This window comes from Chryseobacterium taichungense, assembly GCF_900109935.1.
Classification (GTDB): Bacteria; Bacteroidota; Bacteroidia; order Flavobacteriales; family Weeksellaceae; genus Chryseobacterium; species Chryseobacterium taichungense.
The window spans coordinates 346,029-461,371 of the sequence record NZ_FOBV01000002.1 but is presented as its reverse complement, the minus strand read 5'-3'; the positions used below and the strand labels follow the sequence as shown (position 1 = coordinate 461,371).

The window sequence follows — 115,343 nt, the reverse complement described above, 5'->3', positions numbered from 1 at the left end:
TCGCTTTGCAATGCCGATACCGGTTGAACTGAATGCGCTCTTCGAATCGTTACAGCACTGGCTTCAGATAATCCGAAATACTTTACTTTACCCTCTTGTATCAGATCTTTTACTGTTCCTGCCACCTCTTCTATCGGAACATTGGGATCTACCCTATGCTGATACAACAGATCGATGTAATCTGTTTTCAGTCTTTTCAAAGACGCTTCGGTAACTGCTCTTATTGTTTCAGGCCTGCTGTCCAGTCCTACTGCCGGTCTGGCATCTTTACAGCCAAATTTGGTGGCAATCACAACGTCTTTTCTAAAAGGCTCTAATGCTTCACCAACAAGTTCTTCATTGGTATACGGTCCATAAGCTTCTGCTGTATCGAAAAATGTTACGCCCATTTCAACAGCACTGTGTAATAAGGTTATCGCATCTTTTTTATCAAGACCTTTACCGTCCAGGAAGTTTAAGCCCATACAACCAAAGCCTAATTCTGAAACTTCTAATCCGCTGGTTCCTAATTTTCTCTTTCGCATAATTTTTTTTTAAAACTGACTTTATTTTCATTGACAAAGTTCCTGCTTCTTGTTTTGCAAAAAGTAGTTCAATTGGTAATTGTTGTAGTCAGATTTTCAAGCATTTTTAAAGATTGAATCTCTTCGCTTTACAGTCAGACAGCCTGATCAATATTACAATGTGAGACATACGCTTTATATCAAATTTTACTTTGAAGATAATGATATCTCTGGTCTCTTAAAAACAGATCCGGAAGCCGTAATCTATGCAAACTTCCAAATTACGGTATTGCTCCTATTTTTTAACAATTTAATATAGTTTAAATTCAAACTATTTTTTATAGTTTTGCAAAATGAAAATTAGTCAACATAAGGATCTGGCCAAAATCTCAAGATTAATTGATACCATGCGCGATACCAGGAAAGCGGTACGCACTCAGTTCATGAAGAAAATGAAAGATCATGATCTTGACCTGACCATTGAGATGCTGGAAGTGTTATATATTTTGTGGGATAAAGACAACGTCAACCAACAGGAAATTGTGGATAAAACCAACCGGAATAAAGCCAGCATCACCTCTCTGATTGATAATATGAATGCGCGCGGACTTGTGCAACGGAATCCCGACCCGCAGGATAGGCGGAATAAGCTGATCTCATTGACGGAAGAAGGTGAACATTATCAGAAAAGGTTAATTCCCCTATTGGAAGAGGTCTACGCACCTTTACTAACTGCTGACCTGATACAGGAGATCGAAAATACAACGATCAAACTCCAAATGATACTACAGACCATCAGCGAATAATCCTATAAGGATAAAGATTTTTTGAAGAGCCTATTTAAAATTTTAAACATATTAAAATAGTTTGAATTTAAACAGTATGAATACGAATTAATAATGAGATGAACATAAAAACATTAGTAATGGCTTTAGCTGTAGGCATTTTGTCTAATATTGGCATCAACGCCCAGCAAATAACAACAAGAAAAATATCTGTTCCGGAACTTTTTGAGCTTGTCCGGCAAAATCATCCTAATCTGGCCGTATCTAAGGCTGATATCGCTATTGCAAAACAAGATATAGAGATCGCAAAAGATGCGCGGCTCCCTAATGCCAGCGCAGGCCTTCAGGGATATTATATAGGCAATGCATTTATAATGAATAAAGATTTTTCAAACTTTACCAATGTTGAAATGCCTCATTTCGGCAATACTTTTTCCCTGGACGCCAGCGAACTGATCTGGAAAGGAGGTGCTGTAAAGAACAATATCAAAGTACAGTCACTCCGCGCAGAATTGGCAGAATTGAATTATGAGTCCAATGAACAAAACATCAAGCTTTTAACGCTGGGATATTACCTGGACCTTTACAAACTGACCAACCAACGGTCCGTATATCTGGAAAATATCAAGCTTGCCAAACAACGGCTGGAAAATATCAACAAATTTTATAGTCAGGGTATGGTAACGCGTAATGATGTCATCAGGGGCGAATTGCAGCTATCCAATCTGAACATGGCCCTAGAAGTAGTTGACAACAACCGCCAGATCCTCAACAAACAACTGACGACGGCTTTGGGACTAGCAGAGACAACAGAAATCTTGCCGGACGAGACGCTTCTTGAAAATACCCCAAAAGCATTGTCCATCAGCGATTATAGAGAATATGGGAAATTTAATCCTTCCCTGCAGATCACTAAAAAAGCGGTCGATGTTTATAACCTGACCGAAAAAATAGCTAAGGCAGAAATGCTTCCAACGCTGTCGGCTTTTGCAGGCAATAAACTTGCCAGACCCATCACTACCGTCATACCAGCTTTGGATATGTATTCCAATGGCTGGAGCAGTGGATTGTCGCTGAATTTTAACATCGATGCTTTATACAAGACACCAAAAAAATTGAAACAGGTAAGGCTTGAAAAAGATAAAGCTCTTGCTCAGGTCAATGAGACCGAGAAGGCCATCGATGTTGCGATCAACGCGGCCTATATCAGGTATAATGAATCCGTCACACAGAATATCGCCCTTGAAACCAACAGGAGATTAGCGAATGAAAATTACCGGATCATGAACAGCAAATATAACAATCAGCTGGCTATATTACTTGATCTGATCGATGCGAGTAATGCCAAACTGGATGCTGAACTTCAGTTCGCCAACTCAGAAATCAATATCGTCTATGCCTACTATAAACTGCTGAGAGAAAGCGGAAGCTTAAAATAATTCAACAAAAAAAAGAAATAAAATGTCACAAGATACAGCGAATCATCAGCCTGAAAACCCTAAGAGCGGAGAACATCATACACAGAAATCGCACCCCCCGCATGAGTCTAAGAAAAAGAAGAAAGGAAACAGTATGAAGATCATTAACCTTTTGATACTCGCACTGGTCCTGGGAGGTCTTTACTTTGTTGTACGATCCTATTTTAATGTAGGTAACGATAAGTTTACCAACGCAGCCCAGATCGAATCCTACATCAATCCCATCAATACCCGGGTATCCGCCTATATCAAAGAGATACGTTTCACTGAACACCAATATGTAAAGAAAGGCGACACCCTGCTGATCCTGGATGACAGGGAGATCCGGACCCAGCTCGGACAGGCGGAAGCCGCCTACATGTCAGCACAAGCGTCGAGAAATGCAACTTCCACCTCAGTGAAAACGGCTGCCAATAATGTGTATACTGTTGGTGCGAATGTAGAAGCTGCCAAGGCCAACATCGATGCTGTGAAAGCCCGTTTATGGAATACGGAGCAGAATTTTAAGAGATACCAGAATCTATTGAATGATGAGGCCGTGACCAGGCAGCAGTTCGAACAGATAAAAACGGATTATGAAGCACAGAAGGCTCAGCTGGAAGCCCAGATCGCGCAGTACCAGTCTGTCATCAATTCGAGAACGACCAGCGAGCTTTCCGTCCGGGAAGTGCAATCCAAATTAGGGCTTAATGATGCTGAAATCAAGAGGTCGGCCAATGCGTTGGCGATGGCAAAGCTTAATCTGTCTTACACCGTCATTACTGCTCCACATGACGGAATTATGGGCAGGAGAACGGTGAATGTCGGCCAGTTGCTGAATGCAAGTCAGCAGGTCGCAACCATTGTGGATATCAACAACATTTGGGTAACGGCCAACTACCGGGAGAAACAGCTGGGCAATATTAAGATAGGCGGTTTGGCAAACATTAAGGTTGATGCTTTGGATGGTGAAGAATTTGAAGGAAAGATCACAGCAATTTCCGGCGCAACAGGAGCCAGATACGCCGCTGTGCCTGTCGATAATTCAACGGGAAATTTTGTTAAGGTTCAGCAGCGGATCCCGGTGCGCATCGAATTTACCAAGAACAATCCGCCACAAGAGCTAAAGAAACTCCGTGCAGGAATGAACGTTGAGATCAATATAAAATAAAGAAGATGTACAACAAAGGACCATTTGCCCATTGGGTACCCAAGCCGGTGATGCTGCTGCTTATGATGATCATTCTTTTTCCCATGATGGCGATTTCGGGCTCGTATACGACTATTGCCTCTGATCTCTATGGGGCCATGTCGGTCTATCCTGAATACATCTCATTGGCATTTTATGCCGGTTCTGTAGGTATGGGACTTTCGATCATGATCATGATGCGTGTCAAGATGCGTTTTCGCAGCAAAGAGATCATTGTGGTGTGCTCACTGTTGCTGGCTCTGCTATCTTATATGTGCGGGACCACCGAAGATCCCCGGGTGCTGGTCGTGTGCAGCTTTCTGATAGGCTTTCTCAAAATGTTTCCCATGATCGAAATATTGTTGCCGGTCATGTTTATGATCACCCCTACCGGTGACCGCGGAAAGTTCTATTCTGTATTCTACCCGCTTTCCATAGGATTCGGGCAATTGTCGGGGTACTGCTTTTCCAGCCTTGTCTATAATGGCAGCTGGGAAAGGCCATACATTCTGATGACAGGATTAATGCTGCTCATAACGCTTCTTTCACTGATCTTTCAGCATAATCAGAGATTCAGTTTCAAAATGCCGCTTCACCAGATCGACTGGCTTTCGTTAGTCATGCTGGCTTCCTCATACATGCTGCTTGTCTATTTCTTCATATTCATGAAGCAGCAGGCGTGGTTCACTTCACCGTATATCACCGGATCGTTAGCCTTAAGCCTGATCCTGTTTTTGCTGCTGATCTACAGGCAGAAGTTCCTGAAAAGAAAAATGATCCATTTTGAATGTTTCAGGCATAAAAATGTCATTCACGGAACCATCCTGTTATTGTTTATGGGAATATACCTGGGAAGCTCTACCGCATTTTCACAATTCACTTTGGGAATTTTAGGGTATAATAACCTGATCAATGCAGATATCAACTTATGGATGCTTCCGGGAATTGTCATGGCGGGAATCATGGCATCGTTCGGATTTAAATACCAGTGGCCGGTCAAATATTATATCGGTTTCGGTTTTGTATGCCTTTTCTTACATACCTTAAGCCTGTATCTTTTGATCCAGCCTCAGATGGACATCCGCTATCTGGAATACACCATGATCATTAAAGGCCTGGGGATGGCAACGCTCTTTATCGGAATATGGTTTTATACGGTGCTTGGCCTTTCACAGGAAAAGATGCTGGGAATAATGGCTGTGCTGATACCTATAAGATCAGCAATATCCACGGCTGTAGGTTCTGCGCTGGTAGGATGGGCAACTTACCAGGGACAATGGCAGAGCCTCAGTGATATTTCCAATTACCTGGATAGTGGGAATATACAGGACGGAATGGGCATTTACCAAAATATTAACTACAATGCGATGATGGCCTCTTCAAAGATCGTGCTGGGCTCACTCTGCTGGTTGATCGTTCCGGTACTGATATTCATATTCACCCATTCTTATGGCAATTTTAATATCCGACGTATCATTATGTTGCGAAAGATGGTGAGAGGCAACAGCATGAAAGGTTATAAATTATCTTAGATCCTGAGAAATGTTTTCAAATAAGAGATTATATTTTGGTATATCTGCTTGTGCCCGATTCAAAAATCTTATACATAATTGGATCAAAGGATATTTTTGTTGATATAATCCATGATATCATCAACCGTACATTTTTCAGTATGTTTTTGTGATCTCTCACGCCTTCTTCCTTTGATGATCATCTGCTTGACCAATCCAAAGATCGAATGGTATAAAAGGTCGCGATCGGAGTTTTTAACCTTAAGTTGGGTACGCTGGGTGTCCATGATCTTACAAAACCTGTAGAAATGAGCCTGTTCCATTTGGGTAATCAATTGTCTGGTTTTAGGCGTTGAGGCGTGAACCTGCTCGCTGATAAAAAGTAGCGATATCCCGTCCAGCCTGAATAGTTCCTGTACCGAAGATCTGATATAATGTTCGAGCTGCGATTTTTCCTCAGTATTATTTTCGCTCAGCTCATCAATTGAAGCTATGCTGACATACAGATCCTGAAGTATCGTGACCAAAAGATTTTCCTTGCTCTCAAAATGATAGTTGATCATGGAGCAGTTGATGTTGGCTTCGTTTGCAATATCACGAATGCTCGTCTGCTCATAACCATTTCTGGAAAAAAGCTTCACAGCACTTTTGAGGATTGTTTCCTTTGTATCCCTGCGTTCATTCACTTCCTGATCTTTCATCTCATTGATCTGATTAAATTTGATGTTTTGAATATGTTACTGAAGGCTATTTTAAGATCAGCACAGGACGGCTGACATTCTGATAGATTGCCTCCGAAATACTGCGATTGGCCATATGATAGAGAAAACTGTGTTCCCCGGGCAAGGCAATAATAAGGTCCGTGTGGTGAGACGCTGCAAAAGCCAATATTCCTCGTACGATTTCTTTACCGAAAGAATAATGGATGCTGTAAGGTATATTTTTTAAATAGTCATTCACGTAATCTTCCCAAATCTCCTTATTGTGATCCCTGGTATCCTTGTCACCTTTGGTATCGATATAAAGCAGCATCAGATGATGGTTCCGGTTTTTTAGAAAAGACTTATAATCTGACAGTCTTTCCAGGTGATCCGCCCGGCTGATATCACACGGGATAAGAACATTGGACACCTCTTTATAATGATCCCCTTCGGGAACAATTAAGGTCTTAACCCGGCTTGTCCTTGCAATACTGATAATATTTTCCGAAACAGTGCTGCTGGTGCTGCCTGCCCGATTTTCAGTTCCCAGAACAAGCAGCTCAATGGTGTTGTCTGCTTTGAGATAATTATTGATGCTGCGCAACATGGTAAAAGAGCTCGTAACCTTTGATACCCTGGTGGTAAAACCTGTTTTTTTAACTAAGTGTTCCAGGTGATCCAGCAATGCTTCGTTGTTTTCATGGATCCTGTTGACCGTTTCTTCGTTCACCAGTGCGTAACCTTCCGAAATGTTGATGTAATCAAATACAGAATCATATGTTTTCATCAGAATGATATGATCATAGCCATATTCTTGAGCCCATTGTGCTGCAAATAAAACGGCATTTTCGGTTGTGGCAGTTGAGTCAACCGGTATCAGAATTGTTTTCATAATCGCTCAAATTTTTCCTGGTTGAAGAAGTCAGATGTCAGCGAAATTCTGCATGATGATTATGCTTATATGATGGCAAATGACCATATTCTATTTCAACAAATATACATTAATTAGTTTAAATTCAAACTATTTTTTTCAGATTTTTAAATGATAGATATAAGGTGTCAAACGGTTTTAACCCGGCCAGGTTCTGAAATTAAATGTATCTCCAGAGTTGTTACAATCAATTTTCGAGTTAGAGATTCTGCTTCAGTCTTTTATCTTTTGAGTTGCCTTACATAGCTTGGGTAAAATTCCTTGCCGGAGTTTTTGTCGCGCAAGTTTATCATTAGTTCCTTACTACTCCATATATTTCTGGTTAATTCAAATACATATTGCCTAAAAAACCGCCTCAATGGTGAGACGGTTACCTGCAAAATTTGTAGCGTATAAGTTTAATACGGTACTGCATCATAAGATGGACTATTTTGGTAAGTTATCGGCAGTCAATAATAACTTTTATTCAAAAAACAAAAAGTCGTATTAACCAGCCATCGATATTATTTAAGTTTAAAATTTGTATAGCTGCAAAATGTATTTTAAAAAGACGTAATTACAGACCTTCCTATAATTTTTCCTTCTGCTAACTGATCGTACGCATCCTGAACCTGGTCGAGGGATATTTCCTGGTAGATCAGGTCATCGAGATTGAGCCGGCCCTGCAAGTATAATGCGGCGTACATCGGGATATCGCGTTTATGGTTGGTAGATCCCATGATCACCCCTTCCAAATGTTTACTTTGCCCCATCAATTCTTCAATGGATTCCACTTCAATAGCAGTACCTGGTTTGGCCATTCCGATTATATACGCGCCGCCACCTTTGCGCGTCATGTGAAAGGCCTGTTCCGATGTAACTTTAAATCCAATGACTTCAAAAGCCGCATCAACCCCTCCATCTGTAATTTCTTTCACTTTGGCAACTGGATCTTCTTTTTTAGAATTGACCAAGTGTGTTGCTCCAAATTTTTTGGCGAATTCCAGTTTGTCATCTGCAATATCAATTGCAATGATGGTAGTGGCTCCCGCGACCTTAGCACCGGAAATCGCATTGAGGCCAACACCTCCCGTACCGATAATAGCGACCGAATCGCCCGGACGGATATGCGCCGTATTGATAATCGCACCGGCTCCTGTTACTGTTCCACATCCCAAAATACAAGCCTGCTTGAATGGCATTTCGTCAGGTATTTTAGCCAATTGATATTGGTGGACAAGTGCTTTTTCGGCAAACCCGCCCAATCCGAATATCTGGTTTAGTTTTGTGGCTTTATCTTTCAAAAAAATCCGTTCACCCTCTCCTTCTTTTCTCAATGTCTCTTCGGGATGCTCACATAGGTAAGTTTTCCCCTGAAGGCAATTTCGGCAATGCCCGCAATACTGTATCAGACAGCCAACAACATGGTCGCCAACTTTAAATTCGGTAACGGCATCACCAACCGCTTCTACTACACCCGCAAGTTCATGACCTAAAATAACAGGAAACGCATAGCCATAGCCTTTATCCCGTATATGCAGATCTGAATGGCACAATCCCGACGCTTTGATGGAAACCAGGACTTCCATGCCTTTCGGAGAATCTATTTCGATGTCAACGGTATGGAATACCCCGCCTAATCCTTCTACTAATGAAGCTTTCATATAAAAAAATTTTAAGTTATTGTAAAGAGAATTGGCTAAGACAGAGCTCTTTCTTTCCGCGATTGAACCTTACCGGCAAAAGGGGGATGCAATGTTTCGTCTAAAGGTCCGTTACCCGCTTTGTAAACAGGTTTGAGGTGGCTCAGTTCACGAAAACCGTAGACGCCGTGATAAGCACCCATGCCGCTTCCATTGATACCGCCAAATGGCAGGCTGTAGTCGGATGCGTGCAGCATGGCATCATTAATTGTAACTCCGCCCGACGATGTTTCCGCTACTATTTTGTCGATGTTCTTTTGATCCTGACTATAGATATAGAGTGCAAGCGGCTTGGAGTGGGTATTCACATAATCAATCGCTTCTTGCAGGTTGCCGTAGGTTAACACGGGCAGCAGCGGACCAAAAATTTCTTCCTGCATGATCTTGCTGTCTAAAGAAACATGAGTAATCACCGTAGGCTCTATCTGAATACTATCGTCATGAAATACACCGCCAAATTCTACGTGTGCGCCTTTATCCAAAGCATCCTGATATAATCCTTTCAGTCTGTCGTAGTTATGCCGGTTGATGATATGTGACATATCTTTTCCGTTGAAAGAGCCATTGGCGTAATAATATTTTTCAGTATATTTTTTTAAGGCGGCCAGTAATTCATTTTCACGGCTTTTATGTACCAGCAGATAGTCTGTAGAGATACAGATCTGGCCACCATTAATTGTTTTTTTGTGCATAATGGACGCTGCTGTCCTTTCCATATCTGCGGATTCGTCAATAAAAACAGGTGATTTACCTCCCAACTCAAGCGTTACGGTGGTCAGGTTTTTTGCAGCCGCAGCCATTACGATCTTTCCTACATTTGGGCTTCCCGTAAAGAAAATGTGATCAAAAGGTAACTTCAGCAGTTCGGTTGTTTCTTCCACGCCGCCCTCTACTACAGAAACGATTTCCGGAGGAAAAACAGTCGGAATAAACTCTGCAATTACATGGCTTGTGTACGGCGTTAATTCAGATGGCTTTATCATCACACAATTACCTGCCGCGAGTGCCGTAATCATGGGTTCGATAGCCAGAAAAAACGGTACATTCCATGGCCCGATTACCAGCACCACGCCTCTCGCTTCCGGGACGATTTCCAGGGACGCAGTCTTGTCCATAGCAGAAGTAACACTTTCCGCTTCCATCCATTTGGCGAGATTAGCACATATTCCATCTATGATCCCGGGCAACCCGGCCAGTTCCATATATTGTATTTCAAATACCGGCTTAGCAACGTCTTTAGATAAAGCATCAATTACCTTTCCGTAGATGTCGGGCAATGCATTTTTTAATTTCTGAAGCAGACCGATACGTTCTTCCGCTGTTGTCAGGCGTTGTTTAAAAGAATATTTTTTCTGGGTTTCAAAAAGTTCCTGAATGGAATAAATTTCATTTTGGTTCATGACAGTTACAATTTTATGTTAGAAAATTTCCCTATTACAGCTAACAAACTGAGCGGAAAGATGTCATTCTAACATATTTAGAAATAAATGTCTGCACCGGGCATGTTTGCTATTCTGCTAAGAGTATTCCAAAGATCGCAATCGTCAACGGATGTCTGTTTGTCCAATTCTGATTATTTTGTTTCCTAAAATGACAAAATATTTTAATCGGCATTAACGTAATGGGATGGAGATACACCCGTATGTTTTTTAAAAAATTTACTGAATGAATGCACTGAGCCGAACTGCAGCATATCGGCAATTTCGCTGATGTTCTTATTAGAAAAAGCCAATAACTGTTTAGCCTCCTGTAAAACGGATTTATGCAGGATATTGATAGGAGTTGTATTAAGAACTTTTTTAATCGTGCGATGCAGGTGGCCAACACTGATATGAAGCTTTCCGGCATAGAAAGCGACCTCTCTGTGCTGTATAAAGTGCACAGACGAAAGGTGCAGGAAACTGGAAATCAATTGCTGTTCTTCCGCATTGGCAAACAACCGATTGGATTTATAGTGCTGAAGAATGCCATCTGTTTCGTTTACTAACGTGAGAAAAAGCCCCTTGGCGGAATAGTTCCACTGATGTGGTGTTAGCGTTGTCAACAATTCAAATACCTGTGCAAATAAAACCGTAAGTTTTGAATAATCAGCAGCTTGAAGCCCTATCACGTGTGCTGACAAAGTGTTTATAAAAGAATTATGCAGCAGATAAAACACATCCTCTGAAAAACTGACCAGAAAATTTCTGTTGAAAAGAATACCCGCACCGGTTGTACCGGGAAGAATCTCCAGGATTTTATAGGTGCTTGACGGTTTAAAGAGTATAAAGCTGCCTTTTTCTGCCGTCTCAAGGCCACCCGTTTCATTTTCAATAACAACTTTTCCGCTGTGAATAATCGCAAAGCAACAATACTCTGGCTGAATCCAGAAAGATTCAAAATTGATCGGCACTTCCTTTAGATAGATAAAATCATTAGAATGAAACCAATTCAGCTTCCTGTACTCTATAACTTCCTGAATTGAATAACCTTTCTTTTTGTTCATAGAACTTTTCCTAATCACTAAATTCGATTGTCAATATTACTAAAAAATAAAATGTGTTGAAATAGAGTATTTTTTAATAAACCGACATTTAAGAATTGGCTGCGAATATCTTACGTTACTTTCATCTTTTCTAATTAAACAGAATCAGCAATAGCAGCAGCAATGAAGTTCAGGAGTATCATTTTATGAATAATTTTATGAATGTAACTACTCAACTTATTTAATAAGTAATAGTATAATATATTTTTTCATGTTTTTTTATATTCTTGTAGCCATTCACCTAGATAATGTTTATAGCAAAATTATGTCGTTACAGCTTCAATATAAAACGTCGGCATCTTTTAGGTAAAACGTCGAGAGGTTTTGACTAAAACGTCGAAAGGTTTTGTCCGAAACGTCGAGAGGTTTTCGAACAATGACAAGCATCACTGATAATCAATACTTTACCAGACGCAAATTTTAAGTAAAGCAATCTGATTTTTAACCTATATTATTTCATATAGTCAGTAACAAAAATATACGATTTGTATCATATAGAAATTCAAAATCAATCAGTAAAGTTTAAAAATTAAGATCGATAAGTTTATTAAATACTTAATTTCATTATACCAAAATTATCTCTTTGAACCGTATAAGCAAGTAAATTGAACCATACACTAAAGTAGCGTATTCCATAAAAACTGAACTTTGCCTTTATCAAATTAAAATAAATCAAATGTCAACAATTAAGAAAATACAGTTGGGTCAAAATGGACCTCTAGTTTCAGAACTTGGTTTGGGATGTATGCGTATGTCATCAGTTTGGGGCAGTCCGACACCTGATGAAACAGAAAGTATTGCAACCATCCATCAGGCTTTAGACAGTGGCATCAATTTCCTGAATACCGGAGATTTTTATGGTGCAGGCCATAATGAAATGCTTATTGGAAAAGCCATCAAGGGAAGACGAGACGACGCGTTCATCAGTGTGAAATTCGGAGCTATTTTCTACAATGGTCAATGGATTGGGATGGATCTTCGTCCGATAGCAATCAAGAATTTCGTTACCTATTCTCTTACCCGCTTGGGAATTGAGACGATTGACCTTTACCAGCCAAGCAGAATGGATGGTAGCGTGCCCATCGAAGACATCATTGGAACGATCGCCGACCTTGTTAAGGAAGGAAAAGTGCGTCATATTGGAGTATCAGAGATTACATCGGATCAGCTTCGCGTGGCCAACAGCATCTACCCGATCAGTGCATTAGAAATCGCTTATTCTTTAGCAGACCGTCAGATAGAAAACGATCTATTACCTACCGCCAGAGAACTAGGAATCGGTGTCGTAGCTTTTGCGAATACCGCGGAAGGTCTTTTGACCGGCGATCTGCAAGCTCCTCTCGCAGCGGATGACTACCGAAACCACTTCTCCCGTTTTCAGGGTGAGAACCTTGTTCATAATCTTGAAAAAGTTGAAGTATTGAAACAGATGGCCAACAATAAAGGTGTCACACCCACACACCTCGCGATTGCCTGGGTAAAAGAACAGGGCGACAACATCATGCCATTGGTGAGTATGAGCCGCAGATCAAGACTGCCTGAGAACATTGCTGCCATGGAAATTGTTTTCACAAGTGAGGAGATGAATATTTTAAATAGTACATTTGCAATAGGTTCCATAAGAGGCGGCACCTACCTTCAAAGATAAATGGAAAGTCCAGCAGAAATCCTTCCCGGCGTAATATTTTATTCTTACCTCTCTTCAGAGCGAAAAGAAAAGGCCTGCATATGGAATCATCACACTTTGGTCATGCAGGTTTCGGGTCAGATGATCCTTGAGACCTCTGAGCAGAATCTCATTATTAGTGCCGGAGAGGTTTTACTGATTCACAAAAATCAATTGGGAACGCTTACTAAGACTCCTGAGCCTGGCGGACATTATGAAACGATCGTCATATCGCTCCAGGAAGATCTTATGCGAAAGATAGCCCTGGAAGAGAAAATAGAAGCTGATGGTAAATATACCAGTTTTCCCAATCTTATTCTTCCAAATAATGAGTTCCTGAAAGGCTATTTCCAATCCATTGTGCCCTATGCCAGAAGCTCCGGTGATGCGATGACGGATGAACTGGGACTTTTAAAAGTGAAAGAAGGTATTAAATTAATGCTTCTTGCCTTGCCGGAGCTTCATAATTTCCTGTTCGATTTCTCAGAGCCTTATAAAATAGATCTTGAAAGATTTATGCTCAGTAATTATCAATTCAATGTTCCGGTCGAAAAATTTTCTCAATTGACGGGAAGAAGTCTTTCCGGATTTAAGAGGGATTTTCAGAAAACATTTGGAATGCCACCCCGGAAATGGTTGCAGGATAAAAGATTGAATGAAGCACGGCATTTAATTGAAAGTAAAAATAAAAGACCGTCTTCCATCTATCTCGATCTTGGATTTGAGAGCCTGTCCCATTTTTCTCATGCCTTTAAAAAGAAATTTGGAAAAGCACCAACATTAGATTTGTAAAAGATATCTATCAATAATAAACAGCCCTGAGGTATTGATACTTCAGGGTTGTTTGTTATAACTGACCATTCTATTATAAGTCTTAACATTGTATTGTACCTGAACAAAATAGAGGTTATACAAATATCTTGGAAATCATTTTACTAAAGTTTAAACATTTAATATTTTTAAATTCCAATTTCTTTAAATAAATTCATAAATAACCCTTTTTATTCCGGCTGGATAATAACATATCGTACGAATTGAAATTCATTTTTAATATGGTTACGTATACGTACGATCGCCTCGGTGATATCATCGGTATCAAGATGATCTTGAAAATCAACGATAAGCATTAATACGACTTCTTCCGGTGATTGGTATGTTGAAAGTATATTTTTTGTTTTTATCACCGCAGCATCCTGCTCAACCAGCTTAGAAATTTTCAGCCTGGTTTCAGGAGCGATTCCCTCGCCCATTAGTAAGCTCCTGCTTTCCCGGGCCAGAATAAGGGAAACAAAAACCAGCAACAATCCTACAATTACGGATGCCAGGCCATCTAATACAGGCATCTGCAGGGAGTGGCTGAATGCCATCAATACCGTAACAATAATAAGCCCGGCAACAGCTGCGCCATCCTCAAAAACAACGAGAAAACTCGACGGATCTTTGCTTTTTATAATAGCATCCCACCATCCTAAACCATTACGCGTCTTGTTAAATTCTTTTATGGCAATAATAAAAGATGTGCCCTCAAAAATCAATGAAAGAAACAGTACAATATAATTCCAGAAGGGATTTTTCATCAATTCAGGCTCTATAATATGTGAAATACCCTGATATATTGACAATGCCCCACCTAATCCGAATATCAGTATAGAAACGACAAAAGACCAGAAATAAAGTTCTTTACCATATCCAAAGGGATGCGATTGATCCGGTAACTTTTTACTTCTTTTTAAGCCGTAGAGTATCAGCAATTGATTAGCCGTATCCACCGTTGAATGGATACCTTCTGAGATCATGGACGAACTATTTGTAAATGCTCCCGCAATGAATTTCGTTAGCGCAATCAATACATTAGCAGCAAGAGCGCTGTAAATCGACTTTCTATTATTGTTCATTCATTAGCTTTATTATCCAGGAAAAATCAAAATTTAATTATTAAATCTCATTACAAGAGTAACACGGTTTCTTGTCATGTATACTTTTTCAACTATTTTAAATTCCTTCCATCATCTTCATAATGCCTCAAAATGTTTCGTCCACCGGCTCAACCTGATCAGGCAGCGTAAACCAGAAAGTGCTTCCTTTACCTTCGACACTTTCAACGCCGATCTTTCCGCCATGACGCTCGATAATATCCGCACTGATATACAATCCTAAGCCTAGTCCTGAAGCCTGTATACCCTTAGGATCTACCCTATAATATCGCTCAAACAGATACGGTAATTTATCTGCCGGAATACCGGGACCTGTATCTCTGACTGAAACTTTAACCGAGTCGCTGATGTGTTCAATGGCCAGAAATATTTGTCTGCTTTGGGGTGCATATTTAATGGCATTATTAATGAAATTAATGATAACCTGCTGTATTCTGTTCTCATCTGCCATAATCTCCAGATTTCGTTCACCTTCTACCACCAGCTCATGAGTTCCTAGGTGTATAACATGCGAGCAGCATTCTTCCACCAGATGTGCCAAATCAAACTTCTTTTTGTTTAGCATGACTTTACCTTCATTTATTCGGGTCACATTTAATAATTCCTCTACTAACTCAGAAATCTTTTCCATACTTCTGTTAGATTGATCAATTAACCTCGGAAGCAGAGCTGTCGGGGTCGTTTTCATTCGTTCAAGAAGTTGTAAAGAAGCCTTTAAACTGGTAAGCGGTGTTTTAAGCTCATGGCTGGCAATCGAAATAAAATCGTCCTTCTGCTGCTGGATTTGTTTTAAAGCGGTAATATCCATCACAGTACCAAGTAACTTTTTCACATTACCTTCGCCATCGTAATGAACATTTCCATGCAGACGAATCCATTTTACAGAATCATTTGCAAGCACAATACGGGTTTCATAAAAAAGCTTTCCTGTTTTTCGGGCAATATCGTGAGCCTGATCGCTAAGATGAAGATCCAAAGGGTGATAGGTCGCAAGCACCTGTGCCCTTGAAACAGGACTGGTTATTCCAAAGATTTCATCAAAACGCTTAGAGCCAATCACAGACTGATCTGCATAAGTTAATTCATAGGTCCCGATCTCGGCTGCTTCGATAGCAAGACGGTTACGCTCCTCAACATCTTCGATCTGCCTTCTTGCCAGTACTTTATCCGTCACATCATTTCCTACCACCATGATTGATATGACTTTACCTTTTAGGTCTGTCACCGGTTCGTAAACAAAATCGACAAATACAGTTTCATCCACGCCATTTCGGTTTAAAATGAGTTCGTGTTCTCTTCCGTGAAAGGCAACTCCTGTTGTAATTACCTGCTGCATGATCGGCGAATATACTTCAGCAGCTTCAGCCACACCGTCCCAAATCAAACGTCTTTCTAACTGCTCTCTCGATTTGCCGACCAATTCCAGATAGCCGTCATTCACTTCGGTAACAATAAGATCTCCGGCCCGGATTACGCATATAGCAACTGGCGCCTGTCTTATCAGATTCCGGAATCTCGCTTCACTTCGTAATAACTCTTCATTGGATTCGGCAAGTTCTTCATTGGTTGTTGCAAGCTCTTCATTGAGAGCAGCAAACTCTTCATTAGAGGCTGCTAATTCTTCATTCATATCCTGCAGTTTCTGCTCACTTAGTTTTAGCGGTGTAATATCAACACAAGAGCTGATAAAGCCGGCAAAACTACCATCAGAAAGAAATCTCGGTGTTCCTTTTTTTAGCAACCAATGATAAGATCCATCTGATCCAAATAGTCGTATTTCAGCACTGTATGAAACTTGTCGGGCAAATGCCTGCTGATGAATTTCTAAAAATTTTTGTTTATCCTGAGGATGAATCAAATCATGCCATCCCATGTTAATAAGCTGATCTTTGCTTCGTCCGCTAAGTTGTATCCATGCTTTATTAAAATAAATCAGCTTTCCTGTCTCATCACGTACACCTATGAGGACATCTGTATTATCGGCCATTGATCTAAAACGCTCTTCACTCTCAACTAATGCTTTCACACGATCTTCCACAACATGCTCCAGCTCGGTATTCATTCTTGAAAGCTCTTCCCTGCCGGCATGAAGTTCTTCATTGATCGCACTTAATTCTTCATTTGCTGCTGCAAGCTGTTCATTGAGTGACTGCTCACGGATCAGTAATTTTTTATTCTGGCTGGCCTCTTCCAGTTCGCGTCTGTTGAGATAGCGCTCGGTCACATCAGTGGCGGTGTGCAATATAGCTATTACACGTCCGTTTGCATCCTTTATGGCACGGTACTCAAAATCAAAGTAATAAGTATCGATTCTGCCATTTACCAATATTTCGGCAGGTGTATCTCTTCCCGAAATGGTAATGCCTTCGCGCCAGACTTTTGCAAACATTTCTATAAATGGCTGATCTGATAATTCGGGCATTGCTTCTCCAAGGCCTTTTCCGATAACCTCTGGCCCTCTGCCCCAAATGGCTAACATTGCCTGATTTGCAAATTCAATCCTTGCATCTTCTCCAACATGTACAGCAGTAGCCATATTTGTGAAAGAAAGTACATTAATCAGTTGTTCAAAATTTAAAGTAGGTACTGGATCCTTCATTGTTGCTTAAAGTTTCGGTACACGAAAATACAAAAATAGGAACTATATGTCATGCCCATCCCACTGAAAAGCGTACCACAAACCTAACTTCATGAATAAACTTTCGGAAGTATATTACTGCTTTTACAATAATTACTTCATAAAATCTTTAATGGCACTTAATCCCAGCTTTATTTCTTGTTTTATTTCACCATTCATCAAAGAAAAATTCATTTGATCTTCCGTTATTTTTTCCCATTTCAGAGCACATTCCGAAAGTTTAAAAAGTCCGGCACTTCCTGAGGTACCTCTAAGTTTATGAAGGACAATCCGTGTTTCTGCAATATCCTTTTCTTCTGCCGCCCTTTCTATATTATTTTCTGCCTGGGCAAGTTGCTGGATCAGCAGATCGAGGAACATTTCCTTAAAATCATCATCATCACCAATCTGCTCGTTGAGCATCTTGATATTGATGTATTTTTCTGGCTTTTTTTCTGATTGATCTTCTGTATAATGATTAGCGTCAGCACTTTTATCATCACTGGCATTAGCACTGATATATTTTTTGAGTATTTCCTGAAGGTCGGCCTGGCGGAGAGGCTTGGGAAGGAAGTCTGTCATACCAGCTTCCAGACATTTTTCTTTTTCGCCCAATACATTTCCAGCTGTAACTCCAATAATAGGTGTATTTTGATATGCAGGAAGCATTCGTATCTGTTGTGTTGCTTCTATACCGTTCATCACTGGCATCTGTACGTCCATAAGAATAATAGAAAACTGTTTCTTACGGCACTCTTCCAAAGCTTCCAGACCATTGACAGCCTCCGTAATGTAAGCATCAACAATCATTGAATGGATCATTTTATTATTGAGCACCATATTTACCGGATTATCATCGACCAAAAGAACTTCAAGCTCCCGGGTAAAAGAATAAGAATCTTTTTCGGACTCATCCTGAATAGTTTCTACCATATTAGTATGAGCCACCTTTCGCAAGGTTTTATATAAATCATCTGATTTGACCGGCTTTAAAAGTAAATAAGAATTTTCCCTTTCCCGAATTGAAGTAATTACCTCTATCTCTTCCGAGGAAGAAGAAAGTATGATGAATGGAGAAATCTCTTTTCGCTGATTAAACAGTTCTCTTATTTTATCTATGGTTTCCAACCCGGACATGATAGGCATATGATAATCCATCAGGATCACATCGAAGCGATCACCTTTCAGCAGTATCTCCAAGGCTTCCATTCCGTTGGCAGCCAGCGTGGATTCTATATTCCTATAGGCAAGCATGTGCTCCAGAATAATTCTGTTGGTTTCATTATCATCTACCACCAAGACCTTTTTGATGATGAGATCGTTTTCTTCTCTCAATTCAGAAATTTCGTAAGGAATTTCAATATCAAAGAAAAACACAGAACCTTCTTCCGGTGCGCTGATCAGCGAGAGATGGCTTCCCATATATCCCAGGATATTATTTGAGATTGTAAGTCCGAGGCCTGTTCCGCCATATTTTTTACTGATGGAACTGTTTTCCTGAGTGAATGCATCAAAAATAAATTTCTGTTTTTCAACAGGAATACCGATTCCTGTATCTCTTACAGAGAAGCGTAACGATATATTTTTATCATTCATGCTTAACTTCTCCACTTTTAGCTCGATCTCTCCTTTCTCTGTGAATTTCACAGCATTCCCCAAAAGATTAATCAGAATTTGTTTTAATCTTGATTCATCAATAAGAAGGGTTTTTGGAAGCCCCGGCTCAATATTCAGAAGAAGCTCGATATCTTTTTTCTGGGACTGATAGAGAATAACATTAATTACCTGGCTTAGCATGTCATAGACGTCAGTTCTATCAATGAAAAGTTCCATTTTCCCGGACTCTATTTTAGAAAAATCCAGAATATCGTTAATAATATTCAGAAGATTTTCCCCCGATTCATTGATATAGTTCAGATATTGGGTCTGTGTTTCACTAAGCGGTGTTCTTAGCAGAAGATCTGAAAATCCTATAACTCCATTCAAAGGAGTCCGGATCTCGTGGCTCATATTAGCCAGGAATTCAGATTTTGCCTTGTTTGCAATATCTGCTATTTCCTTGGCATTTTTCAGCTCCTCATTTACCAGTACGGCATTGGTAATATTCTGTACGGAAATGATTATACCACCCACTTCCTCTTCCGTAAGATACCAGGGTCCTACTTTAAGATCATAATGTTGAAGTTCTTCTTTATCATCTAATTTTGCCGTAAAATCTTCATTGACGTAGGTTTTTCCCATCAAGGCATTGCGGTATATTTCTTTTCTTTCTTCGGGAACATTAGGAGATATCGTAAATAAATTATTTCCGATAAGGTCTTTATCATTCATATTGAATTCCTCCCTCCATCTGTTGCTTACCGAAACATAGTTCAGATCTTTATCAAACATAGCCAAAGGAATCGGGACATCGGTTACAAAAGACTGCATCATGGCTTCCTTTCTGGTAATTTCCAGAAACATTTTTTTATAGGCATCAATATCCTGAATAATTCCGAAAATTCTGTTGCATACTCCATCTTCAAATTCCGGGATTCCTTTTACTCTTACCCATATCGTAACGCCGTCGTTACGGACCAACTGAAACTCTTCATCAAAGGAAATGCCTTCTTTCACGGCCCTGTCAAAAAAATATTTTATTCTTTCCCTGTGGTCTTCTTTATAAAATTCTATGGCGTTTTCAAAATCCGGATGAAAATCATTATCTATTTTATGAATTTCTTTGGTACTCTCTGACCAGAAGAGATTGCCGGTATTCAGATTTACTTCCCAGCCTCCCACCTGTGCCACAGCGCTGGTTTGCTCAAGAATTTCTTTCGTATAAAACAAATCTTTTTCTAATCTGTCCCTGCGAATAAGATCAGATCTTACCTGCATGTAAAAGAAAACGGTAACTGCAATGGCTGCAACTGCTGAGAAAATAATAAACAAAACGGTTGACCTTGAAGACTTGTTAAGATCATTGTTTTTAATAGCCAGCTGAACTTCCTCATATTTTACAAATTGCTGAACCAACGCGCGGCACCTGTCCATAGCGATCTTATTTTGTACAAGTTCTTCCCTGGTCATTAATATGCCTTTTCTACGATTTTCAATGAGTAAAGCGTACCCTTTCATCATGATATCTGAAGTACGCATAAGTTCGTCAATAAGCGCAATCTGATGTTTATCTTTAAGATCCAGCCTGTTTTTATCAGCGACAAGCTGCGGATATTTCTTCTCACTCATCTTGAAAGGTTCAAGAAAACTTTCATGACCGGTAAGCTGATATCCGCGGATCCCCGTTTCTGCATCTAAGAGGGAATTTAAAACATCTTTCACTAAACTTATGGATTCCTTGCTTTTTAAAAGACTTTTCCTATTTTCCGTCTGTTTCTGTATACTAATATAAGATGCGATAGAACTCCCAATCAGCAGGAGTAAAGCGAGTATTACTCCAATCCGAATATTTCGTATAATTCTTTTTTTCATTTAAAATCAGTTTATGGCTATTATTCTGTCAGCGTTTTGTTAATAAGTTCTTCTCTACTCATTTTTTTATAAAATCATTGCCTGATAAGCGTGTATGTTATTTTTCCACTTATTTTCAAATAACTGAACACTTCTTCTCTCGAAATCCTGATTTGCCTGTATCTGGTCTCCCTTTAAACTATTGATTAAACCTTTAAAAGTCCAACCTTCAGCAAAGTCATGCTTTATTTTCAATTGCTTTTGAATTGTTTCTTCGGCTTCATGAAATCTGTTTTGTTTAATAAGCACTTGTGCTTTTATGGGATAAGCCTGAAAATTTTTATTGTCTGCCAGAATAGCTTCTTCAGAATACTTCAACGCTTCAGAATATTTATCAGAACGAAGAGAATGTACAGCTTTGTTATTTAAATCTATTGATTTTTCTGAAATTTTGTCAGAATTACAACAAATCAATATTAAAATAACTAATAATTTAGGTATATTTTTCATTTTGCAGCAGTGATTTACAAATATAGCGTAAGTTTCAGAGACTTTATTATCAAAATTTGTGCTTCAATCACTAAATGCTAATCAAAATTTGTATAATTTTTGGGTTAAGCTATGCATTCATAATAGTCAACGACTCGATTTGCCTGTTCATCGAACTCCAAATGATTTTCCATTGAATTGATAGTAGTTTTACATCATCAAATTAATACAAACATTAAAACCCAAACATTATGGAAATTACTCAAACACCAGAAAATGCATTGTCTCATTCAAGTGTAACTGCTATCATCAATGCACCATTCGAAAAAGTTAACATCGCAGACTGGTTATTAAACTTACCTGATGCTGAATATCAAAGATGCTCAACACAGCACATCGGAGCAGCTATTTCTACCACTTTTGATGGCGAACCGGTTTCTTTAAATGTTGAAACAATCGGAGATGCTTTAATGGTTCAGCATTATGTTGCCACAGTGTATCGCCCGGATTACTGCAGAATGTTATCAATCTCTGATTCGATTACAAAAAACGGAAGAACAAAAGTTCAGGTTTTATGGGAACTGAAAGCGACAAAAATTGATGATAACACCACTTTGTACACCAATGAAATTCACGCCACTGCAACTCCGGAAATGTTCGAATATTTGAAAGAGCACGGCATCGACCTGGCAAGTGCAGCTGCATCAAGACAAGCCGCTTCCGATGCACACAATCACGAAGAAACGCCCAATTTTGCAAAAAGCATCGAAAACAAAGCATTGACAGGCAAATATAATCAGCCCTTTTAATTTAATCAAAAAAAACAATGAGCGTGTTTCGGTACGCTCATTTTATTTATCAGAGATTATGGAAACTACATTATTTGAAAAACTTATCGGAACCTGGACATTAGTTGAACTCATTGAAAAAGTTTCACTTTTTCCAAACTGGACAGGCCAAACACAAAATCGGATAGTTATTTTTAGAGATGGGTTCTTACATCTTGAAAGTGAAAAATCATTCATAAGCAATTTCCGAGAGGTTACTCACAAACTGATTTGGAAGAAAATTTGCAGTTAAGCTAATATTAAAATTAAAAAATGAAAGCAATCGTAATCACAAAATATGGAGCTCCCGAAGTTTTACAATTAAAAGAGTATCCAACTCCTAAAATTGATGGAGACGAAGTTTTAATAGAAGTAAAAGCAGCCGGTCTCAACCGTTCGGATGTTTTTCAGCGTGAAGGCAATTATCCTGCTCCAGAAGGTACTCCCGCCGATATCTTAGGTTTGGAAGTTGCCGGAATAGTTGTCAAATGCGGACCGGAAGTAAAAGATTTCAACGTCGGCGACAAAGTTTGTGCGCTTTTAGCGGGCGGTGGGTATGCAGAATTTGTAGGTGTTCGTGAGGGGCAATGTCTTCCGATTCCTGATGGCCTTGATTTTGCCGAAGCAGCAAGTCTCCCGGAGGCCGTTTTCACGGTTTGGTCCAATGTTTTTCAGAGGGGAAGACTTCAGCCCGGGGAAACATTTTTACTTCATGGCGGAAACAGTGGAATTGGTATTACAGGAATTCAAATTGCGCACGCTTTAGGTTCGAAAGTGATTGTTACTGTTGGTTCTGAGGAAAAAGGTCAAATCTGTCTTAATCTGGGCGCTGATTCTTACATCAACTATAAAACTCAGGATTTCGAGGATGAATTACAAAAGGAAGGCGTTGATGTTATTCTGGATATGATTGGCGGCGATTATCTGGCCAAAAACATCAATATTCTGAAGCCTGAAGGCAGACTGATCCATATCAATGCAGTTGATGGAAGCCATACCGATCTCGATATCTGGAAAGTAATGACAAAACGCCTTACAATTTCCGGAAGCACACTCAGAAGCAGAGAATATGAATTCAAAAAACAATTGGCAAAAGAAGTACAGAAATATGTCTGGCCTTTGATAGAATCTAAAAAATTCAGACCTGTAATCTTTAAAACCCTTCCTTTTTCAGAAGCGGCAGAAGCTCATCGACTGCTGGAAAAAGGAACGCACAGCGGTAAAATTATTCTTGTGAGATAAATCTGCCAATGAAACAGACACCATTTTCTCCTTATCTATTTGATTGGATTTTATCAATAAGATTATAAGTTTTTCTATAAGATGGCTGGTTATATTGCATTAATTTTAAATGATCCACCAGTACCAATTATCCTACTGAAGCAGAAGGAAAAACGTTTGTTTTGAAAAAAATATTTAAACCCTTTCCAATAATTAATCTATTCTTTGTACAACATTTACAGGCCCATATCCTTGTATATTCAACCCCAAATTTTTCAAACTCGGGAACCTGAGCGTGTTTATCAACTGCGATATTAAACCCAGTGAATTTACGGTTACCGTCTACAAAAATTTCTACTTGATTCTATATCAGGCATAGAGTTAATCTTAACTCCTTTAAATCCTCATTTATTTGTGATAATTTCGATTTTATTGTTACTGTAATTGCCGTTAATTCCCCTCTAGTATTTTCTTCTGAAGAAATCCATATATCAGATTGTAATTTCGAGCTGGAAACATCAAACCGAAGATTTAGACCATCCAAAAGCTTTTTATATACTATCCATTCCTAAAATTTTATTTAAAATTCACGAGGTAATGATAAAATCAGTATAAATACTAAAATAAAAAAACAGGTAATACTACTGAAAGATAAAAATTACTACTTCTGTAATTTTAATTTTTAAAGATACTATTTAAAACGACATTGAATAACCATAAAACTTTTCAAAAATGGAAGAATGCTCTCACGGTCATGATCATATGTGTTTTTGCGCATGTACCAATCCCATCGTTACATTATTAAAAAATGATCTTTTTGGGCCTGAAAACCTGTCGCTGATGACCGCAGGCCTGCCTGAAAAGAAACCTGAAGTTGTTCAGCCTGCGCCTATTCTATTTACAGGAGGTATTATCAGGCCGATGATAGACGGTAAAGCCGACATGGTAGAAGCTATCGGGTTTGCCGACGGTCGGGTGGTTGCTACCGGCAGCCTATCATTGGTTACCGCAGAAATGGATGCCAATTTTAAAGATGAATATACGGTGAGGCATCTCGAAACCAACCAGACGTTGTTGCCGGGGCTTTTCGAGCCTCATATACATGTTGTTTTCTCAGGTTTGATGGCTTCTTTCGTAGATGTAGGTCCGTTCGACGGCCAAAACATCAGGAAAGGCTATGACAAAAACTGGGTTAAGGAACAACTGAAGGCCAACCTACCACCAGAATCTGAAGATGCCGTCTTATTTGCTAATGGTCTCGATCCTGCTTTGCTTACTCCTTTCTCTAAGGATAACTTCCAAAACATTGACTATATGTTTTTAAATGAGGTAAGTAGAACAATACCGATAATGGTAATTAGCGCTTCCGGACATACTGTCTATATAAATAGTCCAACGATAAGTAAAGTATATAAGAAAAACGAAGCTGCCCTTAAAGCCGCAGGGTATGCGACAGAAAAGGAATTTGAAGAAAAGGGACGTGGTTTATTACAAGAAGAAACAGGCCTTTTATATGCCTTTGGCACTTTTCAATCACAAATTATGGCTTTAGCAAACCGAGATATGAATAAAAATCTTGATCATTTTTTTGCTGAAGCCAATTCAAGGGGTGTAACATCTATGTATGATGCCATTCTTAATCCTGAATATCTCAAGTATCTCAACAAATACTTAAATTCCAATAATCTAAGTGTGCGATTGGGCGGTGCCAGATATTGTGAGAGTATGAAGGAGTTTCCTGATTTGCCACCATACGAAGCGACGAAAGAATATAGTGATCTTTATTTCGGGCATGTAAAAGTGGTATCAGATGGTTCGAATCAAGGACTTACAGGTTACCAATCGGAAGATTACGCTTGTTTCCCAGAAACTTATAAGGACGGTATATTTGATTTCCATCCGGAGGATAGTTATCCAGCATTGATCAAATCGATCATGATCGACAAGGGATGGCCTATAATGATCCATGCTAATGGTGATAAGGCCGTAAGTCTTACCATAGACGCCTACCGTGAGGCACTAAAATTATATGTAGGAACTCCACTCCGTAACCGCATCGAGCATTGCTCTTTATTCAGCAACCGTAAGCAGCTTGATGAAATGGCAGAATTAGGCATATCACCTAGTTTTTTAATTGGTCATGTAGGTTATTGGGGATTCATTTTTAAGGATATTATCTTCAAAGGCCAGCAATTGGACGGATATGATAAAGTGGATATGCTAGACCTTTGCAAATCCGCTGTTGATAAAAAGCTAAGGATTTCCCTCCATAGTGATCATACAGTAACCCCCATTGGACCATTAAGAATGATGGAACAATCCATTACACGTGTGATGGAATCGCATCCACCAGAGTATGATATCACCCCTGTTCTCAATAAAGAAGAATGCTTGACACCCGAAGAGGCTTTGCGTGCAGCCACTTATGATGCAGCATGGCAATGTTATGCGGAAAAATGGGCAGGCTCTTTGCCAAAAGGACATTTCGCAGATTTCATTATCCTAGCAGAAGATCCATTAAGTATGCCTCATGACAAGATCAGCATGAATATGCGTAATATTACAGTACTAGAAACCTGGCTGGGAGGAAATGTAGTATATAATAATTCAAATATAAAATAGCCCTGTTCGTCAATAATTTCCTTTAATCTAAAAATCTAAACCATATGACTTACAATGATTATCAAATGACATTTATCATGTCTATGATTTCAAACTTCGCACCTAAGCAAGATAATGTAACTGATCCAGCTTCGGCTGCACAGGCAATTCAGGACAATTTTGCAAAAAATCTGCCCGGAATTATTGCTGCTGCTGATTTTCCGATAGATGTTACCGTCGCCTGGGGACCTTATGTTGTTGTAGAACCTAAGGATATAACTAAAGACCACACTGCAACAGCCACAAATACCATGATCATATTCAAATACCCCAGCCAGACAGTTACAGGCGTAAATGAATATGTCGTTTCTATTGCCGGTACTAAACCAACATCTATCTTTGATGAAATAAATGAGGACTTATTGGGTGGTAAAATTGCTGATTGGCCATATTGTCCGACACCTAACAACATCAGGATATCACACGGTACATTAAATGGTATTAATCTTCTGCTTGGTTTAAACTCAGCAAATTCTATTACAAACTTTTTCTCTAAACTGGACGACCCAAATGCCATTATCACTGTGGCCGGACATAGCCTGGGAGGAGCATTATCGCCGGCACTCGCTCTCGTGCTGTTTGGTGCCGATACTAGTTATTCCGATATACCCACACATGCTAAAGCTCAAAATTGGACAACAAGAACTTATGCTCTTGCTGGTCCGGATGTAGGCAACAGCTATTATGTCAATTATCTGAAGACAACTTTTCCACCACAGGCCGAACCTGCCGTGAAATGGCAACAGTTCAACTGCAAAATCTGGAATAGTCTTGACATCGTTCCTCAAGTTTGGTCAAAAGGTTTTGAGTCATATATAGACACTATTTATGGCACACAACTTAATACCCCGCTGGCTGTTAAAACTATCTTGTTCGGACTTAATAAAATGTTGCTACTTAATAATGATGGTAGCAATCCCTACATTTGTTCCGACCCAGACAGAGAGGGGCAATTTGCCGGCACCTTTCAAAAAGTCTTACCGGCAAATGGACCGATGATAGCAGATGATTGTTCCGATAGCGCCTGCTCATCAACCCAAAAGTCGATTGCAGAATGCAATTTTGTTGGTCAGATACTCTATCAACATATCAATGCTTATTTTGAAGAAATTGGAGTAAGCGCATTCCTCAATGCCGTAACAGCCGGAAGTAAACCTACAAGCGTATGCAGCATCAAGCAAAAGCTATTACCATTATAATGCTGTTGATATTGTAAATAGAGTAATAAAAGGCATTCTCTACATTTAAAATGCCCCGTAAAGTTGGACTTATAATAAGGTGATACATTTTTACAAGAGCTCGGTAATTATATCGGGCTCCTTTTATTTAAACGGTTCTTATTATTTTGTGAGATTAAGTTTTACAATTTGCTGTTATTAATCGCATATTTTAACAAACAATATCCGCTGTGATAGCTTAATGAATATAAGAAAGCTTTTTTTTGTAAATTCGTTTATCATAATAAACCGTGAAAACGCCTGTCATGAATTTAAAAATAATAGCTTTTATATTACTCTCCTTCTTTTTTGTATCTGTTACAGCCCAAAATAACGATTGGGAAAATCCCAGAATTGTTGATCAGGGAAAAGAAAAGCCGCACGTCACCTTCGTATCTTTTGATGATCAGCAAAATGCCATTTCCGATGATTATGGCAGATCAGTTAACTATAAATCTCTGAACGGACAATGGAAATTCAGCTATACAGACCAGTACAAAGACAGACCTACAGATTTCTACAAAACTACACTAGACGATTCCGGATGGGCTAATTTAACAGTTCCCTCCAATTGGGAGCTCAATGGTTTCGGTATACCGATCTATACCAATGTTACCTATCCGCATCCCAGAACTCCGCCTTTTATAGGACCAAATAATCCGGTAGGTACTTACAGAAAAACGTTTACCGTTCCTGAAGATTGGGACAAGAAAGAGATATTACTTCATTTCGGTTCTATTTCCGGATGTGCATTTATTTATGTAAACGGCAGGAAAGTTGGGATGACCAAAGCTTCCAAGACTCCTGCAGAATTTGACATCACTAAATATCTGAAAAAAGGACAGAACCTGCTCGCTGTACAGATATTCCGATGGCATGATGGCAGCTATCTGGAAGATCAGGATTTCTGGCGTCTCAGCGGTCTGGAGAGAGATGTTTACCTGTATGCATTACCAAAGTTAGCGATATGGGATTTTTTTCTGAAGGCAGATCTTGATGCTCAATACAAAAACGGATTGTTCAGTGCCGATGTAGATCTTCGCAAATTTAAAGGGAACGATCTTAAAAGTGGAAGCTTAACGCTCAGTCTTCTGGACAAGTCAGGGAAAGCTATTTATAACAAACAGGAAAGCTTTAGCGTAAATGCAGACAGCATTCAAACCCTGAAGTTTCATACTACTATAAAAAATCCCTTAAAATGGAATGCAGAAACACCCAATTTATATGATTGTGTGCTAACCCTTAAAGATCAAAATGGAACGGTGATCAGCATAACTGCTTCAAAAGTGGGCTTCCGTAAAGTTGAGATCAAGAATGCAAGGCTGTTGGTTAATGGAATGTCGATCTCCGTACACGGTGTAAACCGCCATGAACACGATGATGTAACCGGCCATACCACCACCAGAGCATTAATGTTGAAAGATATAAAACTAATGAAAGAGTTGAACATCAATGCTGTGCGGCTTTCGCATTATCCGAATGATCCGCTATGGTATAAGTTGTGCGATCAATATGGGTTATATCTCGTAGATGAAGCGAATATCGAAACCCACGGTATGGGCGCAGAACTACAGGGCGGGTTTGATAAGACAGTACACCCCGCTTACCTTCCGGAATGGGCTCCGGCACACACAGACAGAATTGTAAGAATGGTAGAACGCGACAAAAATCACGCCTCTATTATTATCTGGTCTTTAGGTAATGAGTGTGGTAATGGACCCGTATTCCATGATAATTACAAATGGATCAAAAGCCGGGACACTTCCAGACCGGTACAGTTTGAGCAGGCAGGGCAAGACTGGAACACGGACATTGTAGCTCCTATGTACCCTCGCATCGCCGATATGAAAAGATATGCTGCCGATGCCACTAAGACAAGACCTTACATTATGTGCGAATATTCACACGCAATGGGCAATAGCAACGGTAATATGCAGACCTATTTTGATATTATCCGGAAAAGTAAGAATATGCAGGGCGGATTCATCTGGGATTGGGTAGATCAGGGTATTAAAACCAAAGATGCTAACGGCAAGACATTCTGGGCTTATGGTGGTGATCTGGGATCATTTTACTGGCAGAATGATGAGAATGGTATAGCCGATGGGATCATCAGTTCTGACCGGACTCCTGATCCTGGTGCTTATGAAGTAAAAAAGATGTATCAGAAGATAATTTTTACCGCAAAAGACCTTAGCAAAGGTTTAATCAATATCGAAAATATCTTTGATTTTACCAATCTTAACCAATATGCATTTAAATGGCAACTGCTTAGGAATGGTGAAAAAGTAGATGAAGGAACATTTGATGTTCAGCTCGATCCTCACCAGTCAAAAAATCTTAAGCTTAACCTTCCACAATATAAATCGATTGCAGGAACCGAATATTTCCTTAATCTCTATGCCTATACAAAAGCAGCTACAGAAATGTTGCCTTCCGGATCAGAGATCGCCAAAGAGCAGTTCAGTTATGCAGGTTCTTATTTTGACAAATATTCATCCACAGCACCAAAATTAGTATTTACAAATGATAATAAAAAGTTGAATTTCACTGCTGGTGATATAAAAGGTGAATTTGACCTGCAAAAAGGAAAGTTCATACGATATAGCAAAAACGACAGTAATTTCAATAATTTTCCGGAACCCTATTTCTGGAGAGCTCCTACCGATAATGATTTCGGAAACGGCATGCCTTCAAAATTGGGCTTATGGCGTTCTGCCCATGACCAGAAAAAATTAAAAAAGATTACCGTTGGAGAACAAACTGAAAACGGATTAACAATCCAGGTCGAATGGCAACTAGCCGGCATCGATGTACCTTACCAGATCAATTATTTTATCCATAATAATGGGGATGTACAGATCACCGCAACAATGGATATGACCGGTAAAGAGCTTCCTGAACTACCGCGCTTTGGAATGCGTACCACATTGCCCGGAAGCTATAACAACCTCAGATATTATGGAAGAGGCCCATACGAGAACTATATTGACCGGCACAGCGCTTCCTTTATTGGTATTTATGAGGATAAGATAGAGAATCAATACTATAAAGGATATATCCGTCCGCAAGAGAGTGGCAATAAAACGGATGTTCGTTGGTTTACCCTGACCGATGAATCTGGCAGCGGAATAAAAGTGGAAGGTACGCAGTCTATTGCTTTTACTGCCATTAACCATAGTGTGGAAGATCTTGACCCGGGTCTGACTAAAAAGCAGCAGCATCCTGTTGATCTGCCACCGAGACATCAGGTATTTTTAAGCATTGACCTTAAACAACGCGGACTTGGGGGTGATGACAGCTGGGGAGCATATCCTCATGAGGAATACCAATTGCTCGATAAAAAATACAGTTACAGCTATACGATTAGTTTGCTGAATGAAAAAATAAAGTAATAATATGCTTTGGTGTATTTTTTTCAATATGATTTGAATTTTAAAGATTTTTTACGCAAATACTATTAGTCAATTAACGCATCATATTTTATAAGCCTGTGTTATATTCAAGTAATCGGTATCTAAATCACAGTTTTCAGAATATTTCTACGGACACGCGATAATGTTTCCCTCGAAAGCCCCAGATAAGAAGCAACCATATGCAGAGGAACTCGATTGAAAATGTCAGGATAAGTGTTGATGAAATCCAGATATTTTTCTTCAGGATTGCTGCTGATATTCATCAAAAGCCGTTTATGGATTTCCATAGATTTTCTTGTCAGAATGTTTTCTACAAAAATATTAAGTTCAGGAATTTGTTCTCTCAGTTCAGCAAAATCTTCAAGATTGAAAGCGAAGATTTCAGAAACTTCCATTGCTTCGATATTGAGTTTAGAAGGCGAATTATTGTAGAAACTTTCGGGATCTGTTGTCCAGGACATTTCATTCACAAACTGAAGAATATGTTCATTACCGTCTTCAGAGATTGAATAATTTCGTAGTAGGCCTTTTGCCACAAAGATTTTCAAATTGCAAATATCGCCTTGCTTGCATACAATCGCTTTACGCTGAAGCTTTATCAGTTGACTTTTATATAGAATGAAATTGAACTTTTCATCCGTGAAATCGGGAAGGATTTTCTGAAAGTAATTTTTAAGAATCTCTGACATTTTCAAACCTAAATAATATATAAAATTAATTCTTTTTATTGAATTAATATAAAAATTGTGTCAAATGACCTCGTTTTTAGGATTCATCCACAACTAAATTTGTATTAGAAATTATAACAAATAAAATTTAAGAATATGAAAGTATTTGTAACAGGAGCTTCAGGATTTGTAGGCTCAGCAGTTGTAAAAGAATTATTATCAAACGGACATCAGGTACTTGGATTGGCACGTTCGGAAGAATCTGCAAAATCCATTAGAGAAGCAGGAGCAGAAGTTTTAATGGGCGATTTGGATAGTCTTGATATTTTGCAAAAAGGAGCAATGGAAGCGGATGGCGTTATCCATACAGCTTTTATTCATGATTTTTCAGATTATCAGAGTAATGCGCTCAAAGATCAGAAAGCCATTGAAGCAATGGGAGAAGTGTTGAAAGGAACGGATAAACCCATTGTGGTGACAGGCGGAACCTTAGGACTGCCACTTATCGACGGAAAAATCACAGAGGAAAGTAAAGCACCGGCAGAATCAATCAGATTCTCTGAAAAAGCTTTCGTAGATTTATCAGAATCTGGTGTTAGGGCATCCATCGTTCGACTTTCCCCAAGTGTTTATGGAAATTCTGAATCGGGTTTCAAAGGAGGCTTTGGAGTAATGCTTGCTGAGCTGGCAAAGGCTAAAGGATTAGCGGCTTACATTGGAGAAGGAAATAACGTTTGGCCATCTGTTCATCGTGTAGATGCTGCGAAATTATTTCGTTTAGCACTTGAAAAAGGAGAAGTTGGAGCGAGATATAATGCCGTTAATAATGATAAACCATTGTCAATGAAAGAATTTGCAGAGTTAATTGGTGATAAATTTGATATTCCTGTGAAATCTTTGTCTCCAGAACAAGCACCAGAATATTTTACATGGATGACGTTTTTTGTCGGAGCAGATTGTCCCGCAACAAGTCTGAAAACCCAAGAAAAATTAGGATGGGAGCCCTCTGAAAATAGTTTCATTGAAGAACTGAATCAATATTTCTTTTAAAATTCAGAAAAGTTTCCATCGAAGAATCGAAGAAACAAGATCACAAAATTTAAAATCCCAGCAGGCAAAGCTGGGATTTTTCATAAAAACTACCAATAAAAATGAAATCAGTAATCATTGTAATTTAATTTTAGTGAAACTAACTGTTTAACAATATTTTACCTCTCCGCTGTCTTTTTAATAAACGGATCGAAAGACAGTCCCACGTTCACATAAAATGCAGCCTCCGGTTTTGCCTGGAAAACATACGATCCATACGATGCAGATTTCTCGAATACCCTGCTCCTCATCATACTTTTCGCTCCCCCTTTAAATGTTGCAACGAAAGAATTTCCAAGATAATGTTCATACATCAGTCCCGAATTGATCTCGATCTGCCGGAATTCATATTTTCTATTTGCAGGGTCTATATTGTAGAGATAAAACGATGTTACATCAAGTTCACTACCAACAGACAGTCTGCTGTTTTCCGTAATTTTTTTTCTAAGGTAGACACTCTTTGGTAAAATGACATCGGCAATAAGACCGTGGCTGAATTTATGTTCATAAGTGAATGCCGGAATAACCGGCGTCTGCACCGTAGGATCTATCGCAACCAAAAGCCCAACGGTCATTTTCGTCCGAGCATCGGCTCTTAGGACCATCGTTGCCGTGGCTATCCCTCTAAGTCTTTCAAAATGTCGTTCGCTGCCATCTACTGAAATGCTTCCCGTATAGATCATCATCTTGCCAAACAATTTTGAAAAATAAGTCAGGTTCAAGCTTTCGGAATGATAGTGATAGTCCTCCCGGCTTCCGAAATCTATGTTTTCTGCCGGATCTTTCGTATAAGTTTTTATGGAAAGGTACCGGTAATTGAGATTTGTGCCGAGCACCCATTTCGGTCTTTTTATTAAGTTGATATTGGCACTCATCCTTGCTTTGTAGAAATCCCTGACCTTTGCTTCCGGTATTTCCTGCTCTCTTAATTTTGAAGTAAAAGTGTAAGGTGTCAGATGATCATATTCTATATTGAGGACCCGTGTAATTGGAAATTTTTCTGCAATATAAGCCATCGTTTTTACCGATGTGCTGTCCTTTACCTGAGAATAACAGATTGTACTGATGAACATTAATGCTGTTAAAGAGAATTTTGCTTTCAAAATGTAATTATTATTTTATGATTTGAACCTGAGACTGTAAGAAATCAAGGCTGAATATTTTATCGCAGATCTTATCAAGTGACCTATCATTGATCATGTTTTTTAATGATCTCAGATCATTAGTCCCACCACTGCTGATAACGACGAGCCATAGGTCTTCCAGCTGCTCAAGTTTTTTTAAGTTAGCCAGGCTCGCATTGGAATAAGATGTATTTGCTGAAAACAGATCCTTATGATCACAAAAGATAACTCCCTTATCTGCTTCCGTGTGTCGTATAATGCTTACCCTGTACCGCATCCAGCTAACGATCTCAATGGATGGATCGTAAGATCGAATAAAACGGCTAAGATCTGCAACCTTTGTGATCATTTCTTCCTGTTGCTGTACTGATAGACAGGAGTGCTCTATTTCTTCAACAATTTTTAGAAAATCCTCAACCTTCATAGATCATATTTACGAAGCAAAACAAGCGATTTTCGGTGTTGGTTTTTATTTTTTTATACCAAACACCCCTGGGCATCTACCAAAATCCGGTTATTTTTTGGTAGCCAAAAACTGCTGCTTTGTATAAATTTTAAAGCGAACTATTGTAAATGACCTATTTTTGTAATAATAATAGAGTATGAAAGTCTACCAACACAATAAAAACAGTGGTATCATCAACTTTTTAGTAGATGCACGTTATCGCCTTTTAAGGCATATGCTGCTTTTGCTGTGGCTGTTCTCGCTATTGGCTAATGCCAACTTTACTTCTGAGTTTACGGAAAACTCAAGGTATCTTCTGTTTCTCGTGGTATTTTTGACTTTTGTCACGATGATCTATATCAATATGTATTTCATTGTCCCATTATTCTTTTTTAGAGGAAAGTACGTTGCCTATTTTTTGACTGTAGTACTACTCTGTATCCTGGGGCTTGTCTTTCTCATTGCCATTATTGGAGATCTTTTTGCTAAGTATCATATCAATGATCCGCACAAAAATTTTGAGATCAATGAATATTTCGCAAGCGTAAACTTCGTTATGCTATTCATTTTGCTCACCACGACCATAAAACTTCTGCAAAGGTGGATCAAAGACAGCGACAGAATGTCTGAGCTTAAAACCCTGACCATGAATCTGGAGCTTAACGAATTAAAGAATCAGATCATGCCACATTTTTTGTTTAATATGCTCAACAATATAAAGGCACTGATCAGAAACGATCCTTCAAAGGCTACCGATATTATCGTGAGATTATCCGACTTATTGAGATACCAGTTATATGAAAGCAGCAATGAAAAAATAAGATTAACATCAGAGATCAATTTTATAACCAATTTTTTAAGCCTTGAGAAGGTAAGAAGAGACCACTTTGATTTTACGATTCAAACCCACGATAGATCGTCGGATTTTAAATCAGTCAAAATACCTCCTAATCTCTTTATGCCATTCGTTGAAAATGCGGTCAAACACAGCGCAGATATTATGGAAAATGAGAGTAATATCAATATCGTGTTTTCCATTACCAAAAAAGAAATATACTTTTCCTGTATTAATTCTGTCTCCGCAGATCAGGAGGTGGTTAAGAATCTTTACGGAGGCCTGGGACTTAAAAATATTAACAGGCGTTTGCAGCTTTTATACGACAAAAGTGATTATGCCCTTGAGATTTCACCTTCATTAAAGCAATATTCCATTAACCTAAAAATTCCGATATGAATTGTATCATAATAGATGACGAACCATTAGCAAGAGAGGAGTTACACTCAATGTTACAGGAGATTTCCGGCCCCCAGGTTATCGGAAGCTTTTCAAATACCGTGGCTGCAGAAAAATTCCTTTCGGAACATAGCACAGATCTAGTCTTTCTTGATATACAAATGCCCAAAACAACGGGATTGGAATTCGTTGAGAAGATACCCAAAAGCAGTATGGTCATTTTCACGACAGCTTATCCTCAATATGCACTTGAAAGCTATGAATTGGATGCCATCGATTATCTTTTAAAACCCTTTAATAATGAAAGGCTCCAAAAAGCAGTTGATAAAGCCATGCATTACAACGATCTTTTGGCGGCAAATAAGGAAAACCGGCTGGAAAAAAGTACGTTGGAGTTCATGATCATAAGATCTGAAAAGAAATTTTATAAGGTTAATTTTGCAGATATCAAATATCTCGAAGGTTTAAAGGATTACACCCTGATCCATACCACATCACAGAAAATCATAGCGCCGATGAATCTTAAAACCATTCATCAGAAAATTCCTTTGCCAAGTTTTATAAGGGTCAGCAAGTCGTATGTTGTCAACACTGCACATATTATTTCATTTGATAGCTATTCAATCAATTTTGATGATGGGGAGGTACCGATTGGTGAGACCTATAAGGAAAATTTCATCAGAATTTTTACAGATGGACAATTATGAATATCTGTGAAATCTACTTAGATGCTTTCAATGGTCATTCCTTGCCTGTAGTCCGAGAAGGACCTTATATAAAACAGATTGTTTCTGAAATTTTCATTTCAATGCTGCTGAATTTGCATTTGTTCGTATTTTATCCAGATTCTTTTGGAAATATTCTTTCAATTTTTTGTCGGAAGTGGTTTTAACAAGATCTTGTAGTGCAATGATATGTGTTTCACGTAATACATCCTTTCCTGAATTTTCGATATCCGGTTTTACACCCGTTCCTTCCCAATTTGTTTTTGTTAGAGGGTTGATAGCTTTTCCATTGGGTATAAAAGCAACAAACTGTCCTTTAATTTTAACTTCATCTCCCGGGTTTGCACCACCTGCCGAAGTTTTGCCAATTACGGTTGCTCTTTTTAATGCTTGCAGATCATAGGTAAATTCCTCACCAGCTGAAAATGTTTTGTCATCGATGATAATATACACAGGTCTGTTTAAATAACGTTTTGCCGGCACATATGGCAACGTCCAATATTGTACAGTTCTGCTGCCTTCTCTCCAATACATGTCGTTTAAATGTACCGGGTCAGAATCAAAGAAATGACTTGCCAAGAACTGCACCATTTCCGGTTCGCCCCCGTGGTTTGCCCTAAGGTCGATAATCAATGCATCGGTGTTTGCTAAATAGTTGATTACGGCAGTTGCTGTTTGGGCAGCGTCATTAACAGGAAAAAAAGAATCTATTTTCATATATCCAATATTTCCTTCCAGTATATCAATTTTTGTAAAGCCAAAGTTTTTCTGAACTTTAAATCGCTGAATATTTTTTGCTTTTTCTTTTTCAGCCTCCCATGATGTTGGCTGATTGGCCTCCTCCTTGTTGTAATAAACTCTCAAATGTTTGTCGTGGGTAATGGTAAGAAGTTGATCGGTCAAGGTTTCCGCAAAGGTTTTAGCATCTGTAATTTTTAGATAGTATCCTTGCTTCTTGTATTGCCTGATTCTATTTTCAACTTTGACGGCGACCTCAGGAAAAACATAATAGTCATTCAGCTTTTGAAGAAGCGAATCCAGAACTTCGTTTTTTGCCTGTTCACTAATCATTATTTTTGCCTGCTCATCCGATTGCTGAGCTGGTATATTTTGGGCAAACAATAAAAATATCAAAAGAACAAGATAATTATATTTCATATTACAATGTTTAGTATATAGAATCAATATTTTCAATTGGGTTTAAAAGATCTCCGTGACCACTTCAAATATCATTAATTATTTTACAAGATATTGACCACGACCGGATGATCTTATTCTATTCAGGTTCCATCTATTATATGACAACCTATTTATAAAAAACATTACATCTTTAAATTCTTCTGTACTGGCCGAAGCAGTTTCACTGTATGTTAGAAAGACCTGATCATTTGTCTTATCTGTAATATAAATTAGTGCAATGGAGCGAATTTCAAAATTTTCGGATCAGCGAGCCATATTGAATCCTCAATATCAGAAGACATATCCTGAAAACTTATTGTCAAAATTTAATTCAATATGAAAAATCTACTTTTATTTTTATGGTCATCAATGCGACTTTCCCTAACTTTTCCCAGTTTTCAAATAGCAAATCTTTCATTTTTTATCTTTCTGTTTATGTTGATAAAATAATGCCAGAAGAGATAACATCAGAGAAATAAATCTTACTAAATAGACGACCACAATTTCAAGCGTTGGTTTATAATATTTTCTTCCTTTTATAAACAAATAAGAATTTATGTGAGAGAACTTGAATTTATTGCACATTAAATGCTTTTAAAGTTTGTTATATTTTAAATTATGACTGAAAAGCCATCAGCCTTTCATATTCAGTCTTTCCTCCTGTAAATCCAATAAACGCAAATGTTTTCTAATGATATTTTCATCAAGTAGCAATTCTTCACGATTTTTATGGATCAGCCAGCTTCTTTGAGTGTTGAGAATGTCAATATAAATATGCCTGTATTCTTCATAATTTAGAATAATTTCAGAACTGCTCAACTGATTTTCATATTTCTGCAACTGATCTTTCAGTGCCGGAAAACTTTCTATTTTGTCAGCATAGTCGTTCCGAATTTTATCGACTGCCACTTTTGCCAGACTGTTCTGAATGTCATAATCGATTTCTTTCACACTTCTCACAAAGTCCCGGTCTACCGGAGGAAATTTCTTAAGTAAAAAAGGGAGGGTAAGCCCCTGTAAAAGCAGTGTCAACAGAATTACAATAAATGTAATAAACAGAATCATATCTCTTTGTGGAAAAGGAGACCCGTCATCCAACGTCATGGGAATGGAAAGTGCAGCCGCTAAAGAAACTACTCCCCTCATGCCGGTCCATCCAATAATTAAGGGTGTTTGCCAGCCGGGTGACTCAGGATCGGCAACGGTAATAAAATTTCTCATAACTAAAGTTGTAACCAGTGCTCCATACCCCGCTAAAACTCTTACAATAATCAAAACTATGGTGACTGCAACTCCGTAACCGATAGCAGTATAGATATCTGTGTCGCCCAAGCCTGAGACAATTTCCGGCAAATCCAGACCGATAAGCATAAATACTACCCCATTTAACAGGAAACAAAGGCTTTCCCAAACGGTTACGGTACGTATTCTTGATGCACTGCTTAAAAAATCATGGCTTCTGTATGAGAGAAACAGTCCACCGGTTACAACAGCCAAAACGCCGGACGCGTGAAGCTGCTCTGCTGCCAGATACATGGAAAACGGTGCAATAAAGGTCAGCAGAATATCCATATTTGAATCGGTAGGTAACATTTTGTGAATTTTCATAAAGACATATGCAATGGCCAGTCCGATTCCCAAGCCACCGAAGCACATCCATACAAAGCTTCCGGCTGCTTCATGCCAAACAAACTGTCCGGTCGCAGCAGCAATCATCGCAAACCTGAAAATAATCAAAGAAGAAGCATCATTCAGCAGGCTTTCTCCTTCAAGAATTGATGCCAGTCTTTTCGGAACCTTTACAAACTTTAAAATTGCTCCTGCACTCACGGCATCAGGCGGCGAAACAATACCTCCCAGTAAAAAACCAAGAGCCAGAGAAAAGCCGGGAATAAAATAATTGGCAAAAACAGCAACTGAAAGTGCAGTAAAGAAAACGACAACGAAAGCAAAGCTGAAAATAATCCTTCTCCATCGCCAAAGTTCTTTCCATGAGGTCGACCATGCCGCTTCGTAGAGTAAAGGAGGTAAAAAAATGATAAATAATAATTCAGGTTCTACTTTAACGGCTGGCACACCCGGAATAAAACTTATCAGAAGCCCTGCTAACACCAGTAGAACAGGGTATGCAACTTTAATTTTATTGGCCAGCATGATCAGCATGGTTATTAAGAAAACCAGGAAAAGATAAAATTCAAAGTCTTTAAGCATATAAAAATTTTAGATACTTAAATATATATTAAATTCTCAAAACTTCACCATTAAGAATTCTACGGTTACGGTTTTATATTTCATCCGAATCTTTAATAACTCACAAAGTTGTAGTGTTCTTTGAATGGTTTAAAAAGAGATAGAGTGATTTTATTTTATCATCTTCGATAACTGCAATATCGGATCCTGTGGCAACTGTCAATTCAGACGTCCCAAGTTTCCAGCTGATATGCTGGACGTTATGGTTGGATTTTGGAGCTTCCGTAAGAAATAATATATTACAATCTAACAGTTAAAAATCAATTCACTATTCTACATGAAGTGAGGCTACTTCCCTGTTAATTTTCCTTTGCTTCACAAACTGAACAACAGAACCTGCGATGAAAAGAATGAATAGGGCCAAAAGTGTCTGACCAATAATCGGATCTTTAATATCCTTCGCCAACGGATGACCGATAGGAACTCTTGTAAATGTTTCATTTACTGTTGGTACAAGCGACAGAAAAAAGCTGAATGATAATAAAAAGTTCTCAAAATATCTGGCTTTCTTACTATCCTTTTTATTTGAAAATAGAAAAAAGGCAATAGCAATCAAAACGATGATGAATAATGAAAACACGTGTCCAGCATTAAAACCGCCATGTTTTGAAATTCCTAATGCCGTAACTGAGGTCACGAGCGTTGCATAAAAATATAATTTTCCGGACCTTGTGGCAAGATTGATCTTTCCATATTTCACAAATCCTATGATGGCACCTGCAATGGCCGAAATACCAATAATGGTATGAAAAATTCCTAAACCTGATAAACTCATTTTCGTTTTATTTTTGTTAATTAATATTCACTAAAAACTCTGTTATGATAGTTCCTTAATCATTTCACATAAAAAATGTAATGAGAAATGATTACCTAAAAGGAACGATACAAAGTTGCAGCAGATCCACGAAAATGGTTTTGTGATTTGGTTCAGATATTTGAGATTTTAGTTCAAAAAAATATTTTAATTCTATTAAAAAAATGCATGATTCATTAAATATAAAATGCTTTTATAATAAAATTCAGGCGTAAATTCCTTTATCTATTTACGTTCTATGCGATAATTGGTAGGAGTAGTGTGAAATTTATCGCTGAAGTTTTTTGTAAATGTGGCAAGGTCGTTAAACCCGCAATCAAAAGCAATATCGGTAATTCTTTCGTCGGAGATCAGAAGCAGTTCAGCTGCTCTTTCAAGCTTTTTATTTTTAATATAATTTGCAGGTGTATCATTGTATATTTTTGCAAATTCTCTTTTGAATGATGATATGCTTAAATTATTTTGTTCTGCTAACTGTTCAATGGTGAGCTGTGAGAATAAATGAGCTTCAACAATTTGTTTAAAAGAATAAGTCGTCGGAGAAAAAAGTTGCGACAAAATCAATTGAATAGAATCTGCACTCTGCGATTGAGCCAGTAACAATATAATTTCCTTTAGTTTAAGAATCAGAATATCTTCATTGACAAGCGATGGGTTTTCAAAATAAAAAAGTAAACCTTCAACATATTTTTTAATGAGAAAATCGTTATTAATTTTTTCACTGGATTTATTTGAAATTAAATGCTTCGGTTTCTGCAAAAGCATTGGAAATTCCCTGTCATAAATCTTCTTTAAAATATCCGGATAAAAAGTAACAATAACAATCTGACAATTTTTTTCCTGTTTCGAATGATGGATTCTCTTTCCTGAACTTATACAATTCTGAAACAATGAATAATCGGCAGGAATTTTTGTTTCTTCCTGATTTACCTGATATTCAAGCTCTCCTTTTAATACATATATAAAGCAGGCTTGCTCAGCAACCGGAAAATCATATCTGAAAGGTGCCGTCAGATCAATTCTCTGCATCAGCGTTTTCCCGAATAGTTCGTATTTTTTATAATCATTGACCATAATCTGCCAGATTATTTAATTTAAATTGTTATTCTGATTTTCAAATATAGAAAGTTTTCAGGTAAATTTAATTGCGATGCTTAATGCTTGTTTTAACCTGTTATTTAACTATTTAAAAATGATAAAACTTGATCTCTGGAAATTGTTTAATATTAATTTCACTTTACAAGGATAAAAATCATAATTTGCACAAGATTTGCTGCATATACCACATAATCAAACACTCACTATTATGCAGTTTATCGATTTTAAAAAAGAACATTTTACACAGGATGAGAAAACTAAAGATTTTGTAATTGATATTTCTAAAGAGGAAATAGGATTTGGTGAAATCACGGTACAGGAAAAAACAGATGATGAAACATTCACTGATGCAGATTATGAAATCAAAGATGATCTCAACAAAGTAACTATAAAAATGAAAAAGCCCGCAGATATAAGGGTTAATTTTTAATCAAATTCTTTTCAGGCGCTATTGCTTAATTATATTTTCAGTATTGTTTATTAAAGTTTGTTCGTTTAGGTTAAGATAAATAAGAATCTTGCATAACATTTTTAAATTGAGGCTTGATTTCAGTCATACTCAACATCGAAAGTATATTTTACATTAGGGCTTTAATACATTAAAGTTATGGGAAAATTTTATCAGCTTAAGGATATTTACGGAAATGACATCTCGCGAGAGCAAAGTAACGCATTAAAACTATATTTTAAAGAAATATATAGTGAAGATATACTTAAAAAAAGGTACCTGATCGAGGATAAAAACATACGCCACGTACACCATTATCTGGAGCTTGAAGAAGATCTTAAAAGCCTTTTACACGAATATAAAGACTGTAAGGTATCTTTTTATCGTACTTCTTACGAAGGACCTTATCAAATTCAGGAGATAGATCTTTACGACCGCGGTGTTGTAACAGAAAGAACCAAAACATTGAGCAACGATCACAAGATAATTTGTTTTCATGCGATTGATATTTTATCCGGGCATGAGATTCACAGGGAAACAAAAAAATACTGCCATTTACCCAACGGCTCTACATACATGTTTTCTTATGATGATCAGGGACAGTGTATTACGATTGATAATCAATCCTGTAACAAGGTTTAGCAAAATAATACAAAATTGCCAATTCCAAGCCTTAGCTCTGAAGAAACAAAATATTATCAATCTTCAAAACCGTTTATTCCTTCCCTATCTATGGTACCTGAGACCTGTGAAAGTTATCACGATTAGAATATGCTATTCAGATATTTTTAATTTACATTTTCCGTAAATTACATCATTAGATCATTTCAGAATTTTTATAATTTTGAATACACTTTATATGGCATAAAACTGCTTTTGCATATATTTGCTAAATTTATGATTACCGAAGAAAATTCATTCTCCAACAGCTTCAGCTCCGACTTAATCATTCAGGCATTGGCCGCTTCTCCGGCTCCTACATCTATTTATTCAGGTGAAGATATGATCATACGCTTCGCCAATGCAGGCATGCTGGCGCTTTGGGGCAAAGATGCCTCGGTAATAGGTAAACCTCTGATGGATGCAATTCCGGAATTGGAAGGACAACCGTTTTTAGCTTTATTACAGGAAGTCTGGCGCTCCGGAAAAACGTATTCTGTTTCTGATGCTCCTGCAAAACTGATAAAGGACGGAGTGGAAACACTTGATTATTTTGATTATGAATACAGAGCACTTCTCGATGAAAATAAAAAGACATGGTGCATCCTTAATACCGCGCTTGAGGTAACCTCACGCCGGGACTTTCTGCAACGAATACAACAGAAGGAAGAAAAAGAACAGGTGCTGAAAGAGGAAATGGCAGCAACCCTTGAAGAATTGACCTCCACCAACGAAGAACTCAATGATTCAATAAAATTACTTGCCCACAGCAGGGAACATGTTCGGGCTATTATCGAACAGGCTCCTGTAGGAATTACCATGTTAAGCGGACCGGACCAAATAATTGAAATCGCCAATCCGGCAATACTTAAGATCTGGGGACGAAAAGAAGAAGAGGTAATCGGCTATCCACATGAAAGCGTACGACCTGAGTTACGTGGACAACCTGTAAATAAGTGGATTAAGGAAGTTTATGAGAGTGGAAAACCAAAAATTAACAGTGAGTTTCTGGTTAAATTGCATCATCATGGCGGATTAAGAGAAGCTATTGTCAACTCGATATATCAGCCTATTTTTTCCGCTGACGGCAAAATATCCGGTATTCTGATTATTCTTGAAGAAATCACTCAACAGGTTTTAGACAGACGAAAGAATGAAAACGACCAACAAATGCTTGCCCTGGCCATTGAAGCAGGAGAACTTGCTACATTTTATTACCAACCTGACACCAACCTCTTTTCCGGAAATGCGCTCCTAAAAAATTGGTTCGGCCTTTCTTCTGAGGACGATCTGGACCTGTCTTTGGCATTAGAAGTAATTGTACCCGAAGATCGTGAACGCGTAATTTCAGCCATTACAGACTCTCTTAGCAAACATTCTGACGGAAATTATTTTATAGAATACCGAATTAAAAACAGCATAGATATGAAGACCAGGATGTTGCAAGCCAACGGAAGAGTTTTCTATGATGCGCAGGGTAATCCGCTGAGCCTTAATGGCACGCTAAGAGATATTACGGAACAAAAAAAAGAGGAAGAACGAAAAGATGATTTTATGGGAATGGTGAGCCATGAGCTTAAAACACCGCTTACCTCACTTAAGGCTTATCTTCAGATCCTTCAGAGAATGACGGCAAAATCAGAAAATCTTATGCAGCAAAATACCCTTGAAAAATCTTTAAAGCAAGTGGATAATATGAATAGCATGATCAATGGTTTTCTTAATGTCTCACGTTTTGATACCGGACAAATGCATATTGAGAAAACAGTTTTTGATTTCCAATTATTATTCTCGGAAATTGAGGATGAAGTACTTTCAACGATCCACACTCACAAGTTTCTTTTTAAACCATCCGGGTCATTGTCGGTACTGGCAGATCGCGAGAAGATATCGCAGGTAATTCACAACCTGATTGGAAATGCTGTTAAATATTCTCCGATGGGAACAGTAATCACTGTAGAATATTTAAGAACTGGCAATAACAGTTTAAAAATTAATGTCTATGATCAAGGGAAAGGAATTTCACAGGAGGATCGACAGCGGATATTTGAACGCTATTATCGTGTAAAAGATATTCAAAGTGCGTCGATAGCAGGTTTTGGTATAGGACTTTACCTTTGTAAGGAAATTATTCAACTTCATAAAGGTAGTATTGATGTTGAAAGCTCTGAAGATGAAGGTTCCGTTTTCTCATTTGTTTTACCGATTGACGGGACTGGGAATTTTTTGTGATTCCAAATATAGCAGATCGATTTTAAATAGAATTTTCAAAAGAAAATGCTGAATATTCCGTTTAATTCTTAAATTTAGACCATGCAAAAATTTTTTCTTCTTATAATTATCTTATTTTCGCTCATCAGTTGTTATACTTATCAGGTTAAAAAACAGCCAGATATGCCGTCTGACAACAAACAGGAATTTAAAAATGGTGCAACTCTTGCCAATAATAATTCCCCCCAAACGAAAAATACGGCAGCTGAATCAAAAAATGTAAATTCAGAACAAGCGCCGATTCCCATCAATGTTCAGGAGAAACTTAAACCTGGCAAAAATTTTAAAATACACGCCGATGGCAAGACGTATAAAATAATAGTTGACAAATGGGAAAGCGACAGCCTGGTTGCACATGCGGTTCATAATCCTAAAAGAATTCTGAAATTCCATAAGAATCAGATCAACAGCGAGAGAATTGCAGAAAAACGCTTTTCACAGCCCATCGCTGATATTATTACCGTTGTGGTTTATGCAGGTATTGGTGTAGCAATATATTCTCTCATACGATAATCTTGCTTTAAATCGATGGGATTTATACATTTTTGAACAAATGCATCACTAAATCCAGAAATTATAATTATTCCACAAACCAGATCTCAAAACGGCTTCCCTTTTCCAAAGGCCTGTAATTTAAATAACCTTTATGCGCTTCAATAATACTTTTGCTAAGCGTCAAACCAATTCCCGAGCCATTGCTTCTCGTCGTGAAAAACGGAAGGAAAATCTTATTCTGAATTTCCTTTTGGATTCCGATTCCGTTATCCTCCACACTCAGAATAATCCGTTTGTTCTGAGTCTTGATTTCTGTTTTAATGATTCTTTCAACATTATCTGAAACAGCATAAATTGCATTGAGATAGAGATTTATCAAACATCTTTCAATCATTTTTTCATCAGCCGAAATCGTATTATTTTCCAGTAAATTGATGATTTTAATATGATTTTTTTCAAATTCAGGTTTTAAGAAATTAAGCGCTGATTCTACAATCTGAGTTAATGAAATTGTTTTGAAAACAGGTTTCGGAAGTTCTGCAACTTGTCGGTAATCATCCACAAAATTTAATAATTGTTTTGATTTTGAATTGATAATCATCAGGCTTTCCTTCATATCCTGCTGATCTTCCTTTTCTATAATTTCCTGATTTGCAATATATTCCAAATTCTGAATCAGACTATTCACCGGCGTAAGAGTATTCAGAAGCTCGTGCGAAATTACTTTCATCAGATTGTTCCATGCCAGTTTTTCTTTCTGTTCGATAATTTTCTGAACCGATTCTAAACTGATAATACAAAAACGGTGTTTTGCATTCTGAACTTTCTTCGTTCTGAGCGAAAATGATTGTTTCGTATTTTCATTAATTGAAATATCAAAAAATTCCTGAGAGTTTTCATAGTTGGTTTGTTCGATGATTTTATAGAAATCTGAGGCTTTATTTTCATAAAGATTCCATGAATTGTATTTCGGAATCTGAAGGATTTCGAGAAAAACAGGATTTACATAAAAAACTTCCCAATGATTATTCTTTTCGGACAAAATCATTAATCCTATTTCCAGCTGATTCAGAATTTCTTCATATAAAAGCTTGTAAGATGATTGTGAAAGATGCTCTTCTTTGCTTTGATAATAAAGCTTTACGGCATTATCAACCAGACTGTTTTCTTCGGTTTTCGGAAAAAGTGAAAAATCTTTTTTCTGAATTGCTAACAGTAGTTTTTCCGTTTTCTGAACATAAGACAAAGCCGAAGTCTGCGCCATAACAACGCAACCCAAACTCACTAAAGAAAATAAAATACAGTTAATCCACTTGTGCTGTGAATAAAAATCAAAGGCAAAAATTCCGCAGACAATTGAAAGCAGAATGAAGATTAACCAGAATATTTGTTGTTTTTTCATTTTTTTTAAGGGGATGAAGGGCACATGATGTCTTGCAATTCGGAAATTATTCTATACACAATATAAAAAACATCCATCACCTAACATCAAGCACCCGTCTCTATAAACTAAATTTTTCCATTCTTCTGTACAATGCTGCTCTCGATAATCCCAGATCTTCCGCTGCCAGAGAAATATTTCCACGGTGTTTTTTTAAAGCTTTTTTGTCAGTATTTCTTCCATTTCTTCGATATTCAGATTCATAATCGTCTTTTCAGACTCTTCATCCTGAGGCATCAGCAATTTAAGGTTTTTCTCATTGGAAAGAATCACGCTTCTTTCGATGCAGTGGTCGAGTTCACGAATGTTTCCGGGCCACGAATAATGTTTTAATTCTGAAATTAAAGCTTCATTCAAAATCAAATCAGGTTTATGATATTTCTGCTTGTATTTATCCAGAAAATAATCAGCCAAAGTCGGAATATCCTCTAAACGTTCTCTCAGGCTTGGAATGTTTAATTCAACCGTGTTGATTCTATAATATAAATCTTTCCGGAAACGACTTTCTGCAACAGCTTTTTTAAGATTTTCATTAGTTGCAAAAATAAATCTCACATCCAGTAAACGTTCTTTACTCTCCCCTATTCTGGATAATTTTCTGTTTTGAATCAAACTCAATAATTTAGTCTGAAGATGTAGTGGAAGATTCCCGATCTCATCCAGGAAAACAGTTCCATTCTCTGCATTTTCAATTTTACCAGCATAATCCTGATGGGCATCGGTAAATGCTCCTTTTTTATATCCAAATAATTCAGCTTCAAAAAGGTTCTCAGAAAGACTTCCCAAATCGATATGAACAAAAGGTTGATTTTTTCTTTCCGACAATTCGTGAATACGTTCTGCAAGCACATATTTTCCGGTTCCGTTCTCTCCCAACAACAAAACATTGGCATCCGTTGCAGCCACTCTCTCAATCTGGTCCATCACTTCCTGCATCGCCGGAGATTTGGTTTCCAGTTGGTATTGATTGGTTTTGATGCTGACATTTTCCCACTGGCTGAGCTTTTTGTTTTTCCGGGAAATATCAACGGCGAGATTCACGGAAGCAAAAAGCTTATCATTATTCCAGGGTTTCAGAATAAAATCAGAAGCTCCGTTTTTGAGAGCTTCCACAGCCAATTCAACTTCCCCATAAGCCGTCATCAGAATAATCGGGAGCTCAGGCTCAAGGGTTTTAATTTCCTGCATCCAGTACAATCCGTCCTGTCCGTTCTCAAAACCTTTCCGAAAATTCATATCGAGTAAAACAGCATCAATCTGGTGTTCCGACATTAGTTTCAGAATATTTTTAGGCTGACTAAGGCAGCTGACTTCCGTAAAAAATTTCTTGAGCCAGACTCTTGCCGAAAACAAAATGTCCTCGTCATCATCAACAATTAAAATATGGGCTTCTTTTTTTCGCATTTTCTTCTATTGTTTGTCGGTTCATAGTTTTTGGTTGATGGTTGTGATTGCAAAATTTTAAAATATATCAAAACAATTAACTACCAACCGACAACCAACTATTAATTGTCCATTTCCGTACAAAAAGTGTCCGATAATGAACAGTTTTAAAACAGAGAAAATTTAATTTAATCTTATTTACAGAGAGTTACAGTGTTATAAATTCGTGGCATCTGCATTGTGTAATATCCTGTAAGCAAAAGACTTATCTCCATTATGGATACGAAAATAGTAAAAAAGAAATCTAAACTGAAATTTGTCCTTATAATTGTTGCTGTTATTGCAGCGGTTGTGATCTTCGGATGGTATTTCCTGAATCAAAAAAAAACATATAATGTTAAAGCCGAAGATATCACGATTGATGAAGTGACAAAAGGAAAATTCGAAGATATGCTGATGGTAACTGCACAAACACAATCTCTCAATTCTTCCCTTGTAAATGTTATAGAGGGCGGAGCTGTAAAAGAAATATTTGCAGAAGACGGACAAATGGTGACGAAAGGACAACCAATCGCAAGGGTGCATAATCCCAATACAGAATTTAATTACCTGAATCAGGAAACGGGAATCATGCAGCAGATCAGCCAGATGAGGAATTCACTTCTTGAGCTTAAAAATCAGGAGTTTAATCAGGATAAGGAATTATTACAATCTCAAAATGATTATAATACAGCATTGCAGACTTTTAATCTTCAGAAAAGATTGTACGATGCGGAAATCGGAAAGAAAACGGATTATGACATTGCACTACAAAACCTGAATTATCAGAAGCAAAGAAAATCGATTGTGGAAAAAGGTGCTTCTAATGAAAAGGCTTCAAGAAATTCACAAATATCAGCCATTAACAGCTCCATAAGTCAAATGGAAAAAAGCTTAAATATTCTTCGGTCAAACAAAAATAATTTCCTTATTATGTCGCCGGCATCAGGGAGACTTTCATCTTTTACGATTTCGCTTGGGCAAAACCTCACAACAGGAGAAAGCATCGGAAAAGTTGATTTAATGGGTGGTTATAAATTAGTAGCCAAAGTAGATGAATATTACATCAACAAACTCACAACAGGAATCAAAGGAGCATTGGATAATAACGGAAAAGAATATGAAGTTATCATCACAAAAATTCTTCCGGAAGTGAAAGACGGACAATTTTCAGTGGAACTGAATTTCATTGATGCCAAAATTGAAAATTTGAAAATCGGAATGACATTCGGCGTAAAGCTGAAATTATCTGCAGACACGCAAAGTATGATGATTCCGAAAGGAAATTTTTACAAAGACACGAACGGAAAATGGATTTTCGTAGTAAAAGGCAATAAGGCTGAAAAGAGAAATATCAGTATGGGAAGAGAAAATCCTTTGTATTATGAAGTGGTTTCCGGATTGAAACAAGGCGAATCGGTTATTACTTCGGATTACTCTGAGCTGAAGAAATATGAAATTCTTGATATTCAAAAATAAAATTAAAAAATATAACTATGCAAAAACTATTAATACTCCTGATAACAACGATTATTGGACTTATCATGTCTCTCACGACATTTAAAGGTAAAACGATTGAAAACATCAGCGAAACGAAAACTATTCCGCTAAGCCACTTCGAAAACATTGATTCTGATATGATCTTCAACGTGGAAGTGGTGAAATCCAATGAAGAGAAAGCTGTAATCACGAGCAACTATATGCAGTTTGTTGAAATCAGCGTGAAAAATAATACGCTTCATATAGGTTACAAAAGAAACGAGTCGATGAAAAATGTAGAAACAAAAATTGTCATCTTTGCTAAAGATGTGAAATCGGTAAGTGCAAGTACCGGATCAGTTGTAAAAATAAAAAATGTATTTAATATTCAGAAATTCAGCACAGAAAGTGGCGGAAAAATCTTTGGAGATTCTAAGGCCAAAAATATTTCCATTAGCACACAATCTGGTGGTTTTTTCCTGGGAGTTGTAAACACGGATAATCTGGTGCTCAATGCAGAATCCGGAAGCTCTATTGATATCCAGGGAAAAATCGGAGTGGCAACTATCTCATCAGAAGAAGCCTCTAAGATCACTGCAACCAAAACGGATATTTCTATAGCCACCGTGAGTGCAGAATCGGCATCATCCGTAACTTTAAGTGTTTCAAAACAGCTGATTGCTTCGGCAAGTTCTATGGCAACTATCCGCTACAAAACATTGTCCGGGATTAAATTCACGGCGACAAGAGATTCCGGGGGAACGATCGACATGCTTTAAATATAAATGATATCTAAACATAGAATTATAAACGTTAAACTAAATTAAAAATGATAAAAATTCAGAATCTTTCAAAAATCTATAAAACTGAGGATGTTCAAACCAACGCGTTAAACAATGTAAGCCTACAAATCAAAGAAGGTGAATTTGTGGCGATAATGGGACCTTCCGGCTGCGGAAAATCAACTTTCCTTAATATTCTTGGGTTGTTGGACAGCGCTTCTTCCGGCTCATACCAGTTTGAATCTGTTGAAACCATCGGAACTTCTGAAAAGAAAAAATCGGATATCAGAAAGAAAAACATCGGTTTCATTTTCCAGAATTTTAATCTGATTGATGAACTGACGGTTTATGAAAACATCGAATTACCACTGATTTACAATGGTGTTTCTTCCTCGGAAAGAAAAAGAAGAGTGGAAGAAATTATGGAGAAAATCAATATTGCTCATCGGGCAAAGCATTATCCACAGCAGCTTTCCGGCGGTCAGCAGCAAAGAGCAGCCGTTGCAAGAGCATTGGTGACAAGACCAAAATTAATTCTTGCCGATGAACCAACAGGAAACCTCGACAGTTCCAACGGAAATGAGGTAATGAACCTTCTCGCAGAACTTCACCGCGAAGGCTCTACGATTGCAATGGTAACGCACTCTTCCTATGATGCCGGGTATGCTTCCCGAATTGTTAATATGAAAGACGGCGAGATTTTCTCAGAAGAACATTCTTCCCAAAGAAAAGATGTTTTCGAAAAAGCAGATGCAAAAAACTTCGAGTAAGAAAAGCGGGAAGCCGGATGTTTAAATTATTGCATTTAATAACTTCCTACTTCCAACCTAAAAAACTACAATTATGCTAAATAACTGGCTCAAAATTGCCTTCATCAATTATAAAAAGAATTGGCTTTCCACTATCATTAATCTGTTTGGATTAACGATCGGACTGACAGGTTTCATGCTAATTCTCATGCACTGGAATGACGAGGAATCCTTCGAAAAATGGAATCCGAAGAAAGATATGATCTATGGATTTCAGCAGCATAACAAAAAAGAAAACACGTACAGTCCAAGCATTTCTTATCCTATTGCAGAACGTGCGGTAAAAATGATTCCTGAAATTAAGGACTATGTATTGTTTAGTGGTTCTGGAATGGGCTTTAAAATGACAACCAGAAATAAAACCATTTATCAGAAGGATGGAATGAGCGTTTCTCAAAATTTCTTCAATTTCTTTCCATTTAAATTGGTAGCAGGAAGTTTCAAAGATGCTTTAAAAAATGAAAATTCACTTGCCATTTCGACCAAAGCAGCAAAAAATTTATTTGGAAAAACTGATGTTGCAGGAGAAAATGTGAAGTTTGACAATAAGAATTACATTATTACCGCTGTTTATGAATTACCAAAAGGAAACAGTGTGATAAATCCGGAATTTGTAATGTTGGCCTATGAACAGCTGAAGAATGATAAAGAAGCCTGGGGTAATTTTAATTATGGATGCTTCATGATGCTGGACAAAGATGCTGATCCGAAAATTGTTCAGGACAAGTTATTAAAAGACATCTTTGAGTACAGAGCCAAAATAAATGCACAGGGATCAGGCGTGACATCTCAAAAATATCTGGAAATGTACGGTCCCCAGGGAAGTTTACTGACTCCTTTAGGTCAAATGAAACTTCATGGAAAAGCCTATTGGTTTGGCACCGGAGATTTTAAAACCATGATGATTCTCTTTAGCCTTTCTGTATTAATTGTGATTTTGTCAGCCATCAATTTTATTAACCTTAAAACAGCACAAGCTTCTCAACGTGCGAAAGAAATTGGGGTAAGAAAAGCGATTGGAAGCAACAAATCAAAACTTATATTGCAATTTTTATTAGAAACCTTTCTTATTTGCTTTGCCTCTTATGTTTTATCGCTGGCATTAACCGAACTTCTCTTACCGAGCTTTAACAAATTCTTTGACAAGGAAATTGTGATGAATGATTGGCATATTTATTTTTATTCATTCGCAATGGTTTTGGCAGTTACATTGATTTCCGGCTTGATTCCTGCAAAGTATTTGGCCAACTTTAAAGCCATTGAAACGCTGAAGGGAAATTTCGCCAGAAGCAGACACGGAATTTGGCTCAGAAACAGTATCCTTATATTACAATTAATCATCTCATCCTTTTTTATCATTGGCGGTTTGATTGTAAATTCTCAGGTGAATTACATGATGAGTAAAGACCTCGGCATTAATGGTAAACAGGTTTTTCTAGTTTCTTTCAGTGAAAATAATCCTCAACCCTGGCTGAAGTATGAGCGCATTAAAAATGAAATGAAAAAAATAAAAGGTGTTGATGCTGTTTCTTACGGAGAAGCAGTGGCAGGAAGCTACCGTTACAGCAATTCCAATATGGACTATATGGATAAAACGATCTATGCACAGCACGGTTCGATGGATTATGATTATCTTCAGTTTATGGGTGTTAAGCTTCTCAAAGGACGTTGGCTGAATCCTAAATTAGCTTCAGATACAATTAACAACGTTCTGGTAAATGAAACTTTTGTTAAACAGTTCGGATGGACGGATGATCAGGCCTTTAAGAACGAATTCCGTCCGGGTTTTGATGATAAACCATACAAAATTGTAGGAATTGTAAAGGATTTTAATATCAAAAGCTTAAAATCTGAAATTGAGCCTATGGTATTCTTTCATTATCGTGCAACATCCTGGAAGCGATACAATGTTTACAATATCCAATTAAAACTAAAACCAGATGATATACCGGCAACGGTAAAAAGAATTAAAAAATATTGGGAAAGTAATGTAGAACCCGGCTATCCGTTTGAATCCTATTTCATTGATAAGCAATTTGCCAAAACGTTTGAAACTTATCAAAAACAACAGACACTTTTTACCATTCTTAACGCAATGGTTTTAATGGTGGCTCTGTTGGGATTATTCGCTTTGTCTTCGTTGATGATCGAACAGAAGCTGAAAGATGTTGCCATCAGAAAAACGTTGGGCGCATCAGACAAAACCCTGATTATCGGACTGACTAAACAGTTTCTATGGATTACACTGATTGCCGTTTTAATCAGTATTCCAATCAGTTATTACCTAATGAATGAGTGGCTGAAGGATTTTGCCTACCGAATTGATATGCCAGTTTTTCCATTCGTACTAAGTTTGATTTTATTATTGATTCTGACATTTGCTGTGGTAAGCATCAAAGCGTACCAAGCGACAAAAGTAAATCTTGTGAAATATTTAAAATATGAATAAACGAACCCGAAGGGTTCAATATAAATAGCCGCAGGTTAAACCTATGGAAGCTTGTGAAATATTTGAAATACGAATAAGATGGAAGCTAAAAGATGGAAGCTAGAAGTTTTTCCGTACAATAATTAACATCCACCTTCCCTCATCCATCTTCCAACCTAAAAAACTACAATTATGTTAAAAAACTGGCTCAAAATAGCATTCATCAATTACAGAAAAAACTGGCTTTCCACCATCATCAATGTGTTGGGGCTGAGTGTCGGGCTGTGTGTTTTCCTGTTGATATTTATCCATTGGCAGGACGAAAAATCTTATGAACAATGGATTCCGGACAAGGAGAATATCTATTTCGTAGAAAACGGCAATGCTGCCTTTGGAATAATATCCAGCTCCAGCTATCCGGAAATTTTTGTCTCGAAAGAAAAATTTTCCGAGATTGAAGATGCTACGATTCTCAATGATTGGGGAAAGCAGAAACTCAGCTTTGGCGGGAATTCAGCCTATACTTCGGGAACTGCATCGGTAGATTCTTTTTTCAGATTCTTCACTTTCGAAAAGGTGGCAGGAAATTTTCAAAATGCTTTGTCGGACGATGGAAAAATAGCCTTGTCATTGGAAACAGCGCGCCTGCTTTTCGGAGATGATTATCTCAATGCTATTGGAAAATCCATTAAAAATGATTCGAATGAAAAGAATTATGTAGTCACAGCGATTTATAAACTTCCGGAAGGCAACACTGTTTTCAAGCCGGGCTTTATTTACAGAAATCCTTATCTGGAGCAGTCTAAAGACCAGTGGACGAGCTATAGTTACAATGGTTTTTTCAAGGTTAAACCTGGAACGGACATCCAAGTGCTGGAACATAAATTGTCAAAACAGATGCAGGAACAGGACAAAATTTCAGCCAAAGAATTTGGTTATAAGACAGATGATAAAAAGCAGACAGCGGTCTATCTGACGCCAGTCAGCAAGATGAAACTGGATGCCAGAAGTGACGGCATCAGCAAAGGCGACAAAAAATCGATTATGATTCTGCTGGGATTATCTGTTTTGATTTTAGCCTTGTCGGGAATCAATTTAATTAATCTTAAGACCGCTCAAGCCTCTCAAAGGGCGAAAGAGGTTGGTGTAAGAAAAGTAGTGGGAAGTTCAAAAACAGCTTTGGTTTTACAGTTTTTGCTTGAGACTTTTATGATTTGTCTGGTAGCTTATGTAGTTGCTTTTGCAATGGTGGAGCTGCTCCTGCCTTCTTACAACAAATTCCTAAGCAAAGATATTAAGCTAATTGATCCGAATCTCTTTATTTACACAGGATTATTACTGATAGTCTTTTCATTGATTTCAGGATTGATTCCGGCACTTTATCTGTCGAATTTCAAGCCGATCAATACACTGAAAGGTAATTTCGCTAGAAGCAAAAACGGAATTTGGTTAAGAAATTCTATCCTGACCTTGCAATTGATCATCTCATCATTTTTCATCATCTGCTCATTGATAATCCATGCTCAGGTCGGCTATATGATGAATAAGGATTTGGGGTTCAAAGGCGACCAGGCAATTCAGATTAATTTCAAAAAAGGAAGCTGGGAAAATAATTTCAATGTCAATAAATATAAAAGACTGAAAGCGGAACTGGCAAGGATTCCCGGAGTAAAGGACATTACAGGTTCTGTTAATTCGATAGGAAATGGAACTGCCAATGCCTCAATTGTAAAATTGTCTACAGATACGACCAAAACAGCTCAGACAATGCTTGGCGGTATTGATGAGAATTTTCTGAAATTCTATAAAGTGAAATTTGTTTCCGGAAGGGATTTGGATTGGAAGAAAGCTTCCGACACCATTAATGGTGCTGTGGTCAACGAAACTTTTGCCGGTAAATTGGGATACAATCCGAACACAGCTTTGGGAAAAGAATTTTTCACCGGTTGGGATGGTAAGAAAAAATATAAAATTCTTGGCGTGGTAAAAGATGTCAATTACAGCGGTGTAAACCAGCCTGTGGAGCCGATTGTTTACTTCAACTATGACAGAAACTGGGTGAAGAATAATATGAACAATCTACAGATCAAAGTTTCTGAAAATGACATCAACGGAACGTTGGAACGCATCAAAGAATTCTGGACCACAAAAGCGGAACCCGGCTATCCTTATGATTTTGAATTTGTAGATAAGCAATTTGCCAAAACATTTGAAAAATTTCAGAAACAACAAACACTTTTCACAATTCTGAATATTGTCGTTCTTGTGATCGCATTGTTAGGGTTATTTGCTTTATCATCATTATTAATTGAACAGAAATTAAAAGATGTCGCCATCAAAAAAACGTTGGGTGCAGACGAGAAAACAATTGTCTGGGACTTAACCAAAAGATTTCTGTTGATTTGTGTCCTTGCCGTTTTTATCAGTATTCCATTCGGTTACTATGCAATGAATGAGTGGTTGAAAGATTTCGCTTACAGAATTGACATGCCAGTCTGGCCATATGTTTTGAGTCTGGTTTTATTATTAATTCTGACGTTCATAGTCGTTAGCTTCAAAGCATACCGCGCTACAAAAATCAATCTTGTGAAATACCTAAAATATGAATAAAGCTGGATGATGAAAGCAGAAAGTTTTTTATAAACGACAATCAAACTTCCATCTTCCAGCATTCCTCATCCAACCGTATAAAACAATGAAAAAACTATTCTTCATATTATTTATCAATTTTCTTTCAGCCCAGGAAAGCTGGACGCTGAAACAATGCCTGGATTATGCTGCCGCTAATCACCCTTCAGTAATGAAATCAACGGTGAATGTCCGCAAAAATGAAAGAGAAATTTCTGCTGCCAAAGGAATGCTGCTTCCGTCTGTAAATGCCGGAGTAAGTCATAATTATGGCTTCGGATCTTCTATTAATCAGAATACTAACCAGAGAGAGGCTATTAATACACAATATGACCAGATCTATGCACAAGCCAACTGGGAACTGATGAACTGGAGAAATTACCTTACCATTTCTCTTTCTAAAATTAACAAGGAAAGCTCGGTTTACAAAATGAAGCTGGCTCAGAATGAGGTTAAAATGAATGTGATTATGATGTTTTTCGCCTATCAGAACAGTAAAAGCTGGCTGGAGGTTTTGGAAACTCAGCTTTCTGGAATTGAAGACCAGATCAAACGTACTGAAAAGGAGGTCGAAATAGGAAATCGTCCGAAAAGTGATATTTATGATATCAAAGCCAACCTTGGAACAATGCAGGAACAATGGGTGACAGCTAAGAATTCCAGGGACCTTTCAAAAATCAATCTGCTGAATGCACTAGCGATTACAAAAGACACGCTTGATTTTACCATGACTGAAGAGCATCTTATTGATTCAAATTTTAATGACCGCAATTTTGTTCAGAACCTTTTAGAAAAAAATCCGGCTTATCAGTCTGTTTTAAAGGAAATTCAGGCACAACAGAAAAATGTAGATATTGCAAGATCAGCATATCTGCCGACCCTGAACGGTTCTTATACCTGGTCAAGCTTTTACAATAAAATTTTAGGACAACCCGCTGCTGATTTTTCAGAACAGATAAAACTTAATAAAAATCAACAATTATCTTTTGGGCTCAATATTCCGGTTTTCAACAAATTACAGGTAAAGAATAATGTAGAGATCGCCAAACTGAATGTCATTAATTCCAATTATGATAAAGACATTATTATTAATGATTTAACAAAAAGTATCAATTCCATTAAAGCACAATTTTTGAATGCCCAGGAAAAATACAACCTGCTTTCAGCCAACTTCGAAAATCAAAAGTTATCATTCCAAAAATCTGAAGAAAAATATAAGGAGGGACTGATGGATGCCTACACTTTTTTCCTGGTAAGAAACAACTGGCTACAGGCTAATTATAACGTAATCAGCAGTAAAAATGATGTTATGCAGCAGACTGAACTGCTTAGGGTTTTAGAAAACGGATTGTAAAATTTAATTATTCCTGACATACTGTTGTCGCAACTCCATTTTACCTTTGTATTAATAATATAACAAAAAATGAACAAGACAAATTTAGTATCATTAAGAATAATTACTTCCGACATTAAAAGATTGGTAAAATTCTATGAACAGGCGACAGAAGCGACAGCCAAATGGTCAACAGATGACTTTGCAGAAATACTATCAAATTCTTTTACTCTGGCCATTGGAAGTAACCGAACCTTAGCTTTTTTTGGAGAAGGAACCGCCGAGCCTGCTGCTAACAGAAGTGTAATCATAGAATTTCTCGTAGAAAATGTAGACGATGATTATGAAAGGATTAAAGATTTAACCCATGAAATTGTTCAAAAACCGACCACAATGCCTTGGGGTAACAGATCATTATTGTTCCGGGATCCGGATGGGAATCTGATTAATTTTTTCACTCCTGTAAATGAACAAGCGAAAAATAAATTTGCATAGAGTGATAAAAAAAAACAACCTTCAAAATTATTGAAGGTTGTTTGATCTTATTTTTCAGGAATTTCGATCTTGGAAATCAAAATTTTACTGTGCTGTAAATGACATTTGATATTGAGATCTTTTTTGAAAAAATCCGTTTTTTGCAGTAAATTTTCATAATAGTCGATCCCTTGTAAAAGATTTTCCTTAAAAACTTTCCATTTTTTTATCTGGCCTGTAGTGAAATTTCCACGCCATTCTTCAATCTCATTTTTAAGATAATCTATATACATTTTCAATTCATTAATAAAAATATTAGGTCTGCTTTTGTGTGAAATAACATTGGCTTTCCCGTAAATATGCTTTACCATTTCAGAAAGTGAAATTTCCTTATCAAAATACGCCAGGTTTGGTCCGGGGCAGATTACAACACCTTGTTTTTCACCTTTTATTTCCAGTCCGTTTTCGAGATATGCTGAATTTACAAGTCCTACACAAAGGCAGGCTTTTTCAGTGATCTTTTCTTTTTTCTTAGAATAAGCTTCAGGTGAAATTGTATTTTTTTCAGCTCTAAGTTCCTCCAACTTTAGATCCTGATATTTTTTTGAGGCAGTACAAATTCCTTCCGGTGAATATTCTTTGCTTAATGCCAGCAGTTTTTTCGGGCAGGAACTACCAAAACGGTTTTTAGCTTGTTTCTGATGCCTGATCATTTCATTGGACGATCCTTTAACCGTATTAAAAGGTACTCCAAGCGGTGAGAGATGACTGATATAAAAATCTTTTTCTTTCGATTCCAAAAGAAGTTTTCGTGTCTCCTGATCTACAGATGTAGCTTCCGGAACGAGCAGGAAAGGCGATCCCCAACCGACACTGTCAACATGATAAGTATTAAGAAGAAATTCATGCTCTTCGGCTGTTCCTACTCCACCCTGCACGGTTATTTTCATATCCAATGGCTTTGTAACCGTACATTTTCCCTTCTGTTCCAATGCTTTAATCATCAGTAGATGCGAAGATTCAACAAGCTCATGTTTTTTATGTTTAAATTCTTCGAGAATTGGGCCCAGCAATAAGCCTTCGGTCGCAAAAGCGTGTCCGCCACAGTTTAGTCCGGATTCAATTCTGTATTCTGAAACCCAAAGTCCCTTTTTAGCCAAAAAATTCCCCTGAATCATCGCCGAACGGAAATCACTGACCTTTAGGATAATTTTCTTTTTAATATTTCCGTTTTCATCCGGATAAAAATCGTCAAATTCTTCTATATAACTGTACAACCGGGGATTCATTCCTGCAGAAAGAACCATGGAAGACGACAATCTGCTTTTGGCAAAACCACGTAACGAAGCATGCGCATCATTGTATATGACGGGCAATTGCTGATGATTTTTAAAATTGTCCTTATCTACCTTAGTCATAATATTGACGTCAATATTTCCGGGAGAAAGGTGTTTTTCGATAAAGCCTTTAATAGATAAAGTAATACCCTCTTTTTGGGTAAGGAAATTCTGTAATCCGGTTTTTACTTCTGAGGTACCGGGAAGCATTTCCACAAAATTCATCAGTGCTGTTTTGTTCTTTGAAATCTCTTCTTTAAAGGCTTCGAACTTTTCATTAACGATATCATCCAGCATGTCAAGATATGCGGTGATCCTTTTTGCACGGTAGTCTTCCACCCTGGTGGAAATACTTGTGTAATTCAGGTTGAATTTTGTACTGTAAAAATTTTTCATTTTCTCTATAATCTCATCATCGATTATAGAAACTACGGATGAAATACCGTATTGCGCTACACGGATAGGACTGTCTATCGTATAAGCCAATCCCATAACGGGAATATGGAAATTGTGCAAAGGCTTTTTGATCATTTTTATATTGATTAAAATAATTTTTTACCTCTAAATTCCCATCAACTATTCACTGGCACAAAAGTATAAGTTTAAAATTAATTATGCATACAATAACAGCTAATTTATTCATAAATGTTTAAAATCATTTTACATAAAAAAGTTTCCGGGCAAATCTTCGATTTGCCCGGAAATTTCCCTGTATGCTATTTATAAATCTCTTGTAATATTTAATCTTTATTCTTCACTTCCGGAAGATTTTACTTTAAGAAACATGTAAGCAAGTCCCAATCCTAGTCCGGCCAGTACTGCTAATCTTGTCTTTTTTGACGGAACAGGCAACATCGTTTCCCCATAAATTTTGTGTGGCTGAGTTGAAGGTTCTAAAACATTTCCTGAGTCTGAAGGAGCATTTTTTAATTTCATCATTAGTCTCATTCCGGCTGAAGCGGTATTAATAACAGGTTTTGGAAATAACCTGTACATTCCTGTTAAGAGTTTTGAAGTAACATCCGGAAACATGTCTTTTTGAGGATTTTTTGCCAGTTCGACAAATTTCGCAGCTGTATCTCTGGGATCCGCAGCAAAAGGCGGAATTTTAAAATCCAGACCGGAAAACTTCGCCGAATGCATATTTCCGGTGGATCGTTGTATTTGTGGGTAAAGATTACAGATATAGACATTAGGGAAATCTGAAATTTCACCATGAAGACATTCCATCATCCCACGGATTCCAAATTTTGTGGCAGAATAGACTGCGCTGTAAGGAGCCGGCATGAATCCGCCTATCGAAACATTGTTAATCAGCACCCCTTCCTCCTGTCTTTTAAAAATCGGCAAAACACTGTAAGCACCATGCATGTAGCCGAAAAGATTGGTTTTAATGACCTGCTCGTTTACATCCATCGGGATTTCCTCAAACTTTCCACTTGCCATTACCCCTGCATTATTGATCCAAATATCGATTCTGCCATTGAATTGTAATGCTTTATTCGCCAGGTTCTGAACATCTGCAGCGATTGATACATCAGTTGGTACCGCCAGTGCGGCAACGCCCAGATCTCGGCATAAATCTACCGTTTCATCCAGCGCTTCTTTCCCTCTTGCGGCGACTACTATATTGCAGCCTTCCAGGGCAAACGCTTCGGCAGCAGCTCTTCCTACTCCACTGCTTCCTCCGGTGATCACTACTGTTTTTCCTCTAAGGCTTTGTTGAATTTCATTATTGGATTTCATTTTGCAATTGGTTTTGGTTAGTTATCTATAACGAACCTATTATTATGCCATAAGCGAATTTATATGGCAAAATAAAACCCGAAGATTATTCGGGTTTTACAGTTTATTCATCAAAAATTACTCTTCCGTTGAATGGCTCACTCCAGCATACAAAAATGCTGTCGTCATGTCTTCTGATTTCAGCCTGAAGTGTTTCATATTCGCCATTGTCATTTTCTCTTTCAACAATTAAGTCAGAACCTATACCAATATTTCCTTTCCGGAATTCAACCTGATATTGTTTAGAACCTTCATCCTTTACAAAATCTTCTTTTCTAAAATTTCTATGTGCCATAATTTATTTTTAGTTTGGATAAAGAATAAACTGTGCCAAGAATGAAGATTATTATTTTTTCTTAAAATATCATAAATACTATTAAAAATATTCTACCATTAGATTTTATGGCATAATATTTTAATACTAATTAATACTCATGTTTAATTTGAGTTTTCATGGTTATTAGTTTTTATCCTCAGTTTTCTGAGGATTTTTTGTTTTTAGAAAGAATCTGTTGTTGATGTGTTAAAAATTGTATTTTAAACATTCAATATGCTACTGTTTTCTGTTAAATGTCATTCATTTTAAATCGAAAATTTAATTTTTCTCTATAAATTTGTTTACATTCAACAAAAAAAGAGCAGCTTAAAAAAAACTGCTCCTATTTATACCGATCTGTTGTGTTGTTTAGATAGCGTACGCTCCTTTATTTTGAAAAACATTGATTCCTTCAATTTTATCTTTCTGAATATTGTAAATCATTTCAACTGTAAAATGTGAAATTTCATAAAGAACATATCGTAGTGTATTAACGGTTCTCTCATTCATGACGCGTCCTTCATTCATCACTAAACTGAATTGATCCTGATTAGGCATATTTTTAAAATCGTAATAAGAAATATTCATAGCTGATGTTTTTAATACTTTGGTTATCAATAGACAATTTCTTTGCCAAATTATGTTAAAGAATATTTTATTTTATATTTTATGGTATTAAATAAATAATTATTACTATTTATCAATTAATCTCACGGATTAACCTGAACGTCAGATTGATTCTCGGCTTCATTTTCCGGGATGATTTGGCAATCCGGTGTTCCCAATGCATCTGCAGATCACCTTTCATGATTAACAATGAACCATGATTTAAAGCAATGCTGTATTTCTTTTGGTGGTTATCAACTTTTCTGAAATCGAAATTTCTTACCTGCCCCAAACTTACGGAAGCAATGACAGGACGATTTCCAAGTTCACTTTCCTTATCACGATGCCACGCCACTGAATCATTTCCATCGCGATACAAATTGAGAAGAACAGAATTAAATGTATAACCTGAGTATTTTTCAATCTTTTCTTTTAAAGTAAATAATTCCGGTGACCATTCATTGACAGTAAAATCATTGTTTCCCAAATGATACATTTTATTGCTGTCGCCGTACCATGCCGTTAAACGTGGAGTCAGTACCGTTTTGTCGTACATTTTCTGTGTATTCTGCTTCCAGGGTGTTGAAAGCATCAGATTTTCCTGCAGTTCTGTTGCTTCCTCATCTGTTAAAAACTGATCGGTATACTCTAAAAGTTCTTCCGGAAACTCATAATATTCATCTGAACCGAATAGACTTAACTGGCTCATTTTATTTTTCCTTTAAATCTTTAGTAATCTGCTTTTCAGCATTTTTTGCCCGCTGTTCCTGCGCTTCTTTTTCTTTACGCTGTTGCCTTTTCGTTTTTCTTTCGGCTCTTCGTTCCTCTCGGATAACTTTATTAAGTTTCCTGTTGTAGGCTGCATCCAGAATGCCCTGACCTTTTTTACTGAAAATTTTAATCTTTGGATTTTCATGTGTTCCGGTCACCACAATCGGAAATCCAATGATGCCACCCGGAAGAATTCCAATTCTGACCCTAAGATCAAGCAGTCCGTTGAAACTTGTTGTTCCGCTAATGCTTGGCCTTAGAATGGAAACTTTGAAGGTGAATTTATCCACATGAATAAGATTATTTTTAATATGGGTTTCAATATTCACACCTTTCATATCCGGATTATTGAATGCTTTTGCACCGATATTATCTCCAACTGCAGAAAGCATTTTTAAATTTTTAACTTCAACATCCCGAAGATTGACAATACCCCCACCCTCAAGCGATGGATAAATAGGCTTCATATTTTTGTCAAAGTCTCCTTTTAATTTATAATCAATGGATACAATTCCTTTCACATTTTTGGCGGCAGTTGCCATTTCCCTCACCATATCAATTTCCTTATAAGCCCGCTGAACATCAAAATCCAATACCTTCAGCGCAATATCATAGTTAGCTGTAAGCGGAGATTCATCCTGATATCGTGCATCAATATTCATCTTACTTCCGATAATGTCAAACGATGTATTTTTAAGATAAACCTGACCTTTATCTACAGAAGCCTGACCTTTAAGATGGTTTAAGCCTAATCCTTTAAACTCTACTTTCCTAATATTGGTTTGCAGGGAAACATCCAGGTTTTTTGGAATGATTACTACCCCACTGCTTTTTGGATTTTCTACTTTGGCATATTCTACGTCAATTGATTTTTTTGAATTATCTCCATTTTTTAAAGCCATGAATTCATCAACAAGAACATAATTGGAATTCAACGTGAATTTCCCGTGGAGCGTCCCTTTTCTTTCAATAAAATAATTAATTGTATTTAAAAGATAACCATTTAATGCAAAATCAGATTTTCCATAGGTAGCAAGAAACTTAGTAAACCACATTTTTTCATTTTCAAAACGGAAGTTCCCTTCTTTGATAAAGAATGATTTGGGTAAAAATTCGGTGGTCGCCTTTATATTTTTTAAAATTAAAGTTCCTTTATTGTCCAGCTTGCTGTACTGGCCTGTCGTAGCATAGCTTTGTCTTCCGTTTAACGAAAGATCCGCCATTATTAGTCCGCTGACATCAAAACCTTTTCTGGCAAAAACACGATAGATTCTTCCAACATTTAAAACCCCTTTTGCCCTTACTTTATACAAAACATCTTCAAAATTCTGAAGGTCTGCATTCACAAATACAGGATTACCTTCGAAATCAAACTTGAAAGGATTGAGCTTCACACCAAGACTTTTAAATGTTCCGTCTGTATTGATGATATTCGCTACAATATTGATATTCTGAATAGGATTCGGATAATATTTTGTTTTAAGCCATCCATTTTTGAGATTCAGGTAACCATTTGTCTTTGGAAATAATTTTTTATCAAGACTGAAAATTCCATTCGCTTTAATATTGGTATTCATTAAACCGCGAACATCGATATCCTTCAGTCCTAATGCCTGATCAAGAGTTTGAAGATCAACAGCGCCCTTTATATCAGCATTTACCGGCATTTCGTTTAAACCTTTTGTTTTAACTACGGCTTTAAAGCTGTTGTTCGGTCCAAGATCAAAACCTAAATTTTTAAGATCAATCGCCAGCTGATTGGTATCAAGTGAAGGCAGATCTACATTAAGGTCCATATTAAGGTTGTTCATCGGGACCGGTGCTTTTCCATTGGAAACAAAACCGTCTGATACCAGTAATCTTGCTTTAAGTCTTGGCTTAAGATTCTGTTGTTCACTAAATCGGCCTTTCAGATTGAAAAAAAGATCACTATTCCCTTCAATTTTGGTATCTTTTGCCCAATCAAGATACTGTGGCGGAAGAATGGAGATCATATCACGAATGGTCGTTTTTTCTGAAGCAGCATTGATATCCAGGTTATATCCGTCTTTCAGAATACTCAAGAAGCCTGTAAATTTCAGCGGCAGATCGTTGATTCTTAATTCATTTTTCCTTAAAACAAAAGTCAATGCATTGGTGTTGATTCTTGTTATAAGGTCAGCATGTACCGTTTTCTGTTTTGCATAATAAATCCTGTTAAGACTAAAATCAATTTTATTAATATCCAGATTGGTTTCCAGATCGAAAATATCTTCACTAAGTCCGCCCCTTCCAGTATAATTAAGGCCTTTGGCATCTACCAGAATTTTTGCAGAATGATCTCTGTATGTAATATTCCAGTTCTTAAGTTTAATAAGATCAAGTTTTATAGAAGTTCCTGAACCGGTCGTATCCTTAGGCTTTTTGGAGGGCTTGGAAACATAGACATTGTAATTTGCCTCTCCCTTACTGTTGACAAAAACATTTCCATAGGCATTGGTAACGTAGATTTCATCGATCTTTACTTCACGGTCAAATATTAAATTTTTAAGATTGATTCCTACCGCCACTTCCCTTGCCGCCAATAAAGTATCGTTCTGGAAAGGCTTTGAACCTTTCAGTAAAAAATCATCTACAGAAACAGTAAGCGACGGGAAATGCCTGAAAAACGTAAGATGTGTTTTTCTGTAATCCAGCTTTCCTGCAAGATGTTGATTGGCAAATATTTTTACCTGCTCCGAAATCGTTCCCGGAAACAGAATGGGGATAATAAACATTAAAAAAAGAATGGATGTTATTGAAATACCCACCCACTTCAGAATCTTTAGAATTATTCTTTTAAACCGTTTCATCAGCATGTAATTTGAGTTTAATAAATTACACTTATCTAAAATCACGCCACAGAAACTAAAATAATTTTATAGGAATACCATAAAGGTTTAATTATTATACAAAAATAACCGGGATGGCATAATTTATTCATTAGCCAAAAAATTAAAAATAGTAATATGAATTTCAAAGAAGCTAAAGAACATAAAAAAGAATCACTGAAAAATGCTGATGAATCGGTGTTAAATCTTTTTCATGTAGTCATCACCCCTTCCAACACAGATGAAAGTGCAAAATTTATTGAAGATTTCCTGAAGTCTCCGGAATCATTTAACGATGAAAGCTGTAAAAAATATTGCTCTGACGGGAATTATGAAGTAGTAAGCTTCAAAAAAGAAAATAGCAACGAATAGTTTTATTTCATTGAAAAAATTTCTTCAAGCTGTAAAATAAATCCTCTCTGTGCAGGATTTATTTTTTGCTTTGCTTCATCGGAAGAAAACCATTCCCAACAATCTACCTCCGGAATTTCCATCTTTCTGCCGGATTTTGGTGGCCAGTCTATGGTTATCATATTGCTGCTCATGTCAGAAGTTTCAACATTTCCTTCCACAGCCCATGCAAAGACTTTTTTACCTGCCTTTTGAGTAATGGAATTTAATTCAGTAAAATCTCCGTCAATTGTTTTTCCTGTTTCTTCTTCGAATTCTGTCTTGGCGCGTTCCAACAAATTTTCGTCTTCAGAAGCTTCTCCTTTTGGTATCGACCAGGCTCCCAAGTCTTTATTTTTCCAGAAAGGTCCGCCGGGATGTACAAGAAAATAAAAGAATTTTCCTTCTTTTCTCTTAAACAATAGAATTCCTGCACTTATTTTCATGGATTACCAGCTGCTTAATCCGTTTTCAAGCGCTTTAAGATAATTTTCCTCATCAAAAGAATACAGATCAGGAGCTTTGTGCGCACCACCCTTTCTCTGTTCGTCAAGTTTTTTCAAAATCCCAAGATTTTTGATTTTCCTGTAAAAATTACCTCTGTTAAGCTCTTTTCCGAGAATAACTTCATACAATTTCTGAAGTTCCGAAAGGGTGAATTTTTCGGGCAACAGGTTGTATCCTATAGGTTTATGCGAAATTTTTTCTCTTAATGTTAATAAAGCCTTCTCAATAATATCTCTGTGGTCCATGGCCAGTACAATCTCCGGAAGCTTACTCAGATAAATCCATTCGCAGGTTTCACTAAATTCATCCGCTATCAGATTAAATCTGTCTGGGTTATATAGTGCATAATACCCTATCGTAACAAATCTCTGCTTATGAAAGAGCGTTTCATCAAAATCTTCAAAATAAAACTCACTTCTGTTCTTTTTACCGAACACTCCAAATTCCTCCAGATACACATCAGTAATACCTGCTCTTTCCTTTAATATCCTTACCACAGCTTCATCGAGATCCTCATCCTTTCTAACGTATCCGCCTGGTAAAAGCCATTGTTTACGATAGTTCATTTTGAGAAGCAGAACTTTCAATTCGTTCTGATCAAATCCGAAAATGACAGGATCTGCGGAAAGATGAGGTAAAAAAACCTCTTTAAGCTCATTAGATCTATTTAAAATTTGTTGTCTGGAGTCCATTAGAGAATTTGGAAAATTTAGTAAACAAATTTAATAAAAATCTTATATAAGTAGAAAATTGGCAAACTGAAGTACTTTTTGGGGAAAATTTTGGTTAAATCTAATCATTGTTTCGTATAGAAACAATGAATTTCTATAAAATAATTTTAAAATAATAATCTGACATACAGCAATTTAATTACAATATTAAATTTTTATTAACATTTTTTTGCATAATTGGAAGAAAGAATGTAGTATTGTAATGATTCATAATGAAGCAATGAATATAAACACTACGCTGAACGAAATTACTTTGATATATACCCCACCCGGAGTATATAAATTAATGGAAAAATAGTAATGTTTTCCTAACCGAATCGAAATATATCAGTAAAAAATGGTGCTGATACATTTCGAAGAATCTGATGCTGAGGAAAACCGGCAAAAAACAATCCCGGTGCTGAAATAAAGTTTCATCCATACATTTTTTGGATGCAGGATGAACTATGCCTTTAAACATGTACGATAACAACTATATAGAATTTAGACAACTAAGCAATGAGAAAATCAACTCTTAAAATTTCGGCATTGGGACTGATGCTTTCCTTCGCAACAGCTTTTGGTCAGGAAACCGACAGTGCTTCTGTAAAAACTGCAGTGAAAGCAGCAGTAAAAAATGAAGAAGGGGTAAAAACAGTAGCCACTTCCAAAGAAGACAATAACAGAAATGTAATGCTGAATGCAGCAAACAATACAAGCCCAAGAGATGTAAATATCGGTTTACCTTCCACAGTAGGCGGAATAACGATTCTTGAGAATGATCTTCCTGTAGTTTATTTTTTCTGGCCTGAACTTCCAAACAAAACATGGAGACAAAGTGTAGGCCTGGAAAAAACAGGACTTTTGAAAATGGACCAATTAGCCAACACAATGGGTGACCTTGGTTTTGCAGTAAATTCTTATTCTCAAACGGGAACTAAAGATTTCAAATTAAAAGGAAAGCTTACAACAAGTACTTTCGGTTGGTTGCAAGGTGACGTAAACGCTTCAGGACCGATTTCTAAAAACGGCTGGACTTATACAGTAGGTGCTTTTGCCAACTTTGACCCGAGTACCTACAAATTAGGCTTTGCAAGAAATGCCGATGAAACCAAAATTTTCAGAGCAGGCATTACCAAATATTTCAACAATGACAAGGGAAAAATCTCCGTTTTATACAAATATGCAGATTCTTACAGCATCACCAATTATGCCGTTTTCCAATACGGAGCAGAGGGTAAAGTAACCGAGCTGGATAATTTTAAAATCGGTAGAGATTCTTATGTGGTGAGAGACGGACTGATGAAAGTCAAAGATATTCTCACCGGTGAGTATTCGTGGCGCTCAATGAGCGGAAATGATAACAGGTCAAAATCGCATAATATCGATATTTTCGGTAATTATCTTTTAGACAATGGTTGGAATTTTAAATTCTCAACAAGAGCACATTTTTCTAAAGTAAAAATGTCCAATATGATTCCTTTAAGTATTTTTAATGCAGATTCTTCAGCAGGATATACACTGGCTTCTAACGGTCAACCTTATTCCGGACAGGTAGGAACTATTCTGGGGATGTACACTCCGGAAACCCCGATTACTAGTGTTGCCGGTCGTTTTTCTTTAAATAAACAGCTTGGAAATCATAATGTGACATTCGGATTATTGGAACAATATTATCATGTTGATAAATTTACATCCGACCGTACTTTCTTCTTCCAAACTGTTGAATCACAGCCTCAGAGACTGATTGGTCCAAATACTGATGCAGACGGATTCTACAACTACAATGCGGGTGGAGAATATCACAGCGGAACAGAAAACAAACTTTCACTGTATGGTACAGATGAATGGAAAGTTACCGACAACTTTAATCTGAGTTATGGTTTACATTTGAGAAACCACATCCTTGACGGAGAATATTCTCTGACGCCAAGAACCATTGGTTTCAGCTTTACAGATCCAGCTCAGTTTGACCATATCAGTCAAAGTTTCTTCCAGATTGCGGGAAGTTTAAACGCGACTTATAACATTACCAAAAACTTCGGAATTTTAGCCAACTTCTTGTATACTGAAGAAAACAGAAGACTGGAAAGTTACTCTCAGGCTTTTGAACCGAACACTAATAAAATTAAAAGCCCGTTGGGTGCATTCGGAGTTTTCTGGAATACAAACTGGATTCAATTTATTTCTCAGGCGACTTATCTTAAAAAGAACAACAACCTTAACCGGTACAACCTTGTAAATCCTGCCAACAGTTCTCAGGCGCAGACTACAACGGTTTATTACGATATTCAGACTTTGGGCTGGACGACGGATTTTGTTTTAAAACCATTCAAAGGATTTAATTTACATTATCTCGTGACGTTCCAAAATCCGGTTTATAAGAAATTTAATTTCAATGCCTTCGGAAAAGACTATAAGTACAGTGACAACAATGTCTTAGGTGTTGCTAAAGTGTTGATGGAAATCGATCCAAGCTATTCTGTCGACAAATGGAGGTTCTGGGCAAGTTTCAGGTATTTCTCAAAACAATATGCGAACCTTACGAATGCCTTATACTTCGCTCCAAGATGGGAAACATTCGGAGGGGTAAGTTATACAGTTAACAAAAATATCAATATTGGTGCAACAGTCATCAACTTCCTGAACCAAAGAGGAGCCAGCGGAACCATCAACGGTGCCGAACTGATTACCGATGCTAGTCCATATTATGGAAAATTGTTGACTGGAACGTACATTATGCCGTTGACAGGTCAGTTATCAGTAAGCTTTAATTTCTAAAATGTAAACAATGAAAAGAACAGTTTTAAATGTTGCTGCATTATTTTTAGGAATAACAGCATTTGCACAAAATATTCAGACAGTTACGAATTCTAAAGGTCCTGTTTTAGGATATTCAGCAGATTCAGGGGTGAAAATTCTGACGATTGGCGGAAATAAATTCAAGGATTTAAACAAAAACGGAAAACTCGATAAATACGAAGACTGGAGACTTCCTGTTGACGAAAGAGCAAAAGATTTAGCTTCAAAAATGACGATCGAGCAGATTGCAGGTCTGATGTTATATAGCGGTCATCAATCGGTTCCGGCGCCTCCGGATGGCATAAGAGCAGGAAAATATAACGGCAAATTTTATAAAGAAAGCGGCGCAAAAGCCTCTGATTTAACAGACCAGCAAAAGAAATTTTTAAAGGAAGACAACCTTCGTCACGTTTTAGTAACAACGGTTGAATCTCCTGCAATTGCAGCACAATGGAGTAACAATATTCAAGCTTACATCGAAGGTTTGGGATTGGGAATTCCTGCGAACAACAGTACAGACCCGAGACATTCCGCAACGGTAACAGCCGAATTTAATGAAGGAGCCGGCGGACAGATTTCTCTTTGGCCGGATGGTTTGGCAATGGGCGCAACATTCGACCCGGAATTGGTTAAAAAATTCGGGAATATTGCCGCTCAGGAATACAGAGCATTAGGAATTTCAACCGCATTGTCACCTCAAATCGACTTAGGAACAGAACCTCGCTGGTACAGAATTGCTTATGTTTTCTCTGAAAGTCCAGAATTGACAGCAGACATGGCCAGAGGCTATATTGACGGTTTCCAGACAACAACCGGGAGCAAAAACGGTTGGGGAAACAAAAGTGTAAATGCAATGGTAAAACACTGGCCGGGAGGCGGACCTGAAGAAGGTGGTCGCGACGGTCACTGGGCGATGGGGAAATTTGCGGTTTATCCGGGAAATAATTTCCAGAATCACGTAAAACCTTTTACAGAAGGTGCTTTCAAACTAGCTGGAGGAACCAGAGAAGCTGCTGCGGTGATGCCGTACTATACAATTAGCTTTAATCAGGATACTAAGAACGGCGAAAATGTTGGAAATGGTTACAGCAAATATTTAATCACAGATTTACTTCGTGGAAAATATAAATATGACGGTGTAGTTTGTACCGACTGGTTGATTACAGCTGACGAACCAAAAACGCCGGGCGGATTTGCCGGAAAACCTTGGGGTGCTGAAAAATTATCCATCGCTGAACGTCATTATAAAGTATTGGAAGCTGGTGTTGACCAGTTCGGAGGAAACAACGACAAAGGGCCTGTTCTGGAAGCCTATCAGATGGGCGTAAAAGAACACGGCGAAAAAGCGTATCGTGCGAAGTTCGAGCAGTCAGCGGTTCGTTTGCTGAGAAATTTCTTTAGAACCGGATTGTTTGAAAACCCTTATGTCAACGTAGAAGAAACCAAAAAAATCGTTGGTAATCCTGAATTTATGAAAGCTGGTTACGAAGCTCAGGTAAAATCTATCGTATTGTTGAAAAACAAAGCCAATATTCTTCCAATCAAAGAAAGAAAAACGGTTTACATTCCGAAGAGATATTCTCCTGCAACGTTCAACTGGTGGGGAGTGTATACAGCTCCGTCTCTAGAATATCCCGTTGATATCGAGAAAGTAAAAAAACATTTCAACGTAACCGAAGACCCTTCAAAAGCAGATTTTGCATTGGTTTTCGTGAAAAGTCCACACAGTGAAGAAGGCGGTTACAGCGACATCGATGCTAAAGAAGGCGGAAACGGTTACCTTCCGATTTCTCTTCAATACAAAACGTACACAGCAACAGAAGCTCGTGAAAAAAGTATTGCAGCGGGCGACCCGGTTGTTGCACCCAATGTTCACGACAGAACATTCAAAAATAAAACTTCTACCGCGACTAACTTCACCGATTTGTTAGCCATTGAAAATGCTTACAAAGCAATGAACGGAAAGCCTGTTATTGTTTCTGTAACAGCTTCTAAACCTATGGTTTTCAACGAATTTGAAAAGCACGCTGATGCGATTCTGATGAACTTCAATGTATCCAATCAGGCGGTTGTGGATATCATTACCGGAAAATATGAGCCTTCAGGACTACTTCCGCTTCAGATGCCTGCGAATATGGCAACCGTTGAAAAGCAAAAAGAAGACGTACCTTACGATATGGAAACGCACAAAGATTCCGAAGGTCATGACTATGATTTCGGATACGGAATGAACTGGTCTGGTGTTATTAAAGATGCGAGAACAGAGAAATATAAAAAATAATTGATAATTCTGGGTCTGTATTTTACAGGCTCAGAATTTTATTTTTGAATTAAAAACTGTCATTAATAACCACAAATCAAAGATTCGACGGAGTCAAAAGTCACAAAAGATTAAGAGCTAATTAATATTTTAAATAAGTTCACAAAACTAAAAATCAAAGATTTTTAAACTAATGTGTTCTAATATTTCCAAAGCTTTAAACTTAAATCTGATGTGACTAATGTGTCAAAATCAAAAACTTTTGTGCCTTTTGTGGTTAAAAAATAAAAACAATGTAATATGAAAATCAGATACACAATCTATTCATTAATGCTAAGTTCATTAATGTTTGCTCAGGAAAACCTTGATTTCAGCGGAAAGAAAAACTTAATTTCTCCCGAAATCAACGGTCAGAATGTGACCTTTCGTTTGCTCGCTCCCAATGCAAACAGCGTAAAACTGCAGGGAAACTGGTTTCCGTCCAAAGGAATGGAACCCGGTTCCGTCGATTTACAGAAAGATAAGGACGGTGTTTGGTCGTTCACAAAAAATGATTTCAATCCCGATATTTATACCTACTCATTCGTTGTTGATGGTGTAAAAGCCAACGACCCGAACAATTCGTACCAGGTTCGTGATGTTTCGTCGGTGATGAGTATGATTTTGATTGACGGAAAACAATCCGAAAATTACAAAGTTCAAAATGTTCCGCACGGAACGGTTTCCAAAAGATGGTACCATTCAGATGGACTGAAAGAAGACCGAAGATTAACCATTTACACACCTCCAGGATACGAAAACTCCAAAGAAAAATTCCCGGTTTTGTATTTGCTTCACGGGATGGGTGGCGACGAAGAAGCGTGGATGACGTTGGGAAGAGCATCGCAGATTTTGGATAATTTAATTGCCAAGGGAAAAGCCAAGCCGATGATTGTCGTAATGCCAAATGGTCACACCAGCAATTCTGCAGCGCCGGGCGAATCTTCCAAAGGGTTTTATAAAATCGATATGAGGACGCCGGATATTTTTTCGGGGGATATGGAAACCTATTTCAAGGAAATCATGGATTTTACCGAAGAAAATTACCGTACAAAAGCTGATGCTAAAAATCGGGCAATTGCCGGACTTTCGATGGGTGGTTTTCATTCATTGTACATTTCTGCGAATCAACCGAAAACATTTGATTATGTAGGTTTATTTTCCCCGGCGATTCTTCCGCCAGACGAAAAGAAAAGTCCGGTTTACCAGAATTTAGACCAAAAACTGAAAACCCAACAGACCAATTCATACAAACTGTATTGGATTGCCATCGGAAAAACCGATTTTCTTTACAAAAACGTCACAGAATACCGTCAGAAGCTCGACAAGATGAACTTTAAATATCAATATGTAGAATCAGAAGGAGGTCACACGTGGAGTAATTGGAGAACCTATCTTAACGAATTTGTTCCGCAGTTGTTTAAATAAAATAGTATTTATTTGGGCAGCTATTTCCGCCTGAAGTTTATCCTGAGCGAAGTCGAAGGGCTCCCAATCTTTTTTGCAAGACGATTTCAGGTTACTAGAACTTAAAGTATAAGCAAAAAAGGATTTCCGCTCAAGTCGGGCTGCGTGAGATTCGCAGGTTTAATTAACAAAATAATTCAACAGCATTTTTGTCATTCCGTAGGAATCTCAACGATGATTATAAAATTCTATACTTACGGAATGACAAACACTATGATAAGAGATTGTATTACTTATTTAAGTGAAACGCCTTTGCGAACTTGAAAACGGTTTAATAATCAAAAAAACTTTGCGCTCTTTGCGTGGTAAAATTTAAAATCAATCAAAATGAAAAAATTCATCATAGCAAGTCTATTTCTTGCAGGTTTAACGAGCATCAACGCTCAAAAATCAATTCCATTATACCAAGGCAAAGCACCAGGCTCAGAATCCTGGACGTATTCCGAAAAAGAAATGGATTCCGATTTATTCAAAACTCATTTGGTATACAACGTTGCCGCTCCAGCCATAGAAATCTACGAAGCACCAAAAGCAAAAGCTAATGGTACAGTAATCGTAATCGCTCCCGGAGGTGGATTTCAAAGTCTTTCCATCAATAAAGAAGGAAGAGATTTAGCCAAAATTCTTCAGGAAAAAGGAATTACAGCGGTTGTTTTAAAATACCGTTTGCTGGAAACCAAAACCGGAGACCCGGCGCGTGAAATGATGGAAAACATCAAAGACAGGCCGGCTTTTGATGCGAAAACTGCACCGATAAAAGTGATGGCCGGAAACGATATCAAAACTGCCATTTCTTACATCAGAAAAAATGCAGCAAAACTCAATGTTAATCCGGAAAAACTAGGCGTTATCGGCTTTTCTGCGGGTGCAAGTGTGATTCTGGAAAGTGTGCTTCACAGCGACGATGCTTCTACTATTCCGAATTTTGCCGCTTCCATCTATAGCGGTCCGAGCGATGCCGTTTTAGGTTATCAAGTTCCTGAGCAAAAGTTACCATTGTTCATTTGCGCAGCAGACGATGACCAATTAAAACTGGCTCCGAAATCTATTTTATTATACACCAAATGGCACGATGCAAAACAGCCTGTAGAACTTCATATTTATGAAAAAGGTGGTCACGGTTTCGGAATGGCAAAACAGGATAGTCCGGTGGATAACTGGTCGAATGTTTATCTGGATTGGCTGAAATTTCATAAGTTTTTATAATCAATTAGAACAAAAAAAGTTAAACCACAAAAGTCACAAAAACGTAAAGTTTAAATAATGCTTTTGAAAAGTTCACAAAAATAAAAATCAAAGATTAATTTCTATGTGATAAGAATTCCATGAATTTTACAAATTCATTTTTAGGCTAAACCATCAGGTCGCTCCTACGGAGCTTTGTTTTGGTACTACATTTTTTTCTATTAACAGGAAGTCCCGATGGGACTAATGCAGCTCCATTAGAAGTAAACTTGCTATGGAAAGTCATTCTGCAGGTCGTTCCTACTGAGCTTTTTTTTTCACTGCATTATTTCTATTTAATAAATAAGTCCCGATGGGATTAATGTAGCTCCATTAGGAGCTAACTGATAATAGAAAGTCATTCTTTTTTGTGATTAAAGCTCCGTAGGAGCGACCTGTTAAATGTATTTTAATTTTATCGGATAACAATTCTTAAAATTAATGTGGTTAAAAAATGCCTTTTGACTTCGTCGAAATAAATATTCATCAACTAAAAGGAGATAATCATCGATTTGCGGTTAAAAAAAATAAAATATCAAACAAAGAAATAATTATGAAGAAGAATAGATCAACATTGACAGCACTTTCTCAGAAAGCAAAATATGCAGGATTGTTTATGGCTTTATTAGCAGCTTCACCGCTTGCTAAAGCCCAGAATAATCCAACCGTAATGGTTAACGGAAAAACATTCAAAGACCTTAATAAAAATGGTAAACTCGATGTTTGGGAAGATACAAGACTTTCCGTGGACAAAAGAATAGATGCCATCATCAGACAAATGACCAACGAAGAAAAAGTCAATCTTCTTATCGGAACGGGAATGCCCGGAATTGAAGTACTGACGGGTCCTGTCGGAGATTCAAAGCAAGGTTTGGTTCCCGGAGCAGCGGGTGGAACGGCAGATTTCGAGAGATTCGGAATTCCTGCGACGGTAGTTGCGGACGGACCTGCAGGTTTGAGAATTGCACCAACCAGAAAAAATGATTCAAAAACGTATTATGCAACAGCATTTCCGGTGGGAACAGCTTTGGCTTCAACTTGGAATAAAACACTTCTGGAGCAGGTCGGAAAGGCAATGGGAAATGAAGTGAAAGAATATGGCGTAGACGTACTTTTAGCTCCGGCTTTAAACATTCAGAGAAATCCGTTGAACGGCAGAAACTTCGAATATTACTCTGAAGACCCTTTAATTTCAGGAAAAACAGCTGCCGCCATTGTAAACGGAATACAGTCTCAGGGGGTAGGAACTTCCATCAAACATTTCGCGGCGAATAACGAAGAAACCAACCGTTTGACGATCAATGCCCACGTTTCTGAAAGAGCGATGAGAGAATTGTATTTGAGAAACTTCGAAATCGCCGTTAAAGAATCTCAGCCATGGACAGTAATGTCCTCTTACAACAAAGTGAACGGCGTTTATACCTCAGATTCAAAAGATTTATTAACTCAGGTTTTGAGAAACGAATGGGGTTTCAAAGGCATCGTAATGACCGACTGGTTTGGAGGTTTCCCGGGATTTGAATCCATCAGAAGCGGCGGAATTTCTGACGTTGTAAAACAGATGAATGCAGGAAACGACCTTCTGATGCCGGGAATTCCTGCACAGAAAAAAGTGTTGCTGGAAGCTCTTAATTCGGGTAAACTTTCTCAGCAAGTGGCTGATTTAAATGTAAAAAGAATTTTAGAATACATTTTTAAGACACCGACTTTCGCACAATATAAATACAGCGATAAGCCAAATCTGGCTGAACATGCAGAAGTAACCAGAAACGCTGCAACAGAAGGAATGGTTTTGCTTAAAAACGAACAAAATACTTTGCCTTTTGACAACAAGCAGAAAGAAGTTTCGTTATTCGGAGTGACTTCTTACGCATGGATTACAGGTGGAACAGGAAGCGGAAGCGTAAATAACAAACACACGGTCTCTCTTTTGGAAGGTTTGAACGCAGCAGGTTACAAATTAGACAAAGAATTAGTTGATCTGTACAAGCCTCATGCTGAAAAAGAAGTAGCCGCAGAAAAAGAAAGGAGAAAAGCAAAAGGAATTTTGGCTTTGCCGGAAAGACTTCCCGAAATGAAATTGGATGATGCTTTCTATGCTAAAAAAGCAGAAACATCGGAAATTGCTTTTGTAACATTAGGAAGAAATTCCGGAGAAGGCGGCGACAGGGTTGTCGATAATGACTTTAATCTGGCAACAGAAGAAATAGAAATGCTGGATAAGATTTCAAAAGCATTCCGTGCCAAAGGAAAAAAAGTTGTCGTTATTTTAAATATCGGCGGTGTTATAGAAACGGCTTCATGGAAGCATAAAGCAGATGCCATTTTACTGGCCTGGCAACCGGGACAGGAAGGTGGACACTCCGTTGCTGATGTGATTTCAGGAAAGGTAAACCCTTCCGGAAAACTGACAATGACTTTCCCAGTGAACTATACAGATCATGCTTCAGCAAAGAATTTCCCGGGAGTACCAGCGGATAACCCTAAAGATGTGACTTATCAGGAAGGTATTTATGTCGGATACCGTTATTTCAATACATTTGGTGTGAAACCTTCTTATGAATTTGGTTATGGTAAATCTTATACGGATTTTGTTTATTCCAATATTAAAACCAATTCAAAAACTTTTAATAATAAACTGGAAGTAAGTGTTGATGTTAAAAATACCGGAAAGGTAAACGGAAAGGAAGTTGTTGAATTATATCTTTCTGCACCGAACAAAAGTATAGACAAACCAACATCTGAACTGAAAGCTTACGCTAAAACCAAAGATTTGAAACCGGGAGAATCTCAAACGATTACTTTGACTCTTAATCCCAAAGATTTAGCATCATTTGAAACAGCAAAATCAGCTTGGGTTGCCGAAGCAGGAAATTATAAAGTTTCTGTCGGAGCCTCTTCTTTAGACATCAGACAAACGGCGGAATTCTCTGTTCCGAAAGAATTGGTCGTTGAAAAAGTTCAGCACGTTTTCCCTGCGGATACTAAATTTGAAGATTTGAAACCATAAAATTTACATAAAAGGAGCTGTAGATTTAAATGTACACATTCATACACTTAATTCAAAAATTAGAACCCAAAACATTTTTAGGGCATTTATTTCTCAGCTTCTTTATGTTTAATGATATAAAGATATTTTCATGATAAGTTTAATGTCTCGAATTAAGATTTTATCTTTAAAATAGGTATCTTTAACCACTTTTTAAAATAAATGAATGTTATGATCAATGATGTAAAGGCTAAAGGCAGGAATTATACAGTTCCTCTCGTTACCATCACCCTTTTGTTTTTCATGTGGGGATTTATCACCTGTATGAATGATATCCTGATTCCTTATCTGAAACAGCTGTTTAACCTGTCGTTCTTTGAATCGATGCTGGTGCAGTTTTGTTTCTTCGGTGCCTATTTTATCGGTTCCCTGATTTACTTTTTAATATCGAGTACGCAAGGCGACCCGATTGACAAAGTAGGTTATAAAAAAGGAATTCTTTTCGGAATCTTCCTTGCAGCTTTAGGCTGTGTTCTTTTTTATCCTGCAGCAAGCTTTGCTTCTTACGGATTATTTTTAGGGGCACTGTTCATTTTAGGATTAGGATTTACAGTTCTGCAGATCACGGCGAATGCCTATGTTTCTTTGCTTGGTCCGGAAGAATCTGCATCCAGCAGACTGAATATGACACAGGCTTTTAATGCTTTCGGGACAACGATCGCACCGGTTTTGGGCGGACACCTTATTTTCGAATTGTTTTCTGCACCTGACGGCTCGTTTTCTGCAGCAGCAACTAAAATTCCTTATCTGATCTTTGCGGGAATTCTTTTACTCGTAGCTTTGTTAATTTCAAGAGTTAAGCTTCCTGATTTCCAGGTAAAAGGAGAAGAAATCGTAAAAGGATTCGGAGCATTGCAACACAATCACCTGAAATTTGGCGTTCTGGCTATGTTCTGCTATGTCGGCGGAGAAGTAGCAGTAGGAAGTTTTATCATCAGTTTCCTGGAACAGCCACAGGTTATGAATTTATCTGAAGTGGTAAGTAAAAATTACCTTTCTTTATATTGGGGAGGCGCAATGATCGGACGTTTCCTGGGGGCTATATCATTAAATCAGTCTATTAGCCAGGGAAAAAAAGCTTTGTATATGCTGGGAGCAGCGGCGGCTGTGTTTTTAGTGATCTTCAGTATTGTAGATCTTAGTTTTGCGCAGATCAGCTTTTTCCTTGTATTTATTGCATTAAATTTTATCGCATTCTTTATCGGGAAAGCAGCTCCGGCAAGAACCTTATCTATCTTTGCAGCAGTGAATGTCGTTCTGTTGATTTCCGCTATGTTAAATCATGGTGAAATGGCAATGTACAGCATTCTGGGAATCGGAATATTCAATTCCATTATGTTCTCGAATATTTATACGTTAGCTATTTCAGGATTAGGTAAATATACGAGTCAGGGATCTTCATTAGTTGTAATGGCTATTTTAGGAGGCGCTATCGTACCTATCTTCCAGGGATATCTGGCTGATGTTTTCGGAGTGCAGCATTCATTTATCATTCCGGTATTCTGCTATGTCGTGATTCTTATTTTCGGAGCTTACTGTACCAAATATCTGGGGCATGTAAAGCAAGATGCAGATGCAAAATCAGGACATTAGATATTTTTATATAGTTAAACCTGCCGTTGGGCAGGTTTTTTTGTTTTTATATTTAATAAAATTATATCGAAACTGTTTTTGTTTGGTATTGTAAATAATTACTGCTAGCGCGAGCGTCTCGTGCTTATGCTATAATCATGATATTTATATTGAACACGAGCGGGACGCTCGCGCCAGCAAAGGAAATTTAAGATTTTAATATTATAAATTAACATCAATCTTTAAAACTCCATTATAATCATCATAATAATTGCGAGCACTGCTGTATTTCCATTCCCAAGGCTCAATAACAAAACCGGCCTTTACAGGATTTTTATGTGTATACATAAGCTTCTGCTCAAATACCTTAAGTGACCATATTTCTATAGGATGATTATGCTGTTGCCAGAATTGATATTCCGTCACATTAGATCTTCTGCTTCCTGCCTTTTTAAACATCCATAGCATCCACTCTCTCCTGCTTTCCCGAAAATTTCCCTTAATCGCATTTAGCATTTTTTTGGATGTAAACCCCTTAAAATCTCTTATTAGTTCTGATGGCTTTCCATCTCGTGACCGAAATATCAGATGAATATGATTGGGCATGATACAATATCCGAAAATGACCATTCCTTTGTTCTTTCGACAATAATCTAAAGAGTCTATAATAATATCAAAGTATTCGTTTCTGGTAAAAACATCGATCCAGAAAACTGTTGCGAAACTTATAAAATAAGCTCCTTCTTTTTCGTTAAACTTATATTTTCTACTCATTTGTATTTTTCGTAAATATATAATATAGTCAGGAAACTTTATTAAAAGTATAATGAATATTTTAGCACGAGCGGGACGCTCGCGCTAGCGAAAGATATGTAAAGCAATATGCAGATGCAAAATCAGGACATTAGATATTTTACATAGTTAAACCTGCCATTGGGCAGGTTTTTTTGTTTTTATATTTAATAAAATTATATCGAAACTGTTTTTGTTTTGGTATTATAAATAATTACCTCTTCAGGATTTTTTCCTGTTTTGGATAAGCCTTCTACGTGAATAATCTTAAAATTCTGTGGCTTATAAATTTTCACTTCATTTGTCGTTTCATCAACAATTACCTTTTCTGCATTTTCAAAACTAATATTCTTTGATGATAAAGAAACATTTCCTGTAAAAACAGTTGTTTTATCTTTTAAATTTCTTTTGGCATTATCACCTTTGAATCTCAATTGATCATCATCTGTCTGCTGTTGAGAGAAAATTTGCTGTGAACAAAGCAACAGTAAAAATGCTCCCAAAAGTTTTAATTTTTTATTCATTTCTATTATTTGGTTTAAAACTATACAAAAGAACAAATAAATTTATTAGCTGATAAAAAAATAACTTTTTTTAACGCTTCTCAATGCTGGCACGAGCGAAATGAGTCAAAGACATTGTAATGCCAACCCGTTTTCCATTTCATTTCAAACCATCAGTTTAAACAAAATCAGGACTCCGTTTTAGTCTAAACTACCAGATTAAACAAAAACAGAGAACTGTGAGAGTCTAAACTGACAGATTAAATTAAATCAGCACTCCGGGAAAGTCTAATCTGCCAGAATAGGAAGAAACGGCAAACTGTTTTATTCTAAACCAACAGATTTGGTTTGAAATGGCAATTTATTTATATTTAAACCTTAAAATTTAATAAGTATTCACAATTAAAACGCAGATGTTATGAGAATTACATTGTCAGATTTAAATACAAAAGACCTGGCTACCTTGGTACAGAGAACGATTACAACTTCCGATTTGGGAAAATATGCAGTAATCTCCAATCATCCCCTACTTTCCGAACTTAAAAAAGTCTATACAGAGTATGATGCTGTTTATACAAAATCTACTTACAGTGGTAAAGGAACTGATGTCGCAAGCGCAGACAGGGATAGGGACGTTAGTTTCAGGGCATTAAAAAATTTCCTTGACGGATACAGAAAAATGCCCTCGTTATCTAATTACCAGTTTGCAGAAGACCTGTACCAGATCTTTAAACTATATGATTTGAGTCTGGACAAAATGAGCTACTCTTCTCAAACCGCCCAAATGAAAAAATTAATCGAAGACCTTGAGAAGCCGGAAAATATTCAGAAGCTGAATGCACTGTCTTTACTTCCTGCATTTAATGAAATGAAGTCTAAACAGGACGTATTTGAACAGATATTTGCAGAACAAGCAGGAGCAAATGCAAATCTCCGAAACATGAAAAGTGCTTCTTCGATCCGTAAAGATCTGGAAAAAGCCTTAAGATCTTATATCAATTTCATTACGGTAATGAAAGATGTCACCGGTTGGGAACTGTTCTATGCAGACATCAATGAATTGGTAAAAGCGGCAAAAAACTCTACAGTTGCGGATCATGAAAAGAAATAACTTCATTCCGAACTAAAAATCAACAACAAGAGGTGGAAATTTCCATCTCTTTTTTGTGGTTCTTTATTACTATAAAATATTCTGATGTTACTGCTACAAATAATTAATGATATAATATATTTTGAGCGTATTTAAATTCTAAATATATTTTAACATTAAGGAATTAAGGTTTAATTTTCTAATTAACTTAATTTAAATCAATTAATTGATTTCTTATTTTTTTCTCGCTTAATAAACTAAATTTCTTAATGTTAAGAATAAACTTTGTTTATTTGGATAAAGCACATTAAGTAGAATTCCAGAGGATTATTAGATAAAATTTCACAGGCTCTTAATCTACTCTTTCGGCTTCAATGCTGTCAAATAAAAAGCAATTTCATTATCTTTAACCTTTCAATCGAGGGCAATGGATACATCTGATCAGAATCGCTTACTTACCAAAAGACTTCAGGAAATGCAAAAAGAGCAGTTGAGCATATCGGCTATCAACGTGGCACTTTCTAAGGCGTTGGACCGTTCCCAATTCGGCATTGCTCTACAGAACCATTGTAAGCCAATTCTGAATTATGATGAAATTATTTTGCTGAACTGCGATAAAGATGACAAAGGTTTTAAGGTCTTTCACAGCAGTGCTGCAGCAAATAAACTTCATGGAGATCATGTATACCTTGCGAAAGATGAAATCATTGCACAATGCCTGCGCTCTGCAGAGCCTGTTCTTTTTGATCTTAGACATTTCAGTGAGAAAAAAGATCAGGAAATCGCCTCATTCCTTTCGTCAAAAAACACAGGAATGCGTATGGCGGTCGGTATTGCCCTCCCTTCGCTACATGATCATGAAAGCATTGTATTTTTTCTTTATAAAAATTATATGACTTCAGATGATGTTCCGGAAAGAATATTGACTGCTATTTCCACCCAGCTGGCTGTCAGTGTACGTATCATCCGGATCTTCATGATGGCAGGTTCCGTAAAGATCCCTCATGAAGCGGAAAATGATGAGGTGCAGGAAATAAAAGTTAAGAAAGGTTTTAACGGAATCATCGGAGAAAGTGCCGTAATGCAGGATATTTATGAGCAGATCTCTCAGGTTGCTCCTTCACAATCAGGAGTTTTGATCTATGGAGAAACAGGCACCGGAAAAGAACTGATTGCACAGGCGATCCATGATCTTTCGTCTTCGTCGCATAAAAAAATGATCAGGATTAATTGTGCGGCCATCCCCTCCAACCTCATCGAATCGGAGCTTTTCGGACATGAGAAAGGAAGCTTTACGGGGGCAACGGAACAGCGCAAAGGAAAATTTGAACTTGCCAATAACAGCACGATTTTTTTAGATGAGATCGGTGAGCTTCCGCTGGAGCTTCAGGGAAGGCTGCTTCGGGTACTGCAGGAAAAAGAAGTGGAGAGGATCGGAGGAAGTCAAAGGATCAGAGTAAATGTGAGGATCATTGCTGCAACCAACAGGAATCTTGAGAAAGAGGTTGCTGCCGGGAAATTCAGAAGTGATCTGTATTATCGTCTGAATGTATTCCCGATCGAACTGCCTCCTTTAAGGAAACGAAAAGAAGATATTCCGCTTCTGGCAGCCCATTTCCTGGAAAAGCATGATAAAAAAACCGGAAAAAAAATCACCGGATTTTCACAGAAAGTGCTGCAGGAAATGTGTCGCAATCCCTGGCCGGGAAATATCCGCGAACTTGAAAATATGGTTCAGAGAAGCATCATCACCGCAAAAGAAAATATTATAAAGGAAATGACTTTTCCAAAAATTCCTGATCTTCAACAGGAAAACTCGCAGGAATGGCAGATCAAGACGCTTCAGCAAATCGAAAAAGAACATATCCTGAAGGTTGTTGAAAAGTGCAACGGCCGGATTTCCGGGAAGCAGGGCGCAGCAGTATTGCTGGGGCTCCCATCGACTACGCTGATCTCAAAAATGCAGAAGCTTGGTATTCATAAGCAACATTATTTTAAGAATAAAGATTAATATCTTTTAAATATTAAACGTCAAATTTCAGTTTCCAGCTCTTTTTTAATTCCCATTTCTATTTTTCCGGAGGATAGTGCCCAGAAAATCCAAAGTCCTAAAATAAGAATAAGTGCCACAGCAGGAACAATGAATGAGAATATTAGGGCGATTAGGTAAATCGGAAATCCATACAAATAATTGTTTTGGATCTTCCGTATTGCTACATCGCTAATTCCGGGACGAAGAAGCGTTTTATTACGGCTTGCCAGAAACCAGAGCAGATTATACGCCAGGTTGATCAGTACGAATGTTCCTGTATAAATTCCTACAACGACAGAGGAAGCTTCACCATTAAAGAATCTCGCCAGCAGAGAGGTAGGATATGAAACAGCAGAAACCAGAAAGAGAATCAATCCATTGGCAAACATGATTCCTGAATTGCGGCTGTAGATCTGTTTGAAAATCTTATGATGATTGACCCACATGATAAAAATACTGAAGAACGAAAGGAAAAAAGCCAGAAATGCCGGCCATTGGTTTTTAAGAAAGATGAGCAGATCATTGCTGTTTTTCACAGAATTTTCTTCCGGCATATGAAGATCCAGCACTAAAAGTGTAATGGCAATAGCAAAAACGGCATCACTGAAGCCTTCGATTCGTACGGTTTCTTTTTCCATAATAGATATGATTTAATGTTGATAATAATATATAGGCAATGCCTCGCTTATTGAATAAGTGAATTGTTTTGAATGGATGTTTCGGCTAAAGCCTTTATTTTTTGTTTAATGATAAGCGGACTAAAGTCCGCTCCTATTGAATCGCCGGGATTTATCTGTAGCCTTTGTCAATTCCCAGTTTTTTCATTTTAGAATACAACGTTTGGGGCTGCATTTTTAAAAGCTCTGCCGCTCCTCCGAATCCGGAGACTTTTCCACCGCTGCTTTCCAGGGCATTCATAATGTGATCCCTTTCCATTTCCTCCATGGATTTCAATATTCCTGAAGATCCGGTTTGTTCTTCCTGTATTTTGGGAAGATCAAAGCTTTCAATTTCCGATGTCCGCGTGAGAAGAACGCTTCTTTCGATGAGATGTTCAAGTTCTCTGATATTTCCCGGCCACGAATAATTGAGAAGTTGTTCGGTTGCTTTTGCACTTATTGAGTTGATATTCCGTTTTGAAGCAGCCGCATATTTTTTCAGGAAAAAATGCGCAAGCAGTTCGATGTCTTCTTTCCGTTCCCTTAAAGGAGGCAGTTCGATCGGGAATACATTCAGACGATAATATAAATCCAGCCTGAATCTTCCTTCTGCCACTTCTTTTTCCAGCGAACGGTTGGTGGCTGCAACAACCCTGACATTCACTTTTATGGTTTTATTTCCTCCGAGACGTTCAATTTCTTTTTCCTGCAAAACCCGCAACAGTTTAACCTGAGAGTCAAGAGGGAGCTCTCCTATTTCATCAAGAAATATCGTCCCGCCGTTAGCTTGCTCAAATTTTCCGATTCTCATGGTATTGGCACCTGTAAAGCTTCCTTTCTCATGCCCAAAAAGCTCCGATTCGATGAGGGAATGTGGCAACGCCGCACAGTTTACAATTACAATCGGGTTATGGTTTCTTTCTGAAAGATCATGTACCGCATGGGCAACCTTTTCTTTTCCGGTACCACTCTCACCTACGACAAGAACAGAAGTATCTGTTGGAGCTACCACTCTTATTTTTTCAACAACATCCTGAAGTAGTTTGCTTTTGCCGATAATACCTTCAATTTCCTGTGTCCCCGAAACTTCCGGACTATCATCTGAACCTTTTTCAATATCAAAGCGGTATTTCGCAATATCCAGCATTACGATGAGGTCGCGTTCGCGGAAAGGCTTAACCATGAATCCGTACGGCTGTGTTTCCTTTACTGCCTCAAGGACAGACTGATTGGTATTGGCAGAAATATAGAGAAAAGGTAAATTGATTTTCCTCAATTCCCAAGCGAGATCAATGCCTGTAAGATCACCCTTAAGCATAATGTCAATCAGTACCCAATCCGGTCTCTTCTCTGCAATAGACTTCCTTGCCTGCACCACAGAAGATGCAATTCCTGTGACCTGATATCCTGCTTTTTTGAGCATAAGTTTAAGATCATTGGCCACAATAAATTCATCTTCTACAATTAAAATTTTTTCTTTCATTATTCTGTTACGATATCAAAGTCTGTATGCTGATCATCGATATCTGTATTTTTTCTAAAATTGATTATTATTTTTAACCCGTTTTTACTTTCAAGGGTAAAATTTCCGTCCAGCTGATCGGTAAGACCTCGCATGAGATTCATCCCTAGAGATTCTGTTTCATCAATATCAAAACCATCAGGAAGGCCTATTCCGTTATCAGAAATGATTAGCTTGTAATGATCTTTTTCCATATTTTTAAATGAAACCTGAACCTCCCCTTTTCTGCTTTCGGGAAATGCATATTTGATCGTATTGTTTACCGCCTCATTAAGAATAAGTCCCAGCGGAACCGCCTGAGCAACATCAAGAAATATCTTGTCAATATCCATTACAAAACTGATATTTTTTTCTGATGAATAGCATTCCTTGATATAATTGATCAGCTCGTAGATATACCATGACATATCAATGGTTGCCAGATTATCAGACTGGTAGAGTTTCTGATGGATCAGCGACATGGCATGCATTCTGTGCTGACTGTTCTGAATCGCCATTAAAGCATCTTCATTATCAAGATAAGCAGATTGAGTGTTCAGAAGACTGATCACGATCTGCAAATTATTTTTGACCCGGTGATGAATCTCTTTCAGCAGCCATTCTTTTTCACTGAGAAGTTTTTTCAACTGCTCGTTCTGCTCATCGATCTGCTGACGTTTCAGTTCCAGCTTCTTATTTGCACGGTTTTTAAGCCTTGAACGGTTGTAAAGAAGCGCAGCAAAAAGGATAAGGACAATGATACTGCCGATGAAGACATAGCGTATCACTTTTTCGTTTTGAATTTTAGCTTCCTGGAGTTTCCCCTGCTGTCTCAGCAATTTGATATTCTTATCTTTCTTTTCGGTTTCAAACTGAAGTTCCAGCGCAGTAGATTGTTTAAGTTTCTCTAAATTAAAGATAGAGTCTTTATATACCTGATGCTGCTTTAAATGCTTAATAGCAGATTCATATTTCTTACTGGCCTGATCAGACTGAAAAGCCAGAAGCTCGATCTGCGAATAAAAGACAAGGTTATTCGACTCCTCAGCAAATTTTCTGAATTTTTCGAGATAAGCATATGTTTTTTCGGGCTGACCAGATTGCTGTAAGTAAATAATGATTCCTGTAAGTTTATAAAACAGACCCAAATCAGATTCATTGTATTTTTTCAACAGCTGCTCATAGTACGGTCTCGCCTTCTCCGTTTCTTTAAGCATAGAATATGATACTGCGAATATAAAAAGCTGGCGTATTTTGGTGATTTCGTCTGTAGGAGGAAAATTCTTTTCCGTACGTTTTAATGTGCGCAAGGCTGCCTTGTAGTTTTTCTTGTGACAGTAAAGCGACGCAAGGTTATAGGTAATGGCATTCACATCACCAATATTTTTATTTTCCAACGCTATATTCAGAGCTTTTTCAAAATTGGCAAAAGCAAGATCAAACTTAAGAAGGTCATAATAAGCAAGACCGAGATGGTTGTAAATCGTACACCACTGGTAACTCTGATCCTGAACTTCTTCTGCCGTTTTTTCTGCCAACAATGCATATTGCAAAGATAATTGTGCATTTTGCAATAATCCGTAATTACCCGACATTAACGTATAAACGCCCTGAAGTTCTTTGAAACCTATCGACTTATATAGACTAACAGCATTTTCAAGAAGACCTAATGCTTTTTGATTCTGCTCTAAAAGTCCATAATAATCGGCAAGATCTTTTAAAGCATCTGCTTCTTTTTTAACAGCCCGCCCCTTTCTATACAGTGGAATTGCCAACTCCAGATATTTTACTTTTTGCTCTATATCTGGCCTCTCATAGCCTTTATAAGCACAAAGTTCTTTATAGGTATCAGCAGTGATTACAGGCAGATTATTTCTTTTTGCGTAAGCAAGTGCCTGGTTTGTTAGTTTTAATGCTTTTTCCCGCTCCCCTTTTTCTCTGTTAATTTGTGCACTAAGAAGCATTACCTTTCCTGTTCCGGTTTTATATTTTAAGATCGTACTTAATTTTCCGGCCTGAAGATTAAGACGCTCCGCTTCCTCAATATCTGCTTTTTCCTCTCCCGGCTTATTGAGATAATAACTGCTTAAAGTAATCAGTAATTCGACCTTCTGATGATCATCTGCTGCGTTGGCAATTTTCTTTTCCAATTGCTGCGGATCAACATTAGACTGTGCTGTCACCCGGATATTTCCAAGCAATAACAACAATACCAGGCATAAGATGCGTATAAATTTTCTTACAGATATGGGAGCAGTGAGATTCATTTTTTAAAGATAATTCATTATGCTGTTTAATTTTTTATTTTTAAAGCTAAATTTTCCGGTGATAAAAATAGCAGATCAGCATTCCTATTCCCGGAGCAATAAGGGTAACCAATCCGAATTGCTTTCCGGCAAATGCCCCCAGAAAACACCCAGTAAGAAAGCCAAAGATTGTTACCATCTGTTTTTTCAGACTGGCTGTAGCATCAGGGTCTTTAAATCCATTTCTTAATAAATTCCCGAAATCGAGAGAAGCCTGCGTCACATTCCCGGTCATCATGGTTGTTGGGCCATATGTTTCTTTAGCATAGAGTTTTCCAAATGAATTCTGTAATCCCATGGCAAAGACTGCAGCCATGGCTACGGCATACATCATCCATTTTTCAAAAATTCCCAGATACGTAAATACGGCTACAAAAATTCCGCTCAACAACAACAGCAATCCTTCCCAAAACATAATGGAATAATGATTGGTAAATCTGTACGCCATTCTTCCGCCCGTAATCACAGCCATAATAAATACGGGGAAAGTCAACAGCTTTACCCATGCATTTAGTTCAGATCCTTTTATCAGCTGGTAGGCAAATACAATAAAGTTGCCGGTAACGTGAGCAGAAAAAACGGCATCTGCAGATACGAAAGTTACCGTATCACAATATCCGGCAATCATGGTCAGGAGTAACGTTACAAAGCCTATATTGGTTTTTACTTCCATATTTTTATTTTAAATGTGAGCGCAGCATCCAGGCCATTTTTTCATGGGTTTCCATTAAACCTGTGATATAATCGCTGGTTCCTGCATCGTGAAATTCAGAAGCAAAATTATTGATATTTTCCCTAAGGTGGATAAGGATGCTTTCGTGATCAGAAAGAAGTTCCTTGATGTACGTCAGACTGTCATTAGTCTCAAGATGATGTTCCGAAAGGTGTGTTAATTCAAGATATTCTCTCAGAGTAGCCGGTGCATAATGTCCCAGTGTTCTGATTCTCTCTGCCATATCATCAACAATACCATCCAACTGCTGATACTGGGCTTCAAAAAACAAGTGTTTATTGTAAAAGTCTTGCCCTTCCACATTCCAGTGGGCTTTTCTTGTTTTGGTGTACAGCACGAATTCGTCCGCTAATACTTTCACCAATACTTCAGCAACTTTTGCTAAATTTTCATTTTTAATTCCGATTGAAGTTTTCATTTTCTTAAAGTGTATTTAATAGGTAATAATCAAGTGAATAGGTTCCTGCACCTAAAGCAAGAATTAATAATAAAGATAAAGTGTACATGTAAGGAACGTCCCTTACTTCCAAAGAATCATTTCTGTGAACCACGAAATATCCGATAGCCGTAACACCAATGGTCGGGAGTACCACGAGTCTCGTTCCTAATCCGAGAATAATTAAAAAAGGGACTATCAGATCGGCAAAAGAAGCCACGAGAGCATTCAATTTCGTTGGCAAACCTAAAGGATTGGGGATAACTTCCTTCTTCCCATTTTCCAGTCTGAATTTTTTCAGTCCGTGTACCCTGAAAAGCTCAAATCCCAGCAGTATTCTGAAGATAAGCAATGACACATTGTTGAATGATGATCCCAGATCTGAATAGAGAATTTTATGTAAAATTTCCATAATTTTTAAATTTAAAAGGCAAAACAAGAACATCCTAAAGCTCCCCAAAACGCATGATAATTATTTACCGGCAAATTATTCATCCTTGCCTGATCATGATTGTGGGAATGGACATCACAACTTCCGACACAACTGTGAATCTGGGAAGTAAGGGGTACTTTATGAGCAGACTTTGAATTCTTTTCAATTTCTTTCTGAATGTGTCCTCCTACCGGATAATAACCATTATACAGATTCGTAGGCGACCATTCCGGAAGAATGGGAACAGACGGTGGCGCAAATGATGAAAATTCTCCTTTCGCATAGACAATGTTACCATCAACGACCGTCATCTCCGCTTCAATATTTTTAATATCTTCTTCCTCAATGGTGAAATAATCCTTATCAAGAACTGCCAGATCGGCAAACATTCCTACTTTAATATCTCCTTTTTTATGATGTTCCTGAGAAAACCATGCGCTTCCTTTGGTGTAAAGTTCTAACGCTGTTCTTCTGTCCAGCCGTGATTCCTGATAGAGCTGAAGACCGCCAACCGTTTTCCCAGCTGTTAACCAATACATAGAAACCCAAGGATTATAGCTACTAACTCTTGTAGCATCAGAACCACCTCCTACCGGTACTTCCATGGCAAGCATTTTCTTTACCGGAGGTGTATTTTCTGCCGCTGTTGAGCCGTAACGGTCGGTAAAATATTCTCCCTGGTAAGCCATTCTGCTTTGGATGGCTATTCCGCCACCAAGATTTTTCACTCTTTCAACATTTCTTTCGCTGATCGTTTCCGCATGATCAAAAATCCATGGCAGACCATTGAAAGGAATTTCCTGATTGATCTTTTCAAAAACATTTAAAAACCTCGTAATACTTTCATCATAAGTGGCATGCAGTCTGAAAGGCCAGCGATTTTCAACCAAAAGACGGACAACCTTTTCCAATTCTTCTTCCATATTTTCCGGAAGATCAGGTCTTGGCTGTAAAAAGTCTTCAAAATCTGCGGCAGAGAAAACCAACATCTCGCCAGCCCCGTTATGGCGATACATATCATCACCCTGATAGAGTTTTACTGTATCAATCCATTCACTGAAATCCTCAAACTCATTTTTTGGTTTTTGGGTAAATAAATTATAAGCAATTCTTACCGTAAGCTGTTTCTTCTGATTCAATTCGTTCACCACCTGGTAATCATCCGGAAAGTTCTGAAAACCTCCTCCGGCATCAATAACACTGGTTATTCCGAAACGGTTGAGCTCTTTCATAAAATGTCTGGTAGAATTCAGCTGATGCTCATAAGAAAGCTTGGGACCTTTAGCCAGTGTTGAATAAAGAATCATGGCATTTGGTGTTGCGATGATCAGTCCTGTCGGCTCACCATTGGAATCTCTTTCGATCTGTCCTCCGGGAGGAGCAGGTGTATTTTTGGTATAGCCTACTGCTTTCAAAGCAGCCCTATTCATCAACGCTCTGTCATACAAATGGAGAATAAAAACAGGAGTTTCGGGAGCAATCGCATTAATCTCTTCCAGCGTCGGCATTCTTCTTTCCGCAAACTGAAATTCTGACCAGCCACCAACGACGCGCACCCATTGCGGAGACGGCGTACGGTCTACCTGTTCTTTCAGCATACGCAATGCATCGGCTAATGATGGAACTCCATCCCATCTTAGCTCAAGATTATAATTCAGTCCGCCACGAATTAAGTGAATATGCGAATCATTGATTCCCGGCACCACTCTTTTCTTTTTAAGATCGATGATTCTGGTCGTTTCATCAGCAAACTGATCGGTCAGTCCGTCATTTCCTACCGCGATAATTTTTCCATCTTTAATGGCAACTGCTGAAATATCCTGGGCTTCATTGCTGAAACTGTGGATTTTTCCGTTATATAAAATAAGATCTGCTGTCATGGTTATTTAGCATTAAGTTGATCAATCGCCTCTTTAATTCCGCCACCGGCAACCGTAAAAAATGAAGGTCCGGCCAATAAGATCAGCTTCTTCACTGTCATTTTCTCGGATACATGCTGAGTATTCAGGTAAGCCTGCGCACGGTAAGCATCAAATGCACCCAACACGACATTTCCGGCAACAAGCGCTGTAGGAGAATCGATACCGGCATCCTTAATGTCGCTGGCAAATGATACGGTCTGAACTTTCAGCCTCAATACTTCTCTCATCGCTACACTTCCTACTTTTTTCATCAATTCGGCATCGAAATTATTTCTGTCGCCAAGTCCGATGAGCAATAGTTTTTTAGAACCCATGCTTCCTTTTGGCGGATCCATCAGTAATGTTTCCAGCGCATAGCCTTTAAATTTTCCTGTTTTTCTTACTTCAGTGATGATTCCTTTCAATGCTTCATCTAAGTGCACCATCCCGTTCAGTTCTGCAGGAAGCGCTGGAGATTTAAAAATATCGCCTTCCGTATATTCAAAAACGCAGGCAATCTGGAGATCTGCCACTGCAGCAGAAGGACCATTCACCAAGCCTTCAATGGTCACACCATCTACTGTTCCCCATACTTTCTTTGTACCGACCGCTGTTTTTACCTCTGCTGTTTGTTGAGCGGAAACATAATTTGTTATTGAACCTCCTACAAGAGCTGCTACAAGCAATATTTTTGAGATTCCGAAATATTTTGATATTAAATTTTGCATAATAAATAGTTTTAGTGATTTACTTTTTAAACTAATTTGATTTTAACCGCAAAAGAGACAAAAGATTATTTTAAAGTTTAGATAAAACAAAGCTCTCAAAGAATAGAAATCAAAGATTTTCAAAAACTATTGTGGTTAAAACAAAAAGCTTAAACAAGGTTGTTAATTTTTTTAAGTGATAATTAAAATTTAAAGCCTAAACGGATATTATAAAACACGCCGCTTTTGGCTCCGGGAATAATGTCTTCAATGAACGCCCCTTTCCTGAAATACTGGATACCGCTTACTAATGAAATATAACGGCTGAAGCTGTAAGTAAAATTGGTAAGATATGCTGTCCCGATATACCTTTTACCAGAGCTACTACCTGGCCGGTTCAGGACTCCACTTGGTCTGTAGACACCGTCCTCTAGGGAATATCTCCAGTTGAATACCACATCTGCCTGCATTTTAAGCTTTGAAGAAAAATCTAACGTAATGTAAGGATGAATGTCAATAAGATTCACCGGCCCGACCTGCGGACTGAAACCGAAGTACCCGCCTTTCGGATACAGAGGATTAAAAGTCTGAAGCGTATTGTCATCTTTGGTACGGTCTCCCGAGATATAATCATTGCGGAGATTAATGCTAGGCCTGAACTTTACATTTTCAAATAAATATCCGAGATCTACCGAGCCCGTCCATGCGCGTATCGCTTTATCTCCGAAAGTTCCGAACTGGTAGGCAGCTTCCAGATTATAGATAAAGCCGCCGCCGTATTTCCAGAACCGTGCGCCTAGCGTATGTCGTTTTTCTTTGGCAATTCCTGCTTCAAAAACTGCATTATCTCTGCGTATCCCCAGATAGTACATATCCAGATTTCCGGCTTTCTGAAAGATGATTTTAGAATAAGCTCCCCAAAGGTTGAGCTGTTTCGATATTTTATTATCAAAAACTCCGGCGTTAATGCTGTCTGCCATCATCGCAAAAGCATCCACCGAAAAATCCTTCTGGTAATACATCAGTTTAGCTCCGGTAAATGAAAGCCGTACATTCGGGCCTTCCCTTACGGATATTAATCGTCCGGAACCGTAATCCAGCTCCTGTCTTCCTACACGGAAAACGAGATTTTTATCCTGATCTTTAAAAGCTTTAACATCAACAAAGAGATTCTGAATACTCAGCTCATCTTCGTCGATTCCTCTTGGTCCGTTTTTCCTTCCATTCTGCAAGGCACTCCGCACTTGTGAAAATATCCTGACACGCTCTCCCAAATGAAGATCTGCATGCAGATCATACCTTTGAAGAAAAAAGTTATTGTGTCCGATATTCAGTCTGCCCCAGTCTTCATTCTTGAAATCTACATATTCATATCTTGCTTCTCCCCCGAAAGATAAATAGATATTTTTCTCATTATTAAGTGGAAGAAATTTTACCTTATTATAAAAAGTATCCGCAGAATCTTTAAGATATTCATAGTTTTCATCGTAGCGCAACAGCTTAAAAGACTGTGCAGACAGCTTTCCCGAAAACAGGATGATCATTAAAATTCCGGAGAGGCATGATATGAAATATGAAGACTTCAACATTTTAATTTTCAAATATTAATGATTCAGCATATTGTGAGCATAGTGAATTCCCAGTCCGTAAGAACCTCCGTACTTTTTCATCAGGTCGGTTACTGCTACATAGGTTTCCTGACGCGCCCAGTCTCTCTGAAGTTCCAGCAGATACTGTACGGAAGTCACAGGTTTCACACCCGCGTGGATCATACGCTGAACTGCTCTTTCATGGGCTTCATCGCTTACATCGCCGCAGGCATCGGTAATGACATATACATCATAGTTTTCTTCCAGTGCAGACAAGGCAGGTCCTACGATACAAACGCCTGTCCATAAACCGGCAAGAACAAGCTTCTGCTTTTTAGTTCCTGTAATGGCTTTGTAGGCCGCTTCATCTTCCCAGGTATTCATGGTAGTACGGTCGATATAGTTTGAGGTTTCCATAGGATAGGCTTCCTGAACTTCAGGAAAAACCGGACCTGAAAAGCTCTGCTCGGCAACGGTTGTCACGATTGTCGGAACATTGAATATTTTGGATGCTCCACTGATGATAGCTACGTTGTTTCGCAATTCACTGATCGCGATGCTTTTAGTTGCAAATGCCATCTGGCCTTCAAAATCAATCAGTACAAGAGCATGATTGTCGGGAGATAATAGTTTTGTTGATGGTTTCATAAAAAGTTTATTGGTTGTTAATTATTTTATTTTAGATCTGAAGAAAAAATTGCCTGCAACCTCAGCCACAGGCAATCGGGGCTAATTATTGTTTTAAAAACTTAAGGAGTTCTGCGTTGAATTTATCTCTTTCTTCCAGGAATAATGCGTGTCCGCTGTTTTCAAAAGGAATTAAGGTAGATCCTTTGATGGCTTTATTCATTTGTTCTGCTAAAGCATAGGCCACAATTCGGTCCTGTTTTGCCTGCATAATAAGCGTTGGAATCTTAATTTTCGGCAGATCGCCTCTTAGATCTTCATCTCTTAAAGCAATTAATGCCTGTTCCATGGCGTACGCCGATGACTGCATTTCGATTCCACCTAACCATGCACCTATACCAGGAGAAACAGAAGTTGGAGATAAAACGAATCTTTCACCAATGGTGTTCAGTAATCCAGGTCTGTCTACGCTGACAAGGTCTACCCATTTGGTGATTTCTTCTTTCGTAAATAATGGATAAGGATAATCCGGTTTTTTGGTATGAACAGGTGCTGCAGCAGCGAATAACGCTAATTTGCTAACGTGATCAGCGTTGTATTTTGCCACATAATGCAAAGCAATAGCACCGCCCATTGAGTGTCCGCCTAACGTAGCATCTTTGATATCCAATTTGTCTAAAACCGTTTTGATATCAGAAGCAAACTGATCGTAATTGTATTTTCCATACGGTTTATCTGACTGTCCGAATCCTCTTAAAGTGATCCCGATCACACGGTATCCTGCTTTGATTAGAGGAAGATACTGATACTCCCAGGAAGCATCACTCACCGGATATCCGTGGATTAAAACCACCGGTTTTCCTTCACCAAGGTCGGTTACGTGAAGTCTTACGTTAGGCTCAACTTCGATGTATTCTGCTCTTGCCTGGGCAGTAGTCTGTGCGGCATCCTGAGATTGATTTTCTGATTTGTTAGTCTTCGTGCAGGAAACAAACATAAGTGCTGATAAAACAGCTGCTGCGATAATGGGTTTAGTTTTTTTCATGATAAAATATTTTAAAGGTTTATATTATTTTCCTGGTAAGTGCCAAAAAACAACCTAAATATTTAAAATATTGATTTAAAATCAATTAAATAAAAACCAGAATTAAATATTTTACGTAATACCGTAAATTTATTAACTCATTATTCGCATTTATAAAGAATTATGTATTTGTAAAAAAGGAATTGGCTTTAAATTTATATAAAGTTTATATTTAAATTTTGGCTAAAGCCGAATATAGTATTTGGTAAGAAAAGCGGGCTAAAGCCCGCCTCTATTGAATGGAGAATATATTTTAATTTTCAAGCACCTTTATATTAAATAAAACCGGGCTGTGGAGTTTCTATCGTATCTATATCTATTAAAAACAGACCTAAACAGGTTCTCAACATATCCAGAGACGTTGTTTACTGGTCCGGACACTTTATTCACCGCAACAGATACGTTATACAACCTATCCGATGACGTTAATTACCTGTCCGGCGGGGTTCAGGACGTGTATTTTGGGTCATATAACGTATCGCGAGACGTTCCTCACCTATCTAGACACGTCATTTGATGATCCGGAGACGTTATTCACTGCTACAGACAGGTTGTATAACGTATCCAATGACGTTAATTACCTGTCCGGCGAGGTTCAGCACGTATATTTTGGGGTTATATAACGTATCTCGAGACGTCAGCGACCTGTCCGGCGGGGTTCAGAACGTGTATTTTGGGGTTGTATAACGTATCGCGAGACGTCAGCGACCTGTCCGGCGGGGTTCAGAACGTGTATTTTGGGGTTGTATAACGTATCGTGAGACGTTATTTGATCGTTTGGAGGTAGTATTTATAGCAACAGATAGGTTCTATAACCTGTTAGAGATGTTCCTTATCATTCCAGAAAGGTTAGCTACATATCGGAAACATTAAAAAACCTCATCGATGAGCTTAAATACCTGTCCGCACTATTGCGGAATGGCAGCGGTCCATTGTATTAACTGTTCAAATATGATTTAAACGTATTGGAATCAGGCTTCCACTTCAACAACAGTTTTTTCTTCATTCTTTCTAAACAATTCGAAGAGAAAAACATTCCAAAGAATCAGTTCATAGCCATAAACGACATCTTCAACAGGGATCGTTAAAATTCTTAATCCAATAAAATGTTCAGGATTGTAATTGACAATAGGAGATTCCAGGCCGGTGCCGGTAAGAATTCCATTTACCATTAAAAATCCGGGCATCAGCAGCAGATATACGAAGGATACTTTTCCAATCCATTTTACTTTCAAAATAAAATACAGGATAGAGAGGCTGCATCCTGTTGACAGAAAAGTGATAAAAGTATAGATCCGGTCACAGAACCAGGAACTGATCAATAATGCCCCGAAAATACTTATTAAGACGAAAATCTTTTGGGGAAGAGGTTTCCAGTCGAGCTTAAAAAATTTATCCAGACAATAATAGGTAAAAATACAGGCGAAAGGAATACAGATAAAAAAAAGCAATTCTTCAAGCGGTAGCCCGAATAATCGTATTCCCAAAAGGTATTTATCATTAAACCACCACACTCCTATTTTGGTAAACCAGGCATCCCATGCTACAAATACAGCACCGACGATCAGTGAGGCAGTAAGAAACGGACTGAAATATCTACTAAATCTTATCTTTTGATGAAAAGAAAAAATAAAACATATTATAACAGTGAAAAAATTGATAAGAAGGTAGATGTATTGCTGCATTTATTTATTTTTATTGAAGTACATTTTAAAGTATTTGACGGGAACCCAGAGAAATCCGAAGCATTCTCCTTCTTCCTTTCCGGTATGTTTATGATGTTGTTTATGCGCGCGTCTGATCGCTAAGAGATAAGGGTTTTCAGTATTTCTTAGCAGCTTTATTCTTTGATGAATGAAAATATCGTGAACAAAAAAGTAAGCCATTCCATAGAGTGCAATTCCCAATCCGATATAGAACCAATGATTAAAGCCATTGATTGTTCCGTAATACATCAGAATAATGGTAGGAACAGCAAATATCACAAAGAAGTAGTCGTTTTTTTCCATATGTCCATCATTGCTGTGGTCATGATGATCTTTGTGCAGCACCCACAGCAGGCCGTGCATAATGTATTTATGAATGAGCCATGTCATGCCCTCCATCACAAAAAAAGTAGCTATTACAATTAGGGAATTCATCTTTTAACTGGTATAAATGTCATTATAAAAAAGAAGTTTTGTACTGAACATAACAGCTCATCATCAAGGAGATCTTCGCACCGTTGGATATCCTGATTCTTTCGCTCATGATGGTCTGAGCCGATTTTCTCTTAATCTTTTTAAACAAAGAAACATAATATCTGTAGGCAAGATATACTCCGAATCTCGAGGATGCAGGAAGTTTTTTAATTCCGATCAGTGCCTGTCTGAACTCTTCTTCGATCTCTTTTTCTATCGATAGTTTTACGTTATTGTCAAATGAAGTCATATCAAGATTGGGAAAATAGCTTCTTCCTAACGTGTAATAATCATCTTTCATATCTCTTAAGAAATTGACTTTCTGAAAAGCCGACCCTAAAATCATCGCATATGGTTTAAGGTTCTCATATTGTTGCCTATTACCATTTACAAATATTTGAAGACACATGAGGCCTACCACTTCTGCGGAACCCAGAATATATTCTTTGTAAAGATCGGAATTATAATCGATTTTCTGAAGGTCCATTTCCATGCTTTTCAAGAACTGATGAATAAGCTTATCATCAATATTGTACCGGTGTATCGTTTCCTGGAACGACTGCAGTATGGGATTGAGTGAGATACGGTCTTCCAACGCCTGAAAGGTTTCTTCTTTGAATTTTTTTAATAATCTTTCTTTATTATAATCATGGAAACTGTCTACAATCTCATCTGCCAAGCGTACATAGCCGTAAATGGCATAGATAGGATTTCTGATCGTGGATGACAAAGCCAAAATTCCCAGGGAAAAGCTTGTACTATATTGTTTTGTAGTCTCTTTACTGACTTTATAAGAAAGTTCGTCAAATAGTTTTTTCATAGTAATCAATTTTTGTTGGCTTGATTTGCAGCTATTTTTCCTGAAATGATGGATGGCGGTACACCCGGTCCGGGTACGGTAAGCTGCCCCGTATAGAAAAGATTCTTTATTTTTTTATTTCTGAGTGATGGCTTCAGCACGGCGGTCTGGGACAATGTGTTGGCAAGTCCGTATGCATTCCCCTGATAAGCATTATAGTCTTCTTTAAAATCTTTTACACAATAGCTTCTTTTATAATCGATTTTCAGCAGAAGATCGGTTGCACCTGTATGCTTTTCTAATCTTAAGATCATTTCCATGAAATATCGTTCTCTTATCTCTTCGGAATCTTCAATCCCCGGCGCTACAGGCATGAGAAGAAAAACATTTTCACAATTTTCCGGAGCTACGGAATCATCGGTTTTTGAAGGACAGCAGGCGTAAAACAAAGGTTTTGTCGGCCATTTTTTATCCTTATAAATTTCTTCCGTGTGAAGATCCAGATCATTTTCAAAAAATAAGGTGTGATGCTTGAGATTTGGAATTTTTTCTTTAAATCCAAGATAAAAGATCAGGCAGGAAGGAGCGAAAACTCTTTTCTTCCAGTATTCTTCATTGTAGTTTCTGTAGTTCTCAGAAAGAAGTTTTGTTTCGGTGTGATGATAATCTGAAGAAGCAATGATCATATCGAAATCAATTTCCTTCTGATTTACCACCAATGAAGAAGCTTTTTTATCCTTTACATTAATCTTTTCAACATCTGCATTGACGTAAAAATGAGCTCCCTGTTCTTCTGCAATATTTTTCATTGCATCGATGATTTTTGAGAAACCGCCCATTGGATACCATGTCCCTAACTTATATCCTCCGTAGTTCATTAAACTGTACAACGCAGGAATATCCTTTGGTGCAGCACCCAGAAAAATAACAGGGAACTCCATTAAAACAATCAGTTTTGGATGAGTAAAATATTTTCGCACAAATCGCTGAAAATTGGTGAGAAGATCAAGCTTCAAAGCGCTCTTGGCTATTTTGGGTGAAACAAATTCAAACCATGAATGGCAGGGTTTATTGACGAAATCCTGCATTCCGACTTCATATTTGTATTGTGCATCTTCCATAAATGCATCGAGCTTATCTCCGGCTCCGGGTTCTGTTTTCTCAAAAAGGTCTTTCATCTCCTGATAGTTGTGAGGAATATTCATTGTTCCGTCGGAGAAAACCATTTCAAATTGCGGATCTAATGGAACAAGCGTGTAAAAGTCAGAGGCTTTTTTCCCGAAATCATTAAAAAAGGATTCTATAATATCGGGCATCCAGTACCAGCTGGGACCCATATCGAATGTATACCCATTTTCGGTTTTAAAATTTCGTGCTCTTCCTCCGAGATCATTATTTTTCTCAAAAAGATGTACTTCATGACCTTCTTTTGAAGCATAAGCTGCAGCCGAAAGCCCCGAAAATCCTGATCCTATTACCGCAATTTTCTTTTTCATAGTTAATTTTTAAATGAGTATTCTTCGTAAACGGTTTTGATCAGATCTTTGCTGTCGATATTTCTGGAAAAGATGGGATAATGAAAGCGATCCAATTTATTAAGGATCCTGATGAGTTCCATTTTTTCATGATAGGTAAGATTTCCGGCAACGATGTCGGTAGCTTCCCTTATCTTTTTCATTTGTCTCTCAAGGGCTTCTTTTCCTTTTTCTGAGATGGATATGATTTTATTTCTTTTGTCGATATCAGATTCTGCCTGTTCAATCCAGCCTTGCTTCAGAAGTCTTGTAATAATGAGCATTCCTACAGGCTTATCATGGATGTTTTTTTTGATCAGCTCCATTTTCGTCATTTTACCGAACGCCTTAAGATTAATAAGATAAATAAAATCTTCCTGCGTGGTAAAATCGGAATCTGAAATAGCAGACTTGGAATAAGTCTTAGCGTATCGGTTTACATGGACTAATAATGTGCTTATAGCACTTTCGGGAGTTCTTCCATTTTCTTTTCCTTCCCAGTATGGCTCTTCTTTTTGTTTGTTTTCAAATGAAGATTTATCACAAAGCCATTCTTTAAAACCACTGATGTTGGCTGGGTAATAGCTTTCGGTATTTTCGATTTCAAACTGTTCAAGAAGATCAATGACTTCTTTTGTCATTCTGTAATTCATGATATTGAATTTAATTGATAAATATACTAATTGATAAAATTTTAGTATAACTATAAACCATCATCATTTTTTATGCCAAACATTTTATTTTAAATTTTAAATAAAATTAACGTGAGAAGGCATGCTTATTGTAAAATACAAGGGACACCAATAAAAAATTTAATATGAACAACGAAAAAACGGTTTCAGTACTAAACGATTTACTGAACATTACGAATGACAGAATTGAAGGATTTTCTAAAGTTGAAGACAAAGTATGGGATACCCATTCTGCGTTAAAAAACGATTATGATCAAATGGTCTCTCAGTCTCAAACCATGAAATCTGATCTTGTCAGACTTATCAATGAACGCGGAGGTGAAGCAGATAATACGACAAGTACTGCCGGAGCTGTTCACAGAGCATGGATTGATGTTAAAAATTCATTCACTGGAAACAAAGATGAATCTACACTTGAAAATGTTGTTTTTGGAGAAAAAGCAGCGATTAATGCATATGAAGATGCATTAGACAGCGGAGATCTTTGCCCGGAAAGCTCACAAGTCGTTTCTGACCATCTTCATCATCTGAAATCTTCTTATGCAAGATTTGAAAATCTGGAAGAATTAAATTAATGACTATTAGATAATATCATTGAAGTAAGAGAGCCCTGTTTAGAGCTCTCTTATTTTTTTAAAAATTCTAATATCTCAATTTATAATGTACTGTTGAAAGATTCTTCAGGATTTCTGCGCTCTGTTCGGGAGTTATGTCTCTTTGTGCTTCGGCAAGCATTTCGTAGCCTACCATAAATTTTTTCACCTCAGCACTTCGAAGCAACGGTGGATAAAAATGCATATGAAAATGCCATTCGGGATGCTCCAGTCCATCTGTCGGAGATTGGTGAATGCCCGCCGAATACGGAAATGATATCTCAAAAAGATTATCATACTTCGTTGTAAGATCTTTGATAATTTCTGCAAATAATATTTTCTCCTCTTCCGAAAACTGAAGCAGATTACCTATTTTTCTTTTGCTGATAATCATGGTTTCGTAAGGCCATACCGCCCAGAAAGGAACCAGCGCCACAAAACTTTCGTTTTCCAGAATAATCCTTTCACGAGCTTCCAATTCCTTTTTTAGGTAGTCCTCTAAAAGTGATCTTCCGGTTTTCTTAAAATAAAACCTTAAATTTTCCTGAGTTCTAACCACTGCAGACGGAATAGATGATTGCGCCCATATTTGTCCGTGCGGATGAGGATTGCTGCAACCCATGACCTGTCCTTTATTTTCGAAAATCTGAACGTGGTTGATAAAATCTTCACTTCCAAGTTCCTCATATTGTTGTTGCCAGGTATCCACAACGTTTTTAATATCTTCACCCTCCATTTCAGGTAATGTCAAGCTATGGTTTTCTGAGAAACAGATTACCCTGTTGATTCCGCGTTCCGGCTTAAGAGAAAAAAAATCTGAATGATCCTCAGAGAATTCGACTTTTTCATTGAGCAAAGAGCCAAAATCATTATTAAAAACATACACCCCTTTATAATCCGGATTTCTCTGACCATTCACCCGAACATTTCCTGAACACAGATAGCATTCCGGATCATATTGCGGAAGCTTTGCTTCTACAGGTTTTTCAGTCTGTCCCTGCCAAGGCCTTTTGGCGCGTTGGGGAGAAACCAAAATCCATTCGTCCAAAAGCGGATTGTATCTTCTGTGCGGATGCTGCTTACTGTCAAATGCTGAACTCATTGGTTGTGTATTCTTTTGTTCCTTCTGAAATTTTTACCTGATATATTTTCATCTGAATATTAAATTCAGCCTGATAATTTTCACTTATGGTGTTAATGACTTTATCTACAAAATCTTCTTTAATAAGATTGATGCTACAGCCGCCAAATCCTCCGCCCATAATTCTTGCGCCGAGAACGCCGTCTTCTTTTAAGGTCTGTTCTACAAGGAAATCAAGCTCATCGCAGCTGACTTCAAATTCTTTAGAAAGTCCGGAATGGGTTTCGGTAAGAAGTTCTCCGAGGCGAACTGCATTATTTTCAGACAAAGCCTGTGCTGCCTGCTCTACTCTTTTGATTTCTTTCAGGAGATAAAGACATCTTTTATATGAAATCTCTCCTATTTCCTCACGCACCTGGTCAAGCATGTCAAAGCTGAAATCCCGGAATCTGGTAATATGTGGAAATCTTTCCCATAAAGCTTTTTTCCCATTGTCAACATCCCGACGTCTGTCGTTGTATCCCGATGTGAGATGCGTATGTTTCACACAGCTGTCGAACAATACCAAACTGTAGCCTTCAAGATCTGCATTAAAATATTGATGATCCAGCGAATGGCAGTCGAGCATAATAACTTTTCCGTCTTTTCCAAAAACGGAGGCAAACTGATCCATAATTCCACATTTGACGCCAACGAATGTATGCTCTGATTTCTGACCAATTAATGAAATTTCTTTTTTGGAAAAATCAAGATTAAAAATCTGATTAAGGATAAAAGCAAATCCGCACTCCAGCGCTGCAGATGAAGAAAGTCCGGAACCCATCGGTATCGTACTGCTGAAAGCAATCCGTAATCCTCCGATTGTCTTTCCTTCTTCCTGAATGGCATTGAAAACACCGAGTAAATAATTGACCCAGGTTTGTACAACAGGCGATTGTTTTTCATTAATATTAAAACTGAAACTGTCATTAAAGTCCTTTGCAAAAAAAGTACAGGTTTCAGAATCCACCTTTTCTACTGCAAAGCAAATATACTTATCGATTGCGGCGGGTAAAACAAAACCATCACTGTAATCAACGTGCTCACCGATAATATTAATTCTTCCCGGTGAAAGAAAGATATGTTCGGGCTCTGACTGAAAGGCAGTTTTAAAAGCCTCTTTTGTATCATTAATTAATTTTTCCTGGATCAAAATACGAATATTTTATGCTGTAATTTATAAGTGTTAAATTTACACGTATATTTTAAATAAACAATTATTGTCTTTGAAATTATTCCATAAAATAATTAAACTCTTTTCTGTACTGTGACGGACTTTTTTTAATGTATTCTTTAAAAGTTTTATTAAAATAACTGAAATTGTTGAAACCCGATTCGAAACAAACTTCAGTAATGCTTAAAGGCTGTTCTGCAAGGAGTTTCAGAGAGTGCGTAATTCGGTATTCATTCACGAACTGGGTAAATGTTTTATTCGTAATTTTCTTAAAATAACGGCAGAAAGACGGCACTTTCATATTGGCAAGATCGGCAATTTCTTCAAGGGTGATCTGTTCTTTGAAGTGATCTTTCACATAATTAAAAATATGGTTGATTCTTTCATTATCCTCAACCTGTGTCTGCAGATAATATTTTCCGGCGTTTAATATTCTATAATCCTGTGTAGTAGCCAGTTCATCCAATATTTCGAGAAAGCTGATGAGCTTGTTCAACGATGACATTTCATGCATATCAGCAATTTTTTTTCCGACTGTTTTTTTAATGTTTTCCTCAAAAACAATTCCGGCTTTTGATTTTTCAAGCAAAGCAGAAATTCTGTGCATCTCAGGAGTTTCCCAGATATTTTCTCCCAGGAAATCAGGCTTGAACTGAATTACCATTTCGTAATCATTGTTGGTATTTTCATTGGTGAGTCCACAATGGGGAAGATTGCTCCCAATCAGTACCAGGTCGCCATCTGAAAAATAAGAAATATTACTTCCTATCTGTCTTTTTCCTGATCCTTTGCAAACAAATATGAGCTCAACTTCCGGATGATAATGCCAGACATGTGATTTTATATTTTCATTCCTAAGAAATTTGAGGCTGGTAAAACTACTGCCAATATTAGGTTTTATGGCTTCAAAAGCGGGATGTGAATGTTTCATATTATACCTTCTATTATATATGCAAAATTAACAATTAATATTTAATTAACATACAAAAAAGGTTAATATTGTACATATATGTGAAAATTGTATTGTAGAAACGAAAAGATTACTGGTGTAGATTTGCAATATAAATTTTCAACAACAAAAAACTTATCATTATGAATAAATTATTAAAATCTGGTTTTCTTGCAGGATTCTTATTAATCTCAGCAAGTTTGATGAGTAAGGACAGAGATTTTTCTATCTCTTTGGGAAATGTAAATTCAAAAACATTAAACTTTGAAATATCAAATGCTAAAAATGTTTCATTGTTTGTTTATAACGATATTGATGGTGAGTTATTTTCAGAAAAATTAAACACTGAAAATTCGGTATCAAAATCTTATGATCTGAATGAATTTGCTTCAGGAACGTATTACCTGGTTGCAGAATCTGAAACAAAAGTTGAAAAGTACAGAATTAGTATCACTAAGAATAATGTGATGGAAGTGGATAAAACTCCTGTGAGCGTAATCAATAAACCTGAATATACAATTTCAGATAATATGGTGAAGCTTCATTTATCCAACACAAAAAATCCGGTGAACATTTCTGTGATGGATTTTGCAAACAACAGTTATTATAATCAAACTAAACAATCTGCGAATGGGGAATTGGATTTGACATTTGATCTTAACCGAAATACTTCAGAAAACTACATCATCCGAGTAGAAGAAAATGGAAATATTTTTAACAAGATAATTTCTCTGAAATAATCTTAAACTAAATTATTTATATAGTTGATCCGATTAGTCCCGGATAAATTTTACGTACAGTTATTTTTTTATGAGGCAACTCTTATTTTCAAATTACGGAAAAAGAGTTGCCTCATTTTTTTTAATTATGGTGGCCCATCTTGAGCTTTATTTTTTTCAGATCTTCCAGCTCATGCACCGGTCTTTCTATTTCATAAGGAATCGGCATCTGAGAAAAAGTCTGGAAATACAATAAACAGGCATCTTTCCACCAGACTGCATCTTTAGACTGGATTTTCAGTTTTGACTGTACTTCTGCAAATCTTTGTTCATCGATGTAAGGTTCCATCTGATCCCAGATTTTCTGATAATCTCTCACTTCATGAACTCCTGAATCATATTTATAACAAAGTTCTTCCCACAGGGTTTTTCCGTCTTTCATTTTATAGTCCCACGGAACATGGTGGAACCATAAAATAAGATTTTCAGGACAGGTTTTAATATTTCCATAGATCTCATTAAGCGGTGGAAAATATTGAGAAACAGCATCGCTGCCCGTTTTGGTTCTGTCGAATCCTACTCCATTTTTATCGGCCTGATGATAATATACCGGCGACCAGTCAGGTCTTCCTCCTTTATAATCTCCCCAGGGTTCTGGTCCATAGTGGTGTCCTCCTGCAAAAATGTGGTGAAGACCCAAAGGCATCATATAATCAACAGCGGTTTCTCTTGAAGTGAGCATCATTTCTTTAACAGGATTGACAAACTTTTCATTATCGGTAAAAGTCATGGTGATCCATTCCTTTGCAATCTGATCTGCGCTGAGTTCATGATTCCAGGCCAGGCGTCCGAAAGCATACCAGTTGGCCTGTGCAAAATGATGACCTGTCCAGTTGGTATCTTCTCCGATATTGGCAACAGCGGAAATGGCCGTAATTTTTGCAGGTCTTAATGTCCCGTCGGTAATTTTAGCAATTGTGGAACCTTCGCCATTCGAATAAGTATCACTTTCCAAAGTTTCTTTAAATAATGGAGCAAGATAAACGAGATGATTAGCCTGTCCCAGATATTCCTGCGTGATCTGAAATTCTACCATTTCAGGAGTTTTCTTTAATGCTCCAAACAACGGATTGAATGCTTCGCGAGGCTGAAAATCAACAGGTCCATTTTTAATCTGAATAATCACATTATCCCTGAATTTCCCATCAAGAGGAACAAATTCAAGGTAGGCTTGCTTGGCACGGTCATCTTTGCTTGGGCTGTACACAAAAGCTCTCCACATAACGATTCCTCCGTAAGGCTTCAGGACATCTGCCATCATGTTGGCTCCGTCAGCATGCGTTCTCCCGTAATCCTGAGGTCCGGGCTGGCCTTCTGAATTGGCTTTCACTAAAAAACCACCGAAGTCCGGAATTAATTTATAAATTTCTGAAGCTTTATCTTTCCACCATTTCTGAACGTTTTTATTTAAAGGATCTGAATTTTCGGTTCCTCCCAATACTTTAGGTGAGGCAAAATTTACCGAAAGATAAACTCTGATTCCGTACGGTCTGAAAATATCTGCCAGCACTTTTACTTTCTTCAGGTAATCCTCCCGAAGCATGTTGGGAGAAGCATTAACATTGTTCAATACCACAGAATTGATGCCGACAGAAGCATTTGCCCATGCGTATTCTTCATATCGGGGAGAAATTATATTTGGTAAATCTTCCCATTTCCAAAGCGAATGCCCTGCATAACCACGTTCGATGGTTCCGTCAAGATTATCCCAATGATTGAGAATTCTTACATCGTACGAAGGTTTTTCTGTAATATTTAAATTTAACGTTGAAACTTGATTCTGCTGAAGCCTTAAAATATGATATACTCCATACAGCAAACCTATTTCCTTTCCGGCAGAAATTACAATTTTATTCTGGCTGGATTTTATTGTGTAGCCATCCTTTAGTTTTTTTAATGATTTATCAGTTCTCAGCTCCACTGTTTGTCCCTGCCAATGACTGCTTAATTCTTTTCTGGCAATATTTAAAGTCGGACTGTTTCCTTTAGCAATGATCTGATCTGCCGATATCCCATTTTTTGCAGGAAAGCGAAGCCAAAGCTGACTTCCGTCTTCCGCAAAGATCATTAACGGAATTATTAGAAATAGTACAAAATAAGCTCGGAAATGTTGCATTTAGATTTACTTTAATTAATTTTATTTTCCATAGATTTACCTACGGCTATTGTTATTGAACCCTTCGGGTTCCGTTGATAATTGAAAACTTTGACAAAGTTTATTGATTTTCGTCCAATCCTTCAATAGTTTTAATTTTACCATCAGCATCATATTCCAGTTCAACAACTTTCATGCTTCGAAGCCAGGTTCTTCCGCCGCTTGGAACGCTGTCGTGAAAGAACAGATACCATTTTCCTTTAAACTCAACAATACTGTGATGGGTCGTCCAGCCGACCACAGGTGTTAAGATTTCACCCTGAAAAGTAAATGGTCCGTAAGGATTATCACCGGTTGCATAACATAGTAAATGAGTATCGCCCGTTGAATATGAAAAATAATATTTGCCATTGTATTTGTGCATCCAAGAAGCTTCAAAGAAGCGGTGTTTGTCCCCATGAAGCAGAGGATTTCCGTTTTCATCGAGGATAAGAACATCTTTAGGCTCTTCGGCAAACTCAAGCATATTTTCGCTTAACAAAGCAACTTTGGATGGAATGGCAGCTTCATCATCCTGAGGAATTACTGCGGATTCCAAGGCTTTATTGTTTCTGTAACGTTGTAACTGTCCGCCCCAGATTCCTCCAAAATATATATAATGTTTTCCGTTTTCTTCAAAAATACATGGATCAATGCTGTAACTTCCCATCATCGGATGCTTTTCGGGAACAAAAGGTCCGTACGGTTTGTCGCTCACTGCAACACCTATTCTGAAAATATCATTTTTATCTTTTAATGGGAAATACATATAATATTTGCCGTCTTTAAAAGCAACATCACAGTCCCATAACTGTCTCCCCGACCAGGGAATATCCTTCACGGAAAGTACAACTCCATGATCGGTAATTTCTCCATTTTCTATATCATCTAAAGAAAAAACGTGGTAATCATTCATATCGAAGTGATCGCCGTTGTCATTTTCTTCAATTCCGCTTTCACGGTCGTGGGAAGGATAGATATAAATTTTACCCTCGAAAACATGTACGGAAGGATCTGCCATATAGTCTTTCGGGAATAGATATTTTGCTTTGTTCATTTTAGTTTAGACTTTTAGATAATAGATTTTGTTTTTAACCACAAAAGATTTATTTTTTTAATAAGTTTTTCAAAAGTTCAAAAAAGTATTATAGGAATATTCCGCTTTTTTGTTCTTTTAATCATTCTGTTTCCAATTATTTCTTTTGTGGCTTTTGTGGTTTAGTAATATTATTTTCCTTTGTTAATTGAATAATTTTTCCCACAACAGGTTTTGCTTTAAAATTGCGTTCGAAGAGTAATGGATAATCAGTTCGGCCTTTTACAGGGAAATCATTTTTCCAGGATTGATTATCCGTCACACCCCATAACGTAACCCTTCTGATCTTATCCTGATGCTTGATGAACAGACGGAAAAAACTAAGATAGCGGTTTTCCCAATCCTTTTGCACATTTTCAGGAAGACCTTTAGTGTAAGGATTCATCTTTGCATCATACTCTACTTTGTCGGAAATGTTGGCAGAAGTTCCCCATGGTGAGGGCAATGCACTGATTTCCATTTCAGTGATATTCACTTTTACTCCTGCGGCAGCGTAATCTACCAGGGCTTTTTCATATTCTGCCAGTTTCGGATTATCAAGACCAACGTGTGTCTGCATACCAACACCGTCAACTCTTATCCCTCTGGATTTCATCTTTCTAACGATATTGAGTACCGTTTTTACTTTTTCAGGAAACCATTCGTTGTAATCATTGTAATACAATTCAGCATTCGGATCGGCTTCGTGCGCGTACTGGAAAGCCAGCGGAATAAATTCTTCTCCGAGAATCTCATAAAACTTGCTTTTTCTGTACGTCCCGTCTTCCATAATAGCCTCATTCACAACATCCCAGCCTTTCACACGACCTTTGTATCTTGAAACAACAGTGGTGATATGACTTTTCATTCGCTGTTTAAGCACTTCAGCGGAAACATTTTTACCATCTTTGTCCACAAAAAACCATTTTGGCAACTGCGAATGCCAGATCAGTGTATGACCAATGATAAACATGTTGTTTTTTTCACCAAAAGACACAAAACGATCGGCATCATCAAAGAAAAATTTTCCTTCCTGAGGTTGTAAAAACATTGATTTCATACAGTTTTCTGCAACAATTGAACTAAACTGTGAAGTGATAATCTGATCAGATTTCACATCCGTTCCGTTAATTTGCGGAAGGCTCATGGCTGTTCCTATATAAAATTTATCTTTAAAAGCTTTCTTCAGAGAATTATCAGATTTTTGGGCTCCTACATTTGAAACAGCCAAAGTCATTAAACTAAATAAAATAATACGCTTCATATTCATAATTATTGTTTTCTTCTTTCCGCCAGATCTTTCTCAATCTGAACTTCCATTTTCTTGTTAATTTTGTAAAATAAAAGCAGTCCGCATGCGATGAAAAAAGGGATTGATGGGAACACACTCACCAACATTTTTGCACCCGCTGCTACTGTTTCAGGCTGAACAACATTTACGCTGCCTTCCGTAGAAATATATCCGTATTTACCGATAATGAGGGCTACTAACGAACTTCCTATACTTAAGCCAACCTTTAAACCTACCATCATGGCAGAAAAGATAATCGCTGTTGCTCTTCTGTTGTTTTTCCATTCGGAGTAGTCGGCAACGTCGGCAATCATAGCCCATAGTAAAGGCGTGCTGATTCCGTAAAAGAATCCATGTAAAATCTGTGACAGGAACATAATCCCTACCGCTTTCGGAGGGTAAAAAATAAAGAACAGAACAAATAAAGTAGAAATAAAAAGCGATGCAATGAAGGTGTCACGCTTTCCGTATTTATCCGCAAATCTTTTAGAAAAAGTAATTCCAATAATCATCATAATAATTCCTCCTGCATTAAATAATCCGAAACCTGCTGATTTAGGATCTTCCCCGAAGAAATTCATTCCGATCGAGTTGAAAAAAGAGGTGATGGGAGAAATAAAGCTTTTCAGCGATGTTTCATCTACATAATTGTTAAAATAATATACATACGCCCCTCCTTTCATCGCCAGCGTAATGAAAATAAAAGCCGTAACGGTGAGCATGATAATCCATGGTCTGTTCTGGAAAATATCCTTTAAATCCTCTTTTAAAGTAGATTTTTGTTCCGGTTTAGGAATAATTCTTTCTTTCGTGGTGAAAAATGTGATCAGAAGCATCACAGAGCCTATCACGGCAAGCCATGTCATAACGGTTTCGATACCGGCAGCTTTATCACCATGGCCAACGGATAAAATGATCGGCAACATGAAGACCTGAACAAAAAACTGGGCAAACATCACCGCTACAAAACGATATGAAGAAATACTGTTTCTTTCCCCCATATCTCCTGTGATCACACCGCTTAGTGCTGCATAAGGTAAATTATTAGCAGCATATAATAGCAATAATAATGAGTAAGTTGCCGCTGCATAAATCATTTTTCCTTTGTAAGAAAAACCGGGTGTGCTGAAGGCCAGCAAAGCAGCAATCCCCAGTGGAACTGCAGTAAAAAGAATCCATGGACGAAATTTTCCCCATTTCGTACTGGTACGGTCGGCCAAAGCCCCGATCATCGGATTGAAGCCGAAACCGGCAATTAATCCTACAATTAGCGTGATTACCGAAGCATCTTCTGCCTTTAATCCGTAAATATCCGTGTAAAAGTAAGCGAGATAGGTTACAAGGGTCTGAAAAACAAGATTGGCAGCAAGATCGCCCAAACTGTAGCCTACTTTTTCTATAACCGATATTTTTTGTGGCTGATTATTCATTTCAAATATTTGATTTCTATAAGTTATTTTATTCTGTTGTAAAAGATGAAGCGGGAAGCCCGGCTTTGTTTTTTAAATTTCCATCGGGATTGTCTGCCCAGTCATATCGTACGGAAACCGGATCTTTTATTTCGTCATTCCACACAATGATATTTTTACCCTGAATTTTGGCTTTTGCCCATTGATAATTTCCATCTCTTCCTTTGATCGCAAAGCCTTTTAATTCCGAAACCGGTGCAAAATCATCAGTTCCTTTTTTGAAGGAAAGGATGATCTTATTTCCATCAGTTTTCATTGATTGATAAACAGGTCCGTCTGCAATAATATCTTCTTTATCGGCAATTTTTAATGCCTGTAAAGCCAGCCTGTCTCCTACTGTTTTTTTATCTAAAGGGTGAATATCATTCCATTCTCCAACGTCTATAATTACGGCAAGCCCTGATTTTGGAACATTGAGCGAAACTTTGCGCTGCTGGTCTCTGAGTTCTGCCCAGTTACTTTCCACAGGCTGATTTTTAGCTTCCATAAAATTAGCAAGCTGAACAATCAGGAATGGGGCATCTTTTTCCTGCCATTTGGAACGCCAGTCGTTGATCATTGTCGTTAAAAGATCACCATACTCATTAGGTTTTCCGGTATTGCTCTCTCCCTGATACCACAGAAATCCTTTCACTTTATAGTTAATCAACGGATTGATCATCGAATTGTATAGTCCGGTCGGTTTCCAACGGATGAAAGTCTGCCCGGGAGCTATTTTTTCCATTTTAGCACCAATTCTGTATTTCCATGGACCTTTAAGATCGATTTTTTGGCCACTTATTTCAAGGTAATAAGGTTTATCCGCAATGAACTGTCCTTTTCCGCTTCCGTTGATCACTCTTACAGTAATCATATTTTTCCCGTCCTTTAAAACGCCGGCAGGAATATCATACCATCTCGGAGGATATTCGTAAGTAACATTTCCTACTTTTACTCCATTGATGTAAGTAACATCAGCATCTTTTATTCTTCCCAAATTAAGGAAAGCTGTTTTTTGTGCTGAACCTTTCGGCAGAATTATTTCTTTTCTAAACCAGACAGAACCTTCAAACGGGCCTTCCTGATCTTCCCATGATCCCGGAACATTCATAGTTTTCCATGACGAGTCGTCAAGATCAGATTTTTCCCAGTGCTGATTCAGACCGATATCGCTTTGGTCAAGTTCTGCGTACCATGCTTTGCTTAATGACTGTTCGTTGGATTCTGTGGATTTAATTAAATCATCATTTTTCCATTTTTCTGCTTCTTCGAGATATTCAGGATATTTTTTTAGTGAATTTGCATCCATCCATGCCTGCACCGGAGAACCGCCCAGACTGGTGTGAATAATTCCTACAGGTACTTTGTTTTTTTCATTAAGATTTTTAGCAAAAAAATATGCAACTCCTGAAAAGTCCAGGATAGTCTGCGGATTGGCTGCTTCCCATTTTCCTCCATTCAGATCATTCTGCGGAGTTTTAAAATTGTATTGCTGCGGAACGGTAAAAAACCTGATATTCTGATTATTAACGGTTTTCATTTCTTCTCCGTACAGCGGCGTAAGCCTTCTCATCGGAAGTTCCATATTCGATTGACCGGATGCTACCCAGACATCACCAATTAAAATATCTTTAAGGGTGATATCATTGATGGTCATTACAAACGGTCCGCCGGCTTTGAGCTCGGGAAGCGTAACATTCCAGTTTCCTGTGTTATCAGCTGTTGTAGAATACGTTTTATTTAAAAATTTAATATTTACCTTTTCGCCCGCATCTGCATAGCCCCAGATCTTCAGTTTCTGATTCCTTTGGAGAATCATTCCGTCTGAAACCAATGCGGGAAGCTTTACTTTAGCATCAAATAAACAAACACTGAAAATGGCTATAATTAAAAATAAAATTTTAGAACAATATACTTTCATGGAAAATCTTTTTTAATTTAATGTGTCTGATTTATTATAATCCTTTGTCAGCAAACGTACCTCAATGATCTTTGAAGTGGTCATCTGCTCTTCAGTATAAAATTTTACACTAAGAATTTCTTTATTCTTTTCTGTTTCCGGAATCGGCAAAAGCATGTACTGGGGTGAATTCCCTGCTTTGCCATCAAACTTCTTAGCAGATACTTTTTTCCCGTTAATGTCTATATTCAAAGCGCGGTTTGCATTAGCATCAAAATATAAAATATACAGATAAGCAGCATTTTTGCCCGGATTTTTCATCCGGTAGCTGAACCATCCTTTAGCATCGCGGAAATGACGGTCTTCCATATATCCGGTGTTCGAATCTTTGCTTTCAAAATAATGATCAGATTCCGGCTGTTGCTCACCCAGTTGAATTTTATCTGCGGTGATGAGATCAAGTTTTCTGGTTTCGGCCTCTTCTTCCGCTTTCTTTTTCTGGATGGTTTCTATTTTATCCTGATCTGCCTGTGGCCAATACAAAATATATCTTTCTTCCTGAATTTTATAAAACGGAACCAGCTGAAATGCTTTATCAAACTTTTCCTTAGGATAAAGTCCTGTAAGACTGAATGTAAGATCTTTATCATTAACCGGTTTCACGTGATTAATAACTTCCTTGCCATTTCCTAAAATAACAGGAATATCATTTAACGGAATTTGCGGTCCGTGGGCAATATGCCCTCCACGGCTGTCATCAGCTAATAATCCCTGTTGATTTTCTGTTCCGTATGTAGCAGCAAGAACAACAGGTCCGTATTTAAAAGCGTAATAATCTGATTTATCCGGCAATTGCTCTGCAGAAAGATGCATCGGAAGATTCATTTCGATCACATCTCCTTTTTTCCATTTTCTGGTTAAAGTAAAATAGCCGTCGGCATCAGGCTGTACATGTTGCTGTTTTCCATTAATTGAAATGGTTGCTTCAGAAGGATTAGCCCATTCCGGAGATCTCAGTTTCAGATTGAAATTTCCCTTTCCGGCCAAATCAACAATCAATTTGGTGGATGGAGTTTCCGGAAAATTATTTTCCTGTCTGATCAGAATTTTCCTGTCTGCCCATTTGACCGTTGATGGAATGAACAGATTAACGTAAAGGTCATTATCTGAATGTGCATAAATCATTTCACCATATTTAGCGTGATTTTCCAGTCCTGAACCGACACAGCACCAAAAGCTTGTCTGAGGTTGTGAGTATACACGATAATGTCCGGGACGCATCGGTGTGAAGTACACAAAACCTCCTTTATCATGATTTTCGGTGGAAAGAATATGGTTATAAAGCGCTTTCTCATAATAATCCATATAATATGACTTGGGTAATGTTGCAAAAAGAGCTTTTGTGAGCTTTAGCATATTGTAGGTATTGCAGGTCTCAGGACCTTCGATACTTTTGATCATGCTGCTGAAGTCATTAACAGGATTAAAATGTTCACTGACGCTGTTTCCTCCGATAACGGAAGATCTTTTTTCAGTAACAT

89 protein-coding genes and 1 pseudogene (2 of these 90 cut by a window edge) are annotated in these 115,343 nt (G+C 37.7%); 36 read left to right on the top strand and 54 right to left on the bottom strand.

Annotated elements, in window-relative coordinates; translation table 11 throughout:
* A protein-coding gene (locus tag BMW64_RS05630) for an aldo/keto reductase (RefSeq protein ID WP_089999039.1) crosses the window boundary here: on the bottom strand, positions 1 to 524 show its 5' portion. Its footprint begins 454 nt before the window's first position; only the first 524 of its 978 coding nucleotides appear in the window; it begins with the start codon at positions 522 to 524; its stop codon lies beyond the left edge, outside the window.
* A 332-nt stretch (positions 525 to 856) separates the two neighbouring features.
* On the opposite strand from BMW64_RS05630, the gene BMW64_RS05625 reads away from it, so the two are divergent.
* The 4 genes from BMW64_RS05625 to BMW64_RS05610 all read left to right on the top strand — a co-directional run bounded on the left by BMW64_RS05625 (position 857) and on the right by BMW64_RS05610 (position 5,466).
* Positions 857 to 1,309 (top strand): MarR family winged helix-turn-helix transcriptional regulator, encoded by a 453-nt coding sequence (locus BMW64_RS05625; RefSeq protein ID WP_089999038.1) that lies wholly within the window; start codon positions 857 to 859, stop codon positions 1,307 to 1,309.
* 119 nt (positions 1,310 to 1,428) lie between these two features.
* On the top strand, positions 1,429 to 2,727 hold the full coding sequence (locus BMW64_RS05620; protein WP_228400849.1) for a TolC family protein: 1,299 nt from the start codon (positions 1,429 to 1,431) through the stop codon (positions 2,725 to 2,727).
* Between the two features lie 22 nt (positions 2,728 to 2,749).
* Positions 2,750 to 3,916: an HlyD family secretion protein gene (locus tag BMW64_RS05615; RefSeq protein WP_089999036.1), complete on the top strand. Its 1,167-nt coding sequence runs from the start codon at positions 2,750 to 2,752 to the stop codon at positions 3,914 to 3,916.
* 5 nt (positions 3,917 to 3,921) lie between these two features.
* Positions 3,922 to 5,466, top strand: coding sequence for an MFS transporter (locus BMW64_RS05610; RefSeq protein ID WP_089999035.1), 1,545 nt, complete (start codon positions 3,922 to 3,924; stop codon positions 5,464 to 5,466).
* Between the two features lie 83 nt (positions 5,467 to 5,549).
* Here BMW64_RS05610 and BMW64_RS05605 read toward each other — a convergent pair whose 3' ends face one another.
* The 5 genes from BMW64_RS05605 to BMW64_RS05585 all read right to left on the bottom strand — a co-directional run bounded on the left by BMW64_RS05605 (position 5,550) and on the right by BMW64_RS05585 (position 11,244).
* The gene (locus BMW64_RS05605; RefSeq protein ID WP_089999034.1) at positions 5,550 to 6,146 is read right to left on the bottom strand and encodes a TetR/AcrR family transcriptional regulator; all 597 of its coding nucleotides are present in this window, start codon (positions 6,144 to 6,146) and stop codon (positions 5,550 to 5,552) included.
* Between the two features lie 46 nt (positions 6,147 to 6,192).
* Positions 6,193 to 7,038, bottom strand: a complete 846-nt coding sequence (locus BMW64_RS05600; RefSeq protein WP_089999033.1) for a universal stress protein — start codon at positions 7,036 to 7,038, stop codon at positions 6,193 to 6,195.
* 581 nt (positions 7,039 to 7,619) lie between these two features.
* Positions 7,620 to 8,720: a zinc-binding dehydrogenase gene (locus BMW64_RS05595; protein ID WP_089999032.1), complete on the bottom strand. Its 1,101-nt coding sequence runs from the start codon at positions 8,718 to 8,720 to the stop codon at positions 7,620 to 7,622.
* A gap of 35 nt (positions 8,721 to 8,755) precedes the next feature.
* Entirely contained in the window at positions 8,756 to 10,159 is a 1,404-nt protein-coding gene (locus BMW64_RS05590; RefSeq protein ID WP_089999031.1) for an aldehyde dehydrogenase family protein, read from the bottom strand.
* A gap of 203 nt (positions 10,160 to 10,362) precedes the next feature.
* Complete coding sequence (locus BMW64_RS05585; RefSeq protein ID WP_089999030.1) at positions 10,363 to 11,244, bottom strand: helix-turn-helix transcriptional regulator; 882 nt, start codon at positions 11,242 to 11,244, stop codon at positions 10,363 to 10,365.
* Positions 11,245 to 11,959: 715 nt separating this feature from the next.
* On the opposite strand from BMW64_RS05585, the gene BMW64_RS05580 reads away from it, so the two are divergent.
* Both BMW64_RS05580 and BMW64_RS05575 read left to right on the top strand, forming a co-directional pair.
* A complete protein-coding gene (locus BMW64_RS05580; RefSeq protein WP_089999029.1) occupies positions 11,960 to 12,931 on the top strand; it encodes an aldo/keto reductase in 972 nt (323 codons plus the stop codon).
* The gene (locus BMW64_RS05575) at positions 12,932 to 13,741 is read left to right on the top strand and encodes a helix-turn-helix domain-containing protein (RefSeq protein WP_089999028.1); all 810 of its coding nucleotides are present in this window, start codon (positions 12,932 to 12,934) and stop codon (positions 13,739 to 13,741) included.
* A 209-nt stretch (positions 13,742 to 13,950) separates the two neighbouring features.
* Here BMW64_RS05575 and BMW64_RS05570 read toward each other — a convergent pair whose 3' ends face one another.
* The 4 genes from BMW64_RS05570 to BMW64_RS05555 all read right to left on the bottom strand — a co-directional run bounded on the left by BMW64_RS05570 (position 13,951) and on the right by BMW64_RS05555 (position 21,460).
* On the bottom strand, positions 13,951 to 14,844 hold the full coding sequence (locus BMW64_RS05570; RefSeq protein WP_089999027.1) for a cation diffusion facilitator family transporter: 894 nt from the start codon (positions 14,842 to 14,844) through the stop codon (positions 13,951 to 13,953).
* 127 nt (positions 14,845 to 14,971) lie between these two features.
* Positions 14,972 to 17,482 carry a PAS domain S-box protein gene (locus BMW64_RS05565; RefSeq protein ID WP_089999026.1) on the bottom strand — a complete coding sequence of 837 codons (2,511 nt, stop codon included), beginning with the start codon at positions 17,480 to 17,482 and terminating at the stop codon, positions 14,972 to 14,974.
* Positions 17,483 to 17,614: 132 nt separating this feature from the next.
* Positions 17,615 to 20,971 carry a response regulator gene (locus BMW64_RS05560; protein ID WP_089999025.1) on the bottom strand — a complete coding sequence of 1,119 codons (3,357 nt, stop codon included), beginning with the start codon at positions 20,969 to 20,971 and terminating at the stop codon, positions 17,615 to 17,617.
* A 66-nt stretch (positions 20,972 to 21,037) separates the two neighbouring features.
* Positions 21,038 to 21,460, bottom strand: a complete 423-nt coding sequence (locus BMW64_RS05555; protein WP_089999024.1) for a tetratricopeptide repeat protein — start codon at positions 21,458 to 21,460, stop codon at positions 21,038 to 21,040.
* A 230-nt stretch (positions 21,461 to 21,690) separates the two neighbouring features.
* Between BMW64_RS05555 and BMW64_RS05550 the strand changes: the two genes are divergently transcribed.
* The 5 genes from BMW64_RS05550 (at position 21,691) to BMW64_RS05525 (ending at position 30,760) form a co-directional block, all read left to right on the top strand.
* Positions 21,691 to 22,248, top strand: a complete 558-nt coding sequence (locus BMW64_RS05550) for a hypothetical protein (RefSeq protein WP_089999023.1) — start codon at positions 21,691 to 21,693, stop codon at positions 22,246 to 22,248.
* A 291-nt stretch (positions 22,249 to 22,539) separates the two neighbouring features.
* Positions 22,540 to 23,508 (top strand): NAD(P)H-quinone oxidoreductase, encoded by a 969-nt coding sequence (locus tag BMW64_RS05540; RefSeq protein ID WP_089999021.1) that lies wholly within the window; start codon positions 22,540 to 22,542, stop codon positions 23,506 to 23,508.
* A gap of 711 nt (positions 23,509 to 24,219) precedes the next feature.
* Positions 24,220 to 26,109: an amidohydrolase gene (locus BMW64_RS05535; protein WP_089999020.1), complete on the top strand. Its 1,890-nt coding sequence runs from the start codon at positions 24,220 to 24,222 to the stop codon at positions 26,107 to 26,109.
* Positions 26,110 to 26,153: 44 nt separating this feature from the next.
* Positions 26,154 to 27,347, top strand: a complete 1,194-nt coding sequence (locus tag BMW64_RS05530; protein ID WP_089999019.1) for a lipase family protein — start codon at positions 26,154 to 26,156, stop codon at positions 27,345 to 27,347.
* A gap of 284 nt (positions 27,348 to 27,631) precedes the next feature.
* Positions 27,632 to 30,760 (top strand): beta-galactosidase, LacZ type, encoded by a 3,129-nt coding sequence (locus BMW64_RS05525; protein ID WP_089999018.1) that lies wholly within the window; start codon positions 27,632 to 27,634, stop codon positions 30,758 to 30,760.
* 122 nt (positions 30,761 to 30,882) lie between these two features.
* Here BMW64_RS05525 and BMW64_RS05520 read toward each other — a convergent pair whose 3' ends face one another.
* Positions 30,883 to 31,470 (bottom strand): Crp/Fnr family transcriptional regulator, encoded by a 588-nt coding sequence (locus BMW64_RS05520; RefSeq protein WP_089999017.1) that lies wholly within the window; start codon positions 31,468 to 31,470, stop codon positions 30,883 to 30,885.
* 135 nt (positions 31,471 to 31,605) lie between these two features.
* On the opposite strand from BMW64_RS05520, the gene BMW64_RS05515 reads away from it, so the two are divergent.
* A complete protein-coding gene (locus tag BMW64_RS05515) occupies positions 31,606 to 32,499 on the top strand; it encodes an SDR family oxidoreductase (RefSeq protein WP_089999016.1) in 894 nt (297 codons plus the stop codon).
* Positions 32,500 to 32,657: 158 nt separating this feature from the next.
* On the opposite strand, the gene BMW64_RS05510 is transcribed toward BMW64_RS05515, so the two are convergent.
* Both BMW64_RS05510 and BMW64_RS05505 read right to left on the bottom strand, forming a co-directional pair.
* Entirely contained in the window at positions 32,658 to 33,641 is a 984-nt protein-coding gene (locus BMW64_RS05510) for a DUF6268 family outer membrane beta-barrel protein (protein ID WP_228400848.1), read from the bottom strand.
* Between the two features lie 10 nt (positions 33,642 to 33,651).
* On the bottom strand, positions 33,652 to 34,086 hold the full coding sequence (locus tag BMW64_RS05505; RefSeq protein WP_089999014.1) for a hypothetical protein: 435 nt from the start codon (positions 34,084 to 34,086) through the stop codon (positions 33,652 to 33,654).
* Positions 34,087 to 34,264: 178 nt separating this feature from the next.
* Here BMW64_RS05505 and BMW64_RS05500 point away from each other — a divergent pair, with 178 nt between their 5' ends.
* Positions 34,265 to 35,341 (top strand): sensor histidine kinase, encoded by a 1,077-nt coding sequence (locus tag BMW64_RS05500; RefSeq protein WP_089999013.1) that lies wholly within the window; start codon positions 34,265 to 34,267, stop codon positions 35,339 to 35,341.
* Positions 35,338 to 36,048, top strand: coding sequence for a LytR/AlgR family response regulator transcription factor (locus tag BMW64_RS05495; RefSeq protein WP_089999012.1), 711 nt, complete (start codon positions 35,338 to 35,340; stop codon positions 36,046 to 36,048). Before BMW64_RS05500 ends, BMW64_RS05495 begins: the two co-directional genes overlap by 4 nt.
* A gap of 93 nt (positions 36,049 to 36,141) precedes the next feature.
* Here BMW64_RS05495 and BMW64_RS05490 read toward each other — a convergent pair whose 3' ends face one another.
* From BMW64_RS05490 to BMW64_RS05475, 4 genes are all read right to left on the bottom strand, one after another.
* Positions 36,142 to 37,224 (bottom strand): S41 family peptidase, encoded by a 1,083-nt coding sequence (locus BMW64_RS05490; RefSeq protein ID WP_089999011.1) that lies wholly within the window; start codon positions 37,222 to 37,224, stop codon positions 36,142 to 36,144.
* Positions 37,225 to 37,878: 654 nt separating this feature from the next.
* Positions 37,879 to 39,456, bottom strand: coding sequence for a Na+/H+ antiporter (locus BMW64_RS05485; RefSeq protein WP_089999010.1), 1,578 nt, complete (start codon positions 39,454 to 39,456; stop codon positions 37,879 to 37,881).
* A gap of 307 nt (positions 39,457 to 39,763) precedes the next feature.
* Positions 39,764 to 40,270, bottom strand: a complete 507-nt coding sequence (locus BMW64_RS05480) for a hypothetical protein (RefSeq protein ID WP_089999009.1) — start codon at positions 40,268 to 40,270, stop codon at positions 39,764 to 39,766.
* Between the two features lie 264 nt (positions 40,271 to 40,534).
* Positions 40,535 to 41,383: an AraC family transcriptional regulator gene (locus tag BMW64_RS05475; protein ID WP_089999008.1), complete on the bottom strand. Its 849-nt coding sequence runs from the start codon at positions 41,381 to 41,383 to the stop codon at positions 40,535 to 40,537.
* A 232-nt stretch (positions 41,384 to 41,615) separates the two neighbouring features.
* On the opposite strand from BMW64_RS05475, the gene BMW64_RS05470 reads away from it, so the two are divergent.
* The 4 genes from BMW64_RS05470 (at position 41,616) to BMW64_RS05455 (ending at position 45,299) form a co-directional block, all read left to right on the top strand.
* Positions 41,616 to 41,837, top strand: a complete 222-nt coding sequence (locus BMW64_RS05470; RefSeq protein WP_089999007.1) for a hypothetical protein — start codon at positions 41,616 to 41,618, stop codon at positions 41,835 to 41,837.
* Positions 41,838 to 42,014: 177 nt separating this feature from the next.
* Positions 42,015 to 42,497 carry a hypothetical protein gene (locus BMW64_RS05465; RefSeq protein WP_089999006.1) on the top strand — a complete coding sequence of 161 codons (483 nt, stop codon included), beginning with the start codon at positions 42,015 to 42,017 and terminating at the stop codon, positions 42,495 to 42,497.
* 255 nt (positions 42,498 to 42,752) lie between these two features.
* Entirely contained in the window at positions 42,753 to 44,747 is a 1,995-nt protein-coding gene (locus BMW64_RS05460) for a PAS domain-containing sensor histidine kinase (protein ID WP_089999005.1), read from the top strand.
* 81 nt (positions 44,748 to 44,828) lie between these two features.
* A complete protein-coding gene (locus BMW64_RS05455; RefSeq protein ID WP_089999004.1) occupies positions 44,829 to 45,299 on the top strand; it encodes a hypothetical protein in 471 nt (156 codons plus the stop codon).
* A gap of 67 nt (positions 45,300 to 45,366) precedes the next feature.
* On the opposite strand, the gene BMW64_RS05450 is transcribed toward BMW64_RS05455, so the two are convergent.
* Together BMW64_RS05450 and BMW64_RS05445 are read right to left on the bottom strand one after the other, a co-directional pair.
* Positions 45,367 to 46,683, bottom strand: a complete 1,317-nt coding sequence (locus tag BMW64_RS05450; protein WP_089999003.1) for a sensor histidine kinase — start codon at positions 46,681 to 46,683, stop codon at positions 45,367 to 45,369.
* Positions 46,684 to 46,783: 100 nt separating this feature from the next.
* A pseudogene (locus BMW64_RS05445) lies at positions 46,784 to 48,126 on the bottom strand (sigma-54-dependent transcriptional regulator).
* Between the two features lie 255 nt (positions 48,127 to 48,381).
* On the opposite strand from BMW64_RS05445, the gene BMW64_RS05440 reads away from it, so the two are divergent.
* The 7 genes from BMW64_RS05440 to BMW64_RS05410 all read left to right on the top strand — a co-directional run bounded on the left by BMW64_RS05440 (position 48,382) and on the right by BMW64_RS05410 (position 58,098).
* Entirely contained in the window at positions 48,382 to 49,623 is a 1,242-nt protein-coding gene (locus BMW64_RS05440; protein ID WP_089999002.1) for an efflux RND transporter periplasmic adaptor subunit, read from the top strand.
* A gap of 17 nt (positions 49,624 to 49,640) precedes the next feature.
* A complete protein-coding gene (locus BMW64_RS05435) occupies positions 49,641 to 50,402 on the top strand; it encodes a GIN domain-containing protein (RefSeq protein WP_089999001.1) in 762 nt (253 codons plus the stop codon).
* 50 nt (positions 50,403 to 50,452) lie between these two features.
* Complete coding sequence (locus BMW64_RS05430; RefSeq protein ID WP_089999000.1) at positions 50,453 to 51,175, top strand: ABC transporter ATP-binding protein; 723 nt, start codon at positions 50,453 to 50,455, stop codon at positions 51,173 to 51,175.
* A 73-nt stretch (positions 51,176 to 51,248) separates the two neighbouring features.
* On the top strand, positions 51,249 to 53,663 hold the full coding sequence (locus tag BMW64_RS05425; RefSeq protein WP_089998999.1) for an ABC transporter permease: 2,415 nt from the start codon (positions 51,249 to 51,251) through the stop codon (positions 53,661 to 53,663).
* 171 nt (positions 53,664 to 53,834) lie between these two features.
* Entirely contained in the window at positions 53,835 to 56,252 is a 2,418-nt protein-coding gene (locus BMW64_RS05420) for an FtsX-like permease family protein (protein ID WP_089998998.1), read from the top strand.
* Positions 56,253 to 56,337: 85 nt separating this feature from the next.
* Positions 56,338 to 57,624, top strand: coding sequence for a TolC family protein (locus BMW64_RS05415; RefSeq protein WP_089998996.1), 1,287 nt, complete (start codon positions 56,338 to 56,340; stop codon positions 57,622 to 57,624).
* Between the two features lie 69 nt (positions 57,625 to 57,693).
* The gene (locus tag BMW64_RS05410) at positions 57,694 to 58,098 is read left to right on the top strand and encodes a VOC family protein (RefSeq protein ID WP_089998994.1); all 405 of its coding nucleotides are present in this window, start codon (positions 57,694 to 57,696) and stop codon (positions 58,096 to 58,098) included.
* Positions 58,099 to 58,145: 47 nt separating this feature from the next.
* Here BMW64_RS05410 and BMW64_RS05405 read toward each other — a convergent pair whose 3' ends face one another.
* The 6 genes from BMW64_RS05405 to BMW64_RS05380 all read right to left on the bottom strand — a co-directional run bounded on the left by BMW64_RS05405 (position 58,146) and on the right by BMW64_RS05380 (position 65,723).
* Positions 58,146 to 59,945, bottom strand: a complete 1,800-nt coding sequence (locus BMW64_RS05405; RefSeq protein ID WP_089998993.1) for a hypothetical protein — start codon at positions 59,943 to 59,945, stop codon at positions 58,146 to 58,148.
* Positions 59,946 to 60,161: 216 nt separating this feature from the next.
* Positions 60,162 to 61,160 (bottom strand): SDR family oxidoreductase, encoded by a 999-nt coding sequence (locus BMW64_RS05400; RefSeq protein WP_089998992.1) that lies wholly within the window; start codon positions 61,158 to 61,160, stop codon positions 60,162 to 60,164.
* A 103-nt stretch (positions 61,161 to 61,263) separates the two neighbouring features.
* Entirely contained in the window at positions 61,264 to 61,494 is a 231-nt protein-coding gene (locus tag BMW64_RS05395; protein ID WP_089998990.1) for a glutathione synthase, read from the bottom strand.
* Between the two features lie 390 nt (positions 61,495 to 61,884).
* Positions 61,885 to 62,103, bottom strand: coding sequence for a hypothetical protein (locus BMW64_RS05390; RefSeq protein ID WP_089998988.1), 219 nt, complete (start codon positions 62,101 to 62,103; stop codon positions 61,885 to 61,887).
* 112 nt (positions 62,104 to 62,215) lie between these two features.
* Entirely contained in the window at positions 62,216 to 62,830 is a 615-nt protein-coding gene (locus BMW64_RS05385; protein WP_089998987.1) for an alpha-ketoglutarate-dependent dioxygenase AlkB family protein, read from the bottom strand.
* A gap of 1 nt (position 62,831) precedes the next feature.
* Positions 62,832 to 65,723, bottom strand: coding sequence for an AsmA-like C-terminal region-containing protein (locus BMW64_RS05380; protein WP_228400847.1), 2,892 nt, complete (start codon positions 65,721 to 65,723; stop codon positions 62,832 to 62,834).
* 156 nt (positions 65,724 to 65,879) lie between these two features.
* On the opposite strand from BMW64_RS05380, the gene BMW64_RS05375 reads away from it, so the two are divergent.
* Positions 65,880 to 66,113, top strand: a complete 234-nt coding sequence (locus BMW64_RS05375) for a hypothetical protein (RefSeq protein ID WP_089998984.1) — start codon at positions 65,880 to 65,882, stop codon at positions 66,111 to 66,113.
* 2 nt (positions 66,114 to 66,115) lie between these two features.
* On the opposite strand, the gene BMW64_RS05370 is transcribed toward BMW64_RS05375, so the two are convergent.
* A complete protein-coding gene (locus BMW64_RS05370) occupies positions 66,116 to 66,577 on the bottom strand; it encodes an NUDIX hydrolase (RefSeq protein WP_089998983.1) in 462 nt (153 codons plus the stop codon).
* 3 nt (positions 66,578 to 66,580) lie between these two features.
* Positions 66,581 to 67,330: an NUDIX hydrolase gene (locus BMW64_RS05365; protein ID WP_089998982.1), complete on the bottom strand. Its 750-nt coding sequence runs from the start codon at positions 67,328 to 67,330 to the stop codon at positions 66,581 to 66,583.
* A gap of 537 nt (positions 67,331 to 67,867) precedes the next feature.
* On the opposite strand from BMW64_RS05365, the gene BMW64_RS05360 reads away from it, so the two are divergent.
* The 6 genes from BMW64_RS05360 to BMW64_RS05335 all read left to right on the top strand — a co-directional run bounded on the left by BMW64_RS05360 (position 67,868) and on the right by BMW64_RS05335 (position 79,782).
* A complete protein-coding gene (locus tag BMW64_RS05360) occupies positions 67,868 to 70,129 on the top strand; it encodes a TonB-dependent receptor (protein ID WP_089998980.1) in 2,262 nt (753 codons plus the stop codon).
* A gap of 10 nt (positions 70,130 to 70,139) precedes the next feature.
* Positions 70,140 to 72,431: a glycoside hydrolase family 3 protein gene (locus BMW64_RS05355; protein WP_089998979.1), complete on the top strand. Its 2,292-nt coding sequence runs from the start codon at positions 70,140 to 70,142 to the stop codon at positions 72,429 to 72,431.
* 279 nt (positions 72,432 to 72,710) lie between these two features.
* Complete coding sequence (locus BMW64_RS05350) at positions 72,711 to 73,877, top strand: esterase (RefSeq protein ID WP_089998977.1); 1,167 nt, start codon at positions 72,711 to 72,713, stop codon at positions 73,875 to 73,877.
* Between the two features lie 366 nt (positions 73,878 to 74,243).
* A complete protein-coding gene (locus BMW64_RS05345; RefSeq protein ID WP_089998976.1) occupies positions 74,244 to 75,122 on the top strand; it encodes an alpha/beta hydrolase in 879 nt (292 codons plus the stop codon).
* Between the two features lie 571 nt (positions 75,123 to 75,693).
* Positions 75,694 to 78,150 carry a glycoside hydrolase family 3 C-terminal domain-containing protein gene (locus tag BMW64_RS05340; protein ID WP_089999274.1) on the top strand — a complete coding sequence of 819 codons (2,457 nt, stop codon included), beginning with the start codon at positions 75,694 to 75,696 and terminating at the stop codon, positions 78,148 to 78,150.
* 201 nt (positions 78,151 to 78,351) lie between these two features.
* Complete coding sequence (locus BMW64_RS05335) at positions 78,352 to 79,782, top strand: sugar MFS transporter (protein ID WP_089998974.1); 1,431 nt, start codon at positions 78,352 to 78,354, stop codon at positions 79,780 to 79,782.
* 201 nt (positions 79,783 to 79,983) lie between these two features.
* On the opposite strand, the gene BMW64_RS05330 is transcribed toward BMW64_RS05335, so the two are convergent.
* Entirely contained in the window at positions 79,984 to 80,535 is a 552-nt protein-coding gene (locus tag BMW64_RS05330) for an REP-associated tyrosine transposase (protein WP_089998972.1), read from the bottom strand.
* A gap of 194 nt (positions 80,536 to 80,729) precedes the next feature.
* On the bottom strand, positions 80,730 to 81,077 hold the full coding sequence (locus BMW64_RS05325) for a hypothetical protein (RefSeq protein WP_089998970.1): 348 nt from the start codon (positions 81,075 to 81,077) through the stop codon (positions 80,730 to 80,732).
* 397 nt (positions 81,078 to 81,474) lie between these two features.
* On the opposite strand from BMW64_RS05325, the gene BMW64_RS05320 reads away from it, so the two are divergent.
* Together BMW64_RS05320 and BMW64_RS05315 are read left to right on the top strand one after the other, a co-directional pair.
* Positions 81,475 to 82,167 (top strand): DUF6261 family protein, encoded by a 693-nt coding sequence (locus tag BMW64_RS05320; protein WP_089998969.1) that lies wholly within the window; start codon positions 81,475 to 81,477, stop codon positions 82,165 to 82,167.
* Between the two features lie 406 nt (positions 82,168 to 82,573).
* On the top strand, positions 82,574 to 84,157 hold the full coding sequence (locus BMW64_RS05315) for a sigma-54 interaction domain-containing protein (RefSeq protein ID WP_089998968.1): 1,584 nt from the start codon (positions 82,574 to 82,576) through the stop codon (positions 84,155 to 84,157).
* A 20-nt stretch (positions 84,158 to 84,177) separates the two neighbouring features.
* Here the strand turns inward: BMW64_RS05315 and BMW64_RS05310 are convergent, their stop codons facing one another.
* The 16 genes from BMW64_RS05310 to BMW64_RS05235 all read right to left on the bottom strand — a co-directional run bounded on the left by BMW64_RS05310 (position 84,178) and on the right by BMW64_RS05235 (position 101,300).
* A complete protein-coding gene (locus tag BMW64_RS05310; RefSeq protein WP_089998966.1) occupies positions 84,178 to 84,816 on the bottom strand; it encodes a TMEM175 family protein in 639 nt (212 codons plus the stop codon).
* Between the two features lie 151 nt (positions 84,817 to 84,967).
* A complete protein-coding gene (locus BMW64_RS05305) occupies positions 84,968 to 86,320 on the bottom strand; it encodes a sigma-54-dependent transcriptional regulator (protein WP_089998965.1) in 1,353 nt (450 codons plus the stop codon).
* On the bottom strand, positions 86,320 to 88,605 hold the full coding sequence (locus tag BMW64_RS05300; protein ID WP_089998963.1) for a tetratricopeptide repeat-containing sensor histidine kinase: 2,286 nt from the start codon (positions 88,603 to 88,605) through the stop codon (positions 86,320 to 86,322). Before BMW64_RS05300 ends, BMW64_RS05305 begins: the two co-directional genes overlap by 1 nt.
* Positions 88,606 to 88,651: 46 nt before the next feature.
* On the bottom strand, positions 88,652 to 89,317 hold the full coding sequence (locus tag BMW64_RS05295; protein WP_089998961.1) for a YoaK family protein: 666 nt from the start codon (positions 89,315 to 89,317) through the stop codon (positions 88,652 to 88,654).
* A gap of 4 nt (positions 89,318 to 89,321) precedes the next feature.
* Positions 89,322 to 89,795: a Dps family protein gene (locus tag BMW64_RS05290; RefSeq protein WP_089998959.1), complete on the bottom strand. Its 474-nt coding sequence runs from the start codon at positions 89,793 to 89,795 to the stop codon at positions 89,322 to 89,324.
* Between the two features lie 4 nt (positions 89,796 to 89,799).
* A complete protein-coding gene (locus BMW64_RS05285; RefSeq protein WP_089998958.1) occupies positions 89,800 to 90,225 on the bottom strand; it encodes a DoxX family protein in 426 nt (141 codons plus the stop codon).
* A gap of 11 nt (positions 90,226 to 90,236) precedes the next feature.
* The gene (locus BMW64_RS05280; protein WP_089998955.1) at positions 90,237 to 92,126 is read right to left on the bottom strand and encodes an amidohydrolase; all 1,890 of its coding nucleotides are present in this window, start codon (positions 92,124 to 92,126) and stop codon (positions 90,237 to 90,239) included.
* A gap of 2 nt (positions 92,127 to 92,128) precedes the next feature.
* On the bottom strand, positions 92,129 to 92,875 hold the full coding sequence (locus tag BMW64_RS05275) for a M17 family peptidase N-terminal domain-containing protein (RefSeq protein WP_089998954.1): 747 nt from the start codon (positions 92,873 to 92,875) through the stop codon (positions 92,129 to 92,131).
* A gap of 182 nt (positions 92,876 to 93,057) precedes the next feature.
* The gene (locus BMW64_RS05270) at positions 93,058 to 94,443 is read right to left on the bottom strand and encodes an alginate export family protein (RefSeq protein ID WP_089998952.1); all 1,386 of its coding nucleotides are present in this window, start codon (positions 94,441 to 94,443) and stop codon (positions 93,058 to 93,060) included.
* Positions 94,444 to 94,458: 15 nt separating this feature from the next.
* Positions 94,459 to 95,091, bottom strand: a complete 633-nt coding sequence (locus BMW64_RS05265; RefSeq protein WP_089998950.1) for a hydrolase — start codon at positions 95,089 to 95,091, stop codon at positions 94,459 to 94,461.
* A gap of 85 nt (positions 95,092 to 95,176) precedes the next feature.
* Positions 95,177 to 96,115, bottom strand: coding sequence for an alpha/beta fold hydrolase (locus tag BMW64_RS05260; protein WP_089998948.1), 939 nt, complete (start codon positions 96,113 to 96,115; stop codon positions 95,177 to 95,179).
* A gap of 1,010 nt (positions 96,116 to 97,125) precedes the next feature.
* Positions 97,126 to 97,839, bottom strand: coding sequence for a lycopene cyclase domain-containing protein (locus BMW64_RS05255; RefSeq protein ID WP_089998946.1), 714 nt, complete (start codon positions 97,837 to 97,839; stop codon positions 97,126 to 97,128).
* Positions 97,840 to 98,295, bottom strand: coding sequence for a sterol desaturase family protein (locus BMW64_RS05250; RefSeq protein ID WP_089998945.1), 456 nt, complete (start codon positions 98,293 to 98,295; stop codon positions 97,840 to 97,842).
* 22 nt (positions 98,296 to 98,317) lie between these two features.
* On the bottom strand, positions 98,318 to 99,154 hold the full coding sequence (locus BMW64_RS05245) for a phytoene/squalene synthase family protein (RefSeq protein ID WP_089998943.1): 837 nt from the start codon (positions 99,152 to 99,154) through the stop codon (positions 98,318 to 98,320).
* 5 nt (positions 99,155 to 99,159) lie between these two features.
* Positions 99,160 to 100,629: a phytoene desaturase family protein gene (locus BMW64_RS05240; protein WP_089998942.1), complete on the bottom strand. Its 1,470-nt coding sequence runs from the start codon at positions 100,627 to 100,629 to the stop codon at positions 99,160 to 99,162.
* A 2-nt stretch (positions 100,630 to 100,631) separates the two neighbouring features.
* On the bottom strand, positions 100,632 to 101,300 hold the full coding sequence (locus BMW64_RS05235; protein ID WP_089998940.1) for a MarR family winged helix-turn-helix transcriptional regulator: 669 nt from the start codon (positions 101,298 to 101,300) through the stop codon (positions 100,632 to 100,634).
* Positions 101,301 to 101,464: 164 nt separating this feature from the next.
* Between BMW64_RS05235 and BMW64_RS05230 the strand changes: the two genes are divergently transcribed.
* Positions 101,465 to 101,914, top strand: a complete 450-nt coding sequence (locus BMW64_RS05230; protein ID WP_089998938.1) for a PA2169 family four-helix-bundle protein — start codon at positions 101,465 to 101,467, stop codon at positions 101,912 to 101,914.
* Positions 101,915 to 101,981: 67 nt separating this feature from the next.
* Here BMW64_RS05230 and BMW64_RS05225 read toward each other — a convergent pair whose 3' ends face one another.
* The 3 genes from BMW64_RS05225 to BMW64_RS05215 all read right to left on the bottom strand — a co-directional run bounded on the left by BMW64_RS05225 (position 101,982) and on the right by BMW64_RS05215 (position 105,157).
* Positions 101,982 to 103,034: a UDP-glucose--hexose-1-phosphate uridylyltransferase gene (locus tag BMW64_RS05225; RefSeq protein WP_089998936.1), complete on the bottom strand. Its 1,053-nt coding sequence runs from the start codon at positions 103,032 to 103,034 to the stop codon at positions 101,982 to 101,984.
* Positions 103,018 to 104,205 carry a galactokinase gene (gene galK, locus BMW64_RS05220; RefSeq protein ID WP_228400846.1) on the bottom strand — a complete coding sequence of 396 codons (1,188 nt, stop codon included), beginning with the start codon at positions 104,203 to 104,205 and terminating at the stop codon, positions 103,018 to 103,020. The genes BMW64_RS05225 and galK overlap by 17 nt, the downstream gene beginning before the upstream one ends.
* Before the next feature lie 79 nt (positions 104,206 to 104,284).
* Positions 104,285 to 105,157, bottom strand: coding sequence for an AraC family transcriptional regulator (locus tag BMW64_RS05215; protein ID WP_089998934.1), 873 nt, complete (start codon positions 105,155 to 105,157; stop codon positions 104,285 to 104,287).
* Between the two features lie 161 nt (positions 105,158 to 105,318).
* On the opposite strand from BMW64_RS05215, the gene BMW64_RS05210 reads away from it, so the two are divergent.
* Positions 105,319 to 105,915, top strand: coding sequence for a hypothetical protein (locus BMW64_RS05210; protein WP_089998933.1), 597 nt, complete (start codon positions 105,319 to 105,321; stop codon positions 105,913 to 105,915).
* A 121-nt stretch (positions 105,916 to 106,036) separates the two neighbouring features.
* On the opposite strand, the gene BMW64_RS05205 is transcribed toward BMW64_RS05210, so the two are convergent.
* The 6 genes from BMW64_RS05205 to BMW64_RS05180 all read right to left on the bottom strand — a co-directional run.
* The gene (locus tag BMW64_RS05205) at positions 106,037 to 108,070 is read right to left on the bottom strand and encodes an alpha-glucuronidase (RefSeq protein WP_089998932.1); all 2,034 of its coding nucleotides are present in this window, start codon (positions 108,068 to 108,070) and stop codon (positions 106,037 to 106,039) included.
* A 100-nt stretch (positions 108,071 to 108,170) separates the two neighbouring features.
* Positions 108,171 to 109,145 (bottom strand): glycoside hydrolase family 43 protein, encoded by a 975-nt coding sequence (locus tag BMW64_RS05200; protein ID WP_089998930.1) that lies wholly within the window; start codon positions 109,143 to 109,145, stop codon positions 108,171 to 108,173.
* Positions 109,146 to 109,281: 136 nt separating this feature from the next.
* Positions 109,282 to 110,427: an endo-1,4-beta-xylanase gene (locus BMW64_RS05195; protein WP_228400845.1), complete on the bottom strand. Its 1,146-nt coding sequence runs from the start codon at positions 110,425 to 110,427 to the stop codon at positions 109,282 to 109,284.
* Between the two features lie 8 nt (positions 110,428 to 110,435).
* On the bottom strand, positions 110,436 to 111,884 hold the full coding sequence (locus BMW64_RS05190; RefSeq protein WP_089998928.1) for an MFS transporter: 1,449 nt from the start codon (positions 111,882 to 111,884) through the stop codon (positions 110,436 to 110,438).
* Between the two features lie 28 nt (positions 111,885 to 111,912).
* Positions 111,913 to 113,823 (bottom strand): sialate O-acetylesterase, encoded by a 1,911-nt coding sequence (locus tag BMW64_RS05185; protein WP_089998926.1) that lies wholly within the window; start codon positions 113,821 to 113,823, stop codon positions 111,913 to 111,915.
* 12 nt (positions 113,824 to 113,835) lie between these two features.
* Positions 113,836 to 115,343: the 3' portion of a glycoside hydrolase family 127 protein gene (locus tag BMW64_RS05180; protein WP_089998924.1), read on the bottom strand. Its footprint extends 880 nt past the window's final position; the window shows 1,508 of its 2,388 coding nt (coding positions 881-2,388); the start codon falls outside the window, past its right edge; its stop codon occupies positions 113,836 to 113,838.

Coding starts and splice junctions, on each gene's coding strand:
- BMW64_RS05625 (WP_089999038.1), top strand. CDS start 857: ATGAAAATTAGTCAACATAAGGATCTGGCCAAAATCTCAAGATTAATT.
- BMW64_RS05620 (WP_228400849.1), top strand. CDS start 1,429: ATGGCTTTAGCTGTAGGCATTTTGTCTAATATTGGCATCAACGCCCAG.
- BMW64_RS05615 (WP_089999036.1), top strand. CDS start 2,750: ATGTCACAAGATACAGCGAATCATCAGCCTGAAAACCCTAAGAGCGGA.
- BMW64_RS05610 (WP_089999035.1), top strand. CDS start 3,922: ATGTACAACAAAGGACCATTTGCCCATTGGGTACCCAAGCCGGTGATG.
- BMW64_RS05605 (WP_089999034.1), bottom strand. CDS start 6,146: ATGAAAGATCAGGAAGTGAATGAACGCAGGGATACAAAGGAAACAATC.
- BMW64_RS05600 (WP_089999033.1), bottom strand. CDS start 7,038: ATGAAAACAATTCTGATACCGGTTGACTCAACTGCCACAACCGAAAAT.
- BMW64_RS05595 (WP_089999032.1), bottom strand. CDS start 8,720: ATGAAAGCTTCATTAGTAGAAGGATTAGGCGGGGTATTCCATACCGTT.
- BMW64_RS05590 (WP_089999031.1), bottom strand. CDS start 10,159: ATGAACCAAAATGAAATTTATTCCATTCAGGAACTTTTTGAAACCCAG.
- BMW64_RS05585 (WP_089999030.1), bottom strand. CDS start 11,244: ATGAACAAAAAGAAAGGTTATTCAATTCAGGAAGTTATAGAGTACAGG.
- BMW64_RS05580 (WP_089999029.1), top strand. CDS start 11,960: ATGTCAACAATTAAGAAAATACAGTTGGGTCAAAATGGACCTCTAGTT.
- BMW64_RS05575 (WP_089999028.1), top strand. CDS start 12,932: ATGGAAAGTCCAGCAGAAATCCTTCCCGGCGTAATATTTTATTCTTAC.
- BMW64_RS05570 (WP_089999027.1), bottom strand. CDS start 14,844: ATGAACAATAATAGAAAGTCGATTTACAGCGCTCTTGCTGCTAATGTA.
- BMW64_RS05565 (WP_089999026.1), bottom strand. CDS start 17,482: ATGAAGGATCCAGTACCTACTTTAAATTTTGAACAACTGATTAATGTA.
- BMW64_RS05560 (WP_089999025.1), bottom strand. CDS start 20,971: ATGAAAAAAAGAATTATACGAAATATTCGGATTGGAGTAATACTCGCT.
- BMW64_RS05555 (WP_089999024.1), bottom strand. CDS start 21,460: ATGAAAAATATACCTAAATTATTAGTTATTTTAATATTGATTTGTTGT.
- BMW64_RS05550 (WP_089999023.1), top strand. CDS start 21,691: ATGGAAATTACTCAAACACCAGAAAATGCATTGTCTCATTCAAGTGTA.
- BMW64_RS05540 (WP_089999021.1), top strand. CDS start 22,540: ATGAAAGCAATCGTAATCACAAAATATGGAGCTCCCGAAGTTTTACAA.
- BMW64_RS05535 (WP_089999020.1), top strand. CDS start 24,220: ATGGAAGAATGCTCTCACGGTCATGATCATATGTGTTTTTGCGCATGT.
- BMW64_RS05530 (WP_089999019.1), top strand. CDS start 26,154: ATGACTTACAATGATTATCAAATGACATTTATCATGTCTATGATTTCA.
- BMW64_RS05525 (WP_089999018.1), top strand. CDS start 27,632: ATGAATTTAAAAATAATAGCTTTTATATTACTCTCCTTCTTTTTTGTA.
- BMW64_RS05520 (WP_089999017.1), bottom strand. CDS start 31,470: ATGTCAGAGATTCTTAAAAATTACTTTCAGAAAATCCTTCCCGATTTC.
- BMW64_RS05515 (WP_089999016.1), top strand. CDS start 31,606: ATGAAAGTATTTGTAACAGGAGCTTCAGGATTTGTAGGCTCAGCAGTT.
- BMW64_RS05505 (WP_089999014.1), bottom strand. CDS start 34,086: ATGAAGGTTGAGGATTTTCTAAAAATTGTTGAAGAAATAGAGCACTCC.
- BMW64_RS05500 (WP_089999013.1), top strand. CDS start 34,265: ATGAAAGTCTACCAACACAATAAAAACAGTGGTATCATCAACTTTTTA.
- BMW64_RS05495 (WP_089999012.1), top strand. CDS start 35,338: ATGAATTGTATCATAATAGATGACGAACCATTAGCAAGAGAGGAGTTA.
- BMW64_RS05490 (WP_089999011.1), bottom strand. CDS start 37,224: ATGAAATATAATTATCTTGTTCTTTTGATATTTTTATTGTTTGCCCAA.
- BMW64_RS05485 (WP_089999010.1), bottom strand. CDS start 39,456: ATGCTTAAAGACTTTGAATTTTATCTTTTCCTGGTTTTCTTAATAACC.
- BMW64_RS05480 (WP_089999009.1), bottom strand. CDS start 40,270: ATGAGTTTATCAGGTTTAGGAATTTTTCATACCATTATTGGTATTTCG.
- BMW64_RS05475 (WP_089999008.1), bottom strand. CDS start 41,383: ATGGTCAATGATTATAAAAAATACGAACTATTCGGGAAAACGCTGATG.
- BMW64_RS05470 (WP_089999007.1), top strand. CDS start 41,616: ATGCAGTTTATCGATTTTAAAAAAGAACATTTTACACAGGATGAGAAA.
- BMW64_RS05465 (WP_089999006.1), top strand. CDS start 42,015: ATGGGAAAATTTTATCAGCTTAAGGATATTTACGGAAATGACATCTCG.
- BMW64_RS05460 (WP_089999005.1), top strand. CDS start 42,753: ATGATTACCGAAGAAAATTCATTCTCCAACAGCTTCAGCTCCGACTTA.
- BMW64_RS05455 (WP_089999004.1), top strand. CDS start 44,829: ATGCAAAAATTTTTTCTTCTTATAATTATCTTATTTTCGCTCATCAGT.
- BMW64_RS05450 (WP_089999003.1), bottom strand. CDS start 46,683: ATGAAAAAACAACAAATATTCTGGTTAATCTTCATTCTGCTTTCAATT.
- BMW64_RS05440 (WP_089999002.1), top strand. CDS start 48,382: ATGGATACGAAAATAGTAAAAAAGAAATCTAAACTGAAATTTGTCCTT.
- BMW64_RS05435 (WP_089999001.1), top strand. CDS start 49,641: ATGCAAAAACTATTAATACTCCTGATAACAACGATTATTGGACTTATC.
- BMW64_RS05430 (WP_089999000.1), top strand. CDS start 50,453: ATGATAAAAATTCAGAATCTTTCAAAAATCTATAAAACTGAGGATGTT.
- BMW64_RS05425 (WP_089998999.1), top strand. CDS start 51,249: ATGCTAAATAACTGGCTCAAAATTGCCTTCATCAATTATAAAAAGAAT.
- BMW64_RS05420 (WP_089998998.1), top strand. CDS start 53,835: ATGTTAAAAAACTGGCTCAAAATAGCATTCATCAATTACAGAAAAAAC.
- BMW64_RS05415 (WP_089998996.1), top strand. CDS start 56,338: ATGAAAAAACTATTCTTCATATTATTTATCAATTTTCTTTCAGCCCAG.
- BMW64_RS05410 (WP_089998994.1), top strand. CDS start 57,694: ATGAACAAGACAAATTTAGTATCATTAAGAATAATTACTTCCGACATT.
- BMW64_RS05405 (WP_089998993.1), bottom strand. CDS start 59,945: ATGATCAAAAAGCCTTTGCACAATTTCCATATTCCCGTTATGGGATTG.
- BMW64_RS05400 (WP_089998992.1), bottom strand. CDS start 61,160: ATGAAATCCAATAATGAAATTCAACAAAGCCTTAGAGGAAAAACAGTA.
- BMW64_RS05395 (WP_089998990.1), bottom strand. CDS start 61,494: ATGGCACATAGAAATTTTAGAAAAGAAGATTTTGTAAAGGATGAAGGT.
- BMW64_RS05390 (WP_089998988.1), bottom strand. CDS start 62,103: ATGAATATTTCTTATTACGATTTTAAAAATATGCCTAATCAGGATCAA.
- BMW64_RS05385 (WP_089998987.1), bottom strand. CDS start 62,830: ATGAGCCAGTTAAGTCTATTCGGTTCAGATGAATATTATGAGTTTCCG.
- BMW64_RS05380 (WP_228400847.1), bottom strand. CDS start 65,723: ATGAAACGGTTTAAAAGAATAATTCTAAAGATTCTGAAGTGGGTGGGT.
- BMW64_RS05375 (WP_089998984.1), top strand. CDS start 65,880: ATGAATTTCAAAGAAGCTAAAGAACATAAAAAAGAATCACTGAAAAAT.
- BMW64_RS05370 (WP_089998983.1), bottom strand. CDS start 66,577: ATGAAAATAAGTGCAGGAATTCTATTGTTTAAGAGAAAAGAAGGAAAA.
- BMW64_RS05365 (WP_089998982.1), bottom strand. CDS start 67,330: ATGGACTCCAGACAACAAATTTTAAATAGATCTAATGAGCTTAAAGAG.
- BMW64_RS05360 (WP_089998980.1), top strand. CDS start 67,868: ATGAGAAAATCAACTCTTAAAATTTCGGCATTGGGACTGATGCTTTCC.
- BMW64_RS05355 (WP_089998979.1), top strand. CDS start 70,140: ATGAAAAGAACAGTTTTAAATGTTGCTGCATTATTTTTAGGAATAACA.
- BMW64_RS05350 (WP_089998977.1), top strand. CDS start 72,711: ATGAAAATCAGATACACAATCTATTCATTAATGCTAAGTTCATTAATG.
- BMW64_RS05345 (WP_089998976.1), top strand. CDS start 74,244: ATGAAAAAATTCATCATAGCAAGTCTATTTCTTGCAGGTTTAACGAGC.
- BMW64_RS05340 (WP_089999274.1), top strand. CDS start 75,694: ATGAAGAAGAATAGATCAACATTGACAGCACTTTCTCAGAAAGCAAAA.
- BMW64_RS05335 (WP_089998974.1), top strand. CDS start 78,352: ATGAATGTTATGATCAATGATGTAAAGGCTAAAGGCAGGAATTATACA.
- BMW64_RS05330 (WP_089998972.1), bottom strand. CDS start 80,535: ATGAGTAGAAAATATAAGTTTAACGAAAAAGAAGGAGCTTATTTTATA.
- BMW64_RS05325 (WP_089998970.1), bottom strand. CDS start 81,077: ATGAATAAAAAATTAAAACTTTTGGGAGCATTTTTACTGTTGCTTTGT.
- BMW64_RS05320 (WP_089998969.1), top strand. CDS start 81,475: ATGAGAATTACATTGTCAGATTTAAATACAAAAGACCTGGCTACCTTG.
- BMW64_RS05315 (WP_089998968.1), top strand. CDS start 82,574: ATGGATACATCTGATCAGAATCGCTTACTTACCAAAAGACTTCAGGAA.
- BMW64_RS05310 (WP_089998966.1), bottom strand. CDS start 84,816: ATGGAAAAAGAAACCGTACGAATCGAAGGCTTCAGTGATGCCGTTTTT.
- BMW64_RS05305 (WP_089998965.1), bottom strand. CDS start 86,320: ATGAAAGAAAAAATTTTAATTGTAGAAGATGAATTTATTGTGGCCAAT.
- BMW64_RS05300 (WP_089998963.1), bottom strand. CDS start 88,605: ATGAATCTCACTGCTCCCATATCTGTAAGAAAATTTATACGCATCTTA.
- BMW64_RS05295 (WP_089998961.1), bottom strand. CDS start 89,317: ATGGAAGTAAAAACCAATATAGGCTTTGTAACGTTACTCCTGACCATG.
- BMW64_RS05290 (WP_089998959.1), bottom strand. CDS start 89,795: ATGAAAACTTCAATCGGAATTAAAAATGAAAATTTAGCAAAAGTTGCT.
- BMW64_RS05285 (WP_089998958.1), bottom strand. CDS start 90,225: ATGGAAATTTTACATAAAATTCTCTATTCAGATCTGGGATCATCATTC.
- BMW64_RS05280 (WP_089998955.1), bottom strand. CDS start 92,126: ATGACAGCAGATCTTATTTTATATAACGGAAAAATCCACAGTTTCAGC.
- BMW64_RS05275 (WP_089998954.1), bottom strand. CDS start 92,875: ATGCAAAATTTAATATCAAAATATTTCGGAATCTCAAAAATATTGCTT.
- BMW64_RS05270 (WP_089998952.1), bottom strand. CDS start 94,443: ATGTTGAAGTCTTCATATTTCATATCATGCCTCTCCGGAATTTTAATG.
- BMW64_RS05265 (WP_089998950.1), bottom strand. CDS start 95,091: ATGAAACCATCAACAAAACTATTATCTCCCGACAATCATGCTCTTGTA.
- BMW64_RS05260 (WP_089998948.1), bottom strand. CDS start 96,115: ATGAAAAAAACTAAACCCATTATCGCAGCAGCTGTTTTATCAGCACTT.
- BMW64_RS05255 (WP_089998946.1), bottom strand. CDS start 97,839: ATGCAGCAATACATCTACCTTCTTATCAATTTTTTCACTGTTATAATA.
- BMW64_RS05250 (WP_089998945.1), bottom strand. CDS start 98,295: ATGAATTCCCTAATTGTAATAGCTACTTTTTTTGTGATGGAGGGCATG.
- BMW64_RS05245 (WP_089998943.1), bottom strand. CDS start 99,154: ATGAAAAAACTATTTGACGAACTTTCTTATAAAGTCAGTAAAGAGACT.
- BMW64_RS05240 (WP_089998942.1), bottom strand. CDS start 100,629: ATGAAAAAGAAAATTGCGGTAATAGGATCAGGATTTTCGGGGCTTTCG.
- BMW64_RS05235 (WP_089998940.1), bottom strand. CDS start 101,300: ATGAATTACAGAATGACAAAAGAAGTCATTGATCTTCTTGAACAGTTT.
- BMW64_RS05230 (WP_089998938.1), top strand. CDS start 101,465: ATGAACAACGAAAAAACGGTTTCAGTACTAAACGATTTACTGAACATT.
- BMW64_RS05225 (WP_089998936.1), bottom strand. CDS start 103,034: ATGAGTTCAGCATTTGACAGTAAGCAGCATCCGCACAGAAGATACAAT.
- BMW64_RS05215 (WP_089998934.1), bottom strand. CDS start 105,157: ATGAAACATTCACATCCCGCTTTTGAAGCCATAAAACCTAATATTGGC.
- BMW64_RS05210 (WP_089998933.1), top strand. CDS start 105,319: ATGAATAAATTATTAAAATCTGGTTTTCTTGCAGGATTCTTATTAATC.
- BMW64_RS05205 (WP_089998932.1), bottom strand. CDS start 108,070: ATGCAACATTTCCGAGCTTATTTTGTACTATTTCTAATAATTCCGTTA.
- BMW64_RS05200 (WP_089998930.1), bottom strand. CDS start 109,145: ATGAACAAAGCAAAATATCTATTCCCGAAAGACTATATGGCAGATCCT.
- BMW64_RS05195 (WP_228400845.1), bottom strand. CDS start 110,427: ATGAAGCGTATTATTTTATTTAGTTTAATGACTTTGGCTGTTTCAAAT.
- BMW64_RS05190 (WP_089998928.1), bottom strand. CDS start 111,884: ATGAATAATCAGCCACAAAAAATATCGGTTATAGAAAAAGTAGGCTAC.
- BMW64_RS05185 (WP_089998926.1), bottom strand. CDS start 113,823: ATGAAAGTATATTGTTCTAAAATTTTATTTTTAATTATAGCCATTTTC.